At 70.8% G+C, this 111,981-nt stretch carries 107 protein-coding genes and 1 pseudogene (1 of these 108 running past the window's edge); 74 read left to right on the forward strand and 34 right to left on the reverse strand.

The annotated features are described in order from the left end of the window. Positions 1–165: 165 nt before the first annotated feature. The 11 genes from ACT3UL_RS05585 to ACT3UL_RS05635 all read left to right on the forward strand — a co-directional run bounded on the left by ACT3UL_RS05585 (position 166) and on the right by ACT3UL_RS05635 (position 11,752). The gene (locus ACT3UL_RS05585) at positions 166–1,200 is read left to right on the forward strand and encodes a carbohydrate ABC transporter permease (RefSeq protein ID WP_444577154.1); all 1,035 of its coding nucleotides are present in this window, start codon (positions 166–168) and stop codon (positions 1,198–1,200) included. Further along, a complete protein-coding gene (locus tag ACT3UL_RS05590; RefSeq protein ID WP_444577155.1) occupies positions 1,197–2,147 on the forward strand; it encodes a carbohydrate ABC transporter permease in 951 nt (316 codons plus the stop codon). The genes ACT3UL_RS05585 and ACT3UL_RS05590 overlap by 4 nt, the downstream gene beginning before the upstream one ends. Before the next feature lie 169 nt (positions 2,148–2,316). After that, a complete protein-coding gene (locus ACT3UL_RS05595; RefSeq protein ID WP_444577156.1) occupies positions 2,317–3,711 on the forward strand; it encodes an ABC transporter substrate-binding protein in 1,395 nt (464 codons plus the stop codon). After that, positions 3,711–4,583: a glycerophosphodiester phosphodiesterase gene (locus ACT3UL_RS05600; protein ID WP_444577157.1), complete on the forward strand. Its 873-nt coding sequence runs from the start codon at positions 3,711–3,713 to the stop codon at positions 4,581–4,583. Before ACT3UL_RS05595 ends, ACT3UL_RS05600 begins: the two co-directional genes overlap by 1 nt. After that, complete coding sequence (locus ACT3UL_RS05605) at positions 4,580–5,350, forward strand: glycerophosphodiester phosphodiesterase (RefSeq protein ID WP_444577158.1); 771 nt, start codon at positions 4,580–4,582, stop codon at positions 5,348–5,350. The genes ACT3UL_RS05600 and ACT3UL_RS05605 overlap by 4 nt, the downstream gene beginning before the upstream one ends. A gap of 157 nt (positions 5,351–5,507) precedes the next feature. Next, positions 5,508–6,245, forward strand: a complete 738-nt coding sequence (locus ACT3UL_RS05610; protein ID WP_443412463.1) for a glycerophosphodiester phosphodiesterase — start codon at positions 5,508–5,510, stop codon at positions 6,243–6,245. 210 nt (positions 6,246–6,455) lie between these two features. Then, the gene (locus ACT3UL_RS05615; RefSeq protein WP_444577159.1) at positions 6,456–7,229 is read left to right on the forward strand and encodes a CPBP family intramembrane glutamic endopeptidase; all 774 of its coding nucleotides are present in this window, start codon (positions 6,456–6,458) and stop codon (positions 7,227–7,229) included. 48 nt (positions 7,230–7,277) lie between these two features. After that, positions 7,278–7,664, forward strand: coding sequence for a hypothetical protein (locus ACT3UL_RS05620; RefSeq protein WP_444577160.1), 387 nt, complete (start codon positions 7,278–7,280; stop codon positions 7,662–7,664). Positions 7,665–7,675: 11 nt separating this feature from the next. Then, the gene (locus ACT3UL_RS05625; protein ID WP_444577161.1) at positions 7,676–7,912 is read left to right on the forward strand and encodes a helix-turn-helix transcriptional regulator; all 237 of its coding nucleotides are present in this window, start codon (positions 7,676–7,678) and stop codon (positions 7,910–7,912) included. Between the two features lie 120 nt (positions 7,913–8,032). After that, entirely contained in the window at positions 8,033–10,498 is a 2,466-nt protein-coding gene (locus ACT3UL_RS05630) for a beta-N-acetylglucosaminidase domain-containing protein (RefSeq protein WP_444577162.1), read from the forward strand. A gap of 84 nt (positions 10,499–10,582) precedes the next feature. Next, positions 10,583–11,752 (forward strand): phosphotransferase family protein, encoded by a 1,170-nt coding sequence (locus ACT3UL_RS05635; RefSeq protein ID WP_444577163.1) that lies wholly within the window; start codon positions 10,583–10,585, stop codon positions 11,750–11,752. A gap of 3 nt (positions 11,753–11,755) precedes the next feature. Here the strand turns inward: ACT3UL_RS05635 and ACT3UL_RS05640 are convergent, their stop codons facing one another. Further along, positions 11,756–12,196 carry an NUDIX hydrolase gene (locus ACT3UL_RS05640; protein WP_444577164.1) on the reverse strand — a complete coding sequence of 147 codons (441 nt, stop codon included), beginning with the start codon at positions 12,194–12,196 and terminating at the stop codon, positions 11,756–11,758. A 254-nt stretch (positions 12,197–12,450) separates the two neighbouring features. On the opposite strand from ACT3UL_RS05640, the gene ACT3UL_RS05645 reads away from it, so the two are divergent. Both ACT3UL_RS05645 and ACT3UL_RS05650 read left to right on the forward strand, forming a co-directional pair. Beyond that, entirely contained in the window at positions 12,451–12,843 is a 393-nt protein-coding gene (locus ACT3UL_RS05645) for a hypothetical protein (RefSeq protein WP_444577165.1), read from the forward strand. A gap of 88 nt (positions 12,844–12,931) precedes the next feature. Beyond that, entirely contained in the window at positions 12,932–13,489 is a 558-nt protein-coding gene (locus ACT3UL_RS05650) for a TetR/AcrR family transcriptional regulator (protein ID WP_444577166.1), read from the forward strand. Positions 13,490–13,574: 85 nt separating this feature from the next. Here the strand turns inward: ACT3UL_RS05650 and ACT3UL_RS05655 are convergent, their stop codons facing one another. Next, positions 13,575–14,855 (reverse strand): MFS transporter, encoded by a 1,281-nt coding sequence (locus ACT3UL_RS05655; RefSeq protein WP_444577167.1) that lies wholly within the window; start codon positions 14,853–14,855, stop codon positions 13,575–13,577. Between the two features lie 277 nt (positions 14,856–15,132). Here ACT3UL_RS05655 and gdhA point away from each other — a divergent pair, with 277 nt between their 5' ends. After that, complete coding sequence (gene gdhA, locus ACT3UL_RS05660; RefSeq protein ID WP_444577168.1) at positions 15,133–16,476, forward strand: NADP-specific glutamate dehydrogenase; 1,344 nt, start codon at positions 15,133–15,135, stop codon at positions 16,474–16,476. 187 nt (positions 16,477–16,663) lie between these two features. Here the strand turns inward: gdhA and ACT3UL_RS05665 are convergent, their stop codons facing one another. After that, on the reverse strand, positions 16,664–17,197 hold the full coding sequence (locus ACT3UL_RS05665; RefSeq protein ID WP_444577169.1) for a hypothetical protein: 534 nt from the start codon (positions 17,195–17,197) through the stop codon (positions 16,664–16,666). A gap of 147 nt (positions 17,198–17,344) precedes the next feature. Between ACT3UL_RS05665 and ACT3UL_RS05670 the strand changes: the two genes are divergently transcribed. After that, entirely contained in the window at positions 17,345–18,787 is a 1,443-nt protein-coding gene (locus ACT3UL_RS05670) for a hypothetical protein (RefSeq protein WP_444577170.1), read from the forward strand. 282 nt (positions 18,788–19,069) lie between these two features. Here the strand turns inward: ACT3UL_RS05670 and ACT3UL_RS05675 are convergent, their stop codons facing one another. Beyond that, entirely contained in the window at positions 19,070–19,858 is a 789-nt protein-coding gene (locus ACT3UL_RS05675; protein ID WP_444577171.1) for a fructosamine kinase family protein, read from the reverse strand. Positions 19,859–20,000: 142 nt separating this feature from the next. After that, complete coding sequence (locus ACT3UL_RS05680; protein ID WP_444577172.1) at positions 20,001–21,245, reverse strand: aminoglycoside phosphotransferase family protein; 1,245 nt, start codon at positions 21,243–21,245, stop codon at positions 20,001–20,003. Between the two features lie 166 nt (positions 21,246–21,411). Between ACT3UL_RS05680 and ACT3UL_RS05685 the strand changes: the two genes are divergently transcribed. From ACT3UL_RS05685 to ACT3UL_RS05700, 4 genes are all read left to right on the forward strand, one after another. Further along, the gene (locus ACT3UL_RS05685) at positions 21,412–22,335 is read left to right on the forward strand and encodes a sulfite exporter TauE/SafE family protein (protein WP_444577173.1); all 924 of its coding nucleotides are present in this window, start codon (positions 21,412–21,414) and stop codon (positions 22,333–22,335) included. A gap of 296 nt (positions 22,336–22,631) precedes the next feature. Beyond that, on the forward strand, positions 22,632–23,195 hold the full coding sequence (locus ACT3UL_RS05690) for a DinB family protein (protein ID WP_444577174.1): 564 nt from the start codon (positions 22,632–22,634) through the stop codon (positions 23,193–23,195). Between the two features lie 73 nt (positions 23,196–23,268). After that, positions 23,269–24,285, forward strand: coding sequence for a GNAT family N-acetyltransferase (locus ACT3UL_RS05695; RefSeq protein ID WP_444577175.1), 1,017 nt, complete (start codon positions 23,269–23,271; stop codon positions 24,283–24,285). Positions 24,286–24,290: 5 nt separating this feature from the next. Continuing rightward, positions 24,291–25,055, forward strand: a complete 765-nt coding sequence (locus tag ACT3UL_RS05700) for an SDR family oxidoreductase (RefSeq protein ID WP_444577176.1) — start codon at positions 24,291–24,293, stop codon at positions 25,053–25,055. Positions 25,056–25,103: 48 nt separating this feature from the next. Here ACT3UL_RS05700 and hutG read toward each other — a convergent pair whose 3' ends face one another. Then, complete coding sequence (hutG, locus tag ACT3UL_RS05705) at positions 25,104–26,099, reverse strand: formimidoylglutamase (protein ID WP_444577177.1); 996 nt, start codon at positions 26,097–26,099, stop codon at positions 25,104–25,106. A 127-nt stretch (positions 26,100–26,226) separates the two neighbouring features. Here hutG and ACT3UL_RS05710 point away from each other — a divergent pair, with 127 nt between their 5' ends. The 8 genes from ACT3UL_RS05710 to hutH all read left to right on the forward strand — a co-directional run bounded on the left by ACT3UL_RS05710 (position 26,227) and on the right by hutH (position 37,247). Further along, a complete protein-coding gene (locus ACT3UL_RS05710) occupies positions 26,227–27,033 on the forward strand; it encodes an IclR family transcriptional regulator (protein ID WP_444577178.1) in 807 nt (268 codons plus the stop codon). Positions 27,034–27,055: 22 nt separating this feature from the next. Further along, complete coding sequence (locus tag ACT3UL_RS05715) at positions 27,056–28,480, forward strand: flavin-containing monooxygenase (protein WP_444577179.1); 1,425 nt, start codon at positions 27,056–27,058, stop codon at positions 28,478–28,480. Then, positions 28,477–29,436, forward strand: a complete 960-nt coding sequence (locus ACT3UL_RS05720; RefSeq protein WP_444577180.1) for an SDR family NAD(P)-dependent oxidoreductase — start codon at positions 28,477–28,479, stop codon at positions 29,434–29,436. The genes ACT3UL_RS05715 and ACT3UL_RS05720 overlap by 4 nt, the downstream gene beginning before the upstream one ends. A gap of 53 nt (positions 29,437–29,489) precedes the next feature. After that, positions 29,490–30,482 carry a formate/nitrite transporter family protein gene (locus ACT3UL_RS05725; protein ID WP_444577181.1) on the forward strand — a complete coding sequence of 331 codons (993 nt, stop codon included), beginning with the start codon at positions 29,490–29,492 and terminating at the stop codon, positions 30,480–30,482. 459 nt (positions 30,483–30,941) lie between these two features. Beyond that, the gene (gene hutU, locus ACT3UL_RS05730; protein ID WP_443398497.1) at positions 30,942–32,624 is read left to right on the forward strand and encodes a urocanate hydratase; all 1,683 of its coding nucleotides are present in this window, start codon (positions 30,942–30,944) and stop codon (positions 32,622–32,624) included. 103 nt (positions 32,625–32,727) lie between these two features. After that, the gene (locus tag ACT3UL_RS05735) at positions 32,728–34,044 is read left to right on the forward strand and encodes an amidohydrolase family protein (protein ID WP_443398493.1); all 1,317 of its coding nucleotides are present in this window, start codon (positions 32,728–32,730) and stop codon (positions 34,042–34,044) included. A 25-nt stretch (positions 34,045–34,069) separates the two neighbouring features. Then, complete coding sequence (locus ACT3UL_RS05740) at positions 34,070–35,497, forward strand: YjiH family protein (protein ID WP_444577182.1); 1,428 nt, start codon at positions 34,070–34,072, stop codon at positions 35,495–35,497. Between the two features lie 178 nt (positions 35,498–35,675). Then, positions 35,676–37,247, forward strand: coding sequence for a histidine ammonia-lyase (hutH, locus tag ACT3UL_RS05745; protein ID WP_444577183.1), 1,572 nt, complete (start codon positions 35,676–35,678; stop codon positions 37,245–37,247). 87 nt (positions 37,248–37,334) lie between these two features. On the opposite strand, the gene ACT3UL_RS05750 is transcribed toward hutH, so the two are convergent. Together ACT3UL_RS05750 and ACT3UL_RS05755 are read right to left on the reverse strand one after the other, a co-directional pair. Beyond that, a complete protein-coding gene (locus ACT3UL_RS05750) occupies positions 37,335–38,786 on the reverse strand; it encodes an FAD-binding oxidoreductase (protein WP_444577184.1) in 1,452 nt (483 codons plus the stop codon). A 329-nt stretch (positions 38,787–39,115) separates the two neighbouring features. Further along, positions 39,116–40,714, reverse strand: coding sequence for a phospholipase D family protein (locus ACT3UL_RS05755; protein ID WP_444577185.1), 1,599 nt, complete (start codon positions 40,712–40,714; stop codon positions 39,116–39,118). 169 nt (positions 40,715–40,883) lie between these two features. Between ACT3UL_RS05755 and ACT3UL_RS05760 the strand changes: the two genes are divergently transcribed. From ACT3UL_RS05760 to ACT3UL_RS05770, 3 genes are all read left to right on the forward strand, one after another. Beyond that, on the forward strand, positions 40,884–41,963 hold the full coding sequence (locus ACT3UL_RS05760) for a lysostaphin resistance A-like protein (RefSeq protein ID WP_443345403.1): 1,080 nt from the start codon (positions 40,884–40,886) through the stop codon (positions 41,961–41,963). A 147-nt stretch (positions 41,964–42,110) separates the two neighbouring features. Further along, entirely contained in the window at positions 42,111–43,115 is a 1,005-nt protein-coding gene (locus tag ACT3UL_RS05765; RefSeq protein WP_444577186.1) for a TerC family protein, read from the forward strand. Positions 43,116–43,137: 22 nt separating this feature from the next. Then, positions 43,138–43,368: a hypothetical protein gene (locus ACT3UL_RS05770; protein WP_444577187.1), complete on the forward strand. Its 231-nt coding sequence runs from the start codon at positions 43,138–43,140 to the stop codon at positions 43,366–43,368. Positions 43,369–43,569: 201 nt separating this feature from the next. Here the strand turns inward: ACT3UL_RS05770 and ACT3UL_RS05775 are convergent, their stop codons facing one another. The 6 genes from ACT3UL_RS05775 to ACT3UL_RS05800 form a co-directional block, all read right to left on the reverse strand. Further along, positions 43,570–44,364: an SDR family oxidoreductase gene (locus tag ACT3UL_RS05775; RefSeq protein WP_443335603.1), complete on the reverse strand. Its 795-nt coding sequence runs from the start codon at positions 44,362–44,364 to the stop codon at positions 43,570–43,572. A gap of 54 nt (positions 44,365–44,418) precedes the next feature. Next, positions 44,419–44,973 (reverse strand): DUF488 domain-containing protein, encoded by a 555-nt coding sequence (locus ACT3UL_RS05780; RefSeq protein WP_444577188.1) that lies wholly within the window; start codon positions 44,971–44,973, stop codon positions 44,419–44,421. 42 nt (positions 44,974–45,015) lie between these two features. Next, a complete protein-coding gene (locus tag ACT3UL_RS05785) occupies positions 45,016–45,291 on the reverse strand; it encodes a hypothetical protein (protein WP_444577189.1) in 276 nt (91 codons plus the stop codon). Then, positions 45,291–45,977, reverse strand: coding sequence for a cysteine hydrolase family protein (locus tag ACT3UL_RS05790; protein WP_444577190.1), 687 nt, complete (start codon positions 45,975–45,977; stop codon positions 45,291–45,293). Before ACT3UL_RS05790 ends, ACT3UL_RS05785 begins: the two co-directional genes overlap by 1 nt. 305 nt (positions 45,978–46,282) lie before the next feature. Further along, a complete protein-coding gene (locus ACT3UL_RS05795; protein WP_443351177.1) occupies positions 46,283–47,182 on the reverse strand; it encodes a DMT family transporter in 900 nt (299 codons plus the stop codon). Positions 47,183–47,260: 78 nt separating this feature from the next. After that, complete coding sequence (locus ACT3UL_RS05800) at positions 47,261–48,790, reverse strand: purine-cytosine permease family protein (protein WP_444577191.1); 1,530 nt, start codon at positions 48,788–48,790, stop codon at positions 47,261–47,263. Between the two features lie 331 nt (positions 48,791–49,121). Between ACT3UL_RS05800 and ACT3UL_RS05805 the strand changes: the two genes are divergently transcribed. The 3 genes from ACT3UL_RS05805 (at position 49,122) to ACT3UL_RS05815 (ending at position 51,577) form a co-directional block, all read left to right on the forward strand. Then, positions 49,122–50,180 (forward strand): FUSC family protein, encoded by a 1,059-nt coding sequence (locus ACT3UL_RS05805; protein WP_444577192.1) that lies wholly within the window; start codon positions 49,122–49,124, stop codon positions 50,178–50,180. Between the two features lie 43 nt (positions 50,181–50,223). Beyond that, positions 50,224–51,066 (forward strand): methyltransferase domain-containing protein, encoded by an 843-nt coding sequence (locus ACT3UL_RS05810; protein ID WP_444577193.1) that lies wholly within the window; start codon positions 50,224–50,226, stop codon positions 51,064–51,066. Between the two features lie 181 nt (positions 51,067–51,247). Continuing rightward, complete coding sequence (locus tag ACT3UL_RS05815; RefSeq protein WP_444577194.1) at positions 51,248–51,577, forward strand: 2TM domain-containing protein; 330 nt, start codon at positions 51,248–51,250, stop codon at positions 51,575–51,577. Positions 51,578–51,696: 119 nt separating this feature from the next. Here ACT3UL_RS05815 and ACT3UL_RS05820 read toward each other — a convergent pair whose 3' ends face one another. After that, entirely contained in the window at positions 51,697–52,560 is an 864-nt protein-coding gene (locus tag ACT3UL_RS05820; RefSeq protein ID WP_444577195.1) for an EamA family transporter, read from the reverse strand. A gap of 129 nt (positions 52,561–52,689) precedes the next feature. On the opposite strand from ACT3UL_RS05820, the gene ACT3UL_RS05825 reads away from it, so the two are divergent. From ACT3UL_RS05825 to ACT3UL_RS05865, 9 genes are all read left to right on the forward strand, one after another. Next, a complete protein-coding gene (locus ACT3UL_RS05825; RefSeq protein ID WP_444577196.1) occupies positions 52,690–53,106 on the forward strand; it encodes a hypothetical protein in 417 nt (138 codons plus the stop codon). Positions 53,107–53,169: 63 nt separating this feature from the next. Beyond that, positions 53,170–53,973, forward strand: a complete 804-nt coding sequence (locus tag ACT3UL_RS05830; protein ID WP_444577197.1) for a phosphatase PAP2 family protein — start codon at positions 53,170–53,172, stop codon at positions 53,971–53,973. 143 nt (positions 53,974–54,116) lie between these two features. Then, complete coding sequence (locus tag ACT3UL_RS05835) at positions 54,117–54,797, forward strand: DedA family protein (protein WP_444577198.1); 681 nt, start codon at positions 54,117–54,119, stop codon at positions 54,795–54,797. A gap of 83 nt (positions 54,798–54,880) precedes the next feature. Next, positions 54,881–55,891, forward strand: a complete 1,011-nt coding sequence (locus tag ACT3UL_RS05840; protein WP_444577199.1) for a siderophore ABC transporter substrate-binding protein — start codon at positions 54,881–54,883, stop codon at positions 55,889–55,891. 50 nt (positions 55,892–55,941) lie between these two features. Next, a complete protein-coding gene (locus ACT3UL_RS05845) occupies positions 55,942–56,955 on the forward strand; it encodes an ABC transporter permease (protein WP_444577200.1) in 1,014 nt (337 codons plus the stop codon). Then, entirely contained in the window at positions 56,948–58,087 is a 1,140-nt protein-coding gene (locus ACT3UL_RS05850) for an iron chelate uptake ABC transporter family permease subunit (protein WP_444577201.1), read from the forward strand. The genes ACT3UL_RS05845 and ACT3UL_RS05850 overlap by 8 nt, the downstream gene beginning before the upstream one ends. Next, entirely contained in the window at positions 58,084–58,848 is a 765-nt protein-coding gene (locus ACT3UL_RS05855) for an iron ABC transporter ATP-binding protein (protein WP_444577202.1), read from the forward strand. Before ACT3UL_RS05850 ends, ACT3UL_RS05855 begins: the two co-directional genes overlap by 4 nt. Before the next feature lie 219 nt (positions 58,849–59,067). After that, entirely contained in the window at positions 59,068–59,355 is a 288-nt protein-coding gene (locus ACT3UL_RS05860) for a type II toxin-antitoxin system TacA family antitoxin (RefSeq protein ID WP_343924950.1), read from the forward strand. Continuing rightward, complete coding sequence (locus ACT3UL_RS05865) at positions 59,355–59,864, forward strand: GNAT family N-acetyltransferase (protein ID WP_443335598.1); 510 nt, start codon at positions 59,355–59,357, stop codon at positions 59,862–59,864. Before ACT3UL_RS05860 ends, ACT3UL_RS05865 begins: the two co-directional genes overlap by 1 nt. On the opposite strand, the gene ACT3UL_RS05870 is transcribed toward ACT3UL_RS05865, so the two are convergent. Together ACT3UL_RS05870 and ACT3UL_RS05875 are read right to left on the reverse strand one after the other, a co-directional pair. After that, positions 59,821–61,164: a hypothetical protein gene (locus tag ACT3UL_RS05870; protein WP_444577203.1), complete on the reverse strand. Its 1,344-nt coding sequence runs from the start codon at positions 61,162–61,164 to the stop codon at positions 59,821–59,823. The genes ACT3UL_RS05865 and ACT3UL_RS05870 overlap by 44 nt on opposite strands. Positions 61,165–61,185: 21 nt before the next feature. Continuing rightward, positions 61,186–62,034 carry an aldo/keto reductase gene (locus ACT3UL_RS05875; RefSeq protein ID WP_444577204.1) on the reverse strand — a complete coding sequence of 283 codons (849 nt, stop codon included), beginning with the start codon at positions 62,032–62,034 and terminating at the stop codon, positions 61,186–61,188. Between the two features lie 224 nt (positions 62,035–62,258). Between ACT3UL_RS05875 and ACT3UL_RS05880 the strand changes: the two genes are divergently transcribed. Continuing rightward, complete coding sequence (locus tag ACT3UL_RS05880; protein ID WP_444577205.1) at positions 62,259–63,962, forward strand: DHA2 family efflux MFS transporter permease subunit; 1,704 nt, start codon at positions 62,259–62,261, stop codon at positions 63,960–63,962. A 155-nt stretch (positions 63,963–64,117) separates the two neighbouring features. Here the strand turns inward: ACT3UL_RS05880 and ACT3UL_RS05885 are convergent, their stop codons facing one another. Continuing rightward, a complete protein-coding gene (locus tag ACT3UL_RS05885) occupies positions 64,118–64,957 on the reverse strand; it encodes an aldo/keto reductase (protein ID WP_444577206.1) in 840 nt (279 codons plus the stop codon). Positions 64,958–65,150: 193 nt separating this feature from the next. Here ACT3UL_RS05885 and ACT3UL_RS05890 point away from each other — a divergent pair, with 193 nt between their 5' ends. The 12 genes from ACT3UL_RS05890 to ACT3UL_RS05945 all read left to right on the forward strand — a co-directional run bounded on the left by ACT3UL_RS05890 (position 65,151) and on the right by ACT3UL_RS05945 (position 80,236). Next, positions 65,151–66,806 carry an LssY C-terminal domain-containing protein gene (locus ACT3UL_RS05890; RefSeq protein ID WP_444577207.1) on the forward strand — a complete coding sequence of 552 codons (1,656 nt, stop codon included), beginning with the start codon at positions 65,151–65,153 and terminating at the stop codon, positions 66,804–66,806. Between the two features lie 111 nt (positions 66,807–66,917). Continuing rightward, the gene (locus ACT3UL_RS05895) at positions 66,918–68,372 is read left to right on the forward strand and encodes an APC family permease (RefSeq protein WP_444577208.1); all 1,455 of its coding nucleotides are present in this window, start codon (positions 66,918–66,920) and stop codon (positions 68,370–68,372) included. A 76-nt stretch (positions 68,373–68,448) separates the two neighbouring features. Next, positions 68,449–68,862, forward strand: a complete 414-nt coding sequence (locus ACT3UL_RS05900; RefSeq protein WP_444577209.1) for a universal stress protein — start codon at positions 68,449–68,451, stop codon at positions 68,860–68,862. 278 nt (positions 68,863–69,140) lie between these two features. Then, on the forward strand, positions 69,141–71,222 hold the full coding sequence (locus ACT3UL_RS05905) for a PhoX family protein (protein ID WP_441448645.1): 2,082 nt from the start codon (positions 69,141–69,143) through the stop codon (positions 71,220–71,222). A gap of 277 nt (positions 71,223–71,499) precedes the next feature. Then, complete coding sequence (locus ACT3UL_RS05910; protein WP_444577210.1) at positions 71,500–74,580, forward strand: DUF4040 family protein; 3,081 nt, start codon at positions 71,500–71,502, stop codon at positions 74,578–74,580. Continuing rightward, complete coding sequence (locus ACT3UL_RS05915) at positions 74,577–74,909, forward strand: sodium:proton antiporter (RefSeq protein ID WP_193116898.1); 333 nt, start codon at positions 74,577–74,579, stop codon at positions 74,907–74,909. Before ACT3UL_RS05910 ends, ACT3UL_RS05915 begins: the two co-directional genes overlap by 4 nt. Continuing rightward, complete coding sequence (locus ACT3UL_RS05920; protein WP_443352235.1) at positions 74,906–76,447, forward strand: proton-conducting transporter transmembrane domain-containing protein; 1,542 nt, start codon at positions 74,906–74,908, stop codon at positions 76,445–76,447. Before ACT3UL_RS05915 ends, ACT3UL_RS05920 begins: the two co-directional genes overlap by 4 nt. Continuing rightward, entirely contained in the window at positions 76,444–76,926 is a 483-nt protein-coding gene (locus tag ACT3UL_RS05925) for a Na+/H+ antiporter subunit E (RefSeq protein WP_443352233.1), read from the forward strand. The genes ACT3UL_RS05920 and ACT3UL_RS05925 overlap by 4 nt, the downstream gene beginning before the upstream one ends. Next, a complete protein-coding gene (locus tag ACT3UL_RS05930) occupies positions 76,923–77,183 on the forward strand; it encodes a monovalent cation/H+ antiporter complex subunit F (protein ID WP_193116901.1) in 261 nt (86 codons plus the stop codon). The genes ACT3UL_RS05925 and ACT3UL_RS05930 overlap by 4 nt, the downstream gene beginning before the upstream one ends. After that, positions 77,180–77,575 (forward strand): cation:proton antiporter, encoded by a 396-nt coding sequence (locus ACT3UL_RS05935; protein WP_193116902.1) that lies wholly within the window; start codon positions 77,180–77,182, stop codon positions 77,573–77,575. The genes ACT3UL_RS05930 and ACT3UL_RS05935 overlap by 4 nt, the downstream gene beginning before the upstream one ends. A gap of 323 nt (positions 77,576–77,898) precedes the next feature. After that, positions 77,899–79,329 (forward strand): MFS transporter, encoded by a 1,431-nt coding sequence (locus ACT3UL_RS05940; RefSeq protein ID WP_444577211.1) that lies wholly within the window; start codon positions 77,899–77,901, stop codon positions 79,327–79,329. A gap of 43 nt (positions 79,330–79,372) precedes the next feature. Beyond that, positions 79,373–80,236, forward strand: coding sequence for a PhzF family phenazine biosynthesis protein (locus ACT3UL_RS05945; RefSeq protein WP_444577212.1), 864 nt, complete (start codon positions 79,373–79,375; stop codon positions 80,234–80,236). A 13-nt stretch (positions 80,237–80,249) separates the two neighbouring features. Here the strand turns inward: ACT3UL_RS05945 and ACT3UL_RS05950 are convergent, their stop codons facing one another. Then, positions 80,250–80,789, reverse strand: a complete 540-nt coding sequence (locus ACT3UL_RS05950) for a VOC family protein (RefSeq protein WP_444577213.1) — start codon at positions 80,787–80,789, stop codon at positions 80,250–80,252. Positions 80,790–80,906: 117 nt separating this feature from the next. On the opposite strand from ACT3UL_RS05950, the gene ACT3UL_RS05955 reads away from it, so the two are divergent. From ACT3UL_RS05955 to ACT3UL_RS05965, 3 genes are all read left to right on the forward strand, one after another. Further along, entirely contained in the window at positions 80,907–83,153 is a 2,247-nt protein-coding gene (locus tag ACT3UL_RS05955) for a dipeptidyl-peptidase 5 (protein ID WP_444577214.1), read from the forward strand. A 1-nt stretch (position 83,154) separates the two neighbouring features. After that, entirely contained in the window at positions 83,155–83,691 is a 537-nt protein-coding gene (locus ACT3UL_RS05960; protein WP_444577215.1) for a hypothetical protein, read from the forward strand. 75 nt (positions 83,692–83,766) lie between these two features. Continuing rightward, a complete protein-coding gene (locus ACT3UL_RS05965) occupies positions 83,767–85,713 on the forward strand; it encodes a serine hydrolase domain-containing protein (RefSeq protein ID WP_444577216.1) in 1,947 nt (648 codons plus the stop codon). Between the two features lie 170 nt (positions 85,714–85,883). Here the strand turns inward: ACT3UL_RS05965 and ACT3UL_RS05970 are convergent, their stop codons facing one another. Next, positions 85,884–86,372, reverse strand: a complete 489-nt coding sequence (locus ACT3UL_RS05970; protein WP_444577217.1) for a glutathione peroxidase — start codon at positions 86,370–86,372, stop codon at positions 85,884–85,886. 392 nt (positions 86,373–86,764) lie between these two features. On the opposite strand from ACT3UL_RS05970, the gene ACT3UL_RS05975 reads away from it, so the two are divergent. Next, positions 86,765–88,423, forward strand: coding sequence for an HNH endonuclease (locus ACT3UL_RS05975; protein ID WP_444577218.1), 1,659 nt, complete (start codon positions 86,765–86,767; stop codon positions 88,421–88,423). Between the two features lie 23 nt (positions 88,424–88,446). Here ACT3UL_RS05975 and ACT3UL_RS05980 read toward each other — a convergent pair whose 3' ends face one another. Beyond that, the gene (locus tag ACT3UL_RS05980; protein ID WP_444577219.1) at positions 88,447–89,412 is read right to left on the reverse strand and encodes an aminoglycoside phosphotransferase family protein; all 966 of its coding nucleotides are present in this window, start codon (positions 89,410–89,412) and stop codon (positions 88,447–88,449) included. A 110-nt stretch (positions 89,413–89,522) separates the two neighbouring features. Between ACT3UL_RS05980 and ACT3UL_RS05985 the strand changes: the two genes are divergently transcribed. Both ACT3UL_RS05985 and ACT3UL_RS05990 read left to right on the forward strand, forming a co-directional pair. Next, entirely contained in the window at positions 89,523–90,260 is a 738-nt protein-coding gene (locus ACT3UL_RS05985; RefSeq protein WP_444577220.1) for a glutamine amidotransferase, read from the forward strand. 240 nt (positions 90,261–90,500) lie between these two features. After that, positions 90,501–91,382, forward strand: a complete 882-nt coding sequence (locus ACT3UL_RS05990; protein WP_444577221.1) for a GH25 family lysozyme — start codon at positions 90,501–90,503, stop codon at positions 91,380–91,382. 40 nt (positions 91,383–91,422) lie between these two features. Here the strand turns inward: ACT3UL_RS05990 and ACT3UL_RS05995 are convergent, their stop codons facing one another. Continuing rightward, a complete protein-coding gene (locus ACT3UL_RS05995; RefSeq protein WP_444577222.1) occupies positions 91,423–92,163 on the reverse strand; it encodes a DsbA family protein in 741 nt (246 codons plus the stop codon). A 201-nt stretch (positions 92,164–92,364) separates the two neighbouring features. Between ACT3UL_RS05995 and ACT3UL_RS06000 the strand changes: the two genes are divergently transcribed. Both ACT3UL_RS06000 and ACT3UL_RS06005 read left to right on the forward strand, forming a co-directional pair. Further along, a complete protein-coding gene (locus ACT3UL_RS06000; protein WP_444577223.1) occupies positions 92,365–92,964 on the forward strand; it encodes an ATP-binding cassette domain-containing protein in 600 nt (199 codons plus the stop codon). Continuing rightward, the gene (locus ACT3UL_RS06005; protein WP_444577224.1) at positions 92,939–93,085 is read left to right on the forward strand and encodes a hypothetical protein; all 147 of its coding nucleotides are present in this window, start codon (positions 92,939–92,941) and stop codon (positions 93,083–93,085) included. Before ACT3UL_RS06000 ends, ACT3UL_RS06005 begins: the two co-directional genes overlap by 26 nt. A 55-nt stretch (positions 93,086–93,140) precedes the next feature. Here ACT3UL_RS06005 and pdxH read toward each other — a convergent pair whose 3' ends face one another. The 4 genes from pdxH to ACT3UL_RS06025 all read right to left on the reverse strand — a co-directional run bounded on the left by pdxH (position 93,141) and on the right by ACT3UL_RS06025 (position 95,242). Then, complete coding sequence (gene pdxH, locus ACT3UL_RS06010; RefSeq protein ID WP_444577225.1) at positions 93,141–93,854, reverse strand: pyridoxamine 5'-phosphate oxidase; 714 nt, start codon at positions 93,852–93,854, stop codon at positions 93,141–93,143. A 99-nt stretch (positions 93,855–93,953) separates the two neighbouring features. After that, complete coding sequence (locus tag ACT3UL_RS06015; protein WP_444577226.1) at positions 93,954–94,250, reverse strand: hypothetical protein; 297 nt, start codon at positions 94,248–94,250, stop codon at positions 93,954–93,956. A 139-nt stretch (positions 94,251–94,389) separates the two neighbouring features. Then, complete coding sequence (locus ACT3UL_RS06020) at positions 94,390–94,719, reverse strand: GNAT family N-acetyltransferase (protein WP_444577227.1); 330 nt, start codon at positions 94,717–94,719, stop codon at positions 94,390–94,392. A gap of 7 nt (positions 94,720–94,726) precedes the next feature. Then, positions 94,727–95,242 (reverse strand): GNAT family N-acetyltransferase, encoded by a 516-nt coding sequence (locus ACT3UL_RS06025; protein WP_444577228.1) that lies wholly within the window; start codon positions 95,240–95,242, stop codon positions 94,727–94,729. Between the two features lie 213 nt (positions 95,243–95,455). Between ACT3UL_RS06025 and ACT3UL_RS06030 the strand changes: the two genes are divergently transcribed. From ACT3UL_RS06030 to ACT3UL_RS06060, 7 genes and pseudogenes are all read left to right on the forward strand, one after another. Further along, the gene (locus ACT3UL_RS06030; RefSeq protein WP_444577229.1) at positions 95,456–96,013 is read left to right on the forward strand and encodes a DUF4242 domain-containing protein; all 558 of its coding nucleotides are present in this window, start codon (positions 95,456–95,458) and stop codon (positions 96,011–96,013) included. Further along, positions 96,010–97,134, forward strand: coding sequence for an acyl-CoA dehydrogenase family protein (locus ACT3UL_RS06035; protein WP_444577230.1), 1,125 nt, complete (start codon positions 96,010–96,012; stop codon positions 97,132–97,134). The genes ACT3UL_RS06030 and ACT3UL_RS06035 overlap by 4 nt, the downstream gene beginning before the upstream one ends. Continuing rightward, positions 97,131–97,535: pseudogene (locus ACT3UL_RS06040) on the forward strand (ATP-binding cassette domain-containing protein); the annotation flags it as partial. The gene ACT3UL_RS06035 and the pseudogene ACT3UL_RS06040, both read left to right, overlap by 4 nt. A gap of 301 nt (positions 97,536–97,836) precedes the next feature. Then, positions 97,837–98,994, forward strand: a complete 1,158-nt coding sequence (locus ACT3UL_RS06045; protein ID WP_444577231.1) for an ABC transporter substrate-binding protein — start codon at positions 97,837–97,839, stop codon at positions 98,992–98,994. Beyond that, a complete protein-coding gene (locus ACT3UL_RS06050; protein ID WP_444577232.1) occupies positions 98,991–99,911 on the forward strand; it encodes an ABC transporter permease in 921 nt (306 codons plus the stop codon). Before ACT3UL_RS06045 ends, ACT3UL_RS06050 begins: the two co-directional genes overlap by 4 nt. Positions 99,912–99,990: 79 nt before the next feature. Beyond that, positions 99,991–101,208 carry an acetyl-CoA C-acetyltransferase gene (locus ACT3UL_RS06055; RefSeq protein ID WP_444577233.1) on the forward strand — a complete coding sequence of 406 codons (1,218 nt, stop codon included), beginning with the start codon at positions 99,991–99,993 and terminating at the stop codon, positions 101,206–101,208. Continuing rightward, positions 101,208–102,551 (forward strand): acyl-CoA dehydrogenase family protein, encoded by a 1,344-nt coding sequence (locus tag ACT3UL_RS06060; protein ID WP_444577234.1) that lies wholly within the window; start codon positions 101,208–101,210, stop codon positions 102,549–102,551. The genes ACT3UL_RS06055 and ACT3UL_RS06060 overlap by 1 nt, the downstream gene beginning before the upstream one ends. A 65-nt stretch (positions 102,552–102,616) precedes the next feature. On the opposite strand, the gene ACT3UL_RS06065 is transcribed toward ACT3UL_RS06060, so the two are convergent. The 4 genes from ACT3UL_RS06065 to ACT3UL_RS06080 all read right to left on the reverse strand — a co-directional run bounded on the left by ACT3UL_RS06065 (position 102,617) and on the right by ACT3UL_RS06080 (position 105,675). Continuing rightward, positions 102,617–103,435: a CDP-alcohol phosphatidyltransferase family protein gene (locus ACT3UL_RS06065; RefSeq protein WP_444577235.1), complete on the reverse strand. Its 819-nt coding sequence runs from the start codon at positions 103,433–103,435 to the stop codon at positions 102,617–102,619. Between the two features lie 145 nt (positions 103,436–103,580). Next, the gene (locus tag ACT3UL_RS06070; protein ID WP_444577236.1) at positions 103,581–103,751 is read right to left on the reverse strand and encodes a hypothetical protein; all 171 of its coding nucleotides are present in this window, start codon (positions 103,749–103,751) and stop codon (positions 103,581–103,583) included. Next, a complete protein-coding gene (locus ACT3UL_RS06075) occupies positions 103,721–104,464 on the reverse strand; it encodes a hypothetical protein (RefSeq protein ID WP_444577237.1) in 744 nt (247 codons plus the stop codon). The genes ACT3UL_RS06070 and ACT3UL_RS06075 overlap by 31 nt, the downstream gene beginning before the upstream one ends. Positions 104,465–104,559: 95 nt before the next feature. After that, positions 104,560–105,675, reverse strand: a complete 1,116-nt coding sequence (locus ACT3UL_RS06080; protein WP_444577238.1) for a PLP-dependent cysteine synthase family protein — start codon at positions 105,673–105,675, stop codon at positions 104,560–104,562. A 267-nt stretch (positions 105,676–105,942) separates the two neighbouring features. Between ACT3UL_RS06080 and ACT3UL_RS06085 the strand changes: the two genes are divergently transcribed. After that, positions 105,943–106,470, forward strand: a complete 528-nt coding sequence (locus ACT3UL_RS06085; protein ID WP_444577239.1) for a hypothetical protein — start codon at positions 105,943–105,945, stop codon at positions 106,468–106,470. Between the two features lie 97 nt (positions 106,471–106,567). Here the strand turns inward: ACT3UL_RS06085 and ACT3UL_RS06090 are convergent, their stop codons facing one another. From ACT3UL_RS06090 to ACT3UL_RS06105, 4 genes are all read right to left on the reverse strand, one after another. Then, complete coding sequence (locus ACT3UL_RS06090) at positions 106,568–107,029, reverse strand: hypothetical protein (protein ID WP_444577240.1); 462 nt, start codon at positions 107,027–107,029, stop codon at positions 106,568–106,570. Positions 107,030–107,095: 66 nt separating this feature from the next. Next, the gene (locus ACT3UL_RS06095) at positions 107,096–107,890 is read right to left on the reverse strand and encodes a GNAT family N-acetyltransferase (RefSeq protein WP_444577241.1); all 795 of its coding nucleotides are present in this window, start codon (positions 107,888–107,890) and stop codon (positions 107,096–107,098) included. 238 nt (positions 107,891–108,128) lie between these two features. Further along, the gene (locus ACT3UL_RS06100; RefSeq protein WP_193116928.1) at positions 108,129–108,611 is read right to left on the reverse strand and encodes an SRPBCC family protein; all 483 of its coding nucleotides are present in this window, start codon (positions 108,609–108,611) and stop codon (positions 108,129–108,131) included. 2 nt (positions 108,612–108,613) lie between these two features. After that, positions 108,614–108,988, reverse strand: a complete 375-nt coding sequence (locus ACT3UL_RS06105; protein ID WP_444577242.1) for an ArsR/SmtB family transcription factor — start codon at positions 108,986–108,988, stop codon at positions 108,614–108,616. A 183-nt stretch (positions 108,989–109,171) separates the two neighbouring features. Between ACT3UL_RS06105 and ACT3UL_RS06110 the strand changes: the two genes are divergently transcribed. From ACT3UL_RS06110 to ACT3UL_RS06120, 3 genes are all read left to right on the forward strand, one after another. Then, on the forward strand, positions 109,172–110,329 hold the full coding sequence (locus ACT3UL_RS06110; RefSeq protein WP_444577243.1) for a hypothetical protein: 1,158 nt from the start codon (positions 109,172–109,174) through the stop codon (positions 110,327–110,329). A gap of 164 nt (positions 110,330–110,493) precedes the next feature. Next, positions 110,494–111,309 (forward strand): hypothetical protein, encoded by an 816-nt coding sequence (locus ACT3UL_RS06115; RefSeq protein ID WP_444577244.1) that lies wholly within the window; start codon positions 110,494–110,496, stop codon positions 111,307–111,309. Between the two features lie 121 nt (positions 111,310–111,430). Next, positions 111,431–111,981, forward strand: partial view of a hypothetical protein gene (locus tag ACT3UL_RS06120; protein ID WP_193116932.1) — the 5' portion only. The gene runs 154 nt beyond the window's last position; the window shows 551 of its 705 coding nt (coding positions 1–551); it begins with the start codon at positions 111,431–111,433; the stop codon falls past the right edge of the window.

Genomic DNA, 111,981 nt, shown 5'->3' on the forward strand with positions numbered 1-111,981 from the left:
ACAGCGGACCTGCACGTGCAGAGCCGCGGCCCGCTCCCGTCAGGCCTGATCCGCCCGCTGGCCCCCGGCCCTCGACCCGGCCCTCGACGTGGCCTCGACCCGGCCATCTACTTGGCAGTCCGCCCCGCGGACCGTCCCTCCGACCAGGAAGCTGGGAGCGCTCCCATGACACTCGCAGTCCGACCGCACCGCGATGCGGACCCCCGGGCCCGATCCCGGGGCGACCAGAACGGCGGACCGACGGATCCCGCGGATCCCTCCGGTCCGACGGACGCCGCCCGGCCGACGTTCGAGCGACGCCCGCCCTCGCCCCAGCGCCGTCGCCGGCGCCGCCGCGATGCCCTCCTGTTCGGTGCGCTGATCGCCCCGAACCTGATCGCGATCATCGTCTTCTCCTACTACCCGGCGATCTACAACATCGGCCTGAGCTTCATGGAGTGGGACTTCGTGGCGCCGAGCCCGGAGTTCGTGGGCCTGGAGAACTACACGGACCTGTTCACCGATCCGGACTTCGGCCAGGTCATGATGAACACGCTGATCTTCACCGGCGTCAGCGTGGTCGGATCGATCATCGGCGGCCTGCTGCTGGGAAGCCTGCTGGCCACCAAGGTCCCGCTGACCGGCTTCGCGCAGACCATGGCCTTCGCGCCGCACATGCTGCCCGGCGCGGCCGTGGGCATCCTGTGGCTGTTCATGTTCGACCCCAACTACGGGCTCTCGCGCTGGGTGTTCTCCCTGTTCGGTGCTGATTCGCCGGACTGGACCACCACCTCGGACTGGTCGCTGTGGGCGATCACCATCGCGTACACCTGGCAGCGCCTCGGCTTCGTCACCGTCATCTGCTACACCGCGATCCTCGACCTGCCGAAGGACCTCTACGAGGCCGCGGCGCTGGACGGCGCGCACGGCTGGAAGCTGTTCCGCAGCCTCACGCTGCCGCTGCTGAGCCCGATCACGTTCTTCCTCTCGATCACGGGGATCATCTCCGCCGCCCAGGCCTTCGACATCATCTCGATCATGACCAGCGGCGGCCCCGGGGTCTCCTCCAGCACGCTCAGCTGGCTGGTCTACGAGGAGGCCTTCCAGAAGTTCGACATCGGCTCCGCGTCCGCGGCGGCCACCGTGCTGCTCGCGATCCTGCTGGTCATCACCTACCTGCAGGTCCGCGTCGGCGAGAAGAAGGTGAACTACTCCTCATGAGCGCTCTGACCCTCGAGAACCAGAAGCTCTCCGACGCCGGCCGCGGCGCAGAACCGTCCCGCGCGAACGACGGCCCCGGTGCGAACGGCGGCACAAGTGCGAACCGCGGCCGACGGCGCGGACCGCGCCGCCCCCTGTGGCTCCGCGTCCTGCTGATCCTCGCCGTGCTCGGCACCATCGGGATGTTCCTGGTCCCGCTGTACTGGCTGTTCTCCTCGTCGCTGAAGCCGCACGGCGAGATCTATTCCTGGCCGCTGCAGTGGATCCCCACCTCGCTGACGCTGGAGAACTTCACCGAGGCGTGGAACTCGGCGCCCTTCGACCGGTTCTTCCTCAACTCGATCATCACCACCGCGGTGGGCACCTTCCTCGAGCTCTCGCTCGCGATCCTGTGCGCCTACGCCTTCGTGTTCGTGGACTTCCGCTTCAAGAAGATCGCGTTCGCGCTGATCATCGCCTCGATGATGCTGCCGGGCCACGTCACGCTGATCGTCAACTACATCACCGTGGCGAACCTCGGCTGGCTGAACTCCTACGCCGGCATCATCCTGCCCGGCATCGCCAGCGCCTTCGCGATGTTCCTGCTGTACCAGTTCATGCGCACGATCGACAAGGACATCCTGCAGGCCGCGGAGATCGACGGCGCCGGGCATCTGCGCCGGATGGTGCTGATCGTGGTGCCGCTGTCCAGCCCGATGATCCTCACCGCCACGCTGATCGTGATGGTGGGCAAGTGGAACGAGTACGTGTGGCCGCTGATCGTCACCTCCACCGCGGACATGCGCACGCTCCCCATCGGCCTGCTGTTCCTGCGCAGCCAGGAGGGCTACAGCAACTGGGGCGTGATCATGGCCGGCGCCGTGTTCGTCTCCCTCCCGATGCTGATCCTCTTCTTCCTGGCCCAGAAGCGCATCATCGGCGGCCTCGCCGCAGGAGCCCTGAAGTGAGCGCCGGCCATGGCCGGCCCCGATCTCCTCGTCGGCCCGCACTCCTCCCTCCGCCCCCTGACCCCTCTCAGCCCGCTGAAGGCCCTCGGCCTTCGGGCCTCCCGACCCTGACCCGATGACGACCCGTCGATCCACCCCGAGCCGGACCACTCTCCAAGGAGCACCGCACATGTCCCGTCACCTCTCCAGCCCGTCCCGTCGCAGCCTGCTCGCCGCCCTGGGACTCGGTGCCGGCGCCGCCGGCCTCGCCGCCTGCGGTTCCCCGAACGGCGGCGGCGACAACGCCGAGAGCAACATCCGCGACGGCTTCTCGCAGGCGGACCTCACCGTGCCCGCCGGCTACGAGGGCCGCACCGCGATCCTGTTCTGGGCCCCCTGGACCGGAGAGCTCTTCGAGACTCTCATGACGCTGTTCACCGAGTTCAACGAGTCGCAGGACGAGATCGTCGCGATCGCGGAGTCCGTGGGCGGCTACGCCGATCTGACGCAGAAGTTCACCGCGGCCCTGCAGGCCCGCGCCGTGCCCGACATCGTCTGCTTCCCCGAGATGCAGTGGCTGCAGTTCCATGCCTCCGACGCCCTCGCCCCGCTGGACGGGTACTTCGACGACGAGTGGAACACGGACATCTACATCCCCAACTACGTGAACGAGGGGATCGCCGCCGGAGAGACCTTCGTGGTGCCCTTCGCCCGTTCCACGCCGCTGTTCTACTTCAACCGCTCGATCTACCGCGACGCGGGCCTTCCCGAGGAGGGCCCTGAGACCTGGGAGGACCTCGCGGAGTTCGCCCCCGAGCTGGCGAAGATCGAGGTCGAGGGCCGCCCGCTGTCCGCGATGGCGTTCTCGGCCGACGCCTGGACGGGTCAGGCCGACATCTGGGGCTTCGGCGGCGCGAATGCGAACGAGGACTTCGAGGTCACGATCAACGACGAGGCCGGCGCCGAGTGGCTCGAGTGGCAGCGGAAGTTCATCCACGACGACGGCTTCGGCTACCTCGCCAAGGATGCCGGGACCGATTTCCAGGCCGGCGTGACCGCCGGGTGGCGCGGCTCGACGGCCTCGCTGACCGGCCAGACGGAGGCCGCGGGCGACAAGTTCGACGTGGGCGTCGCCTTCATGCTCTCCAAGGAGGGCGAGGAGAAGCAGGTCCCCACCGGCGGCTCCGGCCTCTCGATAGTGCGTTCCGAGTCCCAGGAGCGTCAGGACGCCTGCGCCGAGCTGTTCCGCTTCCTCGCCGGGGCCGAGCAGTCCGCCGCCTGGCACGTCGGCACGGGCTATGTGCCGATCGTGCAGGCGGCCGCCGAGACCCAGTCGGTCAAGGATCTCGTCGCGAAGAACCCGAACTACCTGGTGGCGCTAAACCAGCTGGCGAACGCCCGCACCGCGGACTACACCAACTGGGACTCCGGCATGGTCACCGAGATCGGTGCCTCGCAGGGCCAGGTCTACGGCGACGGCGCCGCTCCCCAGAAGGTCCTGGACGCCCTCGCCGCCGAGCTGCAGGACACGCTCGACGACAAGCGCGAGGGCTACGAGGCCGTCGACTTCCAGGGGTGGAAGTGATGACCGCCGCAGCCCGCGCGGTCGCCCCCGCGGTCGCCCCCGCGGTCGCCCCCGCGGCCGCTCCCGCGACTGTTCCCGCGTCCGTTCCTCCGGCGGACCCTGCCGGGCAGCCCCTCCCCGGCACCCGGCTGCCCGCCCTGGTGGGCCACCGCGGAGCCGCTGCGGTGGAGCCTGAGAACACCGTGCTCTCGTTCCGTCGCGGCATCGCCGAGGGAGCCCAGCTGCTGGAGTGCGATGTGCACCTGAGCAGCGACGGGGCCGACGCGATCATCCACGACGCCACGATCGACCGCACCGCGCAGGACGACTCGCCCCTGCACACCGGGGCGGTCGCCGATCTCACCCGGGCCCAGCTGGACCGGGTGCTGGTGGGCGGCGGCGAGCACATCCCGACCCTCGAGCAGGTGCTCGACGCCGCTGTCCGGGAGGACGGTGCTCGGGTGCCGGTGCTGGTGGAGATCAAGGCCCCCGCCGCGGCCCGACGGGTGGTCGAGATCCTCACCGCCTACTTCCCGGGAGAGGCCTGGGACGGGCCGACGCCACCGGCGCTGGTGATCTCCTTCCACGCCGAGGCACTGCGCGCCGTGAAGGAGGCCGATGCCCGGCTGCCGCTGCTGCTGACCACCACGGCGACCTCGCCGGAGTTCTTCGAGACCGCCCAGGAGCTCGGGGTCGCCCAAGTGGGGGTGCGGATCGCCGACGCCCGCCAGGCCGACGTGCTCCGGGCCCGCGAGCTCGGGGTGGAGCTGAACCTGTGGACCGCCCGCTCCGAGGAGGAGCTGGCCCGCGCTCTCGAGCTGGGCTGCGACACGATCACCGTGGACGACCCCGCCTGGGCGACCACCCTGATGGAGGAGCTGGTGACCGCATGAGCCGACGCACGTCCGTCCCCCGGATCACCGGTCACCGCGGAGCGGCGGCTGTGGCCCCGGAGAACACCGTGGCCGCCTTCCGCCGCGGGGTGGCCGACGGCGCCGATCAGCTCGAGTGCGATGTGCACCTGAGCCGGGACCGGCGCGACGTGATCATCCACGACGCCACCATCGACCGCACGGCCCAGGGCGATTCGCCCCGGCGCACCGGCACGGTCGCGGACCTCACCCGAGCCGAGCTCGACGAGGTCCTGGTGGGGGAGGGCGAGCGCATCCCCACCCTCATCGAGGTGCTCGACGCCGCGGTGCGGGAGGACGGCACGCGACTTCCCGTGCTCGTGGAGATCAAGGCCCCGGCGGCGGCCGCCCTGGCCGGTCAGATCCTTCAGGACACCTTCCCCGGCTCCGTCTGGTCGGGGGAGGGCCCTGCCCCGGCGCGGATCATCTCCTTCCACACGGAGGCGCTGCGGATCGCGCTCGAGGTGGCACCGGACGTGCCCCGCGGGCTGCTGGTCCGGGCTCTCAGCGAGCAGGCGCTCGACGACGCGATGGCGACGAAGGCCGAGATCCTGGGCGTGCGCCTGTCCGACGTGCGCGACGGCGACTTCGACCGGATCCGTGGCGTGGGCCTGATCCCGTCGGCCTGGGCCGCCCGCACGGACGACGAGATCCGTCGCGCCGTGGATCTCGGGGTCCCCGAGATCGGGGCCGACGACCCGGCCCACGCACGACGTGTGGTCGAGCAGCACCTCGCTTCCCGGGACTGAGCCCCGGGGATACGGGCCGCCGGTAGGGTCCAAGGATCCTTCCTGCGCGAACGGAGTCCCGCTCGCGCGCAGCAGTCCTCGCGCTCGATCGGGTGCGTTCAGCTGTCCGTCACCAGCGCCGGCCGTCGGGCCGGCTCCGAAGCAGTCCAGGAGAACAATGTCCGACCAGTCCGCCCCGTCCCTGCAGCGTCCCGCGATCGTGGGCCACCGAGGCGCCTCCGCGCACGCCCCCGAGAACACCCTCGCCGCCTTCCGGCGCGGCATCGAGGACGGCGCACAGGTGCTCGAATGCGACGTCCACCTCAGCGCGGACGGCCACGTCGTCGTCATGCACGACGAGACCATCGACCGCACCGCCGCGCCTGACTCCCCTCTGCGCACCGGCGCGATCGGCGATCTCACCCGCGCCGAGCTGGACACCGTGCTGCTCGCGGACGGGGAGAAGGTCCCCTCCCTCGAGGAACTGCTGGCGATGACCACCGTGCCGATCTTCATCGAGGTCAAGGTCGCCGCGGCCGCCCGCGCCGTGGCCGAGCAGCTGCAGGGCCTCGCGGCCGGGTCGCCCGCCGCGGCGTCGACCGTCATCTCGTTCCACGCCGACGCCCTCACCGAGATCCGACGCAGCACGGACACCGCCGTGTCCTATCTGGTCTCCGTGATCGACGAGGAGGCGCTGGCGACGGCGCAGGAGATCGGCGCCGCCGGGATCGGGCCCGCGATCGACGGCCTGTCGCTGCGGGCCGCACGCGCCGCCCGGGATGCGGGCCTGCAGGTGAACCCGTGGACGGTGAACAGTGCCGAGCAGCTCGCGATCGGCCTCGCCTGTGGCGTCGACTCCCTGACCACCGATGATCCGGCCTGGGTGCAGCACGAACTGGACGTGCGCGGGATCTGAGCTGCGCGGTCGCGCCGCGGGAGTGCCGGTCGCGCCGCGGGAGTGCCGGCCGCGCCGCGGGTGTGCCGGTCGCGCCGCGGGAGTGCCGGCCGCGCCGCGGGAGTGCCGGCCGCGCCGTGGGTGTGCGCCTGACCTGCACTGTCAAGCGACTTTGACATTTGTGGTCAAGGACCCTTGACTCGCATGTCAAGGAGGCCTTACATTCTTGGTATGAGCACATCGGTACCCACCCCGGCCATCCACTCCGCAGCCTCTCCCGTCACCGCTGGTCATGACACTGTCGGCGCAGATCCCGTCGCCCCGACGACACCGCTCCCGCGCCTCCTCGGCGTCCTCGCCGCCCGCCCGCTGCTGATCCTCCTGCTCGGCATTGGCCTGCTGGCCGCGAACACGTCCCTCGTCTATGCCAACGCGCTCGTCGTGGTCGTCGACGTCGTCGCTCTCGGGCTCGTGGGCCTCGCGATGCGCGCCGAGGGCCGCCGGCTGTGGGACCTCTTCCGCCCTCTGCGCTGGCTGGATCTGGCCTGGGGTGCCCTGCTCCTGCTGATCCTCGTCGTCGGCTTCCTCGCCTCGAACGTCGCGGCGAACCTGATCGTCTACGGCGGTGCCCCGCCCGTGCCGACCGGCGCCGCGCCTGCAGTGCCGCTGTGGGTTGGTCTCGTGGCCGTCCTCATCGCGCCGCTGACCATCGCGCTGTCCGAGGAGGCGGTCTACCGCGGATACGCCCAGCCCAGGCTGCAGCAGCGGATCGGTCGCATCGGCGCCCTCATCGCGGTCGCCGCCGTCTTCGGCCTCCAGCACGTGGGCTTCGCCCTCACCTCCGGTCCGGAGGTCGCCTCGAAGGTCCTCACCACGTTCTTCGCCGGGCTGATCCTGGGCGGGCTCTGGCTCTGGTTCCGTCGCCTCCTCCCGCTTGTGCTCGCGCACTGGGGCCTGGACCTGCTGTTCCTGGGCCTGCCCACCCTCGCGCTCGCCCTGCTCTGACCTGCCGCTGTCCCGCGGCCCTCGCCCGTATCTCTCGAAGGAGTCATCATGACCACCACGCCCCGCGCCCGCGCCAACCGCGCCTTCGTCGCCCGCTTCGTGATCGGCATCGCGCTCTACGTCCTGGGCCTCCTGCTCGCCGATGTCGTCAGCACGTCCGGTGTCCTCGCCTGGCTCCCCGTGCTCCTGATCCTTCCCGGCATCGGCTTCATCGCCTGGGCGAACATCGAGATGTACCGCAGTGGCGATGAGTTCGAACGTCGCAAGATCGCCGAGGCGATCCTGCTGGCCTTCCTCATCGCGACGCCGCTGATCCTCGCGGTCGGCGTGCTGCAGTTCTCGGTGCTGCCGGAGGTCAACTGGATCTTCGCCTTCACGATCCTCATGGTCTCGTGGATCGTGGGCACCATCGTCTCCGCCGTCCGCTACCGCTGAGAGGGGCAGTCATGCGCAACGAGATCAGAGCCCGTCGCACGGAGCTGCGCTGGTCGCAGGCCGAGCTCGGCAAGGCGCTCGGAGTTTCCCGGCAGACGGTCATCGCTCTGGAGAACGACAAGTACGACCCGTCCCTCCCGCTGGCCTTCCGGATCTCCGCCCTCTTCGGGGCGCCGATCGAGGAGATCTTCCAGCCCGAGGGTCCGGAGGGGGCCGACGGGGTCGAGGTTGCCGAAGGGGCCGTCTGACGTCGACCGTCCTGGTACGTTGGAGGCGATCCTGTGGGGCGCATCACAGAGCGTGATGCGCCCCCTCCCATGTCCCCACCCCTCCCGCGCCTCTTGGCGCGGACCTGGAAGGCGACCATTGTGAATCGATCCACCCCCACCTCGGCATCCGCGACTCCCTCGACCCCGGCACGCTCGACCTCGACCTCGAACGCCACGCCCAGCTCCGACCGGCGCGGGCTGGCTGCGCTCTCCCGGCGGACGGCGCTCGGACTCGGCCTGGCCGCCGGCGGCGCCCTGGCGCTCCCGGCGACCGGCGCGCTCGCCGACGGCGGAGGCTCCGGACGCACCCCGACCGTGCGGCCCGCGCCCCAGGGGCTCGAGACCTCCGCTCGCGAGGTGGTGCTGGGCCGCTCGGCGACCGTCCTCGTCGGCGAGGACACGGACCCCGTGGCCCAGAACGCGCTGACCGAGCTGCTCGAGAGCGTCGGCTGCACCCCCGAGGTGCAGGTCGGCGGCGAGGCCCCCACGAGCGGAACCCGCATCCACCTGGGCACCCCCGAGGACAGCCCGACGCTCGCCGCCGCGCTGGAGGCCGTCGGCGTCGAGGGTCCCGAGGACCTCGCGGCCGACGGGTACGTGCTCGCCGCCGCCCGCGACCACGGCGCCGTGATGGGGGTCGCCGGGCACGACGCCCGCGGCACGTTCTACGCCGTGCAGACCCTGCGCCAGCTGCTCGCCGGGAGCACGCGGTTCCCCGCCGTGCAGGTGCGCGACGAACCGCTCATGGAGATCCGCGGCGCGATCGAGGGCTTCTACGGGATCCCGTGGTCCCACCAGGCACGCCTGGACCACTTCGCCTTCTACGGCGACCACAAGCTGAACACCTACATCTACACGCCCAAGGACGACCTGCTGCTGCGCTCGAAGTGGCGCGAGCTCTACGCGGGTGACGAGCTCGAGAACCTCGCCGAGCTGGTCGAGACCGCGAACGCGCACCACGTGAGCTTCACCTTCGCCCTGTCACCCGGCAACGACATCGTCTACGGCAGCGACGAGGACTTCGAGGCGACGGTCACGAAGTTCGAGCAGCTGCGGGAGCTGGGCGTGACCAGCTTCTACATCGCACTGGACGACATCCCCACCGAGCTCGGCGAGGAGGACGCCGAACAGTTCAGCTCCCTCGCCGAGGCGCAGGTCCACTACCTCAACCGCGTGCAGACGGACTACGTCGAGGCCCACGACCTCGCCCCGCTGCAGACGGTCCCCACCCACTACTCGGGCTCCGGGTCCAGCGAGTACAAGACGGACTTCGGGGAGGGCGCCCACCCGGAGATCCGCATCCAGTGGACCGGCGAAGGGGTCTTCTCCCCATCGATCACCGAGAAGTCCGTGGTCACGGCGGTGGCGTCGTACCACACCGAGCACCTGTACATCTGGGACAACTTCCCCGTCAACGACGGCCGACGCGACCGGCTCTTCCTCAACCCGCTCGAAGGGCGTGCGCCGACCCTGCACAAGCATCTCGCCGGATTCACGGCGAACCCGATGATCGAGCCCTACGCCTCGCTGATCTCGCTCGCGAACTACGCCGACTACTGCTGGAACCCGCCCGCCTATGACGCCGAGGACTCCTGGGAGGCGGCGGTCGACGAGCTCGCCGGCCCGGCCGCGTCCGTCCGTGAGGACCTGCGAGTGTTCGCCGACCTCAACCAGAACTGGCCCTACCGGAGCGGATCCCCGACGGCGCCGGCGCTCTCCGCGGACATCGAGGAGTTCTGGGCCGCCTATGAGTCCGGGGACGCCGAGGGCAAGACTCTCGAGGGCCGGCTGACCGCCATCACCGAGCTCGCCACGAGCCTCGAGTCCATGGCGTCGGCCGGGTTCTACGAGGACACGCGGCCGTGGATGGTCGCCGCCGGCCACTGGGCCGAGGCGCTGCTCGCCCAGCACGAGATGCTCCTCGCGATCACCGAGGACCGGCTCGAGGACGCCTCCGCCGCAGCGGCCGGGGTGGCGGAGCACGTCGCCGCCGCCGGCGCGGCCACGGTCCCCGACCAGCGCGGGGACGGGGTCTACAAGGAGAACCAGATCGTCCCGAGCGTGGGCGACGGCGTGTTCGAGGGCTTCATCGCCCGCGCCTGGGAAGAGCTGCGCGACGTGCTGCCGGAGGACCCGTCCCTGCCCTTCCGCGGCCTGCCGGGCACCGCGACGACCACGCTGGGCACCTACAAGGACTACGCGATCGAGCGGATCGTCGACGGGGACCTCGCGACCATGTTCTGGTCCAGCAAGGCCCCGAAGGTCGACGACGTGGTGCAGGTCGAGCTCGAGGAGAGCCACCCGATCCGCTACGTGCAGGTCCAGATGGCCAAGAGCGACTCGACCCCCGGTGACCAGGTCTACCAGGGCGTCCTCGAGCTCTCGGCCGACGGGGAGGCGTGGACCGAGATCGGCACGACCGACGGCTCCGCCGTGGCCACGGCGTCGCTGGACGAGCCGTTCGACGCCCGCTTCTGCCGCCTCCGCGTGACCGCGAAGAACCCCACCGGTCAGTGGGTGCAGATCCGCGAGTTCGGCGTGGGGGAGACCCCGCCGGCCGCCTGAGGCGCGGAGCCGGGGCGCGGTGCCGGGGCGCGTCGCCGGGGTGCGGTGATGCCGCGCCCCGGCAGCCCGCTTACTCTGAGGCTCATGCCCGCCTACCCGCTGACCGCCGCACGGCGCGACCAGATCTGCTCTGCGCTGTCCCAGCTCGCCGATCGCCCCGTGAGACTGACCTCCGAGCAGCATGTCGGCCACGACTGGGCGCCCGTCACCCGCTTGGGCCTGGATCGGGACGTTCCCGGGATCGGTGCGACGGTCGTGGCCAAGACCCGCCGGGTCGAAGGGGAGGGGCATGGTGGCCCGGCGTTCCTGCGCCGCGAGGCCGCGGCACTGCGAACTGCCGCGCCCAGCGGGGTCACCGCCCGGACGATCCATGTCGACGACGACGCGGGCGTGATGCTCCAGACCGACCTGGGCGACTGGCCCACCCTGCAGGACATCCTGCTCGGTGCGGATCCGGAAGCTGCCGCCCGGGGCATGGTCGAGATGGCCGCTGCCGTCGGGCGATTGCACGCCAGCACGATCGACCGGCGCGCTGAGCACCAGAAACACCTCGCCGCCTTCTCCGCAGATGTGGAGACCGGCCAGATGTACGCATTCGGCAGGGAGCACTGGGACGAGATCGAGCAGGCGTGCACCGAGCTCGGTCTTCCGCCCGCGAGGAGGGCGCGCGACGACGTGACGCGCCTCCTGGCACGATCCACCCGCCCCGGCCCCTCCTCCGCGCTCACCCATCGGGACCTGAATCCGACGAACGTGCTGCTCACCGACGACGGAGCCCGCCTGGTCGACTTCGAGGGAAGCGGCTTCGGGCACCTCGGGATCGACGCCTGCTTCCTGTACTACCCGTTCCCGCACCACAGCACTCCGTGGGGGCTGCTGCCAGGCGGCGTCATCGAGTCCGTCGATGCGGCCTACCGCACAGCCCTCGCCGACGGCGGCGCGCACCAGGTGCTCGACCTCTTCGACCAGGTGCTCGCGGACGGGGCGGCCATCGTCCTGATCGGACGGATCAGCCGGTTGCGCCTGGTCTCCCGGCCGGACCAGGCGCCGCAGGACAGCTGGCGCCGCCGCGGGCAGACGGTGCAGCAGATCCGGACCTTCCTGCAGCTCGCGGAGCGGGCCGACGGGCTGGCTGCCTTCCGTGACTGGCTCAGCGCCCTGCAGGACGCGATGATCGCCCGGTGGCCGGATGCCACCGACCCTCCCGCACCGCTGTTCCCGGCCTTCGCCGCCGAGAGGACGCTGTCCCGATAGGTCTCATCCGTCGGTCGCGTTCTGGAGGCTCTCGTAGGCCTGGTCGACGATGCCCGCTCGGGGCTCGTGGTCCGGGAGCCCTGCCAGCGGCATCCAGCGTGCTTCGTCCGTCGTCCCGCCGATCTCGGTGGTTCCGAGCTCTCCGCCGATGATGGTGGCCTCGAAGATGACGCGCACGGCTTTGAACGGCCGCGGTGAGCTGGTGCCCGCGTCGGCCGTCGAGGTGCTGCTGAACAGGGGGCGTCCGACGGCCACATGGAACCCGGTCTCCTCGAAGACCTCGCGCACCACAGCCGCGTCGAGGGACTCCTCGAACTCGACCCCGCCACCCGGGAGCGTCCACCACGGAGTGGAGCCGTTGAACCAGGTCAGCAGGATGTGTCCGTGGCCATCGGTGATCACGGCATAGGCGCTCACGCGTGTGTCCCACTCGGTGAAATCCATCGCGTCAACGTATCAAGGGACGGGGGCCCTCACGCCCGACATACTGGGTGCCATGAACACCTGTCGTGCACGCGTCGTGGTTCTCGGTGCCATGGTGGCTCTGACCGCGTCGTCGTGCTCGGGCGCTCCTGTGCCCGACGATGGTTCGTTGCCGTTCGACACCACCACGACGTCCGACGAGTGACGGCTCCGACGATGAAGGCCATCTGCCGCGTCACCCCCGCACTGGGCATCGCCCACGAGGACGGTCGGATATGAGCAGGCTGCTGCACACCAGGTCGCGGCTGACCGCACTGGGAGCCGCCCTGCTCCTCCTCGCCGGCTGCTCGGCGACCACCAGCTACAGCGACGCGGGGGACCAGCTGCCGCAATCCGACCTGGTGGACGCTCTGCCCACCGCCTGGGAGAGCACCGAGATCGTCGACGACACCCACATCCGTGTGACCTTCCTGGGCGGCGTCGACGACTGCTACGGCCATGACGTCGACGTCGAGGAGACGGCCAGCTCGATCACGATCTCGGTCTCCACCGGTGGCCTCCCACGTCACATCGGGGGATGTGACGCCCCTCTGCTCGAGTACACGACTCTCGTCGAGACCGAGCAGCCCGTCGGTGACCGGACGATCATCGACGGTCATGCCGAGTGACCTCGATCCGTCGGCTGTGAGAGCGGGCCCGAGCCGGGTCCCGCGAGCGACTGCCACCGATCCGCCCGGCCCCGCTAGGGTCGGGTCTGTGCCCGACTCCGCCCGTACCCGCCGCCACGACCCGCAGCGCCGCGACCGCATCATCGATGCCTGCCTCGACGTGATCGCGGAGCACGGCGTCGCCGGCACGTCGCACCGCCGGGTCGCGGCGGCCGCGGACGTCCCGCTGGGGTCGATGACCTATCACTTCGACGGGATGGACGATCTGCTGCGTGAGGCCTTCCTCCGCTATGCGGACCGGGGCGCGGCCCTGGTGGAGCGCCGGATGGCGTCGGCCACGACTCTCGACGAGGCGCTCGACGCCTTCGCCGCGAACATCGACGAGGACGTCTTCGTGACCCAGCGCGACCTGGTGATCAGCCAGGAGCTCTACACCCTGGCGGCCCGCCGGCCGGAGTTCCGGGACATCACCAGCGGCTGGATGGCGCGCACCCGGGCCACGCTGGCCCCCTTCGTCGACGCCGACACCGCGGTCATGCTGGACGCCCTGAACGAGGGCCTCGCCCTGCATCGTGCGCTGCACACCGATCCGTCGGCCGCCGCGCTGATCCGCGGCGCGCTGGGGCGCCTGGCCCGACCGGACTGATCGTGGAGATGGCGCGGACGGCTCTGTCGGGCTGAGAGGCGCACCGCGGGTCCGGTCAGGGAGATGTCAGGCTGTTTTGCGCCGGTCAGAGCGTTGCGGAGGCGTTCCCGGGCTCGGTGACCCGTGGCGCGCGTCGGCCGCTGAGCACACCGGCCAGCGCGATCACCAGCGCTCCGGCGATCGGGACCACGAGCAGGCCGTAGCGGAGCCCGGCGGTGTCGGCCACCAGGCCCACCAGCGGAGGTGAGGCGAGGAACCCCAGCCGCATCAGCCAGGACACGACCGTGAGACCGGTGCCGTGGCGCAGCCCGGGCAGGTCGTCGGCCTCCTGCATCGCGGCGGGTACGAGGGTCGCGCTGCCCAGGCCCGCCAGGGCGAAGCCGACGATCGTGCCGGGCACGGTCGGGAATGCCAGCGCGGTGGCCATGCCCACGGCGATGACCAGGCCGCCGGCGCGGGCCACGGCGCGCTGCCCGAAGCGGTCCACCAGGGAGTCGCCGGCCAGGCGCCCCACGAACTGCGCACCCACCAGGGCGATGTACCCGGTGGCGGCGATCGCCGCCGGGGCGCCGAGGTCGCGGGCGAGGTAGAGGGTCGCCCAGGAGTTCCCGGCGTCCTCGACGAGCGTGCCGCCGATGGCGATCACGACGAGGGCTCCCAGCAGCAGCGCGGTGCGTCCTCGGGTCGGGCGCAGGGCGGCCGGCGGGGGAGCGCCCGTCGTGCCGGCCGCGGCTGCCGCCTCCGTGGTGTCCACCGCCGCGGTGCCCTCGTCGGCCCCACCGGTGGGGCTTTCCGGGTCCTTTCCCGGGAGGGCGAATCGGAGCGCCACCAGGGAGATCACGGCGAACAGGGCGCCGGAGACGCTCAGATGCACGCGCAGCGGCACGTCCAGCGCGATCGCGAGGGCGGCCATCGAGCCGCCGAGCACCGCCCCGATGGACCACACAGCGTGGAAGGAGTTGATGATCGAGCGTCCGTAGCGGCGCTGCACGCGCAGGCCGTGCGCGTTCTGGGCGACATCGGTGATCGCGTCGCACGCACCGGCGACGAGGAGCGCGAGCGCCAGGACGCCGGCGACGGGCGCCCAGGACGCGGCGAACAGGCCCAGTGCCGTGAGGATCGTGCCGGCCACCGCCAGCGGCGCGGAGCCGAAGCGGCGGATCAGCGCACCGGCTCCCAGCCCGGCGAGGATGGCGCCGGCGGGGAACGCGGCGAGCACCAGGCCGTAGGTGGAGTTCGCCAGCCCCAGCTCTCCCTTGATCTCGGGATAGCGGGGCAGGAGGTTCGCGAGCAGGGCGCCGTTGGTCAGGAACATCGCGGCGACGGCGCCACGGGCTCGGCGCACCTCGGGGAGGGGAGAAGGCATGCGTACGATCGTACGTAGTGGGGTCATGTGCTGTCGACAGTGATCCTCGCCTCGCTGCACCGCGGAGGCGCCCGACCGGCAGAAATCCGGGCCGAGCAGGGACTTCTGCTGATTCTGACCAGAACTGCGCCGGGTGGAGGCCCACTGCTCGGACGCGGTGTTCCAACATCTGGGATGACTACGTACTCTGGAACGGCTCTGACCGTAGGTCGCCGTGGGCCCCCGTGCCCGCTGTCACCGCCGACTCTCCCCTCCAGGAGACCCTGAAAGGACCGCGATGATCGATTCGATGCTCCAGAACACGTATGACCAGGTGCTGCACCGCAACCCCGGTGAACCCGAGTTCCACCAGGCAGTGCGCGAGGTCTTCGAGTCGCTCGAGTACATCCAGGGCCGTCACCCGGAGTACAACGATCAGGGCATCCTCATGCGCCTGTGCGAGCCGGAGCGTCAGATCATCTTCCGCGTCCCGTGGGTCGACGACCAGAACGTCGTGCAGATCAACCGCGGCTTCCGCGTCGAGTACAACTCCGCGCTCGGCCCGTACAAGGGCGGCCTGCGGTTCCACCCCAGCGTGAACCTCGGCATCGTGAAGTTCCTCGGCTTCGAGCAGATCTTCAAGAACTCCCTGACCGGTCTGCCCATCGGCGGCGGCAAGGGCGGTTCCGACTTCGATCCGCACGGCCGCAGCGATGGCGAGGTCATGCGCTTCTGCCAGTCCTTCATGACCGAGCTGCACCGCCACATGGGCGAGTACACCGACGTCCCCGCCGGTGACATCGGCGTGGGCGCCCGCGAGATCGGCTACCTCTTCGGCCAGTACAAGCGCCTGACCAACCGCTATGAGGCCGGCGTGCTCACCGGCAAGGGCCTGGACTGGGGCGGCTCCCTCGTGCGCAAGGAGGCCACCGGCTACGGCGCGGCCATCTTCGCTGACGAGATGCTCAAGTCCCGCGGCGACTCGTTCGAGGGTCGCCGGGTCGCCGTCTCCGGCTCCGGCAACGTCGCGATCTACGCGATCGAGAAGGCCAAGCAGCTCGGCGGCATCCCGATCACCGCCTCTGACTCCTCCGGCTACGTGGTCGACGAGAACGGCATCGACTTCAAGCTGCTCCAGCAGATCAAGGAGGTCGAGCGGGGCCGCATCACCGAGTACGCGGAGCGTCGCGGCAACGGCGCGCGGTTCGTCGCCGGCGGCAGCGTCTGGGACGTCCCGGTGGACATCGCCCTGCCCAGCGCCACCCAGAACGAGCTCGACGTCGACGCGGCCCGCACCCTGGTCAAGAACGGCGTCCTCGCCGTGTCCGAGGGCGCGAACATGCCCTGCACCCCCGAGGCCGTGGGCGTGCTCCGTGCCGCCGACGTCGCCTTCGGCCCGGGCAAGGCCGCGAACGCCGGCGGCGTCGCGACGAGCGCCCTGGAGATGCAGCAGAACGCCAGCCGCGACGCGTGGAGCTTCGAGCACACCGAGGGGCGACTCACGCAGATCATGAAGAACATCCACACCACCTGCCTGGAGACGGCCGACGAGTTCGGCCGCCCCGGCGACTACGTGGTGGGCGCGAACGTGGCCGGCTTCCGCAAGGTCGCCGACGCCATGATCGCCTTCGGCGTGATCTGAGCCGGCCCTGAGCTGAGCCGGCCCTGAGCCGATCCGGCCGGGTCCGACCCGGCGCGAGACGCCATCGTGCGCCGTGCTTCCCCTGTCGGAAGCGCGGCGCACGATCGCGTTCACCACGAGGGTGCGGGCGCGGGCTGCTCGGCGGTGCGGAACCGGCGTGAGGGGTCGGGCAGTGCGGACGACCGCGTCAGGCGACCGTCACGGTGAGCTCGATCGGATCGATGTCGCGAGGCCCCTGGTCGCAGCCCTCCGCGATCTCAGTGCGGTAGCAGTGCACGATCCGCACCGTCGAGGTGCCGGGCGCGACGCCGGAGAGCTCGATGGCGTGAGGGGTGGTGCCGCCCGCTTCGGGGCCGTCCCGGCGTGCACGCACCCCGAACACCTCGGCGCCCTGGATCACGTGGGCGGTGACGACGCCGTCGTCCACGGCGGCGTACTCGGCGGCGTCGCCCTCCTGCAGGGGGACCGCACCCCAGCGGTCCCCGATGCTCGGCGACCACTCGCCGAGATCCACCTGGGCCGTCTCGCCGACCTCGATCGACACCTCGTCCGTGCCCTCGGGCAGCAGGTCCGGATCCAGCAGATAGCAGCTGGTCAGCGTCAGGACCGCGACGGCAGCGGACCCCAGGCGCAGATGCCGCGTGCGGTCAGGTCGTCGGCGTCGTCGATCGCTGCGGTCCCCGGATCGTTCCGGCCGTGTCGTCGCATGACGTCGTCTCATGTCGGCTCCCCCTGAGCATGTTGAGCTGTTCCCCCAGCAGGCGACCCCCGTCGCCTCGCTCAGGGTACCCGCCAGGTGTGACCCGGGGCACCCTTTCGTTGCTGAGAACAGTTCTCAGGAACTGCTACTGTTCTGATCATGATTCAGATGAGAACCATTGTCATGAAGCGGCGTGCTGTCGCGCTCCTCGGTGTCGGCGTGCTCGCGCTGTCCGCCTGCGGCGGGCCGGCCGGAGGCGGTTCAGGCGGGTCCGACGGAGCCTCCGACGGCGGTACGGCCGGCGAAGGGGCGGCCCCCGAGACGGACCGCACCGAGGTGGCCGCCCTCTCGCCGCGCATCGTGCTCGCCCACGAGGGCGGCGTGACCACGCTGGACTCCTCCGACGGCAGCACCGTCGGCAGCTCCGATGTCGCCGGTTATGTGCGGCTGAACCCGGCCGGGGACGGCCGCCACGTCGCCGTGGGCGCCTCCGACGAGATCACGATGTACGACACCGGCCTGCTCGCCCAGGGCCACGGCGACCACTTCCACTACTACGTGCAGGACCCCGCCCTCACCGATCTGTCCGTCCCGGCGCCGATGCCCGGCCACGTCGTCCCCCACGGGGACCGCACCGCCCTGTTCGCCGACGGCACCGGCGACATCACCCTGATCGACCCCACCGCGCTGGTCGACGGCGACCTCGGGATCCTCGAGGAGACCAGCACCGAGGCCCCCCACCACGGCGTCGCGATACCGCTCTCCGACGGGGGCCTGCTCGTCACCCAGGGCACCGAGGACGAGCGCCACACCGTGCAGGCGCTCGACGCCGACGGGAACGTCACCGCCGAGACCGACGACTGCCCCGGCGTGCACGGCGAAGCCGCTGCGAAGCCCACGGAATCCGGCGACGTGATCAGCCTGGGCTGCGAGAACGGCTCCGTGATCTACCGCGACGGCGAGTTCCACAAGGTCGCGATCGACGGCGACTTCCAGCGCTCCGGCAACCAGAAGGGTCACGAGGACTCGTCGATCGTGCTGGCCGACCACAAGGTCGAGGCCGATCCCGAGGGCGGTGCCGAGCACCCCACCGAGATCGCCCTGATCGACACCAGCGACAACACCCAGCAGATCGTGGACCTGGGCTCGGAGTACTGGTTCCGCTCCCTGGACCGCGGTCCGAACGGTGAGGCCCTGGTGCTCACCGCCGACGGCGAGCTGAACATCCTGGACCCCGAGAGCGGCGAGATTCTCCACGAGGTCCCCGTGACGGGGGAGTGGACCGAGCCGGACAACTGGCAGGAGGCCGGCCCCATGATGTCCGTGGCCGACGGCACCGCCTTCGTCGTCGACCCCGCGGCGCAGAAGCTCACGATGGTCGACGTCGCCAGCGGCGAGATCTACCGCGAGCTGGACCTGCCCGTGGTGCCGCACGAGGTCCAGGTGACCACCGGGACCGCGTCGGGCGAGTACGAGATCGCGCCGGGCGCCGACGAGCACGACGATGCCGAGGCGAGTGAGCACGACGACCACGACGAGTCGGAGGCGAGTGACGCCGGCGGCCACGAGGAGCACGAGGGCGACGCGGAGCACGAAGACCACGACCACTGACCGGGACCCGGGCACGACCCCTTCCGCGGACCCTCGCTCTGGTCACGGCCTGACGCCGGACGCCCGACCCCGGTCGGCACCGTGACCTTCCAGTCCCCACCATCCCTCCAGAACGCGATTGTGCGCTGCACTTCCCTCCGTGGAAGCACAGCGCACAATCGCGTCGTGCAGGGCCTCCGGAGGCGTCCTGAACTCCTCCGGCGCTCGTCCTGCGCCCGTCGCGCGAGCTTCGGCGCGGGTGGCCGGTCGGTGCCCGGGGGCGTGGTGGGGAGTCTGCGGGGGTCAGACCCCCAGCGCGTCCGCCCGGGCGATGATCGACTCGGCGGTGGCGATGGCCTGGTCGACATAGGCCTCGCCGAACAGGTGCACGTGCGCGAGCAGGCCGAAGAACAGGTGGGCGGGCAGGTCCTGCTGCCAGTCACCCGGCATCGGGTGCTCGCTCTCGTAGCCCTCGAAGATCTCGTCGAGGAAGGGCGCGTCGAACAGGGACAGCATCGCGAGGTCCTCGAGGCGGTGGCCGCCATGGGCCGACGGGTCGATGAGGGTGACGCCCTCCGCGGTCCACATCAGGTTCCCCGACCACAGGTCGCCGTGGACCCGCGAGGGCTTCTCGGTGCCCTGGCCGCTGATGCCGTCGAAGGCGCCGTCGGCGATCACGTCGATCGCCTCGTCGACGGTGTCGTGCCCGTCGGCGCCGAGGGTGCGGGTGATGCGATCGGCCAGGGGGCGCAGACGGTCGTCGGCCCAGAAGTCGGGGAAGTCCTCGTGCTCGACGGCCGGGACGTCGAAGGGGCTCTCGAGAGGGCCGAACCAGGCGCCCTCACCCGGGGTCCAGCCGAAGCCGGGCGCCCCGGCGTCGTGCAGGCGGGCCAGCTGCGCGCCGAAGGCGCGGGCGGCGTCGGCCGACGGGGCGATCTCCTCGAGCCGCTCCAGACGCAGCTCGCCCTTGCCCACCTCGAGCACCGGGACCACCGGCACCGCCGTCGGCTCTGCCAGCCACTCGAGGCCGGCGGCCTCCGCGGCAAAGTACCCCTTGGGGGCGTTCGGACCGTTCTTCACGAAGTCGCTCATGGCCCCACCGTACGCAGATCGCCCCGGAGGGCAACCGTGCCCGGCCTGAGCGTGGCACAGCACGCAGGATGCGCCCGTCTGCCCGTCTGCCCGTCTGCCCGTCTGCCCGTCTGCCCGTCTGCCCGTCTGCCCGGCCCGGAGGTCAGTCGGGGAGCCCGAGCTCTCGGGCGAGGGTGCCGCGCAGGATCGGGAGCACCCGACGATGCGAGGACCGGGTGGAGGCGCGCGAGGCGACGTGCACGAGCATCGCGGTGCGCTCGTACGCGGTCCACGCCCGCATCCGGTCGCGGAGCGAGGCGGTGTCGGCGATCGAGGCGGGCAGTTCGCCATCCTCGCTGCGTGCCTGCACATAAGCGTCGACGAAGGCCGTGACCTGCTCCTCGTCCAGAGGCACGTACCAGGGCCCGCCGTGCACAGCGCCGCCGATGATCGCGAGGTCGCGGGCAGGGTCGTCGCCCTGCGCCCATTCGAAGTCGATGTATCGCACCACCGGGGCGTCGTCGGACCCGTCTGACCCGTCTGCCCCGGCGGCTCCGTCTGACCAGGCGAATCCGTCTGACCCGACGGCCCTGTCGGTACGGTGAGGGTCCGCTGGGGCGTGCTCCCACAGGATGTTCGTGGCGCACAGGTCGCCGTGGGACAGCACGAAGCCGTCCAGCCCGGCGATCTCCCCCTCGACCGCCGCGACCCGCGCGAGCGCCGCCTCGAGGAAGGGCTCCAGGGCGTGCTCTTCGATCACGGGACCATGCGCGCCACGCCAGGCCGCGACCTCCTCCTCCACCTCGTTGAGCAGGGACGGGACGCCGCGAGGCACCGCCGCCCACGGGTCCGCGCCGAGCACCACCGGGCCACGGCCCGGGGCAGGGACGCCGTGGAGGCGGGCGAGCACCCGCGCGTGCGCGGCCAGGCCCTGGTCGGTCCAGGCTTCGGGGGCCGCCGCGGTGCCGGGCACGTCGGACGCGACGACATAGGCGTGCCCGATCGGGCTGGTCACGGGATCGTCGTGGACGGCGATCGGTGCGGGCCCCACCCCGGTGGGGATCAAGGTCAGCGCCGCGATCTCCTGGGAGAGGTCCTGGTGCAGCTCATCCGGCGGGACATGGGGGATCCGCACGATGAGCGGGGCGTTCTCCTGAGGCGTCACACGCCAGGCGGCGAAGCGCTCGCCCACCCCCGCGAGCGAGACGCGGGCGGTACCGGACAGCGAGGCGGGCAGCACGGAGCGGTGCAGGCCGGGCAGATGCACGGGGGAGGAGTCCGTGTCCAGCGGCATGATCAGCGCGCCGGTGCGCCACGCCTCGACCAGCCGCTGCCCCATCGCGGGCGATGCAGGATCCAGCAGGGCCGTGGGGTGATCGGGCGCAGCGGGGACCACAGAGGGGACCATGTCGACTCCTGGGAAGCGGGGCCTTCGATCCTACGTGGGCAGGATTCGGGGAGTTTCCTTCGCCACGAGGAGGGCTGACGGCCGGCGACCGGCACGTACGGTAGAGGCGATCTGATCGTCGCCGGGGCCTACGACTCCTCGGCCCCTCACCCTGAGGAGTCCCTCCATGGAGCTCGCCCTGCTCGCGATCGGCGTCGGCCTCGGAGTCGGGATCGTGGTCGGAGCCCTCGGAGCGGGCGGCGGCATCCTCGCGGTCCCCGTGCTCGTGTTCCTGCTCGGCATGCCCACGCATTCCGCGACGGCATCGAGTCTGATCATCGTGCTGATCACCGCCCTGGTCAGCCTCCCGCACCACGCCCGGCACGGGAACGTGGAGTGGAAGAACGGCCTGGTCTTCGCGGGCGTCTCGGTGGTCGGCGCCGTCGTCGGCTCGCGCCTGAGCGCCCTGGTGCCGGCGCCCGTGCTGCTCACCCTGTTCGGCGTGATGCTCGTGGGCGTGGCGATCGCGATGCTGCGCCGGGCCCTGCGCTCACGCCGGGACGAGCGGGCCGAAGCGATCGCGCACGGAACCCCCGCGGAGCTCGAGGCAGAGGAGCCGGTCGCCGTGCACGACGATCCGGTGCTGGACCTGCCCGGCCCCGACACCGTCGAAGCGGCCGACGGGATCCAGCGCCACCACGGCGAACCCGAGCTGCCCACGACCCCGGCCGCGTCGGCGTCCCCGCGCCTGCCGCTCGTCATCGCCGCGGCGACCCTCACCGGCTTCCTCACCGGGTTCTTCGGCGTGGGCGGAGGCTTCATCGTCGTGCCGATGCTGGTGATCGCCCTGGGCCTGGCGATGCGTCGCGCCTCGGGGACGAGCCTGCTGGTCATGGTGATCGCGACCGCCACCAGCCTGCTGGCGCGCCTGGGCACCGACGTGCACGTGGACTGGACGATCACGCTGATCTTCGCCGCCGGCTCCGCGGTGGGCGGCATCCTCGGCGGACCGCTGTCCACGAAGGCGCGCCCCTCGACGCTCACGCTGCTGTTCTCGGTGCTGCTGGGCGGAGTGGCCGCCGTGACGCTGGCCCAGACCCTGCTGGGCTGACACCGCAGGCGCTGCACCCGCACGTAGCTCACCGCATGCTGCCCTTGCACGCACCTCACCGCATGCTGCCCTTGCACGCACCTCACCGCATGCTGCCCCGCACGCTGACCACCGCATGCTGCCCCCGCACGCAGCTCCTCCCGCCCCCATGTGGCCTGGTGCGTCGGAATGGGTGGGCGATACCGACGCACGGCACCGTATGGGGTCCTGCGTATCCCACGTCCCGGGGGCGGGCGGGGTTCTCCCGGGCCGCAAAATCGCTCGTGGTCAGCCCGGTGCCGTGGAAGTGTGCAGCCATGAGCACACCTGATCCGTCCTCTGCCCCGTCCACCACGCCCCCAGCCACCCCCGAGGTCGACACCCGCGTCGACCCGCCACCGATGGCCGGGGAGCGCGAATCCCTCGACCGTTGGGTCGAGTTCTACCGCGAGACCCTGCTGCGGAAGATCGACGGACTCGACGCGGAGCAGCTGTGCCGTCGCTCCGTGCCGCCGTCGGTCCTGAGCCCGATCGGGATCGTCCGCCACCTCACCGACGTCGAGGCCTACTGGCTGCGCGAGGTGCTGCTCGACGACGAGCAGCCCGACCCGCACTGCACCGACGACAACCCCGACGGGGACTTCGACGACGTCGACCCCGTGACCGCACTCGCCGATGTCGAGGCCTACCGCGTGGAGCTCGAGGCCACCCGCGCCGCACAGGCGAGCTGGAGCGACCTCGACGGCCCCGTGCTCGGGCTGCGCCACGGCGAGCAGGTGAACCTGCGGTGGATCCTCACCCACCTGATCGAGGAGTACGCCCGCCACCTGGGCCATCTCGACCTGCTGCGCGAGGCGATCGACGGCGGCACCGGGTACTGAGGAACGGATAGTGAGGTGCGAGGCGGAGGGGACGTCATCGCAGGTGCGGGGCTCGTGCCGGATACTGGACGGCATGCCCGACATCTCCGCGCCGCGAGCTCCCGTCCTGACCCATCAGGTCACGCTGACCCTCCTCACGGTCGATGATGCCCCGGCGCTCACGGAGCTCGAGACCCGCAATCGCGAGCAGCTGATGGTCGGCGCACCCGCCCGGTCGGAGAGCTGGTTCACCGAGGCCGGGCAGCGCACCGCGATCGCCCATGCTCTCGCCGACCGGGAAGCAGGCCGCAGCCTGCCGCTCGCCATCCGGCTCGAGGAGAAGGGCGCGACACGGATCGTCGGCCGGCTCAACCTCTCGGGCATCATCCGCGGCGCGTTCGACTCCGCCTCGCTGGGCTACTGGGTCGACCACGACGTCACCGGGCGGGGCATCGCGACCGCGGCGGTGCGCAGCGCGATCGCGGTGGCTTTCGGCGGCCTCGGCCTGCACCGGATCCAGGCCGAGGTGCAGGTCGGCAACGACGCCTCGGCGCGCGTGCTCGAGCACTGCGGCTTCGCCGAGTACGGCCTGGCACCCTCCTACCTGCGGCTCGGCGGGGAGTGGGCGGACTGCCGCCTGTTCCAGCTGGTCGACTCGCGATGGCGGCCGACGGATCCGTCGTCGGCCCCGCCGACCGGGGAGCTCGTCGTGGGCCCGGAGGTGCCGGCGCTGCAGGAGGTCCTGGACCTCTACGACGCGGTGGGCTGGGGCGCGTACACCGAGTCGCCGTCGACGCTGCTGCGAGCGCTCGCCGGAAGCGCCCACGTCGTCACCGCACGCCGCGACGGCGAACTGCTGGGCCTGGCCCGAGCGGTCGGCGACGGCGCCACCATCGCCTACCTGCAGGACGTGCTCGTGCGGCCCGACGCGCATCGGGCCGGCATCGGCCGACGCCTGGTCGACGCGGCCTTCGCCCCCTTCGCCACGGTGCGCCAGCAGGTGCTGCTCACCGACGCCGAGCCCGGCCAGCGCGCCTTCTACGAGTCGCTCGGATTCATCGAGGCCCACGACCACGATCCGGAGCTGCGCTCTTTCGTGCGTCTACAGTGACCGTCATGGACATCGCCGTGCTCGGAGCAGCCGGAACCCTCGGCCACCATCTCGTCACCCATCTCGGGGCCGCGGGGCACACCGTGCGCGCCCTCGGCCGACGCACCGGGGTGGACGCCGTGACCGGCGACGGCCTCGCGGAGGCACTGCAGGGCACCGACCTCGTGATCGACGCGATCAGCACCCCCTCCCTCAGCTCACGCCGCGCCGTCGCGACCCACACGCGAGCCGCCGGGAACATCGCCCGCGCCGCCGAGCAGGGCGGAGCGCGCCGCGTCCTGTGCGTCTCCATCGCCGGCGCAGCGGACCCTGATGCGCACAGGTACTTTGCCTATTACCGGGGCAAGGCCGCCCAGGAGGCCACCTATCTGGACGCGGCCCTCCCGGTCACGCTCGTGCGCTCGGCGCAGTGGTTCGAGATCGCGGGCCTGCTGCTGTCCCAGGCGAGCTTCGGTCCCGTCGCTGTGCTGCCCACCATGCGGATGGCCCCCGTCGCCGCGGACAGGCTCGCGGCACGGATCGCCCGCGAGGTCGAGGCCGACGAGGACTCCACCGACCGCTCCTTCGCGCTGCGCGGCCCCAAGGAGCTCACCTCCGCGCAGCTCGTGCGACGCATCCTGGCGCGTCGCGGAGACATCGACGGCAGGTCCCCGCGCCTGGTCGCCGAGCTCCCGTATCTGGGCTCGGCCATCGCGGGCGGTGGCCTGATCCCCGCCGACGCGGAGGTCGACGACATGGATCTCGAGGAGTGGCTCCGCGCCACGGCGTGACCGCTCCGGCGACTCGGGGTGGCCTCTCAAGCGCTCCGGCGTGGCCGCTCAGGCGCCGCTGACGACCCCGCGCACCGCGTCGTCGATCAGGCGGGCCGCGGCACGCGCCGTCCGGCCGTCGATGTCGAGCGAGGGGTTCAGCTCCACGACGTCGAGCAGGGCGAGCTTCCCGCTGCCGGCCGCAGCCTGCACGGCCGCTGCGATCAGCGGCAGCGGCACCCCGTAGGCCGCCGGCGCCGAGACACCGGGGGCGGTGGCCGCCGGGAGCACGTCCAGGTCGATGGTCAGGTACAGGATGTCCAGGTCAGCGGCGAAGTCTGCGACGAACTCGCGGATCCCGTCGGCCCCCGCGGCGAGGCACTGCTCATCGGTCCACCACTGCACGCCCAGCTCTCGGGCCGTCGCGAAGAGGGCGCCGGTGTTGGACGGCTCGGCGATCCCGAGCACGGCATAGCGCAGGTCCCGCCCGGCGGCACGCTCGGCGGCGGCCATCTGGGCGAAGGGCGTGCCGGAGGTGGGGAGGGGCTCCTCGCGCAGGTCGAAGTGGGCGTCGAGGTTCAGCACTCCCCAGCGCTGCCCCGCGCGCGGCCCGAGGCCGGAGGCCATCAGCCCGCTGTACGAGGACCAGGCGGTCTCGTGCCCGCCGCCCAGCACCACGGCGAGGCGTGAGCCCGCGCGGTCCAGGGCGTGCGCGGTGAGCGCGGCGGCGTCGGCCTGACCGCCCTCGAGGTCCTCGCCCACGGTCTCCGCATCGCCCAGATCGTGCAGGCCGACCTCGCCGCGGGCGAGCGGCCCGTGCAGGGCGAGCGGGGCGAGGGCCTTGCGCAGGGCGGCAGGACCGTCGGCGGCTCCGACCCGGCCTCGATTGCGGCGCACCCCCTCGTCGGAGCGGAAGCCGAGCAGCGCGACGTGCGGCGCCGCCGGATCCGCGTCGGCCGTCCCCGGCGCCACGACCTGCACCATCTGGTGCCAGCGGGCATGCTCGGGGCCGTCGCCGTCGTGCCGTCCGGTCCAGAGGTTCTCGTGGTGCGGAGAGGTCGTCATCGGGCTCCTCGTCGGCGGATCAGGGCGTGCGATCGTTCCATCATGGCACCCGCCGCGCCGCGCGGAACGGCGCGTCGAGAGCCACCGTCCGGCCCACCGGACACCGCAGGTGGCATCCTTGCCGATCATGACACCCCCGAAAGTCCCGGCGGCCGACGCGACGCTGCGCCTGCTGACCTTCCTCGCCTCGCGCCGCTCCCCGGTCGCCGCCGTGCGCCTCGCCGAGGAGCTGGACCTGCCGCGCTCGCGCACCTACGACCTGCTGGCCACGCTCGTCGAGCACGGTTATGTCATGCACCTGGGGGAGGAGCGGCTGTACGGGCTGGGCCCCGCCGCCCACGAGCTCTCCGGCGCCTACCTGCGCCAGGAGCCGCTCGCGCGCATCGGCCGACGGGTCATCGAGGCGATGGTCGACGAGATCGGGGAGTCCGGTCACCTCGCGGTCCTGCACGGACGCGATGTGCTCTATGTCGTCGAGGAGCGCGCCCGGAACCGGCCCAGCCTGGTGACCGACGTCGGCGTGCGGCTGTCCGCGCACCTCACGGCGAGCGGCCGCGCGATCCTCGCCGAGCTGCCGCCGGCGCAGCTGCGCGCCCTGTTCGGGCATCAGGGCGACTTCACCTCCCGCACCGCCGCCCCCGGCCCCGAGACGCCGCGCGCTCTGCGCGAGCTGCTGGCCGGCGTGCGGGCGGACGGCATCGCGCACGAATCCGGGGAGGTCACCGACGAGCTGGGCTCCGTGGCCGCCGTGGTGCGCGACCACACCGGCTGGCCGGCGGCGGCCGTCGCGCTGACCTTCGTCGAGGCGCGGGTGGACGACGAGCTGCGCGAACGGCTCGACGTCGCAGTGCGGGTCGCGGCCGACGAGATCACCCGCCGCCTGCTGGGCCGGCGCTCGGGGCGCACCTCCACCGAACCGGCTACCCAGCAGTAATTCCGATGGCAGGACGAGCCGCATGCCGTACCTCGTCACCCAGCGACACCGTGCCCCCGCCGTCACCGGACGGATCGAGCCGGACCCCACGTTGCCGCGCGTGTGCATCATCGGCGCCGGGTCCAGCGGCCTGGCAGCAGCCAAGACCCTCTACCTCGCCGGTGTGCCCTTCGACTGCTTCGAGAAGGGCACGCGCGTGGGCGGGAACTGGGTGCTCGACAATCCCAACGGGCAGTCCGCCTGCTACGAGACCCTCGAGATCAACACGTCCACGCGGCGCATGGCCTTCTCCGACTTCCCGATGCCTCCGGACTACCCGGCGTATGCGCGGCATGACCAGGTCGCCGCGTACTTCGAGGCGTACGTGGAGCACTTCGGGTTCCGGCACACGATCTCCTTCGACACGGAGGTCACCACCGTCGAACGAGCCGCCGTCGCCCCTGCCGACCTCGCGGACCCGACACCCGCGGGGACCCCGGGCTGGCAGGTCTCCATCCAGGGGCCGGGCGGCGCCGAGACCCGTGAGTACTCCGCGGTGCTCGTGGCCAACGGTCACCACTGGGACCCGCGCTGGCCGGAGCCGGCCTACCCCGGCAGCTTCGACGGCGAGCAGATCCATGCGCACGACTACCGCGGCGCCGAGCAGCTGAGCGGCCGCGACGTGGTGGTCGTGGGCTCCGGCAACTCTGCCCTGGACATCGCCTCGGTGGCGGCCGAGGTCGCCGCCACCGCGAACCTCTCGCAGCGACGCGGGCAGTGGGTGCTGCCGAAGTTCACCCTCGGGATCCCCTCCGACGAGATCGCCGTGCCCGGGTGGGCACCCTGGGCGTTCACGCGGGCCCGACTGCGGATCGCCGCCTCCACCGCGCCGAGCGTGGCGCGCTACGGGCTGCCGGCGCCGCACCACGCCCCGGGACAGTCGCATCCGGTGCAGTCCGAGCAGATCCGTGACGCGCTGCGCTCGGGCCGGGTGGCCCCGCGGCCGGGCATCCGGCGCCTGGCGGGGGACACGGTTCTGTTCACCGACGGCACGCGTGCTCGGGCCGACCTGATCGTGTGGGCCACGGGCTACAAGGTCACCTTCCCGTTCCTGGATCCCGAGCTGCTCGCGGCGCCGGACAACGACCTGCCGCTGTTCCACCGCGCCGTCCACCCCGACCTGCCCGGCCTGTTCTTCCTCGGCCTGCTCCAGCCGATCGGCGCCGTGATGCCGCTCGCGGAGGCGCAGGCACAGTGGATCACCGAGATCCTCACCGGGCGCTCCGCCTTCCCGTCCCAGGAGGAGGTGCGCTCCCGCATGGCGGCGATGCACGAGCGCAGCCGACGCCGTTTCTACGCCTCCCCGCGCCACACCATGGAGGTCGACTTCGATCAGTACCTGGTCGACCTCACCCGTGAACGCCGGCGCGGCCGACGGCGCGCGGCGCAGGCAGGGGAGAGGCCATGAGCGCCACGGGCCGGACGACCAGGACCAGTGCGCGGCGCGGCCACGCCGTCGTCACCGGCGCCGGGGGAGGCCTGGGACGGGAGATCGCCGTGCGCCTGGCCCGCGCCGGGTTCGCCGTGCACGTCACCGACCTCGACGGCGCCCTCGCCGAGGCGACCGCCGCACAGATCACCGCCACCGGCCCTGCGATCGCTGCCCGAGGCCATGTCCTGGACGTGCGCGACCAGGAGGCCTGCCGTGCGCTGGCGCAGAGCCTCGCCGGCGAGGCCGCAGTGCTTGCAGAGCCAGCAGAGCCAGCAGAGCCCTCAGTGCTTGCAGAGCCCGCAGCGGCCGACGCACAACCCAGCAGCGGCCTCACCGTGTGGGTCAACAATGCCGGGGTGCTGGCCTCCGGGCCGTTCTGGGAGCAGACCGACGCTCAGCGCCGCCTCATCCTCGAGGTCAACGCACTGGGCACGATGCACGGCACGGTGGCGGCGCTCGAGGTCATGCGGCCGGCCGGCCACGGTCACGTCCTCAACATCGCGTCGCTCGCGGGGCTGGTCTCGGTGCCGGGTGAGGCCGCTTATGCCGCGTCCAAGCATGCGGTGCTCGGGTTCAGCACGTCGGCCCTGACGGATCTGCGCCTGGCCGGGGTGAAGGACGTGCGCATCAGCTGCATCTGCCCGGACGGCATGTGGACCCCGATGCTCTTCGACAAGCTGGACGATCCCGGAGCGTCGATGTCCTTCTCGGGGCAGCTGCTGCGCCCCGAGGCGATCGCCGAGGTCGTGCTGAAGGTCGTGGAGCGCCCGAGGCCGGTCACCGTGGTGCCCGCCTGGCGAGGGGTGCAGGTGAGAGCGTTCGACCTGCTCCCCGGGCTCACCGTGCGCCTCGCTCCGCTGGTGGTCCGGCTCAGCCGCGTCCAGCAGGGGATGATCGCCCGGCGACTGAGGAAGAGTCCCCGCTCCCGCTGATACCGTGCGGCGCACTGCAACTCCACCGCAACTCCGGAGAGAAGGTGCCGAGCGTGGCCGCTGACAGCGAGCAGGGCAAGCGGGACAGGCAGACAGGGCGCGGTGAACAGCGCGGTCTGGATGGGCAGACCGGGCGGGCCGGGTGGGATGCTCAGCGTGGGCAGGCCCATGGGCACGACAAGCAGCGCGCCCGGGCGAAGCAGCCCGCGCCGAACACGCGGAGCCAGCACGACGAGCGCGAGCATCTCGGCGAGTCCGACGAGCCGGTCGAGGACAAGCTCGTCGAGGAGTTCCGCAGCACCGTCGAGGAGGGCGCGAACCGCCTGAACCGCACCTGGCGCGCGCTGGTCATCACCGGGCTGTTCGGCGGGATCGACGTGGGCATCGGTCTTCTGGCGATGCTCGCGGTGCTGGACGCGACCGGGTCGAAGCTGCTCGGCGGGCTCGCCTTCGGCATCGGGCTGTACGCCCTGCGTCTGGCCCATTCCGAGCTGTTCACCGAGGACTTCCTGGTGCCGATCAACGCGATCGTCGCCGGTCATGGCACCTGGGGGCAGCTGGTGCGGCTGTGGGCCGTGACGCTGGTGACGAACCTCGTGGGCGGCTGGGCGTTCGCCTGGGTCGTCGTGGCGGCCTTCCCTGCCTTCGACGACGTGCTCATCGAGGCGGCCACCGGATACATGGACAAGGGACTGACCCTCGAGACGGCCGCGCTCGCGCTGCTGGCGGGCTTCACCATCACCCTCGTGACCCGGATGGCGCAGGGCTCCAAAGAGGGCATCGCCACGATCGCGAACTCCTTGATCAGCGGCCTCCTCGTGGTAGGTCTCGGCATGCTCCACGGTGCCCTGAGCTCCGCGGTGATCTTCGGGGCCATGCACGCCGGGGCCGACATCTCCTACCTGTCCTGGCTCGTCTGGTTCGCCTGGGTGATCCCGCTGAACATGGCCGGCGGACTGCTGATGCTCACGCTGCCGCGTCTTGTGCGCACCTGGGAGCTGGTGCGCGAGGAGCGGGAAGCGCTGCGTGCGACGCAGGGGCAGTAGCGACGCGGCAACCCACATCGTCGCGGCACCCCAAGGAGGTCGAGCGCCGACGTGCCCCAGCGAGCGCCCCGGGCGGTCCTCGGGAACCTACCAACGGGTTATGAGCGTGTCCCTTCCATATATGGAAGTCACGCGCTCATAACCCTGCGGTAATCGTCTAACCCTGCGGTAATCGTCGGGTTGCCTTGGGGATGGCGGGAAAATAGAGCTTGGCCGCACCTCCGTCCGGTATCCCGGACATAACCGCTCGCGCGCCCCTCGACCCGCCCCGTCGACGGTGGTGTCCTGGTGGGAACACCCCGACCCCTCGGACCACCCGAGCGATCCCCGACCCCTCGGACCACCCGAGCGATCCCCGACCCCTCGGACCACCCGAGCGATCCCCGACCCCTCGGACCACCCGAGCGATCCCCGACCCCTCGGAACCTCCCGAGCAGTCCCCGACACCAGGAGCCGATGATGACCCTCCCCGGAGCCCGCCCCGTCCGCGCAGCCCGCGGCACCACCCTCAGCGCGAAGTCCTGGCAGACGGAGGCCCCGCTGCGGATGCTCATGAACAACCTCGACCCCGAGGTCGCCGAGCGCCCGGATGACCTCGTCGTCTACGGCGGCACCGGCCGCGCGGCCCGCTCCTGGGAGGCGTTCGACGCGATCGTCCGCACCCTCGAGGACCTCGAGGACGACGAGACGCTGCTGGTGCAGTCCGGCAAGCCCGTCGGCGTGCTGCGCACCAACGAATGGGCCCCGCGCGTGCTGCTCGCCAACTCCAACCTCGTGGGCGACTGGGCGACCTGGCCCGAGTTCCGCCGGCTCGAGGCCGAGGGCCTGACCATGTACGGCCAGATGACCGCCGGCTCCTGGATCTACATCGCCACCCAGGGCATCCTCCAGGGCACCTACGAGACCTTCGCCGCGATCGGGCAGAAGCGCTTCGGCGGCACGCTCGCCGGCACGATCACGCTGACCGGCGGCTGCGGCGGCATGGGTGGCGCGCAGCCGCTGGCCGTCACCCTGAACGATGGCGTGTGCCTGATCGCCGACGTGGACCGCACCCGCCTCGAGCGCCGCGTCGCCAAGCGCTACTGCCACGAGATCGCCGACGACCTCGACGACGCGATCGCCCGCGCCAACGCCGCGAAGGCCGAGAAGCGCGGCCTCTCGATCGGCATCGTCGGCAACGCCGCGGAGATCTTCCCGGCCCTGCTCGAGCGCCATCAGGCGGGCGACATCGAGATCGACATCGTCACCGACCAGACCAGCGCCCACGACCCGCTGAGCTACCTGCCCCTCGAGGTCTCCGTCGAGGACTGGCAGCGCGAGTCCGAGGCCGACGAGGAGGGCTTCACCAAGAAGTCCCGCGAGTCGATGGCCCGCCAGGTGCACGCGATGGTCGAGTTCCAGGACGCCGGCGCCGAGGTGTTCGACTACGGCAACTCGATCCGCGACGAGGCCCGCCACGCGGGCTACGACCGCGCCTTCGAGTTCCCCGGCTTCGTCCCCGCCTACATCCGTCCCCTGTTCTGCGAGGGCCTCGGCCCGTTCCGCTGGGTCGCCCTCTCCGGTGACCCCGAGGACATCGCGGTCACCGACGCCGCGCTCAAGGAGCTCTTCCCCGAGAACGAGCACCTGCACCGCTGGCTCGACGCGGCGAACGAGTTCGTCGAGTTCGAGGGCCTGCCCGCCCGCATCTGCTGGCTCGGCTACGGCGACCGCCACCGCGCCGGGATGCTCTTCAACGACCTCGTGCGCGACGGCAAGGTCAAGGCCCCCCTCGTCATCGGCCGCGATCACCTCGACGCCGGTTCCGTCGCCTCCCCGTACCGGGAAACCGAGTCGATGCTCGACGGGTCCGACGCGATCGCCGACTGGCCGCTGCTGAACGCCCTGACCGCTGCGTCCTCCGGAGCGACCTGGGTGTCCATCCACCACGGCGGCGGCGTGGGCATCGGCCGCTCGATCCACGCCGGGCAGGTGGGCGTCGCCGACGGCACCGAGCTCGCCGGCCGCAAGCTCGAGCGCCTGCTCACCAACGACCCCGCGATGGGTGTGCTCCGCCACGTCGACGCCGGCTACTCCCGGGCCGACGACGTCGCCCACGAGCGCGGCGTGCGCGTCCCGATGACCCCCACCCGCCGCGACTGACCCCGCCCGCACCCGTCCCCGGGGCCGGTCCGCTCCTCCGGACCAGCCCCGGGGCATGCTCTCCCCACCCCCACCCCCACCCCCACCCGCAGGAGGCACCGTCATGGCCAGCACCGTGATCACCGGCATCAGCGAGTTGTGGACCATCGATCCCGCGCTCGACGATCCCTCGGCCCTGCACGGCGTCGCGGACTCCCAGGTCCTGCACGACGCCGCCCTCGTGATCGAGGACGGCGTGGTCGCCTGGACCGGCCCGGCTGCGCACGCCCCGTCGGCCGATGACCGGGTCGATGTGGGTGGCCGCGCGGTGCTCCCCGGCTGGGTTGATTCGCACTCCCACCTCATCTTCGACGGCGACCGCGCCGCCGAGTTCGAGGCGCGCATGGCGGGGGAGTCCTACGCCGCCGGCGGCATCGGCGTGACCACGGGTGCCACCCGCTCCGCCTCTGACGAGCGCCTGCGCGGCCTCGTGCAGGGTCGGATCGCCGAGGCGGTCGCCGGCGGCACCACGACGCTCGAGACCAAGACCGGCTACGGCCTCACCCTCGAGCACGAGCTGCGCTCCGCGCGCCTGGCCTCCTCCCTCGTGGAGTCCGGCGAGCTCGACGAGGCCACTTTCCTCGGGGCGCACCTCGTGCCCGCGGAGTTCGACGGCCGGGAGGGCCGGCCCGGCGCCGAGGGGTACGTGGACCTGGTCAGCGGCGAGATGCTCGCCGCCGTCGCCCCGCACGTGCGCTGGATCGACGTCTTCTGCGAGGAGGGCGCCTTCGATCCCGAGCAGTCCGAGCGCGTCCTGCGTGCCGGCGCCGCGGCGGGGCTGGGCCTGCGCGTCCACGGCAACCAGCTGGGCCGCTCCGGCGGCGTGGCGCTGGCCGCCGAGCTGGGCGCGGCGAGCGTGGACCACGTCAACCACCTCGCGGCCGACGACATCGAGGCGCTCGCCGCGACCGCCTCGCGCCCCACCCGCACCGCCTCGTACCCTGCCGCCGGCAGCAGCACCGACCCCGCCGACCCCGCACCGGGCCGCCTCGCGGTCGATGCCGGGCCGACGGTCGCGACCGTGCTCCCGGCCTGCGACCTCTCCACCCGTGCCCCGCTCGCCCCGGCCCGGGAGCTGCTCGACGCCGGTGCCGCGATCGCGATCGCGAGCAACTGCAACCCCGGCACCAGCTACACCAGCTCGATGAGCTTCTGCGTGGCCATCGCCGTCCTGCAGATGCACCTCTCGCTCGCCGAGGCTGTCCGCGCCGCCACCCGCGGCGGAGCTCTCGCCCTGCGCCGCAGCGACGTCGGCCATCTCGCCGTCGGCGCCCGCGCCGACCTGCACGTGCTCGACGCCCCCGCCGCCATCCACCTCGCCTACCGTCCCGGCATGCCGCTCACCCACCGGGTGTGGCGGGCCGGGGTCGCGCAGGCCTGATCCCACCCACCCGAGGAGACCGTCGATGACGACGTCAGATGCTCTCAGCACTCCCCAGCCCGGCCCCGAGAGGGCCCGACGGGGCGCCGGGGAGGAGTACTTCACCGGCTCCGCCACCGCCCGCGCCGGCTCCGTGATCGCGGTCGACGGCACCGAGCGCGAGATCCCGCCGCACCGCTGGCGCTTCCTGCTCTACAGCGCGATCGGTCTGGCGATGTTCTTCGTGTCGATCGAGATCGGCGGGAAGTCCACGATCCTCGTCGACCACGTGCTGACCTTCGTGCAGTGGGTGCTCGGCGCCGCGGTGCCCTGGGTGGTGGTCGCGCTCGTGGCCTTCGGGACCGTCCGCCCCTTCGTCACCGGCTCCTGGCGCAAGGGGATGCTGCGCACCGTCTTCGCGTTCGCGAACGTCGTGGGCCTGGTCGTCGCGGTCTGTGCGGCGGCCGGCTACTACCCGGGCCCGCTCGCGAACCCCGACATCGGCCCGTTCCTGTGGGAGAAGCTCGCGATCCCCGTGGGCCTGATCGTGCCCGTCGGCGCCGTGTTCCTCGCCCTGCTGATCAACTACGGGCTGATGGAGTTCGTGGGCGTGCTGGTCCAGCCGATCATGCGCCCGATCTGGAAGGTCCCCGGCCGCGCCGCGGTCGACGCGGTCGCCTCCTTCGTCGGCTCCTACTCCCTCGCCCTGCTGATCACCGACAAGGTGTACCGCGAGGGCCGCTACACCGGCCGGGAGGCGGCGATCATCGCGACCGGATTCTCGACGGTCTCGGCGACGTTCATGGTGATCGTGGCCAGCACGCTGGACCTCATGCACCACTGGACGCTCTACTTCTTCCTCACGCTCGTGGTGACCTTCGCGGTCACGGCGATCACGGTGCGGATCCCGCCGCTGCGCGGGGTGCCCGACGAGCCCTTCGAGGGCGTCGAGCACGCCCCGGAGCCGCAGCCGACGGGCAACCGCGTCGCCCACGCCTGGGACGAGGCGATGCGGGCCCTCGCCGGCGCCCCGGGACTCGTGCGCGGCACCTGGTCGACCTTCAAGGACGGCGTGCTGATGAGCTCCGCGATCGTCCCCTCGATCCTGTCGATCGGTCTCGCGGGCCTGCTGCTGGCCACCTACACCCCGGTGTTCGACCTGCTGGGCTGGATCTTCGTGCCCGTCGCGGCGCTCGTGGGCCTGCCGGAGCCGGCGCTCGCCGGGAAGGCCGTCGCCGTGGGCATCGCCGAGATGTTCCTGCCGGCCACCGTCGTCGCCGGGCACGAGTCCGACGTGCTCCGCTTCACCGTGGGCGTCACCGCCGTCTCCCAGATCGTGTTCTTCTCGGCGCTGGTCCCCTCGATCCTGGCCACCTCGATCCCCGTGAACGTGGGGCGCCTCGTGATCCTGTGGCTCGAGCGCGTCATCCTCACGATCCTCATCACCGCACCCCTCGCCCACCTGCTGCTCTGACCGGCGCGCGACCGCGCCGGCACTCCCGCCGGAACCCGCGCCAGAGCCTCAGCCAGCGCCCTCGGCCAGATCTCTTGGCCAGCCCCCGCAGCCAGCCCCCGCAGCCAGTCCCTCAGCCAGCCCTCTCCGCAGCCAGCCCTCTCCGCAGCCAGCCCGTCCGTCGACCGAAAGGCACCCCATGACCAGCACCACCGCCCGCTCCACCGACGACCGCACCGTCACGCTCTCCAGCTCCGGCCTCACCGCGGCCGACGTCCTCGCCGTCGCCCGCCGCCTCGCCCCCGTCGAGCTGGACCCCGCAGCCCGTGAGCACGTCGCCTCCGTCCGCGAGCACATCGACGCCCTCGCCGCCCCCGGCCACGCCCCGGTCTACGGGGTCTCCACCGGATTCGGCGCCCTCGCGGACACGGCGATCGAGCCGTCCATGCGCCACGCCCTGCAGCGCTCCCTGATCCGCTCCCACGCCGCCGGCGCCGGCCCCGAGGTGGAGACCGAGGTGGTGCGCGCCCTGATGCTGCTGCGCGCCCGCACCCTCGCCTCCGGCCGCACCGGCGTGCGCCCTGCCGTGGTCGAGACGATCCTCGCGCTGCTCAACGCGCAGATCACCCCGATCGTGCACGAGTACGGCTCGCTGGGCTGCTCGGGCGACCTCGCCCCGCTGTCCCACTGCGCGATCGTGCTGATGGGGGAGGGGCGCGCCCGCGATCGCGACGGCGTGGAGCGCCCCGTGCCCGAGCTGCTCGCGGAAGCCGGCATCGAGCCCGTGCTGCTCGAGGAGAAGGAGGGCCTCGCGCTGATCAACGGCACCGACGGCATGCTCGGCATGCTGCTCCTGGCGATCGCCGACCTCGACGAGCTGGTGCGCACCGCGGATCTCACCACGGCGCTGACCGTGCAGGGCCTGCGGGGCCGGGACTCCGTGTTCCGTCCCGAGCTGCACGCGCCGCTGCGCCCGCACCCGGGCCAGGCGGCGTCGGCCGCGAACATCTTCGCCCTGCTCGAGGGGTCGCCGATCATCGCCGACGTCGCCGCGGAGGGCTCCCGCGTGCAGGACGCCTACTCGCTGCGCTGCGCCCCGCAGGTCGCCGGCGGCGTGCGCGACACCATCGACCACGCCCGCACGGTCGCCGAGCGCGAGCTCGCCGCCGCGATCGACAACCCTGTCGTGCTCGAGGACGGCACCGTCACCTCCAACGGCAACTTCCACGGCGCCCCGGTCGCCTACGTGCTCGACTTCCTCGCGATCGTCTCCGCGGATCTCGCGTCGATCGCCGAGCGCCGTACCGACCGCATGCTGGATAAGTCCCGCTCCCACGGGTTGCCGCCGTTCCTGGCCGATGACCCGGGTGTGGACTCCGGCTTCATGATCGCCCAGTACACCCAGGCCGCCCTGGTCTCGGAGATGAAGCGGCTCGCGGTCCCGGCGAGCGTGGACTCCATCCCGTCCTCCGCGATGCAGGAGGACCACGTCTCGATGGGCTGGCACGCCGCCCGCAAGCTGCGCACGAGCGTGGAGAACCTGCGGCGCGTGCTCGCCATCGAGCTGCTCACCGCGTCCCGGGCGATCGACCTGCGCGCGCCGCTGACCCCGTCGGCCGCGAGCGCTGCGGCGGTCGCCGTGCTGCGCCGCACCGTCGAGGGCCCCGGCCCGGACCGCTTCCTCGCCCCGGACATCGCCGCAGCCGAGCAGGGGCTGGACGACGGCTCGGTGCTCGCGGCGGTGGAGGGGGTCCTGGGGCGGCTGCGGTGACTCCGGCCGGGGAGCCGGCTGCGGAGGCATGACCCCGACGAGACCCCTCCGGAGAGGAGGAGTGTGCCGGCGCGCCGACGGACGCGCCTACACGCTCAGCCCGCTCTGGATCAGCTTCTCCGGATCGTAGTGACGCCGGATCTTCGCGAGCCGGGAGGCGTTGTCGGCGAAGTACCTCGAGGCGGGATCGCCACTCTCGAGATAGTTCACGAAGCCGCCGCGGCTCGCCGTCTTCACCGCCGCGTGCCCGTGCTGGACCCACTCGCGTCCGGCTGTGCGGCCGTCCGCACCGCTGACGTTGGTGTACCACTGGACGGACACCAGCTCGGAGCGCCACGGGAAGACGCTGTCAGTGCTCTTCCTGCTGCGGATCGCGCCGTCCAGCGGGTCCAGGACGGCCGCGCTCTTCTGCGTCGAGTGCGCACGCTCCTTCACCGTGGCGAGGATCGCGGTCGCGGTGCTGGTGTCGAGCGCGGCCAGCACGTCCGTGCCGGCGCTGAACGACTCGCGGGCCGATGTGGCTCCGCCCCCGAGGTAGTCCACGAGCTCCATGGGGGAGCGCCGCCGGTACGAGGACGTCGAGGAGTGCACACCGATGTGGGAGGACAGCGATGCGGCGGCGTCGTGCTCGTCCCCGGCATCGGTGACGCCCACGACCCTCACGGTGATGCTGCCGCGACCGTCGGTGCCGATGTGGACGTTCGCCCAGCGATGGCGATCCGCGGATTTCAGCCACCTCGCCCACCCGGTCATGACCTTCACGGCCGCCGAGGCCGGGTACGCGAGGGAGAAGGTGGCGCGCGAGCCGACGGGATGGGTGGTGTAGGTGAGGTCCGTGACCACGCCGTTCAGCCCGCCGCCACCGCCCTGCAGGGCCCAGAAGAGATCCGGGTGGGAGGTCCGGGAGGCAGTCACCACGTCGCCGCCGGGCAGCACCACCGTGGCCGCGACCAGCACGTCGCACGTGAGGCCGTAGCGCCTCGAATCGATCCCGATCCCGCCGCCCACCGTGAGTCCCGCAGTCCCCACCGTGGGGCACGAGCCGGTGGGGATGCTCCTGCCGTGGGGGCTCAGCGCCACGTGGACCGAGCGCAGGCCGGCGCCGGCCTGGACGGTCACGCGCTTCGTCGAGGAGGTGTAGGAGACCTTCGCGTAGTCGCGCAGGTCCAGCTGCATCGTCCCGCGCAGCGCCGAGGCGCCCACGTACGAATGACCGCCGCCGCGGACGGAGATCTTCAGGTCGTGCTCCGCCGCGAACACGACCGCCCGTTCCACGTCACGGCGCCTGCGCACGCGCACCACGGCGGCGGGCTCCCTGGTGTCGAACGTGGGATTGAACAGCTTCTTGGCGCTGGTGTACTGGCGGGTCCCCGGGAGCCAGACCGGGCCGTCGAGGGTTCGGGCGAAGCTCGTCCAGGTGGACCGTGGAACGCTCGTCGCCCCACCTTTCGCGAGGGCCGGGGCCGAACCTGCAGCGGTGACGCCGGCGGCGGTTCCGATGCCGTAGGCGATGAGTCCTCGTCGAGAGAATCTGACCACGATGATGCACTCCTTCTCGAGTTCTGCCGTCGATGCGCGGAGTCACGTCGAACGGACGTCGACGCACGCTCGCTCTCCCGGTACCGGTCCTGTCGAGCACAGGTCGTCCGTGCACGCGGGACCGGATATGGCTCCGAAGGATGTCGAGCGTAGGCGGCTGCGACGTGATCGGCGTCAGACCGGGGTATCGGGTCCGGGTGGCCATTGGGACGAGGGCGCGTCGGGTTCGGTCATCCGTGAGGCCTACGAGGTCGGCCGCGGGTCAGCAACGGAGGTCAGCAGTGATCTTCAGAGGCGATCCTCAGAAGCGACCGCTCAGATGCGACCGCTCAGAAGCGGGCGGTGCCCCGCATGGCCCGCGGTCGGGCATCGGGATCCTCGGCCACACGGTGGGTCAGACGGCCGACGGCGCGCTGGTGGAAGGGGATCCGCTGCGGGGTGTAGCTGCGCAGCCGTCCCGCGGGGCGGGGGCCCCGCGTCCCGCCGTCGTGCCAGGCGTCCAGGCGCGCGGCGGATTCCGCGAACGCGGTGACCATCCCGAGGGGATCGACGAGGTCGTCGTCCTGGGCGTCGGTCCGGTCGAGATGCTCGCGGGCCAGGTCGAGCCGCACCTGCCGGGGCAGCACGCGGGCACCGTCCCCGTCCGCGCGCAGCACCGTCGGCTCCCGGGGGTCGGTCCGCTGGTCGACGAGCGCGCACGAGAGCTCCGAGTCGAAGGTCCACGAGCGCAGGTTCATGTTGTCGGAGCCGACGAGCATCCACACGTCGTCGACCAGGCACAGCTTGGAGTGCACGTACACGGGGACGCCCTGAGGGTTCTCGAGCCCGTACACGTGCACGCGGTCTCCGCCGGCCCGGTGCAGCACGTCCAGCGCCGCGTTGCGGGAGCCCATCGCCCCGGCGTTCGCGATCGTCGTGTCCGCCGGCGTGTACGTCGAGAGCACCACGATGATGTGCAGCTCGGGATGCGCCCGCAGGGCCTCGGCGAAGCCGGCCATCACCTCGGGCGACCAGACGAACTGGTCCTCGAGGTAGATCAGATGCTCGGCGCGCGGGATCGCCTTGCCGTAGGCGCGGGCGATGCTGCGCTCGCCGTCGGGTGCGAAGGGGAAGCGGGGGCACTTGCGCGGGTAGGTGCGCAGCACCTGCACGTCGACCTCTCCGCACGGCTCGGGGTCCTCGGCCTGCGGAGGCAGGGGATCGGGATGGTCGTCGTCGTGATGCAGGAAGGAGCTCAGGCGCGAGAGCGGATCCAGCGTCGGCGGCGTGGGATCCTCCCAGCGCTCGCGGAAGCTCGCCTCGATATCGCCGACGGCGGGCCCGGTGACCTCGACCATCATGTCGTGCCAGGCGGGGGTCGGCCCCCACACGGCGCCCATGGACACCGGCTGCGGGTCCCCGAGGTGGCGGGAATCGTCCCGGCGGGTGTGGCACAGGTCGATGCCGCCGCAGAACGCGGCGTCGCGCTCGGGACGGCTCGGGTGGCGCAGCACTACGAGCTTCTGGTGATGCGAACCCAGCGGCAGCACTCGTTGATCGAGGATCACCTCGCCGCCGGCGGCGCGGACGGTGTCGGCCAGGCTCCGGTTCTCCGCCTCCGAGTACTGGAGGGAGTCGAGGTGCGAGCGCCAGAACAGCGCCTTGACGATGACGCCGCGGTGGGCGGCCGCGCTCATCAGCTCGACGATGCTCAGCCCGTCCTCGCCGATCCTCTCGTCGGGATCGCCGCGCCAGTCGGTGAACAGCAGCAGGTCACCGGGGCCCTGCGCCTCGACCAGCTCCCGCAGACGGGGGAAGTAGGCGGCCCCGTGCACGTGCAGCTCGGCCCGGTTGCCCTCCGAGTAGGAGCGCCCGCCGCGCCGGTGGGCGAGACGGGTGAACGGGTTGCCGCGCTCCTCGGTGCTGAGGAACCAGTCGTCGGTGCTCATGGGGTCCATGAAACACCCCGCTCCCGCACCCGAGGTCAACGCCCCGGGGAGCTCGGCACCTGCGAAGAGCCCGACGAGGTCGGGCTGGCACTACCGCCGCCGTCGGGCAGGCGGGCCGATCCGGCCGGCCCCCGTGACAGCGTGCCCGGCGAGGGTGATGATCGTGCCCATGAACACCCCTGAGGTGCATCGCACCAGCTCCACAGCCCCCACAGCCCCCACAGCCCCCGCCACCCGTGCCGAAGGCGCCCTCCCCCTCGAGCGCATCGACCGCGCAGCCACCGTCGACCGCAGCGACCGCCGCCGCGGACTCCAGGTGCCCCTCGGCATCGTCCTGTTCATCGTCGCTGAGGTGGTGATGGGCCTGCTCGGCGCGCTCGGCACCATCGCGGCAGGTGGGGACTACTCGAACGGGACGGCCCCGTGGGCGATGCTGCTCGGCGCGTGCGTGGGAGCCGCGATCGCGGTCGGCGGCTACCTGCTGATCGTCGGTCCTCTCGGCGGCAGCCCCGGCCTCGGGCTGCGCGGGCGGGGAAAGCTCGTCGAACTGGCCGTCGGTCTGGTGCTCGGCACCGGCCTGATGACCCTCGCCGTCGGACTGATCGCGCTGCTGGGCGGCTACCGCGTCACCGGGATCTCGCCCTCGCCGCAGCTGCTGGTGCCGCTGGCGATCGGCATCGGCGCCGGATTCATCGAGGAGATCCTGTTCCGCGGAGTGCTGCTGCGCGTGTTCGATTCCTGGCTGGGAAGCTGGGCGGCTCTCGCGATCACCTCGCTCCTGTTCGGGTTGATCCACCTGATGAACCCCGGGGCGTCGGTCTGGACCGCGCTCGGCCTAGTGATCGAGGCGGGAGTGCTGCTGGGCGCCGCCTACCTCCTGACCCGGCGGCTGTGGCTGGTGATCGGTGTCCACATCGCGTGGAACACCGTGCAGGGAGGCGTGTTCTCCTCCGCCGTGTCCGGCACGGGTGACCAGAGCGGACTGCTCCTCGCCGAGGCGCACGGACCGGACTGGCTGACCGGTGGATCGATGGGAATCGAAGGGTCCCTCGTCACGGTGCTCCTGGGATTCGCCGCGGGGATCGTGATGCTCGTGCTCGCCGCCCGGCGCGGCCATCTCCTGCCGTCGGTGCGCGCCCAGAAGCGTCGGACCGAACGGAACCTCGGCGGCCATGTCGAGGAACCCGCCGTGAGGAACGAGGACCGTCACATGGATCGCCCGCAGCGGGGATCGGACGCCCGCGGCTGAGAACGAGGATGAGCTGAGAGCGTGGAGAGAGGGTCCTCACTCCTGAGGATCTCGGGCGAGCGCCCTAGTACTCTGGCCCGGTGGTTGCTCGAGCAGCCCGCTCCCGTCCCCTCGGGAAGAACGCCCGCACCACCCGAAGGAATGCACATGGGAGAGCTCCACCTCGGCTTCGAGATCGCGGCACTGGTCGTCCTCGTGGCCATCCTGCTCGTCGACCTCCTGCTGGTCGTCAAGCGCCCCCATCTGCCCTCCATGAAGGAGTGCGCGGCGTGGATCGGGTTCTACGTCAGCCTCGCGCTCATCTTCGCCGTGGTGCTGTTCTTCGTGGGCGGCATCGCCCCGGCCTCCGAGTTCGTCACCGGCTGGCTGCTGGAGTACTCGCTGAGCGTCGACAACCTTTTCGTGTTCATCGTGATCATGGGGAAGTTCGCGGTCCCGAAGAAGTACCAGCAGGAAGTGCTGATGGTGGGCATCATCATCGCGCTGATCGCCCGGGCGCTGTTCATCGTGGCCGGCTCGGTGCTCATCAACAACTTCGCGTGGATCTTCTACATCTTCGGCCTCTTCCTGCTGTGGACCGCCTGGAAGCAGACCCAGGAGGAGGACGACGACAGCGGCGACTCGTTCATCATGCGCGGGGTCCGGAAGCTGTTCCCCGTCTCGGACAGCTACGACGGCAACAACCTGCGCACCATCGTGAACGGCAAGAAGCTGTTCACTCCGATGCTGCTGGTGTTCATCACCATCGGCCTCACCGACGTCATGTTCGCGCTGGACTCGATCCCGGCGATCTTCGCCGTCACCCAGAGCCCGTTCCTGGTGTTCACGGCCAACCTGTTCGCCCTGATGGGTCTGCGCCAGCTGTACTTCCTGCTCGGTGGTCTCCTGGAGCGCCTGGCCTACCTGCACTACGGCATCGCCGCGATCCTCGGCTTCATCGGCGTCAAGCTGATGATCCACGCGATCCACGAGGCCCCGCTGGACTTCATCCCCGGCTTCTCCGCGCTGGAGAAGATCCCCGAGGTGCCGATCTGGCTCTCGCTGACCGTCATCGTGGTCGCCATGGGCGCCGCGGTCGCCGCCTCCCTGCTGTTCCCGCCCAGGACCGCCGAGAAGTCCGACGGCGGAGACAGCACCCCCGCGGAGCACTGAGGCCCGACGGGAGGAGCCCGCGATGGACGAGTCGTCCGATCAGGAGGATGCCGCCGGGGAGGCGGTGTGCTGGATCGGTCTGCTGTGTCCGGAGTGCGGCGCCATGCCCGAGGGCGACGGTGCGCGCGATCCGAGCGTGCCCTGCTGGCGCTGCGGGGCCGTGCGGCCGACGGATCCCGGTGCGGGGCCGACGAGTCCCGGTGCGGGGCCGACGGATCCCGTCGCACCGCCGACCGACCTGGACGGCTACTGACGCTCGACGACGGATGCTCGACGACGGATGCTCGGCGACTGACGCTCGACGACGGATGCTCGACGACGGATGCTCGGCGACTGACGCTCGACGACGGATGCTCGACGACGGATGCTCGACGACGGGTGCCCGGCGATTGAGGCTCGGCGTTTGGCGCTCGACGACTGACGCCCGGCGATTGAGGTTCGACGCCCGGCGCCCTCACAGGGCAGGCGTGGCGAAGCCCCCGTTGGAGTAGAGCAGCTGGCCGCGCATCCACGCCCCCTGCTCGGAGACGAGGAAGCGCACCAGGTCGGACACGGTCCCCGGCTCGCCGAGATGTCCTGCAGGGGTCGCGGCGGCGCCGGAGGTACGGATCGCGTCGTCCATCCAGCCGGTGTCGATCGGGCCGGGGTTGATGACGTTGGTGCGCACGTCGCGGTCGGCGAGCTCATGGGTGCCGGCCAGCACCAGCCGGTCCAGCGCCCCCTTCGTGGCCCCGTAGGGCAGGTTGTGCACCGTGTGGTCGCTGGTCAGCGCGATCATCGCCCCGCCGGGTGTGTCCCGGCCGGGCTCGACCTGCTCCGCGAAGGCCTTCAGCAGCAGCCAGGTGGCGCGCACGTTGACCGCGTAGTGGCGGTCGAAGCTCTCCACGGTGGTATCCAGGATCGAGGAGTCCACCGACTCGCAGTGGCAGGTCACGAGCACGCCGAGCGGGCCGAGGGCCTCGCGGGCCGTGGCCACGAGCTGCGGCGGGACCTCGGGGTCCTCGAGGTCGCCGGGGATCAGCTCGACGCGGTGACCGTCGGCCCGCAGCTCCTGCGCGAGCAGGTCCACGTCGGCCTCCTCCCCGAGCACCCGGCGATCGTAGGGATCGTGGTAGTTCAGGGCCAGGTCGTAGCCGTCGGCCGCGAGCCCGCGGGCGATCGCGGCGCCGATCCCGCGCCGACGACCCACGCCCGTGATCAGGGCGGTGCGGGGCAGTGCTGAGGCGGTGTGCGAGGGGGAAGAGTGCATGGGGCCGACGCTAAGGGCTGAGCGCCGTGACGGCCACCGGATTTCCGGGTGCGCTCAGGACTTCTCGCTGTCGGGCAGGTCCCAGACCACGTGGCCGTCCTCGTCGAGCCGTGCCCCCTCGCTCGGTTCGTGGGGGCGCTCCTTCCCTGTGTGCATGAGGTCTGCGACGTCGATCTCGTGCTCCAGGAGCATCACGTCGGCGATGAGGCGGCGGTGGCAGCGCCACCAGACGGCCTCGGAGCACATCACCGCGGTCCGGGTGCGGGCCACGTCTGCCAGCAGGTCGGTGATCCCGGCGCGGAAGTCCTCGCTGCGGGTCCATCCGGCGTAGGCGCGGAACTGCTTCACCCGCCACCAGGTGTCCGGGGACTGCGCGTCCTCGTCCTTGGTGAGCCGGCGCCGTCCTCCCAGGCGCTCGTCCCAGCGGTAGGAGATGCCGGCCTCACCACAGATCTCCTCGACGGCTCCGCGGGCGGCGGCGTCGTTCGCCCGGGAGCCGGGGAAGCGGCGCACGTCCACGAGCTGCTCGATCCCGGCGTCGCGGAGCAGGTCGGCGAGCTCCTGGCGCGAGAGCGTGCCGTGACCGACGGTGAGCAGTGAAGGGGCCATACCTCCAGGATGGCACCTGGCCTGTCGACGTGCAGAAGGCTGTCAGCCCTGTTGTTGCTGTTGTTGCTGTTGCTGTTGCTGTTGCTGTTGCTGCTGCTGGGTGCGGAGCTCCAGGGTCCCGTTCTCGAAGAGCTGGATCTTCCCGCAGGCCGAGCAGGACAGCACGATCGCCTCGGGGCTGAACACCTCGACGTCGAAGAACGAGGCCGTCGCGGAGCTGAGCACGACTTTCCGCCACCAGTACCACCCGCCGCCGCAGTGCCCGCAGAGCACGTACTTCCCCGCCGCGCTCGCGGTGACCTGTTCCCTGGCTGCCATCAGCGGTCCTCTCGTGGGTCGTCGTCAGACTCCGTCCGAGCCTGAGCGTTCGAGCGTCCGGGATCGCGCTGGATCGTTCCGTTCGCCAGGATCTCGTCGGTGCTGCGCAGGTCGACCTGCGGCGGGAACAGGCTCATCGTGTGCAGGGCGGCGGCGCCGTTCTCCGCCGCCGAGTGCGCGACGGCGTCGGTGACCACGCTGAGCCGCACCCCGGCGTCGGCCGCGGGGAGCACCGTCGAGATCACGCAGCAGTCCGTGGTCACGCCCGTGACCAGCAGGTGCGTGGCCGGGTTCGCGGCCCATCCCACGCGCTCAGCCAGCTGCCGACCCCACTTCCCGAATGTCGGCTCGTCGATCGTGGGATGAGCGCTCAGCCCCTGGGCGGCGTCGACCAGCTCGTACCGGGAATCCTCCGCCGGGACGTCTGCGAAGGGCCAGTCGCGGAAGTACTCGCCCCAGGCGGTGGCACGGTCCGCGGTGGGCAGCCAGCGGGTGATCAGGGTGCGTTCGGGGCCGACGGACTCCGCCAGGCGTGCGATGTTCTCCATCGCGGCGGGGAAGAACGGCGAGCACCACTCCGAGGCGGGATCGGCGAAGATCCGCTGCGGGTCGATGATCAGGAGCCACGGCTCGGGCTCGGGAGCGGAAGGGAGGGTGGGGTCGGAGCGGAGGGGAGCGCTGTCCATAGGGGGACTCTACGAGAGCAGGGGACGTGGCGTCCGCCGTCCACATCACCCTCCGTTCACGATGCTTCCCGGTTCCCGGTTCCCGGTTCCCGGTTCCCGGCTCCCGGCCCCCGCCTCCCAGCCCCCGCCTCCCAGCTCCTGCCTCCCGGACAGTTCTGTCAGCGCGGCCGGTGCGGTCGAACCCGCGCTGTGTGTCGTTGAGCGCCGCCTCACCGACACACGATGCAGGGTCGAGCCGACAGATCACCGCCGACGGGGCTCGGTGCACGGTGCGCGGTGCGCGGTGCGAAAGGGCAGTCGCCGAACTACTGCCGACGCAGGGCGGCGAGCACCGCCGGCGCCACCGCGAAGGAGGCCCCGGCGAGGCACAGCACCCCGCCCACTGCCGCGAGCGGAGGCGGCACCTCTCCCAGCAGCAGTCCGGCGAGCACCAGGGTGAGAGCGGGGACCAGCAGCGAGGAGGAGCTGAGGAGCCCGGCCCCGGTATGGGTGAGGGCGTAGCCCCACAGCAGGAAGGCGAGCGCGGTGGGGAACATGCCGAGGTAGACGACGCCGAGCACCGCACCGGCCGGCGCCGCCTCGACCTCCGTCATGAGGGTCGGGGTGAAGGGCAGGCAGGCGAGGGCGCCGCTCAGCACCCCGATCACCGTCATCGAGGTGGAGTCGACGTGGGCGAGCAGCAGCTTCTGCGCGAGCACGCTGCCCGCGTAGAGCAGCGCGGCGGCCAGCCCCAGCACCACCCCGAGACCGGAGAGGCCCCCGGTGGAGGCGCCCACCGTGATCAGCACGATCCCGCTGAAGGCGACGAGCACCCCGGCGAGCAGCCGCACGGAGATTCCCTCCCCGAGCAGCAGTCCGGAGGCGACCGCGACGAGGAGCGGGGCGAGGTTGACCAGCATCGCCGCGGTGGCCGGGTCCAGGAACAGCTCAGCGGCGTTGAGCACCACGATGTACGCCGCGAACCAGGCCACGCCCCAGCCGATCACCGCCGCCCACAGCCGCCCGCTGCGGGGCCGATGCACCCGGCCCAGGAGCAGCAGGGGCAGCAGAGCGACTGCCGCGGCGCCCATCCGCAGCAGCGCCATCGCGCCGGGGGAGAAGTGGTTCCCTGCGACCCGGATGACCAAGAAGGACGAGGCCCACATCAGCATCACCCCGAGCGCGGCGAGCCAGGGCAGGGCCGGGTGGGCAGGGGCAGGACGCATCGGTCCATCCTGGACCCTCGACGGCTGGCGCGACAGAGGTGCCCACGCGGAGAGGACGAAGCCCTCCTGACAGTCAGGTCAGCGCTGCTCCTGGCGGCGGATCTTCCCGCGCCGCGCGAACCACGTCACCCCGAAGCCGAGCACCAGCGCCAGGAGCACACCGATGTTGGAGTACGCCCAGTTGCCGTCCCAGAAGGAGCCGTCGGGCGTCTCCACGAAGGTGCCCAGGCCCAGCGGCTCGAGCAGGTAGCCCTGCCAGTTGTTCCACGGCGCGGCCTCGGCGAAGGAGTTCACGACCAGGCCCCAGCCGAGCACGGACGCGACCACCATCGTGATCACGGAGGTCCAGTCCACGGCGCCGTAGCGGCCGGCCGGGTCGAACAGGGCCTTCTCGTCGTAGTCCGCGCGGCGGCTGAGGATGTCGGCGATGAGGATGCCCGCCCAGGCGGCGATGGGCACGCCGAGGGTGATCAGGAAGCTCTGGAACGGGCCGATGAAGCTGGTCGCGAAGAACGCGACCCAGATGGTGCCGGCGGTGAGGATCACGCCATCCACCGCGGCGGCGGCAGGGCGGGGGATGCGGATCCCCAGGCTGATCAGAGTCAGGCCCGAGGAGTAGATGCCCAGCACGGCGCCGGAGACCAAGGTCAGCACGGCGACGATCCAGAAGGGGATCAGCGCCCACAGCGGCAGGATCGTCACGAGCGCGCCGATCGGGTCGTTCTCGATCGCGCCGCTGAGGCCCTTGTCGGACCCTGCGAGCAGCAGCCCGAAGATCACGAGCACCACGGGGGCGGCCGCGCCGCCCACGGTGTTCCACAGCACGATCGACCCGTCGGACGCCGTGCGCTTCTGGTACCGCGACCAGTCCGCGGCGATGTTGATCCAGCCCAGCCCGAAGCCGGTCATCACCATCACGAGCGCGCCGATCATCGCCTGCGGGGAGCCCGACGGGGTGGAGAGCACGGCGGCGAGGTCGATGTGGGGGATCGTGAGGATCATGAACAGGATGGTCATGGCGCCGGTCGCCCAGGTCAGGATCGACTGCAGCTTCATGATCGTGTGATAGCCCAGCACGCTCGCGGTGACGATCAGCGCGGCGATGAGGATCGCGGCGATCACGGTGACGGCCTGTCCGGAGGCCAGCCCCAGCACGTCGAACACGGTCGCGGTGGCGAGCACGGCGGAGATCGCGAGCGAGGTCTCCCAGCCGATCGAGGTCAGCCACGAGACGATGCCGGGCACCTTCTGGCCGTGCACGCCGAACGCTGCGCGGGAGAGCACCATCGTGGGCGCGCTGCCGCGCTTGCCGGCGATCGCGATCAGCCCGCACAGCGCGAAGCTGACGATGATGCCGATCACCGCGACGATCGTGGCCTGCACGAAGCTGATGGAGAAGCCCAGCAGGTAGGAGCCGTAGCTCATGCCGAACACGGAGACGTTCGCGGCGAACCAGGGCCACACGAGGTCCCGGGGCTTCGCCGTCCGCTCGGACTCGGCGATGATCTCGATGCCGGTGGTCTCGATGACGCCGGCGCCGCCGACGGGGGCGGGGGATGCGGGGGAGGCCGTGCCGCCTGTGGAGGCAGCGCTGTCGGGGGATGTCATGTCGACTCCGAAGAAGGAGGGCCGACGCATGCCGGCCGACGGAGGTGGAGCAGGATGACCTGCAGTCTCCCACGGGTGTGAGCAGATCAGGGGGTGACCGGCCGCGCCGACAGGAATAGAGTGGCACGAAGAGAGTGGGGTTGCGTCTCGTGCACATCCCCCTCCGGATGCCCTGGTGGCCCGCATCGCTGACGCCCCGCGATCCCGCCGCCCGCCCGTCCGTCTCCCACCGTCACCACAGCAGGGTCGGCCCGCGGCCCGGCCGCGCTGTCGTCCCGGAAGGAGCCTCGTGCCGTCGGCACCCTCTCGAATCCGGTCCACGGTCACCCGCATGGTGAGCCTCGGGCCCAGCCGCGTGGACCACATCCCGGCGTTCCGCATCTCCCTCGGCCTGGCGATCCCGGTGGTCGTGCTGCTGCTGACGGATCACGTGGCGTGGGCGATGTTCGTGGGCTTCGGGGCGTTCACCGGCATCTACTCGAGGTACGAGCCCACCCGGCTGCGGTTCCGGCGCCAAGCGTTCGCCGGCGCGATGCTCACCCTCTGCGTGACGCTCGGCGCGACGCTGTCCCATCTCGGGGAGTCCCTGAGCCCGGCGGTGGAGTCCTGGACGCTGCTCCTGGTGGGTGCCCTCGTCGCCGGCGCCGCCGCGACCGTGGTCCTCGCCCGCGGGCTGAAGCCGGGTGGGGCGATCTTCCCGCTGTTCGCGGTGGCCGCGGTGGGGGCCGCCCCGCCGGCCGCACCGATCTGGGTCGCCTTCCTGGTGGCCGGGGCGAGCGCGAGCCTGTGCGTGGTGCTGGGCCTGCTCGGCCACTGGGCCGGGGAGCGCCATCCGGGGGCCGACGTCCGGCCCAGTGCGGAGTCGTGGACCTGTGCCCAGCTGGGCGCCGAGTTCAGCCGTTTCGCGATCGCCGCCGCCATCGCGGGCGTGCTGGGCCTCGCCTCCGGGCTGCCCTTCCCGTATTGGGCGCAGATCGCCGCGATCGCACCCCTGACCGCCCCGGGCCGCACCCTGCAGGTCGAGCGCGGGCTGCACCGCATCCTCGGCACCTCCCTGGGCGTCGTCACCACGGCGTTCCTGCTCTCCTTCCCCGCCGAGCCCTGGCAGCTGGTGGTGTGGATCGTGGTGCTGCAGTTCCTCGCCGAGATGTACGTGATGCGCAATTACGCCTTCGCGCTGCTGTTCATCACCCCGCTCGCCCTGCTCATGGTGCAGCTCGCCCATCCCCAGCCGGTCGGGCCGACGCTCCAGGCCCGCGTGCTGGAGACCGCGATCGGCGCGGTGGTGGGCATCGCGGTGGTGATCGTCGCCGCGCTGTGGGACCGCCGGGCGGCGCGGCGCGCGACGGCCGCATCCCCGGAGGCGCCCATGGGGCCGTCCGCCAGCTGACCCGCGATGGTCGGGCCGCGGGGGCGTCGCCTAGCGTGCGGTCATGGCAGACCTCCCCGCACCTCCGACTGCTCCCGCTTCCCCGGCATCGCCCGCCTACACCCACGGCTACGGCGCCGCGGTGCTGGGCAACCACCGCACCCGCACCGTGGAGAACTCGGCCGCGCACCTCCTGCCGCACCTGGAGCCCGGGCAGCGGCTGCTCGATGTGGGCAGCGGCGCCGGCACGATCACCGTGGACCTCGCGCGGATCGTCGGCCCGCAGAACCTGGTCGCCCTCGAGGTGAACGAGGAGGCCGCCGCACTCACTCGCGCCGAGCTGGCGCGTCAGGGCGTCGAGGGCGCGCAGGTGCTGGTCGGTGACGCCCAGGCGCTGGATCTGGCCGACGACTCCTTCGACGTCGTCCACGCCCACCAGGTGCTGCAGCATCTGCCCCGGCCCGTGGCCGCGCTCGCCGAGTTCCGGCGCGTCACCTGCCCGGGCGGGATCGTCGCCGTGCGTGACAGCGACTACGAGGGCTTCCGCTGGTTCCCCGAGGTGCCGGGCATCGAGCACTGGCTCGAGCTGTACCTGCGGGCCGCCCGCGCGAACGGCGGCACGCCCGACGCCGGCCGACGCCTGCTGGCCTGGGCGCACGAGGCAGGATTCGAGGACGTCACCGCGGGAGCATCCACCTGGCTGTACGCGACCCCCGAGGCCCGAGCCGGCTGGGCCGCGACCTGCGCCGGCCGCCTCACGACGGGCCCGCTCGCGCAGCAGCTCGAGCGCGAGGGCTGGGCGGATGCCGAAGCCAGGGAGACGTATGCGCAGGACTTCCACCGCTGGGCCGAGGACGCCGACGGCTGGTTCTCCCTGCTTTACGGCGAGATCATCGCCCGTGCCTGAGGCGTAGGCGTCGGCCCCATACTGCAACGATCCCGTCCTGCAGCGGGCTCGCTGCTGCGGGGGTGACGAGCGTCCGCCGGATCGATGACAGGCGTCACGGGTGCGCTGGTCACGGCGCACCTAGTGTCGACAGCGAGCAGGAACCGCCGCCGGCGGGACCGCACTGACCGGAGGATCCGAGATGCAGTCGTCATTCGAGAACACAGAGGTCCCGCAGGAGAACGCAGCCCCGATGGCGAACTCCTTCGAGGACGAGGACGAGCTGCGCCGCCAGGCGGTGGGGAATCTCCACGCCCGCCGCAACTTCGCGGTCCAGCTGGTCGTGTATGTGCTGATCAACGGCTTCCTGCTCTGGTCATGGGCGAGCAACGGATTCGGCTTCCCGTGGCCGCTGTTCGTGCTGGTGTTCTGGGGGCTGGGCCTGTTCTGGCAGGGCTGGTCGCTGTTCGCTCCGGGCGAGAGCGAGGACAAGGTGGCCAGGGAGATGGACCGCCTGCGCGGCCGTCGCTGAGGGCGGCGCTGGGCGACAGTGCTCGGGACGGCGTTCGCGGGAGCGCTCGGGGGCAACGCTCAGGGGTGCCGCGTTCAGAGACCCTGCGTTCAGGGGCGCTGCATTCCGAGGCGCCGCCCTCACACCGCGATGAGCACGATGCCGGTCAGCACGATCCCCGCGCCGAGCATGCGTCGCAGCAGGTCTGGCTCCTTGAAGAGCCACCAGGCGAGCAGGGAGCCCACCACGATGCTCGATTCCCGGGCGGGGGCGACGAGGGAGACCGGGGCGGTCTGCATGGCGCTCAGCACCAGCACATAGGCCAGAGGCGAGAGCACCGCGACCACAGCGATGTCCCGCCAATGCCGCTCCAGGACAGGCCGTACGCCCGCCCGGTGCCTGCGCAGCAGCTGGGGCGTCATGAGCACCGCCTGCCAGAGGCAGCTGGTCACGAAGTAGGCCATCGGGGGCAGGCCCAGCGTCGTCACCGAGTAGCTGTCCCACAGCGTGTACGCCGCGATGGCGAGGCCGGTGGCGGCGCCCCAGGCGACCCCGGCGCGCATCCCGTGCCGACCGGCGGCCGAGCGCCCGGTGGCGACCACCACGATGCCGCCCACCACCACGAGCGCTCCCAGGGCGGCGACCCAGCCGGGCCGCTCGCCGAGCACGAGGATCGCGACCCCCATGCTCAGCACCGGCCCCACCCCGCGCGCGACCGGGTAGACGACGCCCAGATCGGCCCGGGCGTAGCCCGTCTGGAGCGTGAGCTGGTAGGCGATGTGGAGCACCCCGGAGGCGAGGGTCGCGAGCAGCAGGGCGGGGGAGAGCCCCGCCCCGGAGAGCGGCAGGGTGATGATCGCGAGCGGGGCCCACAGCACGACGGACGCCAGGTCGTAGAGCCAGACGAAGGCGTAGCCGTCGGCCTGGACCCGCTTCGCCGCGAGGTTCCACACCGCGTGGCAGAGCGCCGCCACGAGCACCATGGCCAGGGCGAGGGTGCTCATCGGGCCCCGGAGCGGGCGCGGTGGGGTGCAATGCTGGAGGCCATCACCTCAGTATCCCGTGGGGGTCGACAGCGGGCCGCCGGTGATTTATAGTTGAAAACGTAACCACATCTACGTAGGAGTTTTCCCATGGCACTCAGCACCGCGATCCTCCGCGCCGTCCCCGGCGCCTTCATCCTCAACTCCGGCATCGGCAAGCTCGGCATGCCCGCCGAGATGGCCGCGGGCCTGCAGGGCATGGCCGCTCAGGGTGTGCCGCCGCTGGGCAAGCTCAGCCCCGAGCAGTTCGCGAAGTTCCTCAGCTACGGCGAGATCGCCGTGGGCGCCTCGCTGCTGCTGCCCTTCGTGCCCCGGAAGGTCGCGGGCCTCGCCCTGGCCGGCTTCTCCGGCTCCATGGTGGCGATGTACCTGCGGACCCCCGGGATGACGCAGGCCGACGGCGTGCGTCCCAGCCAGGAGGGCACCGCAGTGGCGAAGGACAGCTGGCTGCTCGCGATCGCGGCCGCCCTGATCCTCTCCGAGGGCAGGAAGTCCGCCAAGGACTGATCTGGCTCGTCCACGTCGCCCTGTGCCCCGCGCCGCTGCTGCGGGCGGGGCACACTGGGTCGGGTGAACACTCCTGCGGCGACGTCGTCCGACTGCTCTGTGGGGCGTCGCCGACAAGTGGTCGGACCCGGCCTCGCGCTCGTCGGCGTTCTTGTCGTGGCGATCCTGCTGGGTCTGATGATCCGCGCGCTGCCCGCCGTCGGCGCTCTGGATCGTGCCGGGGTCCGCATCGTCAACGATGCCCTCGGCGGGCCCGCTGGCCCCGCCTCGTCACTGGCGCTCGGTATCGATCTCCTCTTCGGGCCGCTCGCGGCCGCCGCGCTGACGGTCCTCGCGGCGGTGGGTGGCGCGCTGCTCCGACGCAGCCGATGGGTCGGTCTGCGGATCGCGGTCCTGGTCGCGGTGCCCTGGGGCGCTGTCGAGGTGGTCAAGATCGTGGTCCGTCGGCCGCGCCCGGACGCCGGGATGCTGGTCCATCGGCTCGCCCCGCCACCGGATTCCTTCAGCTACCCCAGCGGACATACGGGGTTCGCCGCAGCGCTCTGCGTGGCGATCCTGCTCTCGCTGTCCGTCGGCCGGTTGTCCTCCGTCCGGCTCCGTCGCGTCGCCCTCGGGCTCGGTGTCCTCATCGTCCTGGCCACGGTCTGGTCGCGCGTCGCGCTCGGCCTGCACCATCCCACCGACGTGCTCGCCTCTGCGGTGCTGGTGCCCGTGGTCGCTCTCCTCCTTGCACGGCTGCTGGATGTCTTCCATCCGGATCTCCGGGTTCGCTCGGCGGCAGGGGCAGGGGCAGGGGCAGGGGCAGGGGCATGGGCAGAGGCTGAGGCTGGGCAGGGAGCCGGAATGCCTGAGCCGCCGGCGGGCTGATCCGCTGATCTGCTCGTCACGTGCGCGGCCCTGCTCCGGCGTCGCTGTGCGATCCTGCTTCGGCAGGGGCCGGAGGCCTCCGGTCCGTGCCGACCTGCCGGCCCCGTGTCGTCGGGGGATCCGAGGATGACGAGGGCGCGCGCATGAACCTGATCCACCTGCTGATGGACCCCGCGAGCCTTCTCGCGCAGTTCGGCGACGCGTTCTGGTGGTTCGCCCACCTGATCGTTCTCGTCGAATGCGGGCTGTTCTTCCCGTTCCTGCCGGGGGACTCGCTCCTCTTCGCGATCGGCATGTTCACGCATGAGGGGTCGATCGCCGCCCCGCTGCAGCTGTCCCTGGTGACGCTCATCATCGCCGCGTTCGCCGGCAACGTGCTGGGCTATGAGATCGGTCGGGCTCTCGGTGAGAAGCTCTACGAGCGTGACGGCCGCTTCCTCAAGCGCGCCTACTTCGACCGCACGATCGAGTTCTTCGACCACTACGGCCGACGGGCCCTGGTGATCGGGCGCTTCGTGCCGATCGTCCGGACCTTCGTGACGGTCGTGGCAGGGGTGGGCAGGATGCCGCGTCGCATCTTCCTGCTGTGGTCCGGGGTGGGTGCCGTGGGCTGGGTCGTGCTGATCACCCTCCTGGGCTACGCGCTCGGCGGGGTGGCGCTGATCCGAGATCACCTCGAGGTCGCGGTGCTGCTCCTGGTCGCCATCTCGGTGGTCCCGATGCTGGCGGCCGCACTCCGCCGGAAGGTCCTCGCCTCCCGCTCCCAGAAGGCAGCTGTCGGCACGATCACAGTGCACGAAGAAAATAACGCAAGTCTGAAGTAGCGAAAAACTAGCAGGTGAGGCTAGCCTTGGCAGCGATCCGTGGCGCTCCCGGCGCCCGACCACCGACAGAAGGCCTTCCCCTCATGACTACGCTCTCCCGTCGCCACCTCGGCGCCGTGTCCGCAGCCGGCGCTCTCGGTCTCGTCCTCACCGCCTGTGGCGGGTCCGCCGGAGCCGGTGACGGCGGTGCGGCCGAGGCCGCCGGCGAGAACCCGGCGGGAACCGTCGAGATCGAGGACAACAACGGCGCGCAGACCGTGCAGACCCCGCCGGCGTCCGTCGTCGCGACCGACAACCGCACCTTCGAGACGCTCGAGAGCTGGGGCGTCACGCTGACCGCCGCGGCCCGCGCGCTCATGCCGACCACGAACTCCTACAAGGACGACGAGTCGATCATCGACCTCGGCAACCACAGCGAACCCGACCTCGAGGCGGTCGTCGCCGCCGAGCCCACGCTGATCATCAACGGCCAGCGCTTCGCGCAGTACCACGACGATTTCGTGAAGTACGCGCCGGACGCGACCATCCTCGAGCTCGACCCCCGCGACGACAAGCCCTTCGCCGACGAGCTGAAGCGCCAGATCACGACCCTCGGCCAGATCTTCGACAAGGACGCCGAGGCGACGGACCTCGGTGCCGCGCTGGATGCCGCCATGGAGCGGGTCACCGCTGCCTACGACGGCTCGTCGACCGTGATGGCCGTGAACGTCTCCGGCGGCGCGATCGGCTACATCGCCCCCGGTGCGGGCCGCACGCTGGGCTGGACCTTCGACGCCTTCGGGCTCGTCCCCGCGCTCGAGGTCGAGGGTGCGAGCGACGACCACCAGGGTGATGACATCTCCGTCGAGGCCATCGCGAGCTCGAACCCCGACTGGATCCTCGTCATGGACCGGGATGCGGCGATCAGCGCCGACGACCCCGCCTATCAGCCCGCCGCCCAGGTGCTCGAGGACTCCGAGGCGCTCGCCGGGGTCACCGCGATCGCCGAGGGCAACCTCGTGTACATGCCGGCCGACACGTACACCAACGAGTCGATCCAGACCTACACGGAGTACTTCGAGTCCCTCGCCGACGCCCTCGAAGGCTCGGCCTGAGCCGCGTGCGCCGCTGGTGACCGCCGCCCCGTCCAGGACCAGGTGACCTGATGCCCGCTCCCTCCGCTCCCGCGGCTCGCTCCCTCGGGGCGCCCCCGGCGCCCCGCCGCGGCCGCGAGCGACTCCTCGACGGCAAGCTCGTGATCGGCATCGTGATCGTGGCATTGCTGCTGGCCGTCTCGCTCGGCACGGGCGTCTACGACGTCCTCGGGGCCGACGACGGCGCCGAGATGTTCGCGATCACCCGCGTGCCGCGCACGATCGCGCTGGTCCTGGCCGGCGCGGCGATGGCGATGTCGGGGCTGATCATGCAGCTCATGACCCAGAACCGCTTCGTGGAGCCCTCGACCACCGGCACCACCGAATGGGCGGGCCTGGGCCTGGTCCTGGTGATGGTGGTCAGCCCCCAGGCGGATCTCATGACCCGCATGACCGTCGCGATCGTGTTCTCGTTCGTGGGCACGATGGTGTTCTTCGCGTTCCTGCGCCGGGTGACCCTGCGCAGCTCGCTGATCGTGCCGATCATCGGCATCATGCTCGGCTCCGTCGTCGGCGCGGTCTCCACCTTCGTGGCCCTCCAGTTCGACGCCCTGCAGAACCTCGGCGTGTGGTTCGCCGGGTCCTTCACCTCGGTGCTGCGCGGACAGTACGAGGTGCTGTGGATCGTGCTCCTGGTGGGCATCGCCGTCTTCTTCGTGGCGGACCGGCTCACCGTGGCCGGGCTCGGCGAGGACATCGCCACCAACGTCGGCGTGAACTACCAGCGGGTGCTGCTGCTGGGCACGGGCCTGGTCGCGATCGCCACCGGCGTGGTCACCGTGGTGGTCGGCAACCTGCCCTTCCTCGGGCTCATCGTCCCCAACGTGGTGTCGATGATGCGCGGGGACGACCTGCGCAGCAACCTGCCCTGGGTGTGCCTGCTCGGCATCGCCATCGTCACCGTGTGCGACCTGGTCAGCCGCACGATCATCATGCCCTTCGAGGTGCCGGTCTCCCTGATCCTCGGCATCCTCGGCGCGATCGTGTTCATCGCCCTCCTGCTGAAGCAGCGCCGTCATGGATGAGCGCCGCACGATCGTGACCAGCGCGTCCCGTCGCCTGGTGACCTCGACCGGGAGCGACCATCTCGACATCTCCACCGCTCCCACCGACACCGCCGAGGAGATCGCGCCGCTGAGCGTGCCGCGGCCGCTGCGCAGCAGCTCCGGAGCGTTCGCCGACGGCCGGTCCCGACGGCGCTACTGGATCGTGCTGGTCACGCTCGTGGTGCTCGCCGCGGCGTTCGCCCTGGGCCTGCTCGCGATCGGCAACCCCATGCCGATCGGCTCGCGCGGCTTCTGGCTGATCGCCGAGCTGCGTGCGACCTCGCTCGTGGTGATGGGGGTGGCCGCGTTCTGCCAGGCCACGGCCACGATCGCCTTCCAGACGGTCACCGGCAACCGCATCATCACCCCGTCGATCATGGGCTTCGAATCGCTGTACACCGCGATCCAGACCACCGCCGTCTACACCCTCGGCGTGGCCGGGGTGGTGGCCCTGCAGGGCACCGGGCAGTTCCTGGTGCAGGTCGCCCTGATGGTCGTGATGTCCGTGCTGCTCTATGGCTGGCTGCTGCGCGGCAAGTACGCGAACCTGCAGGTGATGCTGCTGATCGGCATCGTGCTCGGCGGCGGGCTGGGATCCGTCTCGAGCTTCATGCAGCGCCTGCTCACCCCGAGCGAGTTCGACGTGCTCACGGCGCGCCTGTTCGGCTCGGTCACGAACGCGAGCGTCGAGTATCTGCCGTACGCGATCCCGCTGTGCCTCGTGGCCGGCGTGCTGATCTGGCTCAACGCCCGCACGCTCAACGTGATCTCGCTGGGCCGGGACGTGTGCATCAACGTCGGCATCGACCACGGCCGCCAGACGATCTACACGCTCGTGCTGGTCTCGGTGCTGATGGCAGTCTCCACGGCCCTCATCGGCCCGATGACCTTCTTCGGCTTCCTCGTCGCGACGCTGACCCACCAGCTCGCCGGCACCCACGATCACCGGCGACTGCTCCCGGTGGGGGTGCTGGTGGGCTTCGTCGTGCTCGCCGGCGCCTACTTCCTCATGAACCACGTGTTCTACGCGCAGGGCGTCGTCTCCATCATCATCGAACTCGTCGGCGGGACCGTGTTCCTCGTCGTCATCATGCGAAAGGGACGCCTGTGATCAGCATCGATGCGGTGCGCAAGACGTATACCTCCTCGTCAGGGACCGTCGAGATCGGCCCGGTCACCCTGGAGATCCCCGCAGGCGGCGTGACCGCACTGGTGGGGCCGAACGGGGCCGGCAAGTCGACGATGCTGACCATGGCGGGGCGCCTGCTGGGGATCGACGAGGGCGCGATCGAGGTGGCCGGGTACGACATCTCCTCGACCGCCTCGAAGGACCTCGCGAAGATCCTCTCGGTGCTGCGCCAGGAGAACCATTTCGTCACCCGCCTCACGGTGCGCCAGCTCGTGGGCTTCGGCCGCTTCCCCTACTCCAAGGGCAGGCTCACCGCGCTGGACGAGCAGAAGATCTCCGAGGCGATCGACTTCCTGCACCTCGACGAGCTCGAGTCCCGCTACCTCGATGAGCTCTCCGGCGGGCAGCGCCAGCGCGCGTATGTGGCCATGGTGCTTGCCCAGGACACCGAGTACGTGCTGCTGGACGAGCCGTTGAACAACCTCGACATGCGCCACAGCGTGCAGATGATGGGACGCCTGCGCGACGCCGCCCGCGAGCTGGGCCGCACCATCGTGGTGGTGCTGCACGACATCAACTTCGCGGCCCACTACTCCGACCACATCGTCGCCATGAAGAACGGCGGCGTGGTCGAGGCCGGCCCCGTCGCCGAGATCATGGACGGCGACGTTCTCACCCGCGTGTTCGACACCCCGGTGCAGGTCATCGACGGGCCGACGGGACCGCTCGCGGTCTACTTCTGAGCCGCGCGGTGACAAGCGGAGGCGCGCGTGAGGGTTCGGACATCGAGGCGTGGGTCCCGAGGGTCAGAGCGTGAGGATCGTCGCCGGGAGCGGTGTTGCTTGCGGTAGCGGTGTGTGTGTACATTGTCTGTACGCCTCGATCAGTGCCGAGGTGCTTGATGCTACGAGCCGAGACGCCTCGTCCAGAGAGGCGTGATGCCTCGAGTAGGGAGCAGTGCCATGAGTGCTACGAAGAGTGAACGTATCAATCTACGTGCGACCGAGAAGCAGGAGCACGTGCTCCGACGTGCAGCGGAAGCTGAGGATGTAACTGTCTCGACGTTCATCCTTGGCAGCGCCGTAGAGCAAGCCGAGAAGGTTCTCGCAGATCGCCGATGGTTCGAGGTCACGCCGGAGCAGTTTGAGGAATTTGTCCAGCTCCTCGATCAGCCGGTCAAGACGGAGAAGCTGGCCGCACTGTTCGCCAGGCCGTCGGTGTTCGACGCGCCGTTCACTCTGGAGGACTGATGGCTTCGGGGATTCTTGAAGCTCCACGGAAGCTAGAGAAGCGGGACGGCAAGAAGGCGTTTGCGAGCGGAGCTGGCGAGCTGGATACGTGGCTCAAGGAATATGCATGGCAGAACCAGCGTGCCAACAATGCTGTGACCTACGTGTCTGTGCTTGACGGGGAAGTGGTTGGCTTCTATGCGATCGCTGCGGCCGGGGTGAGCCATGTGAGTGTCGGTGCGGACTTTTCTAAGCGTCGTCCGGACCCCATTCCTTGTGTCCTCCTGGCAAGACTCGCCGTAGATGAGCGCGCCCAAGGACGTGGCGTCGGGGCGAACCTATTTAGGGATGCGATCCAGCGTTCACTGGCGGTCAGCGAAGGTATGGGAGCTGCAGCCTTGCTCATCCATTGTCGCGATGAGAGCGCCCGCAGCTTCTACCTTGGGCTTGTGGATGCGTTTCCATCCCCGGTCGATGATCTGCACCTCATAGTTCCGATGCGAGCGATTGCTGACCAGCTGCAGAGCTAACCGGGGAAGATTCAATCCATGTCGTGGGGCTCATGAAGGCCACCTGGGGATGCGAAGTGAGTGATTTGGGATCCCAGAGCCAAGCTGGCACATCGGAGCCGTCCGCAATTGTCGATATTCCCGCGATCGTTGAGCGAGCGCCATCGAGATTTCCCTCGATGAGGAAGCTCGTTGCGAGGTTGATATCTCGCACGGCTGATGACATGTTTTTCGTGTTTCCGGTTTCAGAAATTATCTCGCGACTTCGTCGCGGTTCGAGGGGGAGCCAGGAGAAGGCGTATATTGCGCGCATATCATTGTCCTTTGGATTCTCACTGTAAGCCGCCAGAGAAAGAGTTCTTGCCTCGCTGTGTTGACCGCGGTCGAGGTGGTGCGCAACGAGTTCCACCAGTTCACTCCGCGATATTCCCGGAAGTACTTCACCGAGGTCTTCGAGCACAAACGCACTCGCCGCTCGAGTCAATTGTGAATTCGTTGTCACGCGTTCCTGGAGAGTCGCTAACTGAATGCCGGCACGATTTGAGGTCGCGGAAGGGTGCTCGATGAGGGAGGCCTCCCATGCCCAGGATTCTGGACTCCAATCTGAGTGGTAGGTGCGAGAAAATCGTTCATATATCCAATGGGATGCGGCTCGGCCGCCAGCTAGAGCCATGTCGTCAATCTCGGGCGGGGAGCATGTGTAACCATGGACTCGCCAAGCAGCAATGTCGGAGAGGCTTGCCTCTTTAATCCAAGTTGAACCCCGCTCGAAGGTATTTCCTGCGAGACTCTTCACGATGAGCCGAGTGTGATCATGCTCCGCCCTGTAGTCGTCCGGCGCGTCAGCGTCGATGCTCGACAGCCAGCCATGTAACTCTGGAACTTGTTCGCGTTCAAGTTCGCCCGTGAATATCCGATGCCACACGGAAGTTGCGGTCAAGATAATCCGTCGAATTAGGCTTGGTCCAATTTGTTCGCGAACCAGCCAGTCGGGCGGGAGTCCGCGTTCCGCCAGGCGCGCGAGGCCCGTAGTGATGGCTATTGATCGAAAAGGCCCGTCGATATTTGGCTGTGATCGTAAAAGGTCTTCGATTCCAACGATGAGCTCCGAAGTTAGCCAATTTGGATCAGGAAGTTGTCCACGAGATTCGAGTGCGATGCGACGGGCATCGTAGGCAGAGGCCAACAGTTCGGTGCGTTCTGTTTCCATGAGTTCTATTGCCATTTGTGTGCAGGCTGAAGGGTCCTGGCACACCAAGTGGTCTGTTTCGGCGCACGCGGTGGTGTATGCGCGAAGAATGGCGAGTTCCTGCTGTGGCACGGCGTTCCCCTTTCAGGTAGGTCAGGCAGTCTTCGTCGCCGGGTCCGCGCCGCCGCGGCCGTCGGGACGGTCCAGCTCGTCGATCGCCGAGATCTCGTCGGCCGTGAGCTCGAGCTCGGCGGCGGCGAGGTTCTCCACGATGCGCGAGGGCGTGACCGACTTCGGGATCGTCACGATGCCGTGCGCGAGGTGCCAGGCCAGCACCACCTGCGCGGGCGTCGCCTCATGCGCTGCGGCGATGCCGGTGATCACGGTGTTCTCCAGCAGGTCGGACTTGCCCTGGCCCAGCGGACCCCACGACTCGGTGAGGATCCCGTGCTGCGTGTGGATCTCGCGCAGCTCACGCTGCTGGAAGTAGGGGTGCAGCTCGATCTGGTGGATCGCGGGCACGACACCGGTGGCCTCGATGATCTCCGTGAGCTGGGGTGCGGGGTAGTTCGAGACGCCGATCGTGCGCACCAGCCCGCGCTTCTGCAGCTCGATCAGAGCCTTCCACGCCTCGACGTACTGCCCCTGCGAGGGCACGGCCCAGTGCACGAGGTAGAGGTCCACGTAGTCCAGGCCGAGGCGCTCGAGCGAGGCCTCGCAGGCGGCGATCGCGTCGTCGAAGCCCTGGGCGTCGTTCCAGAGTTTCGTGGTCACGAACAGCTCCTCGCGCGGCACGCCGGCCTCGCGGATCGCGCGGCCCACGCCCTCTTCGTTTCCGTAGACCTTCGCGGTGTCGAGGTGGCGATATCCGGCCTCGAGCGCCTGGAGGGTGACGTCGGCCGCGACGTCGTCCTCGACCTTGAAGACGCCGTAGCCGAGCTGGGGGATCGAGCGGCCGCCGGCCAGCTCGAGGGACGGGACGACGGGATGTGCTGCAGGCATGGGATTCCTCTTCTCGGGGGTTCCGCTCCAGGCTACGGGGCACGGCCGACCGAGGACCCCTGGGCCGGCCGGCGAGCCGGATGCGAGCGGCCCGTCGGGCGCGACCGCTGCGGCAGGGTTCAGCGGGCGGGGCCGATGGAGGTATAGGGCGCCGTCGGCGGATGGCGCGAGGATCAACTGTTCGATGTATCGACGGATCTGACACAGAGTCATAATCTAGGGACATGACGAACTCACGCCCTCACCGTTCCGGGGCGACCGCATCGGCCGCCACCGCGCCCCACGCATCGACCGCTGACGCCACGCCAGCTGACCCCGAGCCCGCTGGCCGCCGGCCCGCCGGCGCCCCCGCCGATCCCTCGACCGACCCGCGCCGCTGGAAGGCGCTGGGCGTCCTGGCGGCCGGCCTCGCCCTGATCGTCATCGACGGGTCGATCGTCGCCGTCTCGCTGCCCACGATCATCGGTGACCTCGGCCTGGACCTCACCGACGCGCAGTGGGTCTCCACCAGCTACGCCGTGGTCCTCTCCGCGCTGCTGCTGATCACCGGGCGCATGGGCGATCGCCTGGGCCGGCGCCGGCTGTTCCTCGCCGGCGTGGCCCTGTTCGTGATCGCCTCCGTGCTCGCGGCGATGGCCGGGGGAGCGGCCGCGCTGATCGCCGCCCGGCTGCTGCAGGGCGTCGGCGGGGCACTGATCCTGCCCTCGACGCTCTCGACCGTGAATGCCACCTTCCGCGGATCCGAGCGCGCAGCGGCCTTCGGGGTGTGGGGCGCCGTGATGGCCGGCGCCGCAGCGCTGGGCCCGCTGCTCGGCGGCTGGCTGACCAGCGCGTTCTCCTGGCCGTGGATCTTCCTGGTCAATGTGCCGATCGGTCTGCTGGTCATCGCCGGCACCATCGCCTGGGTGGGGGAGACCCGGGAGGCACCGCGCCCCCAGGGCGGGCGGCGGGACCTCGATGCGATGGGTGCGCTGCTCAGCGCCCTCGCGCTCGGATCCCTCGTGTTCGCGATCGTCGAGTCCACGACTCTGGGCTGGTGGACGCAGAAGGCGCCGCTGGAGATCGGCGGCCTCACGATCCACGGGCCCGTCGGCCTGTCCCTGACGCCGGTGCTGCTGCTCGTCGGCCTCCTGGCGCTGATCGCCTTCCTGTTCCGGGAACGCAGCCGCGGCGCCGCCGGGCGCGAGGTCCTGCTGGACCTGTCGCTGTTCCGTCTGCGGGCGTTCGCCTGGGGCAACCTCACCGCCGGGACCGTGGCGATCGGCGAGTTCGGCCTGCTGTTCGTGCTGCCCCTGTACCTGGTGAACGTGCTGGCCCTGGGCACGCTCCAGGCCGGCCTGGTGCTCGCCGCGATGGCCGGCGGCGCATTCCTCTCGGGAACCCTGGCCCGGCATCTCGCCGCGGCGATCGGGGCGCCCGGCACCGTGCTGGTCGGCCTCGGGCTCGAGGTGCTCGGCGTCGGCGTGCTCGCGCTGCTGCTCGGCCCGTCCACCCCGATCGCGCTCCTCGTCGTGACCCTCGTCGTCTACGGGCTGGGCCTGGGGCTCGCCTCCGCGCAGCTGACCTCGACCGTGCTCGCCCCCGTGCCGCCGGAGCAGTCCGGGCAGGGCTCGGCCACGCAGTCCACCGTCCGTCAGCTCGGCACCGCGCTGGGAACGGCCGTCTCCGGCGCGTTCCTCGCGGCCGGGTTGTCCGCCGGCACCGGGTCGCTGACGGGGGAGGCCGCCCGCTACGGGCAGGCCATGACCGACTCGGCCGGGTCGATCCTCTCCCAGCTGCGCGCCCAGGGCGCCGGGAGCGGGACGCTCGACCAGCTGGGCACCGTCTTCACCGACGGATCGCGGATCGCGATGGCAGGGTCGGCAGGATTCCTGCTGCTGGGCCTGATCGGCGCACTGGCCGTGGCCCGGGCCGCACGCCGGGACTGATCCCGCCGTCGGTCCTCACCCTCGAGCCCTCACCCTCGAGCCCTCACCGTCGAGCTCTCGTCACGATGCCGGCCCCGAACGATGCTCGGCCCGACCCCTCAGGGGCCGGGCCGAGCTGCGTATCAGGCGTCCATCACCTGTGGATCAGGCGCAGATCAGAAGTTGCAGGTCTGCGGGTCGCCGCCGATGCGGCCGTCGACCTGGTCCAGGGCGTCGATCCGGGCGATCTCTCCCTCGGTGAGCGTGACGTCGGCGGAGGCGAAGTTCGAGATGATCCGCTCGGGCGTGACCGACTTGGGGATCACGACGAAGCCCTTGGCGAGGTGCCACGCGAGGACGACCTGCGCGGGGGTCACGCCGTGCGCCTCGGCGATGTCGGTGATGACGGGGTCGCCGAGGTCGTTGCTCTCACTGCCCTGGCCGAGCGGGGACCAGGACTGGTGGAGGATCTCGTGGGCGCCCTCGACCTCGCGCAGCTCGGTCTGCTGGAAGGTCGGGTGGGTCTCGACCTGGTGGATCACCGGGGTCACGCCGGTGGCCTCGATGATCTCCTCGAGCTCCGCCTTCGGGAAGTTCGAGACGCCGATCGAGGCGGCCTTGCCGCTCTTCTGGATCTCGATGAGCGCCTTCCAGGCCTCGACGTACTGGCCCTGGATGGGCTTGGCCCAGTGGATCAGGTACAGGTCCACGTGGTCCAGGCCGAGCTTCTCCAGGGAGGTGTCGATCGCGGCGAGGGCGTCGTCACGGCCGTGGGAGTCGTTCCACAGCTTGGTGGTCACGAAGATCTCCTCGCGCGGCACGCCGGAGGCGCGGATGCCACGACCCACGCCCTCCTCGTTGCCGTAGACCGCGGCGGTGTCGAGGTGTCGGTAGCCGGCGCGCAGGGCCTGCTCGACGACGTCGGCCGCGACGTCGTTCTCGACCTGCCACACGCCGTAGCCGAGCTGGGGGATCTCGTGGCCGTCATGGAAACGGACAGCGGGGATGCTGGTCATCAGGTGGTGCTCCTTCGATGGGGACTGCGCAAGACTAGGCCCGCCGGCGTGGATCCACCGCAGCCGTTCGCGCACGGCGGAGACATCGAAAGGCGTCGGAGGGCATCGGCCGCCGGAGCGGGAGCTCCCCGGGAGCAGGCAGGGCGGCCCCCTACGATGGCCCCATGAGATCGCGGACCGCAGGGCCTGGCCGGTGACGCCGGCGCGCGACGCGTCGGTCGTCCCGCTGGAGAGGCCGCTTCCCACGGAGCCGCCCGAATACGACCACTCCCGCGGCCATTCGCCGCGCAGGCAGCGGTTCGAGGTGTACGCACTGCTGGACACCCTGTTCATCGTCATTGGTGTCGTGGTCTCGATCTGGCTGGCGCTGCTGTACCTGTTCGAGGGCTTCTCCCTCACGCCGGTGCGACTGCTGTACCTGGTCGGCTTCTGGCTGCTGCTCACCTACATCACGCTCCCGCGCCTGCATCAGCTGATGACCTGGATCTATCTGCCGGACTACTTCTTCGGCCGCACCCGCACCACCGAGGGGGTGCTGTCGGATCCGATCAATCTGGCCTTCGACGGGCCCGAGCGGGATCTGCACGTGGCGATGCGCCGCGCCGGCTGGGCCCTCGCCGAGGAGCGCACGCTGGCCTCGGCCTGGTCGATGGTGCGCTCCACCCTCCTGAGGCGCTCGTACCCGGGTGCCCCGGTCTCGAACCTGTACCTGATGGGTCGTCGCCACGACTTCACGTACCAGCAGGAGGTGGGCGGCACCACCACCAAACGGCACCACGTGCGCTTCTGGCGGATGCCCACGGACTTCGTGCTGCCCGGCGGCTACCGCGCCGACTGGCTCGCGGCCGGCACCTACGACCGCGCCGTCGGCTTCTCCTTCTTCACCCTGCAGATCACGCACCGCATCGACGAGAACATCGATGTCGAGCGCGACTACCTCATCGACACGGTGCGCTTCGCGGACCCCGAGATCCCGGTCGAGGTGATCGCCGAGTTCTCCACGGCGTACCACCACCGCAACGGCCAGGGAGACCGCTTCCGCACCGACGGCCATCTCCCGGTGATCGATGTCGCCGACGCCGCCTCCCGCTCCGACGGGGCCAGCGCGATGATGCTGCCGCGCCATCGGCCCACGGGCACCACGGTGATGAAGGCGCGGGCCCGCGCGGCCACCCAGTCGGCCCTGGTCGCGGCCCGTCTGCGCAGCAGCGGCTCCGGCCGTGCAGACCTCGGGGGCGAGCTCTCGGCGCAGTGGCAGGGGACGGTCGACGACCTCCACGAGATCGTGACCCGCGCGACGGACCACCACCTCCCTCCGCCCACCGTCGTCTTCACCGGGGCGCTGGTGGTGCTGCAGTCCTGCGTGGTCATCGCGCAGTGGGTGGGCCGCCTGCTGGGCGTGGACTTCCAGAGCCTGTTCGCCGAGGCGTCCTCGATCTTCCCGGAGGCCGACGGGGTCTATCTCGCCTCCGCCTTCGCGGTGGCGCTCGTGCTGCTGCTGGTCGGGGTGCTGCGTCGCAGCAGGTGGTCGCGGATCGTCCTGATGGCACTGTTCGCGGCCGACGCGATCGCGCGCCTCACGCTGGCCACGTCGATGGCCGGCGACGTCGCGCACTCGCTCCTGGTGGGGGCGGGAGCCTCGGCGCTCGGGGTGCTGGCGATCAGCTCGGACGCCTCGCGCCAATGGGTCCAGACGCTGCGCCTGTCGGTGCAGGACGCCGACGCCGAGGAGTCGGCGGCGGACGGCGACCCGGCGGCGCACGATGACGCGACAGCGGACGGCGACCCGGCAGCACCTGCCGAGTCCACGGCCGGACCTGCGGAGCGTCCGACGGGACCCAGGGCCTGACAGAGTAGAGTTCCCGCACAGCCGCCCTCGGTTCCCTGGGCAATGGTGCTCTGTCCGAGCCCGTTGCCGCCCTGAGCGGTCAGATCGTGTCCCCGTCCCGGGAGGATTCCCATGAGCGAGCCACGCGAGGCCGCCCCCATCGCATCCGGGGGCAGCGCCTCTTCGGATCAGCCGGAGCTGAAGAAGGCGATCACGCCCAAGCTCCTGCTGCTGTTCATCGTCGGCGACATCCTCGGAACCGGCGTCTATTCGCTGACCGGCAAGGTCGCCGGTGAGGTCGGCGGCGCCGGCTGGGTGCCGATCATCATCGCCTTCGCCGTCGCCATGGTCTCGGCGCTCTCCTATGTGGAGATGGTGACCAAGTACCCGCAGGCCGCTGGCGCGGCGCTGTACGTGCACAAGGCCTTCGGCATCCACTTCCTCACCTTCATGGTGACCTTCGCGGTGCTGTCCTCCGGGATCACCTCGGCCTCGACCAGCGCGATCTTCCTCGCGGAGAACGTGCTGAAGGCGTTCGGTCTCGAGGAGTCCCTCGGCGCCTCCGCCGGCGGGGTCACGACCGGGATCGCGCTGATCTTCCTGGTGCTCGTCGCCCTGATCAACCTGCGTGGCGTCTCCGAGTCCGTCAAGGCGAACGTGGTGCTCACCTGCATCGAGCTCACCGGCCTGATGCTGGTGATCGTGGTCGGCTTCTTCACCGTCGCCCGCGGCGAGGCCGACTTCTCGCGCGTGATCCTCTTCGAGACGCAGGACGAGAAGGGCATGTTCATGGCGATCATCGGGGCGACAGCCCTGGCGTTCTTCTCGATGGTCGGCTTCGAGGACTCCGTGAACATGGCCGAGGAGACCGTGAACCCGGTCAAGAACTTCCCCAAGGCGCTCATCGCGGGACTGTCGATCACCGGCGTGATCTACGTGCTGATCTCTCTCCTCGCGGTCGCCGTGGTGCCGATCGGCCGGCTCACCGAGTCGACCACCCCGCTGCTCGAGGTCGTGAAGGTCGGTGCCCCCGGCATCCCGATCGACACGATCTTCGCGTTCATCTCGATCTTCGCCGTCGCCAACACGGTGCTGATCAACATGATGATGGCCTCGCGCCTGCTCTACGGCATGTCCAAGCAGGGCGTGCTGCCGGGCTTCCTCAAGGGCGTCATGGCCTCGACCCGCACCCCGTGGGCCGGGATCGTGTTCTCCACCGTGCTGGCCTTCGCCCTCGTGCTCACGGTCAAGTTCGTGCTCGCCGAGGAGACCATCCAGGCGCTCGGCGGCACCACCGCGCTCCTGCTGCTGGCCGTGTTCGGGATGGTCAACATCTCGGTGCTGGTGCTGCGCAAGGACACGGTCGACTCGGACCACTTCCGCACCCCGACGGTGCTGCCCGTGATCGGTGCGATCACCTCGTTCGCGCTGATCTCCCCGCTCGCCCAGCCGGCGCAGAACTACGTCATCGCCGGCGGCCTGCTCGCCGTGGGTCTCGTGCTCTACGTGATCACCTGGTTCTACAACAGCGCGGTCAAGGCCCGACGCACGCGGTTCCGTCATCCCGACGACCTCGGCAAGCCGTGACCCCGCGGACTCGGATGCGACGCCGGATACTCCAGACACCGACCTGTCCCACGACTCCAGACTCCCGGGAGATGCCATGACCACCATCCTGCTGGCCTACGTCCCCAGCGCCACCAGCGAGGCCGCCCTGAAGTACGCGATCGAGGAGGCGACGCGCCGCGATGCGAAGCTCCTCGTGCTCGCCTCCGAGCGCCCGCCCGATCCGCGCAAGGCCCGCGGCGTGACGGACAAGCGGCCGCTGACCGAGCGTCTGGCGGAGACCGGCCTCGAGCACGAGCTGCGCACCGTGCCCAAGCGCGACGATCCGGCCGACGACATCCTCGATGCCGTCGAGTCCGACCCCATCGACCTGGTGGTGCTCGGCATCCGTCGCCGCACCCCGATCGGCAAGATCCTGCTGGGCTCCACCTCGCAGCGGGTCGCGATCGAATCGCCTGTCCCGGTGGTGCTGGTCAAGCCGGACACCTTCGTGCCGCCGACGAGATTCTGACCCACGGGACCCACGGGACCCACCTCGGGCGCTGAGGCCCCACGACGGCCCCTGGGCCTGTTCTGCGGAACAGGTCCAGGGGCCGTCGTCGTCGTCGGGGAGGACGTCGGCGCGGTGACGGGCCCACGCACGCCGACCCGGTCCGTCACGTGTTCGCACCCCAGAGTTCACCGGGGTGTCGCCCTCGGGTGGGCCCGTGATCACCTCGCAGGGGCACTGTCGTCGTGCCCCTGCTCGTGCCCCGGCCGAGCGACGGATCGACTGCGAAGGATCACCCCATGGCCCTGATCGACATCCCCCTGCTCATGAAGGATGCGGCACGCGGCAAGCGCTCGGCCGTGACCTGCGCCCTCAAGTGCGCGAACCAGTGCGCAGCAGGGCCGTGCAACCACTCGGACAACCCGACGTTCCGCGACATCGCCTCCTCGGCGCTGACCCGTCGTGCGGTCCTCGGGGGCACCGGTGGCGCGCTCGCGATCGCGCTGGGCGGCACCCAGGGCGCCCTCGCCGATCCCGGCAACGGGAACGGCAAGGGCCAGGGCAACGGCAGTGGCAACGGCAAGGGCGGCTCGCGGGTCCCGGCGCCGAACGGCACCAAGCTGCTCTTCGAGGCGATCGCGCCGGTCGACTTCGAGGTCGACGAGTTCACCGTCCCCGAGGGCTACGCCTGGCACCCGATCATCCGCTGGGGCGACCCGCTGTTCGATGACGCCCCCGACTTCGACTGGAACGCCCAGAGCGCCGAGGCGCAGAAGCGCCAGTTCGGCTACAACAACGACTACACGGAGATCCAGGAGATCCCGGGCAGCAACGGCAAGCGCGCCGTCATGTTCGTGAACCACGAGTACACGAACGAGAACATCATGCTCCCGCCGGAGACCGACGAGGACGAGCTCATCGAGATCGGCATGGCCGCCCACGGCCTCACCGTGGTCGAGCTGGAGCGGAAGAACAAGAACTTCCCCTACTCCTACGTGCAGGGCGCCGAGCTGAACCGCCGCATCCTGCTGGACACCGCGTTCGAGCTCACCGGCCCCGCGGCCGGCAGCGACCTGGTCACAACCGTCGAGGACCCCGAGGGCACGACGGTGCTGGGCACCTTCGGCAACTGCGCCGGCGGGCTCACCCCGTGGGGCACGCTGCTCTCGGGCGAGGAGAACTTCCACGGCTACTTCCGCGCACCGGGCACCTCCGACGCGGAGAAGCGCTACGGCCTCGCCGACAAGGCCACCGCCCGGAACTGGGAGTCGAAGTACGACCGCTTCGACTCCCGCAACGAGGGCTACGAGAACGAGCCGAACCGCTTCGGCTACATCGTCGAGGTGGACCCCTTCGACCCGACCTCCACCCCGCGCAAGCACACGGCCCTGGGCCGCTTCAAGCACGAGGGCGCCAACGTGATCCTCGCCGAGGACGGTCACGTCGTGGCCTACACCGGTGACGACGAGGTCTTCGACTACCTCTACAAGTTCGTCTCCCACGGCACCTATGTCGAGGGCGACAAGGCGCACAACATGACGCTGCTGACCAGCGGCGATCTGTACGTCGCGAAGTTCTCCGGCAATTCGCCGGCCGCGGAGATCGACGGCTCGGGCGCGGTCCCGGCCGACGGCTCCTTCGACGGCACCGGCGAGTGGCTGCCGCTGCTGGTGGACGGCGAGTCGGCGGTCCCCGGCTTCAGCGCCGAGGAGGTCCTGGTGCACACCCGCCTCGCGGCCGACGCCGTGGGCCCCACCAAGATGGACCGCTGCGAGGACGTCGAGCCGTCGCTGGCCACCCGTCGCGTGTACGTCGCCTGCACCAACAACTCCGGCCGCGGCACGGCGGGGAAGGCTTCGGCCGACGAGGCGAACCCGCGCGCCGAGAACCGTGACGGCCACATCGTGGAGATCGACGAGCAGGGCGACCAGACCTCGACCACCTTCGCGTGGAACCTGCTGATGGTGTGCGGCGACCCGGCGCAGGGCGACACCACCTACTTCTCCGGCTTCCCGGTGGACCAGGTCTCGCCGATCTCCTGCCCCGACAACCTGGCGTTCGACGCGGTGGGCAACCTCTGGATCTCCACCGACGGCGCTCCCTCGGGCATCGGCTACAACGACGGCCTGTTCCGGGTCACGCTGGACGGCGACTCCCGCGGCCGGGTCGAGCAATTCCTCTCCGTGCCTCGTGACGGCGAGACCTGCGGCCCGATCATCCGCGACGAGGACCGCAGCGCCTTCGTCTCCGTGCAGCACCCGGGCGAGGACGGCGCATGGGGAGCCCAGCTCTCCTACTTCCCCGACTACGACGAGGTGGGACCCAAGCCCTCCGTGGTCCAGGTGCTGCTCGAGCGCGGCCGGGGCAACAGCAAGGGCTGACACCGGCCGCGTACGCCTGATGCCTCAGGCGATGACGCGGGAGCCCGGTGCCTGCAGGCATCACCTCGAGCACCGGCCGACTCCCTCCGTCCCCGTGACCTTCCGCACAACGCGGAGGGCGCGGGGTCGGAGGGAGTCTTATTTCTTACCGCGCGTGCGCGCGAGGCCGCCGAGACACCTGCGCAGCAGACGGGGTTTGGCCGCTCGCGGATCGTCGCTAGAATCCGTATATGCCCCGCCATGACGCCACCGCCCCTTCCACGTCGGGGCGCTGACGATGTCGGTGCTGTGGACGGTGCTGATACTGGTCGCGACGGTGGCGATCACCCCGGCCCTCGACCGTGCTCTCGGCCGGTCCGCCTGCTGGATCCTCGCCGGCCTGTATCTGCTCGCGGCCGCAGCTCTCGTCCCGGCGTCCCAGGCCGTCCTCGCCGGAGAGACCCGGCCGGCAACCACGACGTTCTCGATCCCGTGGGCCGCGCAGTGGGATATTGATCTTGCTCTGCGCGCAGATGGAATCGGGATCGTGTTCGCGATGATCGCCCTGGTCATCGGTGCCGTGGTGCTCGCGTACTCGGCCCGCTACCTGGAGCCGGGCAGGCAGCTGAGCTTCTCCCTGGTGATGGCGCTGTTCACCCTGTCGATGGTCGCGCTGGTGCTCGCCGATGACCTCGTGCTGCTCTTCGTGACCTGGGAGCTGACCTCGATCGCCTCCTTCCTCCTCATCGCCCGCTCCGGGCGCGGAGGACAGGCCGCCTCGATGCGCACCTTGCTGATCACGTTCCTGGGCGGCCTCTCCCTGCTGATCGCGGTCTCGCTGATGATCCTGCGCCTGGGCACCTCCTCGGTGACCGAGGTGCTCGCCGCGGACGTCTGGTCCGAGGACCCCGCGTTCGCCACGCTCGTCGGACTGCTGATCGCCGTCGCCGCCTGCACGAAGTCCGCCCAGTTCCCCTTCCACGTGTGGCTGCCCGATGCGATGGCCGCGGCGACGCCGGTCTCGGCGTACCTCCATGCGGCCGCTGTCGTGAAGGCAGGCATCTTCCTGCTGCTCCGATTCAGCCCGGCCTTCCACGACGTCATCGCCTGGAACGTCCTGCTCATCACGGCCGGCCTGGTCACCGCCTTCGTGGGCGGGTTCCTCGCGCTCCAGCAGCGCGACCTCAAGAAGCTCATGGCCTACTCGACGGTCAGCCAGCTGGGACTGATCGTCACCCTCATCGGCGTGGGCACGGAGGCGGCGATCCTGGCTGCCGTGCTGCACACCATCGCCCACGCGCTGTTCAAGTCCGGCCTGTTCATGATGGTCGGAGTGATCGACCATGCTGTCCATACGCGCGAGCTGCGGCGCATGCCGGCTCTCGCACGAGCGTTGCCCGGCAGCTTCGTGGTGACGCTGCTGGGCTGCATGTCCATGGCAGGGCTGCCCCCGATGCTCGGCTTCGTCTCCAAGGAGGCGCTCCTGACCGGGGCATTGGACCTCGGTGGGGCTCCGGCGATGGGCTGGGTGGTCGCACTCGGTATCGCGGGCGCCAGCGTGCTCACCTTCGCGTACTGCGCGAAGATCGTGCTCGGCGTCTTCATCGACGGCCGAGATGAGGACGCACTGGCGCGACTCGACGCCGAGGCGACATCAGGAGACCGGGCCGCAGCAGAGGCCATGACCAGCTCGACGGACCCGACCGGGGCCGTCCGCGAGGCGCGCAACGCCCACCGGCCCGCTCCGCTGCTGCTCTGGCCGGCCGCCCTGCCGATCCTCGCGGGGCTCCCTCTCGCTCTCGTCGTGGGCGTGCTGGACACCCCGGTCGCCCGGGCGATGGACGCGGCGCTCGGCGGGGAGCACCATCCGCATCTCGCGCTCTGGCACGGCGTCACGCCGGAACTGGCGATCACGGTCGGCGTGATCGTCCTCGGCACCCTGTTCGCGCTCGGACGCCGCAGGCTGCTCCCCCCCCTGGAGACGAACCCGTTCCCCGTCGACGGGGCGCAGATCCTGGGAGCGGTGGACCGCCTGGCCAGGCGCTTCGCCCTGCTGCTCGTCAGGCCGATCGCGAGTGACGACCCGATGCGGCATCTCGCCGCGATCCTGGCAGCATTCTGCGTCGTGATGCTGGCGGCCTTCGTCGCCCTTGTCGGGGATCTCCCCGCGCTGACCCCAGGGCTCAACGTCCCCTTCGACGTCGTGCTCTTCGTGCTCATCCTCGTGGCGGTCGTGGTGGTCTGCACGCGGCGGGACCGCCTCGGAGCGGCGGTCGCCCTCTCCGCGGTGGGCATTCTCGCGACGGTGCAGATCCTCGTCCTGGGAGCGCCCGACGTCGCCCTGACCCAGCTGCTCGTGGAGTCGCTGACGATCATCATCATCATGCTCGTGCTGCAGAGGCTCCCGCGGCGTTTCGATCCCCCCGGGCGTGCCCCGCGCCGCGGGGCGCTGTTCCTGGCCGTGGGCGTCGGGCTCGCCGCCGGTGCCGGCATGTACCTGTTCATGGGCCGACGCGAGCGCAGCGACGTCGCCGAGTACTACATCGCGCACGCCGAGGAGATCACCGGCGGCCACAACATCGTCAACGTCATCCTGGTGGAGTTCCGTGCCCTGGACACGCTCGGCGAGCTGTCCGTGCTCGGCATGGCAGGCGTCGCGATCGTCGCCGTGCTCTCCAGCGTGCGTCACATGTTCATCGATCCTGACGGCGAGACCGGCAGCGAGGACGGCACCGACGCCGACAGGGCGCCGGCACTGCGCGGCGAGGGGACCTCGGCCGATCGGGCGATCAACAGCGCCTGGGGCAATTCCGCCGCGCTGCAGCTGATGGTGCGGGTGACCGCCCCGATCCTCGCGCTCCTCTCGATCATGCTCTTCCTGCGCGGGCACAACGAGCCGGGCGGCGGATTCATCGCCGCACTCGTCGGGTCCGCGATCGTCGCGCTGATGTATCTGTCCACGTCGACGGATCGACAGATCGGCCCGCTCAGGCTCCCCCTGTTCCTCATCGGAGGGGGCATCGCGGTGGCTCTCGGCGCCGGCGCCCTCGGGTTCCTGAAGGGAGGCTTCCTCGAGCCGTTGCACGGACACCTGCTGGGTGCCCACGTGTCCACCTCGATGATCTTCGACCTGGGCGTGTACCTCGCGGTGCTGGGCCTGGTCATGGTCGCGGTGAACCTGCTGGGGGCCGGTGCCTCCACAGGGTCCGCCACGCCGGGGGAGAGCACTCGTGAGCGGACCGATGAGGCGGTCGAGGGCGAGCTGCCCGGGCCGTTGGACACCACTCGTGGGGAAGACGTCGTCCGTCGGCGCCGAGTCGGTGTCGGCACCTCGCACCTGACGACCGGAACGAAGCCGAAGGAGGGCGGTCGCCGATGATCCTCAGCCTGACTGTTGCCGTCCTCGTCGCCGGCGGCGTGTACCTGCTGCTCCAGCGGAGCATGGTGCGCGCGGTGTTCGGGATGACGCTGATCAGCCACGCCGCGAACTTCGTGCTCCTGGCGACCGGAGTGCCGGGATGGCGTGCCGAGCCGCTCACCGACGTCTCCTCGCGCGCCGACATGGCGGACCCGCTCCCGCAGGCCTTCGTGCTGACCGCGATCGTCATCACCATGGCGGTCACCATCTTCATGCTGACTCTCGCCGTGATCGGCCGGGACGACGATATGTCCCAGCACCCGGCGACCGGGGAGAACCCTGACTCATGATTCCCACCGTTCCCCCCTCCCTCCTGCCGATCTTCGTCGTGGCCCCGCTGCTCGGGGCGGCTGTCCTGCTGCTCGTGCGCCGCCGGGCGGTCGACACCGCGGTGCTGATCGGCGTGCCGATCGCCGTCGGCCTCGGCGCGCTCTGGCTGCTGGCCTGGCATCGCACCGAACCGGTGATCTCCCACGCCGTCGGCGGATTCTCCGACGTGCTCGCCATCCCCTTCGTGTCCGACACGCTCAGTGCGGTGATGCTGCTGGTCACCGCGGTCGCGACGCTCGCCGCGAGCATCTTCCTGGTGCTGACCGGGGAGTCGCGGTATCGCTTCCTGCCGCCCTTGGTGCTGCTGCTGAGCGCCGGGGTCAACGGCGCGCTCCTCACCGGCGACCTCTTCAACCTGTTCGTCTGGGTCGAGGTCATGCTGATGCCCTCCTATGCGCTGATCGCCGTGACCGGCAGCTGGCGACGCCTCGGCATCGGCCGACTCTTCGTGCTGGTCAACCTGCTCACCTCGACGGTGCTGCTGATCGGCGTCGGGTTCGTCTACGGCACCGCGGGCACGGTGAACCTGGCCTCGCTCGCCGGCGCCGGGAGCGAGGACCCGGCGACCGCTGCGGCCCTGGCCGTCGTGCTCCTCTCCCTCGCCGTGAAGGCGGGCATGGTGCCCGTGCATTCGTGGCTGCCGCGGGCGTACCCCGGCACCTCTGCCGGGATCATGGCGCTGTTCTCCGCTCTGCACACCAAGGTCGCGCTGTATGCGATGTACCGGATCGTCGCGGTGACCTTCTCGGACGGGCTGCCGTTCCTGGCGGTCCTCGCGGTGCTGGTGCTCGTGACGATCCTGGTGGGCGCCTTCTCGACGGCGAGCGCTCGACGGGTGCGGACGGCGATGGGTCACCAGATGGTCTCCGGCGTGGGGCACATCCTTCTCGGCCTGGTGCTGTTCACCCAGCTCTCCGTCACGGCCGGAATCCTCTATCTCGTCCACCACGTGATCACGATGTCGGCCCTGCTGCTGACCACCGGCGCGATCGAGCACACCTACGGGTCCGGTCGCCTGGACCGGATCTCAGGGCTCGCGCGCCGGGATCCCTGGGTGGTCGGGGTCCTCGCGCTCGGGCTGTTCAGCCTCGTCGGCCTGCCGCCCACCTCCGGCCTATGGGGCAAGGTGGGGCTGCTGCGGGCCTCTGCGGAGCAGGTGACGCTCGGGGGGTCGATGCTCGGGTGGGCGGCGATCCTCGCGGTGATCGTCGCGTCGGTGGGGTCGCTGCTCGGCCTGCAGCGCATGTGGCGAGGTGTCGCATGGGGCGAGGACATGACCACCTATCGCCCTGACGACCCGCGCGTCGGGCGCGGCGATCCCCTCCCGCTCCCGGACGAGGTCCGGGTGCCGTGGCGTCTGGCGATGCCGGGTGCGGCGATGATGGCGCTGTCGCTCGCGATGTTCGTGGGCATCGGCCTGGTGCTGCCGACGATCGACACCGCCGCGACCGACCTGCTGGACGTCGAGGCCTATGTGGAGGCGGTGATCGGACGATGAGGCGCCTCGGGTACATGGCCTCCTACGCCCTGTGGATCTTCGTGGAGATCCTCAAGGGATCCGTCCAGATGGCCAAGGGCGTCTACAGCCGGCGGACCCTCAGCTCCCCGGCGATCGTCGAGTATCCCCTGCGGGCCACCACGGACATCGAGATCATCACGATGTCCTCCTCGATCACGATCACACCGGGCACCTTGGTCGTCGGGATCGCCCACGGCACCCGCGAGGAGCGTTCGAGCCTGTTCGTCCACGCCCTGTTCGCCGAGTCGCGGGAGCAGGTCCTCGCCGATCTGGGCGAGATGGAGGAGCGGCTGCTGAGGGCGACGCGGGGAGCCGACGGGGCGGACGCCGCCCTGAATACTCGCAGGGGAGGGCTCGGCGACGAGCGGTTCGTGGACGGCCGCGTCGCTCGGTCCCTGCATGAGCACGGCCGGGATTTTCATCGGCCCGGCCCTACCACCGCTGAGGAGGAGTCATGAGCGTGATCCTGTGGGTGACCGTCGCTCTGCTCGGCGCGGCGATCCTGGTGGGCCTCTTCCGGGTGGCCACTGCACCGGACGCCGCCAGCCGGGCCGTCGTCGGCGACCTCGTGTTCTTCTCCGGTGTCGGACTGATCGTCCTGGTGGGCCTTCTGAAGGCCTCCGCCGCCGCGGTCGACGCCGCACTGATCGCCTCCGTGCTGGGCATCCTGGCCACTGTGGCCCTGGCACGGATCCTCACCAGGGGGCGCCGATGATCGCCGTGCTCGATATCGCGGTGAGCATCCTCATCGCCGTGCTCCTGCTGGGCGGCGCGTTCTGGATGCTCACCGCAGCGCTGTCGATGTTCCATGCGCGCGACTCCTTGAGCCGCATCAACGTGCTCTCGCCGGCCACCGGTCTGGGACTGCCGATGATCGTCATGGGGGCCTTCCTGGAGCATGCCCGGGTCGACGGGTTCGATCCAGCGCTGCTGCTCAAGTCCGTCGTCACGGTGCTCGCGCTGATCATCGTGTCGTCGGTCGCCTCGAACGTGCTCGCGCGGGCTGCATACCTCTCCGGGTCCCCGGTGGATCCGCGGACAGCGCCTCAGGACCTCGCGCGGGCTCCGGGGGAGGGCGAGCAGGTGCCGCACAGCGACGATCGCTGAGCATCGGCACACTGTGCGGGAGGTCCGTCGCGCGGTGCTTACCAGTCGGTTACAGCAGATTCCGCTCTGGCCATGACCTGCTGACCTGCGTCGATGAGGCGCTCGAGGGGGCGTCCGGTGGCGACTCGTCGAGAAACTGCATAGCGTGACCTCGTTTGCGACGGCGTGCGCCGCTGGTTCGAAGGGCGGATCCGTCGTGCACGCTCGCAGTCCGATGGTCTCCTGCCGTCGGCCGCTCCTGACCTCGTGGGTGCTCTCGCTGCGCCGTCAGGAGCGCCGCCACGACGTGCCCCGGCACGTGCGCGAAGAACGGGAAGTCCCCTGTGACGACATCGACCACCCCTGATCCCACGCCCTCCGAGGGCACTCCCTCCAAGGGCACTGCCTTCGAGGACCTCCCTCCCCGGCGCACCATCCGCCAGGCCGTCGCCGCCTCGGCGATGGGCAACGCCACCGAGTGGTACGACTACGGCGCCTATGCCGTCGTCGCCACCTACATCGCGGCGCACTTCTTCCCCTCGGGCTCCGAGGGCCTCTTCTGGACCTACGCCTTCCTGGCGATCTCCTTCATCGCCCGCCCCTTCGGCGGTTTCATCTGGGGGCCGCTCGGCGACCGTCTGGGCCGCAAGCACGTGCTCGCGCTGACGATCATCCTGATGTCCGCGGCGACCTTCCTCATCGGTGTGCTGCCGACCTACGAGCAGGTGGGCATCCTCGCCCCGATCCTCCTGGCCGTGCTCCGCATGATCCAGGGCTTCTCCACCGGCGGCGAGTACGGCGGCGCGGCGACCTTCATGGCCGAGTACGCCCCGGACAAGCGTCGCGGCCTGTACGGCAGCTTCCTCGAGTTCGGCACTCTGGGCGGCTTCGCCCTGGGCACCGTCGTGGTGCTGGTCCTGCAGCTGATCATCGGCGAGGATGCCATGGCGGCCTGGGGCTGGCGCGTGCCCTTCTTCGTCGCCGCCCCCTTGGGCCTGATCGGTCTCTACCTGCGGTCCAGGCTCGACGAGACCCCGGTGTTCCAGGACCTGGAGGAGGCCGGCGAGTCCGAGGAGAGCGCGACCGGCGGTCTGCGCGACCTGATCCTGAAGTACTGGAGGCCGATCCTCGTGATGGCCGGCCTCGTGATCCCGCTGAACATCGCGAACTACACCCTGCTGACCTACATGCCCGGCTACCTCGAGACGAAGATCCACCTCACTCCGAACGAGTCGCTCATGGTGATCCTCATCGGCGAGGTCGCGATGATGGCGGTGATCCCATTCTGCGGATCGCTGTCGGATCGGATCGGCCGCAAGAAGATGTGGTGGTTCTCGATGATCGGCCTGTTCGTCATGGCCCTGCCGATGTACATGCTGATGGGGCAGAGCTTCGGTCTCGCGATCCTGGGCTTCGCGGTGCTCGGACTGCTGTACATCCCGCAGCTGTCCACGATCTCCGCGACCTTCCCGGCGATGTTCCCGGCGCATGTGCGCTTCGCCGGCTTCGCCGTCACCTACAACGTGTTCACCTCGATCTTCGGCGGCACGGCCGCGCCGCTGAACGAGGCGGTCGTGGAGTCCACCGGGTTCCTCGAGTTCCCTGCGGTGTACGTGATGATCGGCTGCGTGGTCGGCATGATCGCCCTGCTGTTCCTCAAGGAGACCGCCGGCGCCAACCTCAGCGGCACCGACATCCCGGAGTCCGATCCCGAGGACTACGGCATCGAGGTCATGCTCGCGGAGGACAAGGCCCTCGACGACGCCGGTCGTTGAGCCGCCTGATCCGGCTGACGGGCGCGGTGCGAGACTGATCGTCATGTCTCCCACCGCGCCCGTTCCGCGTCGCTTCCTCCAGCTCGACGTCTTTGCCGATCGTCCCCAGCGCGGCAATCTGCTGGCCGTCGTGCTCGACGCCGATGATCTGAGCGAGGAGGACATGCAGCGCGTGGCGCGCTGGACCAACCTCTCGGAGACCACGTTCCTCCTGGCGCCGACCACGGACGCGGCCGACTACCGGGTGCGGATCTTCACCCCGTCGGGCGAGCTGCCCTTCGCCGGGCATCCCACCCTCGGCACCGCGCGCGCCTGGCTGTGGGCGGGCGGCGAGCCGTCCGGGGAGCAGATCGTGCAGGAGTGCGAGGCGGGGCACATCGCGGTGCGCCGTGACGCGGGGCGGCTCGCGTTCGCCGCCCCGCCGCTGCGGCGCAGCGGCCCACTCGACGAGGTCGACGTCGTCCAGCTCGCGCAGGCGCTCGGGGTGCCCCGTTCCTCGGTGCTGGCGCATGCCTGGGCGGACAACGGGCCGGGCTGGCGGGTGCTCGAGCTGGAATCCGCCGAGCAGGTCCTGTCGCTGGTCCCGGACCTCGCGGGCATGGCGGACGCGAAGCTCGGAGTCCTGGGCCGCCACAGTCCCGCCCTCACCGATCCCGTCGGCACCGACCCGCTCTACGAGGTCCGCGCCTTCACGCTCGGTGGCATCGAGGACCCCGTCACCGGCAGCCTCAACGCGGGCATCGCCCAGTGGCTGGTGGGCCGAGGGCCGATGCCCGCACGATGGACCGCCGCGCAGGGCACGGTGCTGGAGCGCGTGGGACGCATCGACGTGCAGGTCGGGGCCGACGGGACGATCTGGATCGGCGGCGTCACCGTGCTCACCGTGGAGGGCTCGATCCTGGTCTGAGCCTCCGCGGAGCTCAGGGGCCCCTCGGCGGGGCCAGCTGCTCCATCGCCCGACAGATCGTCGCATGCACGTCGCTCTCGCCCTCCCGTGCCGCGACCGCTGGGTCCCAGTCCAGCGGTGGGGCGTCGGCCTCCTCCGGACCGAACAGCCACCACACGTTGTGCCACGGGTCCTGGAACCGCGCGATCGTCGAGGCGTAGAACGGCGAGACCTCCGTGATGATCCGGCATCCGGCGGCACGGGCACGCCGCAGCACCTCGTGAGGGTCCTCGACATTGACCTGGAGGAGCGCTGGGGTGAAGGGCCAACCGGGCTTGGAATCGACGACCATGAGGCACGAATCGCCGATCCGCGCCTCGGAGTGGATCAGGAGACCATCGGTATCCACGGCGTGGGCCTCGGGCGTCTCGACGGCGTCGAGCACCGCGCCGAGGAACTCGTGGAAGCCGCGGGCCCCACCGGGACCGGTCACGGCGGCGAAGGCGTTGAGACTTCCGTAGCCGCCGCTCAGCCGGGAGATCGGGGTGATCACGGAAGGGGTCGATGTCGTCATGGGGCGAGCATCCCTCGCGGGGCGGACAGGGCCTGTCCGCGAACTGGTGCGGCCCGGAGGCCGTCGGCCGTCCACATACGGCAGATGCCGACGCGCTCCCATGCATACCCTGTCCTCATGGTGACGACGCTTCCGTACGGGTCCTGGCCCTCGCCCATCTCCGCCGAGCTGCTCGCCACCGGCGGCACCCGGCTCGGCACGCCGCAGCTGGTGGGTGATGCCCTCTGGTGGACCGAGGGCATCGCGACGGAGGGCGGTCGGCTCGCGATCGTGCGGTCGCCCGGCCCCGTCGCCCTGCCACTTGCCCCGCCACTCGCCGAGCATGGCGCCGCCCCGGCAGATATCTCGTCGGCCGATCCCGTGACGGTGCTGCCTGCGCCGTACAACGCACGGTCCCGGGTGCACGAGTACGGCGGGACGAGCTGGGCGGCGCTGCCCGGCACGGAGACTCCTGCCGCTCCCGACGGCGCCGAGGAAGCACCCCTGGTCGTCTTCGTGAACTTCGAGGACCAGCGTGTCCACGCCTTCCGGGAGGGCGAGCAGCCGCGACCGCTCTCACCCGTCGGCCCCGAGGTCACCAGCGCGCACGGCCCCTCCCTGCGGTGGGCCGACCCGACCCCGGTCCGGCTCGCCGACGGCACCGACGAGGTCTGGTGGGTCTGCGAGGACCACACCGGCGGGGAGCAGGGTCCGCGGACCGGCGCCGACGGCGCACCGCACATCGAGCGCTATATCGCCGCCGTGCCCCTGGACGGCTCGGCCGCCGAGGACCCGTCGGCGATCCGTCGGGTCACCCCGGCGTCCCGGTTCGTCGCCCATCCGCGGATCAGTCCGGACGGCTCCCAGATCGCGTGGATCAGCTGGGAGCACCCGCGGATGCCGTGGGACGGCACCGAGCTCCACGTCGCCCCGCTGCTGGCAGGGAGCGCCGGGGAGGGCCGGACCGTGCTCGGCGACGCCGAGACGTCCGTGCTGCAGCCCGAATGGCTCGACGACGAGCGCCTGCTCGCCATCTCCGATGCGTCGGGCTGGTGGAACCCCTGGGTCTGGACGGCCGACGACGGCGCCCGGCAGGTCCTCGAGCTTGACCAGGAGTTCGCCGGGTCGATGTGGTCGCTCGGCATGACCTGGTACCAGGTGCTCGATGCCGACACGGTGCTGGTGCGGTACGGACGCGCCGCGGACGGCCTCGGGATCCTGCGGATCGGCAGCGGGGACCTGCAGCCCCTGGAGTGCCCGCTCACCTCGATCGCCGGGATGCAGCTGCGCGAGGACGGGCTGCTGGTGCTCGCGGGCTCCTCGCTGACGCAGTTCGCCGCGATCAGCATCGCCCGGCTGGACCTGTCGGGGGCATCGACCGCTGCCGCGCCAGCCGGACCCGGGCCTGCTGCCGCGCCAGCCGGACCCGGGCCTGCTGCCGCGTCAGCCGGCCCCGCGCCTGCTGCCGCGTCGAACTCCACCGCGCCTGCGCTCTCCCCGCTCACGGTCCTGCGCTCCTCCCGCTCCGACGCACCCGATCCGGCCGTGCTGCCCACGAGCGAGAGCATCGAGGTGCCGCTGCGGAACGATCCTGACGGCGGCGTGGTCCACGCGATCGTCCACCGCCCCCACCAGGAGGGCCTGGCCGGGCGGGAGGGGGACCTGCCGCCCTTCATCGCGCGGGTGCACGGTGGCCCCACCGGGCATGTCCCCCCGGTGCTGCACCTGCCCACCGCGTACTACACCTCCCGCGGGCTCGGGGTGGTCGACGTGAACTACGGCGGCTCGACCGGCTACGGCCGCGCCTACCGCAATCGCCTGCGCAGCCAGTGGGGTGTGGTCGACGTGGAGGACACCGTCGCGGTCATGGAGCACCTGGTCACGGCTGGTATCGCCGATCCGGGGCGGCTGGCGATCGAGGGCGGCAGCGCCGGTGGGTGGACCACTCTGGCCTGCCTCACACGCACCGGCACCTTCGCTGCGGGCGCCTCGAGCTTCGGTGTCGCCGAGCTCGAGAAGTTCCGCCTGGACACCCACGACTTCGAATCGCGGTACATCGACGGTCTCGTCGGCCCGTACCCGGAGCGGAAGGACCTCTACGTGGAGCGGGCCCCGCTCCACCACGTCGACGAGCTCGAGGTGCCGGTGCTGCTGCTCCAGGGCGACGAGGACCGCATCGTGCCGCCCAGCCAGTCCGAGCTGTTCCGTGATGCGCTCGCGGCCAAGGGGATCCCGCACGCCTATCTCCTGTTCGAGGGCGAGCAGCACGGATTCCGCAAGGCGTCCTCGATCATCCGCGCCGCCGAGGCGACCTTGTCGTTCTACGGGCAGGTGCTGGGTTTCAGCCCGCCCTGCGTGCCGGTGCTCGAGCTGGAGCGTGGCTGAGATGACCACGTATCCGCCGCAGAGCGTCCAGGTCCGGCCGCCCGTGACCCCGGCGATCGCGCTCGCCGTGATCGCCGGGGTGCTGGGGGTCGGTGGCCTGCTGGTCCAGCTCGCCACGGTCGTGCTGCCCCTGACCGCGTTCGAGGACCCTGAGCCTGCGGCTTCGATGGTCCTCGGAGGGCTCCTGCTCGTCGGCGGCCTGATCTCAATGGGGCTCGGGCTCGCGCTGCTGATCCTGTCGATCCTGGTGGTGGTCCGCGGGCGCGGGCTCCTGCGTCGCGGCGGGATCGTGCTGATCGTGGCCTGGGCGCTCGGCGTCACCGTCAACGTCACCACGAGCAGCGACCCCGCCTCGATGTCGGACGGCGTCGCCGGCCTGATGCAGGTGGCCGCCATCCTGGGGATCGTCGTCGGGGTGCTGCGATCCCTGCTGATGCTGGTGGGGGCGGGCATCCTCGCCTACGGCATCTCCGGCCTGCGCCGGGGACCAGCGGGGCTCCCGACGCGCCGACCGGACGTGATGCTTGCCACATCGTGACGCGGCTCGATAGCGTGGCTGGCGGCCCGCGCCGCACCTCGTCGGCTGCGGGCGACCCTGATGCGAAGGAGCTTCATGGACCACCGGATCACCCGTCGGACCGGACTGACGGCCACCGCCCTGGCCGCGACGACCGCCGCAGTCGGCCTCCCCGCCGCGGCCTACGCGGCAGGTGACCCCGCCCCGCACAAGAGCAGTCCCTCCGCGGAGTCCGCCCGCTCCGCCCCGACCTGGCGTCACGGGGAGCCGCATCGCCACCCCTGGGACCGCCGTGGATCGAGCACGACCCTGCGCGAGGTCCAGCCGGGCGACGTGGGCCTGGACGCCGAGACGCTCGAGGAGCTGCCCGGCATCGTCCGCGCCGGGCTCGAGTTCGACCCGCCGCGCTTCGCCGGGGCCTCCGTGCTGGTCGCCTCTCAGGCCGGGATCGCCATGGAGCACGCCGACGGCTATGCCCTGCGCTGGAAGGACGCGAGCAAGGAGCTTCCCGAGGACGAGTGGATCCCCGCGCGCACCGACACGATCTACGACCTCGCCTCGATCTCGAAGATCTTCACGGCGACCGCCGTCATGCAGCTGGTCGAGAAGGGCGTACTGGCCCTCGACGACACCGTCTCCACCTATCTCCCGCGGTTCGCGGAGAACGGCAAGGCGCAGGTCACCGTGCAGCAGCTGCTCACGCACGTCGGCGGCCTGCCGGCCTTCATCAACCTCTACTCCGCCTATCCCGATGTGCCCTCGCGCCTCGATGCGGTGCTGACCGTCGTCCCGGATACTCCGGCGGGCACCAAGTACGTCTACAGCGATCTGGGCCTGATCACGCTCGGGCTGATCGTGGAGAAGCTCTCCGGGCAGACGCTCGACGTGTACGTCCGCGAGCACGTCACCGAGCCCCTCGGGATGCACGAGACGATGTACAACCCGCCTGCTGACCTGCGCGACCGCATCGCCGCGACGGAGTATGTCGAGTACTACGGGTATCTCGTGCACGGGCATGTCCACGACGAGAACGCCTACTCCCTCGGCGGTGTCGCCGGCCATGCGGGCGTCTTCTCCACGGCGCGCGACCTCGCCGTGCTGGGGCAGATGTTCCTGGGCGGCGGGCGCTACGGGGATGCCCGGATCCTCAAGGCGGCGACCGTGCAGGACATGTACACGGACCGCATCGCGGAGATCACCGGGGTGGGCGGCGCGCGGCGCGGGCTCGGCCCGGAGCTGGAGGCCTGGTTCTATCACGCGGGCCTCACCAGCCCGTACAGCGGGACGCACACCGGATTCACCGGCACCTCGCTGGTCATCGACCCGCTCACCGACACGATCGTCATCATGCTCGCGAACTCGGTGCACCCCACGCGCGAATGGTCGAGCACGTCGGCCACCCGACGGGAGGTCTCGACCTGCGTGGCCCATGCGCTGGGGCTCGTGCCCGAGGGGCTGCGCTCCGGTGGATGGCGCGCCGGCGAGGAGGACGCGACGACGGCGACGCTGACCGCCGCGGTCGACCTGCCCGCGTCCGGAGCGGTGCCGGAGCTGGTGGTGGACCTCTTCGCCCACCTCGAGACCGCGTACGACGTGCTCGCCGTCGGGGCCTCGCAGGACCAGGGCTCGACGTGGATCCCGCTCGCCGGCACCCTCGAGGCGAAGCATCAGGAGAGCGTCGCGGTGCCGGACGGCCAGATCACCGGTTGGGGTCGGCGGCAGCGGTGGAACGGCGTGTTCCCCCTGGTCGACGGGTCGGGACCAGGGGGCTCGGAGTCCGGCGGCTCGGAGTCCGGCGGCTCAGAGTCCGGCGGCTCAGACTCCAGCGGCTCAGCGGGTGACGGACCGGATTCCGGTGCGCTGCCGGCGCTCGGCGGCGAGGTCCAGATCCGCCTGAGGATGACGACCGACACCGCGACTCGTGGGCTCGGCGCCTGGATCGGGCGCATCCAGGTGGCCGACGGGCGCGACACGCTCCTGGATACGGATCGGGTCGCCGACCGCGAGCAGGTCGTGGCCGACGGGTGGGTCGACGCCGGCTGACCGCTCCACGGCGGGCAGCGCTGCCCGATCGACGGCCCTGCGTCCAGGCGACGCGGGGCCGTCGGCAGCGTCATGCCGTGCCGTGCCGTGCCGTGCCGTGCCGTGTCGTGTCGTGTCGTGTCGTGCCGTGCCGTGCCGTGCCGTGCCGTGCCGTGTGGAGTCGTCCCTGGTCAGGCTGAAGCGGCCAGGGCCTTCTCGATGTCGTCGGCGATGTCCGTCGGCTCCACGTCCGAGGCGTAGCGGCCCAGCACCGCCCCGTCGCGCCCGATCAGGAACTTGGTGAAGTTCCAGCCGATGTCCCCGGCGGGGATGTCGCCATGCGGTCCAGTGAGCCACTGGTACAGCGGGTGCGCCCCGTCGCCGTTGACCTCGACCTTCGCGAACATCGGGAACTCGACCCCGAAGTTCACCGAGCAGAACTCGGCGATCTCCGACTCGGTGCCGGGCTCCTGGTGCATGAACTGGTCGCAGGGGAAGCCGAGAACCATCAGGCCCTTCTCATGGAAGCGCGCGTAGAGGTCCTGCAGTCCTGCGTACTGCGGGGTGAACCCGCACTTGCTGGCGGTGTTGACCACCAGGACGGAGGAGCCCGCGTAGTCGGCGAGGTCCTTCTCGTTCCCGGTGATCGTGGTCGCGGTGAAATCGGCGAGTGTCGTCATGGGTCCCATTGTCTCCCTCGAATCTGGAGAGGGGAGGCGTCTGGCCGCCGTTCCTCCCCACCCTGGTGTTGTCCACAATGCGCCCCGGAATGCGTGGACGTCGAGCCCTGACGTGCATAATGCGGCCAATCTGCTCGTGGTCCCAGTATTGACCTTTCCTCCCCAGGGGGTGGTTTTCCACAATGTTCGTCGTGGCATTGTGGAGAACTTCCTGACGGAGTTTTTCGGAGTGCGAGGCCGGGAGTGTTTGTGCAGGTCGGGGACCTGTTCGAGGGCCTTCTGTGCGGGCCTGCCCTGTCGGCCTGAAGGTGGCCTGGAGGGCCCTCGAAGAACTTATCCACATTTCCTCTGGGCTCCTTTCGTCTGTCGGAGAGGCACGGAATACTAGGGGCATGTCGACGACGAACAGCACTATCGGTGACGCGGAGAGTTCCTCGAACTCTCCGTGGTCGATCGATGCTGTGCGGGCCGGCGGCATGGATGCTCTGGCGCAGCTGCTCGGCGACGTGGGCTTCCTGCTCGAAGCACTCGCGAAGGATCCGGGCGATCTGTTCGAGACGCAGGGGATGGCGCGCGGCGGCATCACCCATCTCATGGTGTCCGAGCAGGTGATCAGGGGCGCGCAGGATGCGCTCGAGGCTCGCACGGTGGTGGCGCTCGCTGAGGTGACCCGTCGGGATCGCCTGGCGGAGGCGCGCGACGAGGCGGCCCAGGAGGATGCCGCCGTCCGTTCGTCGACGCTCCTGGACAAGCAGGCCGACGGGCGCACCCGCCGGGACCTGTCCCTGATCACGCGGTGCTCCCCGTCGGCCGCGGGCAGTTCGCTGGCGTCGGCGCGACGACTGGTCGCCTCGATGCCGAACATGCTGACCGCGATGGCGGAGCGGAACGTGTCCTCACGGGCCGCCTACGCGGTCGCCGGCTCGGTGTCGGTGCTCGACGGTGCGCAGTGCCAGGAGGTCGACGCGATCCTCGGCGAGAGGCTGCCGTCCCTCGACGGTGCCGGAGTGAGGAGATGGCGGGATGAGGCCGCCGCCGCGATGATGGATCTGGATGCCGAAGGGGCGCTCCTGCGGCATCGCCGGGCGCGGAAGGGTCGAGCGGTGACGATCATCCCGGGCGAACACGGCATGGCGGATCTGCACGCTCATCTCCCGGCTATCGATGCTCGGTTGCTGCACAAGCGCCTGTCGCTGGAGGCAGAGCGCCGCCGAGCCGAGGGCGGCGACGTCGGCCACGGCGCACTGATGGCGGATGCTCTGGTCGACACCGTTCTGGGCCGTGACGGAGCGATGGAGCAGGTGGAGCTGGACCTCGGCGTGATCATCACCGATCGTGCCCTGTTCCGGCCCGACGCCGGCGATCCCGCGCACATCGAGGGATACGGCCCCGTCCCGCCGGAGGCGGTGCGCGAGCAGCTGCGGGCGGCGGTCGCGCCGCGGCGGGCCGAACCTGGTGCGGAGCACGATGGCCCCGATCCGTACGGTGAGGACGGGCCCGCCACGCGCGCCACCATCCGCCGCTTGTTCACGCACCCCACCACGGGAGAGCTGGTGGCCGTGGAATCCCGTGGCCGCGCCTTCCCTCCTGCCCTGGAAAAGTTTCTGACCTGGCGTGATACATCCTGTCGTGGGCCGTTCTGCAATGCGCAGTCGCGGCAGAACGACCACATCAGACCCTATGCGCAAGGCGGCCCCACGAGCCTCGACAACGGGCAGGACGCCTGTTTGCATTGCAACCAGAAGGAGAACGACGCGCTGGCTGTCGAGTGCGTCGACGATCTTGAGAATGCGGGGCACCGGGTGGCGTGGACCGGTCATTCCGGTGTCACCCGCGTGACCGCACCGACACCGCTGAGTCGTCCACCTCGACCGTCACCGGCCGGCGATCAGCCACCGGGTCCGGCAGGCACAGCGGGCCCGGACGAGTCCGCACCGGGCAATGCTGACCCGAACGCGCTCGCCCAGGAACCACCTGCTGGGATCGAACGAGGGAGCGCAGCAGCTGACCCCGAAGGCGCCCGCCGACGAGATCGAGGGACCGATCCCTGATCGATACGGTCGGGCAACGCCCCTCACGCCACGCCGTCGGCCGCCAGCCCCAAGGCCGCCTGTGCCGCGCCGTCCATGACTCCGGCCTCCTGCACGCAGCGAGCGAACAGCCACTGCCGGGCCCTCACCGGATCCAGGCCGGTCAAGCCCGCCATCCGCTCCGCGAAAGCGCCTGGCTGCGAGGTCACCCGCTCCGGATCGTTGAGCATGTGCTGCAGCAGGTCGTAATGCGGATCGCCCACATACGGCTTCGGATCGATCAGCACCCACTCCCGTGCCGCCCCCTCACCGCGCGCGAGCACGTTGGACGGATGGAAGTCGGTCGCCAGCAGCACCTGGTCCCCGTCCCACTCCAGCGGCAGCAACCGGAACAGAGCCAGTCCGCGGTCGATGACATCGCGGGGGAGCGGGGAGCGTCCGTCGTCCGCGCGGGCCTGCGCCTCATCCGCCCACCAGGCGCACATGTGCGACAGCGGGCGGAACTGCGCAGCCTCCGCGGCGGGCAGCACGGCCTCGGGACGGAACCACATCTCACGCAGCAGCCCCGCAGCCACCTCGTCCCGTTCCGGCCAGGTCAGCAGGTCGGCGAGGGGCGTCCCGGGAAGCACCTGCTCCATCAGCAGCAGCGACGTCGGCCCCTGCAGCTCGCTGCGCAGCACCCGGGCCGCGCCGCGTCCCTGCCACACCGTCATGCCGGCTGCCTCGTCCCGCGATTCCTCATGTGCCCATGCGACCTTCAGGACCAGCTCCGTGCCGTCACGGTCCTGCACCGGCGCGACCCATGCGGCTGACCCTCCGGGGGAGAACGGCGCCGACGCCACCAAGGACCATTGCGTCAGCACTGTCGCCACGACCTGCGGCAGCTCGGCCCTCCACGCGGCCACCCCGGGATCGTCGTTCGACGCGAGGAGTCGCGGCAGCGCGTAGCCGGCGACCGTCGATCCCGACGGCGCGGCGTCATCACCTGTTCCGGCAGCGGACTCGGACATGGGGATCTCCTTCGGCGGTGCACCGCGCGGGCAGGGCGGAGCGGGGCGGACTCGGCTGGCAGGGGGTCAGTCTGGCAGGGCGGCCCAGCCCGGGCCGTTAGCATTCTTGCGTGAAACCGTTCGTACAGATCGCCACCCGCCCCGAAGACGACGTCGCCCTCACCGAGAGAGCCGCGGTGCTCGACTTCACCGGTCTGCGCGAGGACGAACTGATCTGGGCGCGCCTGGATCGTGAGCCGTTCCCGGCGCTCTCCGCCGACGATATCTCCGGCATCATCCTCTGCGGCAGCCCGTTCACGGTTTCCGAACCCGACGATGCCAAGTCCGACGCCGAGAAGCGCGCCGAGCGCGAGATCTTCCGGGTTCTCGACCAGGTGATCGCCGAGGACATCCCGTTCCTCGGTGCCTGCTACGGCATCGGCACGCTCGGCACCCACCAGGGTGCCGTCATCGATCGCACCTACGGCGAACCGCTCGGAGCCGTCGAGGTCACCCTCACCGACGCCGGCCGTGAGGATCCCCTGATCCGTGAAGCCGGCCTGCCGGGGGCGTTCACCGGACTCGTCGGCCACAAGGAAGCGGTGCACACCCTTCCCGACCACGCCACGGCGCTCGCGTCCGGGCGCACGGCACCGTTCCAGATGTTCCGCGTCGGCACCCGCCAGTACGCCACCCAGTTCCACCCCGAGCTGGACATCCCCTCGATCATCGAGCGGGCTCGTGCCTATCGCGACCACGGGTACTTCTCGCCCGACCAGATGGAGGACATCTTCACCGAACTCCAGAGCGAGCGGGCCGACGAACCGCCGAAGCTGCTGCGCGCCTTCGCCACGCTCTTCGCCCGCTGACCGGACTGTTCGGACGGGACGTCTCCGACAAGTCCCCTCGGACAAGTCCCGTCGGACAAGTCCCCTCGGACAAGTCCCCTCGGACAAGTCCGCTCCGACAAGTCCTCTCCGTCGGAGCACCACGCGATGAGCGTCGCTGCGAGGATGCTCTGAGAAGGCGTCCCTGGACAGTCAGGGAAATCGCTTCCTCGCGGCACGTCCTCCCCGAGTGGGAGCACTCGCTCCGGTAGCGTCGCGCCCGTGCCCCGATTCACTCCTGAGCAGGTCCGACGCAGACAGCTCGTCGCTGGCGTCCTCGCGCTGACCCTGCTGCTGGTCCTCGGGGGCTGCACCGCCGCGCTCATCGGAGCGATCCGGGGCGACGGCGCGGCGAGCGGCACCACCCAGCGCGAGCCCTTCCAGGCCGACGACGACGCCATGACCGTCGCCATCACTCCCGGCGATGCGGCCGCGCTGGAGAACCTCCCCGGCGAGATCACGCTCGGGGCCGACGAGACCATGGGTCTGGACGTCTCCGCCCATCAGGGGGAAATCGACTGGGCGAAGGTCTCCGCCGACGGGTTCACGGTCGCGTACATCAAGGCCACCGAGGGCACGGGGTTCACCGACGCCACGTTCCAGCAGAACTGGGACGGCGCCCGGGCCGCCGGTCTCACCACCGGCGCCTATCACTACTTCACCTTGTGCTCCTCCGGCGCCGAGCAGGCCGCGGACTTCCTCGCGGCAGCACCACCGGACGATTCCGCTCTTCCCCCGGCCCTCGACCTCGAGTTCGACGGGGCGTGCGAGGACCGCCCCGGCGTCGTCGACGCGCAGACCGAGCTCGATGAGTTCACCGCTGCCGTGGAGAAGGCCTGGGGGCGCCGCCTGCTCATCTACTCCTCCTCGGACTGGCGTCAGCACTACGGGCTGCCGGTCACCGACCCCCGCCCCGACTGGCTGTACTCGGAGCATGCCCGGCCCGCGCAGGCCGATTGGGCCGTGTGGCAGATCCGCTTCGACGGCAAGGTCTCCGGCATCTCCGGCGGAGTGGATATCGACGTCGTGCGCGCCGAGCAGGTGCGCCGCGATGCAGAGATCGCCGAGGGCGACGGCGCGATCTCTCATGCCGAGAAGGAGTAGCGCGCAGCGGTAGGGCGTCGCCGGCAGACGGCCGGGTGGTTCAGGCCGCCTCGATGGCTTCCTTCAGCGACCCGGCCTCGGCGGCGTCGCCGGTGAAGTCTTCTCCGTTGATCAGCACGGCGGGCGTGCCCGCGGTGCTCTCGCGGGCCTCGGGCTCGACGACCTGCTGGACCCAGGGGATGTAGGTGCCCTCGTCGACGCAGGAGCTGACGTCGGCGCCGGCGGCCTCGCCCACCAGGTCGGTCAGCTCCTCATCGGTGAGGCCCGACTCCCCGGGCTGGGAGTCGAACAGCGCCGTCTCCGCTGCGAACCACGCCGTCGGGTCCGCATCCTCGGAGTATGCGCAGATCGCGGCGTTAGCAGCGCGGCTCGAATAGCCGGCCGGGGAGGAGTTCGGGTCGAGCATGGGGCGGGGGTGCAGGCGCAGCGTGATCTCACCGTCCTCGGCCAGCAGCTGGAGATCCGCGCCCTGGGCATCATGGAAGGTGGCGCAATGGGGGCACAGGAAGTCGACATAGACGTCGACGACGGGGCCGTCGGCCGCGGTGCTCAGCTCGAGGTATGGCGCGTCGGCGTCGACCCCTGGGGGCAGGACCAGGTCTCCTGTGCTCGAACCCGAGCCCGCGGGGACCTCCTGATCCGTGCGGCCGCTGGTGTACAGCACGCCGCCGACGACCAGTCCGACCACGACGAGCAGCGCGAGGCCCAGGCAGGCGATCGCGGCGATGATCCCGACCACGAGCGGAGTGCGGGAGCGGGGAGGGGTCGGGGATCCGTGCATGCCCGGAAGCTTACTCAGGGGTGTCGGGGCCATGAGACATCCTGGAGCGATGATGACCTGGAACACCGGATCGGAGCGAGCCGACGACGCCGTCCCGGGGCGTGCTCTCGACTCGAGTCGTGCTCTCGGCCCCGGACGTGTTCTCGATCCGGGCAGGCCGGTGCCGCGCGAAGCGATCGCCTCCCAGCACGGATGCCCGGGATGAGCGGTCAGCTGCTCCCGCCCCTGCTTCCGCTGCGGGCGGTGCGCGATCACCCCCTGGCTCCGGCGGACAGGTCGATCTGGCCCGCGACGCTGCCGCCCGTGCGCCAGCTGCTCGACGACGGTCTCGAGCTCGGACAGATCACCGTGCTGACCGGCGACAACGGCGCCGGGAAGTCCACCCTTGTCGAGGCGATCGCGGGCGCCTACGGCCTCAACCCCGAGGGCGGGGGGACCGGCGCCATGCACTCCACCCGCACCACCGAGTCACGGCTCGCCGACCACCTCCAGCTGGTGCGCGGCGCAGGCGCTGCGAAGTCCGGCTTCTTCCTGCGCGCCGAGACCATGCACTCGCTGTTCACGTACTACGAGGAGATCGGCGTGGGCGGCATGATGCACGAGCGCAGCCATGGCGAATCGTTCCTTGGTCGCCGAGCGCTCAAGGATCCGGGGCCTGTGGCTCCTGGACGAGCCCGAGTCCGCGCTGTCGATCAGCGGATGCCTCGCCCTGCTCGGCCTGCTGCGCGAGCTGGTGGCGAACGGCTCGCAGATCATCCTGTCCACGCATTCCCCGGTGCTCGCCGCGCTGCCCGGCGCTGATCTCCTCGAGGTGGGCCCATGGGGTCTGCGGAGCGTCGCCTACGACGACCTCGATCTTGTGCGCACCTGGCGCAGCTTCCTCGACGCCCCGCAGCGGTTCCTCCGCCGTCTGGGTGAGTGATCCGGTCCGAGCGAGCCGCACTGAGCAGTCCGGGTAGATGGTCGGAGAGAGGTGATCACGGCTGCAGCCGATGGCGCTCCCAGGTGCCGTCGGCCCCGAGCGAATAGGCGATGCGGTCGTGGAAGCGGTTCTGCCGGCCCTGCCAGAACTCGACCCGCTCAGGGTGGATCCGCAGGCCGCCCCAGAAGTCCGGACGCGGGATCTCCTGTTCCTCGAATCGGGCCTCCGCCTGCGCGTACTGCGCATCGAGCTCGGTGCGCGAGCTGATCTCGCGGGACTGGCGCGAGGCCCAGGCGCCCAGCTGTGAGCCGCGCGGACGCTGCACCCAATAGGCGTCGGACTCGCCCGCAGGCACGGGCTCGACCCGGCCCTCGATCCGCACCTGCCGCTGGAGCGGGTACCAGGGCAGCAGGAGCGCTGCGCGAGGGGTGATGTCGAGTTCTTCGGCCTTGGACGAGGCGAGGTTCGTGTAGACGACGAATCCGCCCTCGTCGTGCCCTTTCAGCAGCACGGTGCGCGAGCGAGGTCGCGGGGAGCCGTCGGGATCCAGCGCCACGGTGGAGAGCACCACGGCCGACGGGTCTGAGAGGTCGCCGTGCTCCTCGCGCCGGGCGAAGGCCTCGTCCATCCACACGTCGAACAGGGCCAGCGGGTCCTCCGGGGCGTCATCCGCGAGCGATCCGGAGAGGTAGTCGAGGCGCTCCGCGGCGAGACGGTGGTCGGCAGGGTGGAGGTCGCCAGAGGGGATGTCGGCGCGGCTGTCGGTCATACCCGTGATCCTAGGACTCCGTGGGGGATCGGGCCGGGCGGGCGCCCGACGACGATTCGGGAAGGGGCTGCACGGGTGATCGGTGCTGGATCGGGGTGTTCAGGCGGTGGCGAGACTCCCGGCGGCGTGGCCCTGGAGGCTCCGTTGGGTGCGGGCGTGGGTGCCGCGCTCGCGGCGGAGCAGCGCGAGCGGCCGACGGCTGCGGCGCGGGCCGCCGTCGCTCGCCGCGATCTCCAGGGTGCTGGGGTCGAGGCCGCGCTCGGCGGCCAGGGCCTTGGCGGCCCGCAGCTCGTGGAGGGCTTCGACGTCCCCCCAGGCGGCGGGGAGGGGGCGGTAGTCGATCAGGTGATCGGCGGTGGCTCGGGTGCGGCTGGTGGCGATGGTTGCGTTTCTCATGCTTCGACTATCCCCGCGAGCACGGGGCCGGCGCGTCCGACAGGGAGCGCGAGGCCGTCATCCTGCGGGTGGATCCTGGGGCCGACGCCGTGCCACTCACGAGGGACGGGGATCGGTGGAGTGCGTGGTCCTTGCTGTCTCAGAGAGGTCCTGCCAGCCGCTTCTCCATCCACTCGTCGGTCTCGGTGGCTGATCGGAGGTGTCCGTCCGCGTCGCGGAACTCGTAGGTGGTCGTCTGCAGCTCACCGGTGCCCGCGTAGCCCAGGCGCTCGTAGAGACGCCGAGCGCCCGGATTGTCGAGGCCGACCCGGAGGCGAACCGCGGTGGCCGGAGCGCATCGTTTCTCAGCAGCGTGCATCAGGTCCGTGCCGATGCCGCGACCCCGGGCGACCGCGCCGCTGTCGTCGTCGGAGAGCACGCGGATCTCGGCCGCGGCCATGGGGTCGATGGGCTCATCGTGGCGGAGCATGCCGACGTCACCGCACCATGCGGAGGTCGCGGATGTTGGCGAGCTGCTCCTCGACCTGGGTCGCGCCGTCGGGCGTGAAGCCGAGCTTCTCGTAGAAGCGTCGTGCGCGGGGGTTGTCCTCGGCGACCCAGACGCTCGCGGGGCCGCCCTCGAGGATGTCCTCGGTCAGGGCGCGTGCCACGCCGGTGCCCAGCCAGTTCTCGTCGAGGTAGAGCACGGACAGCTCGCGCGGCCGGACCGGTTGCGCGTCGCGCGGCGGCCAGGAGGCGGCCAGACCGATCACGACGCCCTCCGCGTCGCGGCCCACCCGGTATACGCCCTCGTCGGCCGCTCGGGTCCCGGGCGTGAGCCAGTGGGTCCAGTGCTCGATCCGGCGGTCGATCGCCTCCTGCCCGAACCACTCGTCGCCGGAGATCAGATGCGCATAGGCGATCTCCCAGCCGCGCACGTGGATCCGGGCCAGCGCCGGCACATCCTCGAGCGAGGGGGTGTCGATCGTGAAGGTGGGGCCGGAGGTGGTCATGCCGGACAGGGTAGGCCCTCGCACCGACGGGGCCGGAGCTCGCCGTCGGGCGTGGCTCGAGAATGTCGCCCCACGGGTGCCTCTCCGGACATCTCCGTTCATCGACGGACACCCGGGTATTTCGCCGTGGCACGCTAGGTGTGCCACGCTAATGTCGTACATAAGCCCCGCTTCGGCATGACGTCGTGCGGGACCACGAACGAAAGGACCGACATGTCGCTGTTCCTCCTCGAGATCGAACCTGCCGCAGCAACCCGCGAGGGGAGCCAGGCCGTGATCGACGCGCTGCTGGTCCCGACCGGTGAGGGGTCCGCCGCCGAGCTCATCGAGTCGCAGGTGACGGCCGACCACTCGCGCCTGTTCACGATCGTCGAAGCCGGCTCCGCCGAGGAGGCCGAGCAGCTCGCCTCCTCCCTCGGCGACGCCGTCGGCACGGTGCAGGGACCCGACGAGGTCCGCCTGGTCGGCGCCGAGCTCGACGACATCAAGACGCTGCGCCGCGGGGCCGGGTATCTCGTCGAATGGGATATCCCCGCCGAGATCACCATGGAGAAGTACCTGGCGCGCAAGAAGGCCAACGCCCCCAAGTACGCGCAGGTCCCCGAGACCTCCTTCCTGCGCACCTACGTGCGCGAGGACACCGCCAAGTGCCTGTGCTTCTACGACGCCCCCGATGAGGAGGCCGTCGTGCGGGCCCGTGAGGCCGTCGAGACCCCGATCGATCGGATCTGGGCGCTCGGCGCGATCGACCTGGGCGCGAAGAGCTCGTGACCGCCGCCGTCGTCACCGAGGAGCGCAGCGCTCTCGGGCTGGCCGCGCTCCCGCCCTCGGTCGGGGCCGTGGTCGACGACGTGGGGGCGCAGGCCGGCGCCGTCGACCGGGGCGACGCCGACCTCTGGGACGGGTTGCGGGACCTCGGCGAGCAGGATCTGCTCACCGCGCCGCTGCCCCTCGTGGTCGAGCTGGCACATTCCCTCGCACGTCGCTGCACCGCCACCTCCTTCTCGCTGTGGGGCCACCGATCGGCCGTCGAGTATCACGAGGCCACGGGCGCTCCGCTCCCCGCCGGGGCCGACGTCGGAACCGTCGCCCTCGCCTCCGGCATGGCACCCGCCTTCAAGGAGGAGGCCGGGCTCGGCGAGATCCCGCTCGAGCTCACCGATCGGGCGGACGGGACGCTGTCCGTGACGGGCGCGCTGCCGTGGTGCTCGAACCTCCGCCCCGGGGCCTGGATCGTGGCCCCGGTCCGCGGCGCGGGCAACCGGCGCGCCATCGTCCGGTTCGCCCGGGACGCCGACGGGGTGACCGTGAAGCCGCTGAGGGGCCTCACGGCGCTCGACGGCACCTCCTCGGGCGTGGTCCTCCTGGACGACGTGAGCATCCCGGCCGGTGATGTCCTGACGGAGGACCTCCCGGCGTTCCGCGACCGGGTCCGGGCCCCGTTCCTGCTGATCCAGACGGGGATGTGCCTGGGCCTGGCGGGTGCGGCGCTCGACGCCGCGGAATCCGCCGTCGACGCTGCCTCCCGGAACATCCTCGCCGGGGAGTTCCACCAGGGGGCCGCGGACTGGGAGGCTCTTCGTGCGGAGCTGGTGCGCACCGTGGAGCAGGTGACGGCCGCCGCCGCCGGCGACGCTGAGCGGGTTCCCGCCCGTGACCTGGCCTCGGTGCGGCTGGAATCCGCTCTGCTCGCCGGCCGCGCCACTCGTCTCGAGCAGAAGGTCGTCGGCGGTCGGGGCTATGCCCTCGGCTCGGACACCTCGCGTCGAGCCCGGGAGGCGGCCTTCCTCCCCGTGCAGTCGCCGACGGAGACGCACCTGCGTCATCTCCTGGCGGCGCCGAATATCCTGGCGGTGGCGCCGAGTGCGGGCGGCCCCGGGGGTGCGGCATGACGACCCTCGCCCTCCGGGGCGTGACCCGCTGGTTCCCCGGCACCGCCCACCCGGTGCTGCAGGGGCTCGACCTGGAGGTCGAGGAACTCGAGACCCTGTGCGTGCTCGGCAGCTCCGGCGCCGGCAAGTCCACCCTGGTGCGGCTGCTCGCCGGTCTCGACGAGCCGCAGGGCGGCACCATCGACCGCGGTGAGGACCCCCGACGGCCCGCGCTGGTGCCGCAGTCCCCGGACCTGTTCCCCTGGCTCACGGTCGCCGAGAATGTCGGCATCGGGGGTCGCTTCGCCGCGAACGACGGACACTTCCGCACCGAACGGGTCCCGGAGCTCCTCGCCGAGCTCGGCATCGCGGAGCTGGCCGAGGCGCTGCCCGCCGAGCTCTCCGGCGGTCAGGCCCAGCGCGTCGCCCTCGGTCGGGCGCTCGCCGTGGACCCGTCGGTGGTGCTCCTGGACGAGCCGTTCTCGGCGCTCGATCCGGCGATCCGCGCCGACCTGCAGGTGTGGCTGCGGGAGGTCCTCACCCGGGTTCGGATCTCCGCGGTGCTGGTCACCCATGACGTCGACGAGGCGCTCACGGTCGCCGACCGCATCGTCTATCTCGACGGGCCGCGCGGTCTCACCGCCCACTGGCGGCCCGTGAGGATGGCACCGGCCGCGACGAGGTGCTCGCCCACTACCGGGCGGGATCGCTCGGAGCCATCGCATGACCGTGCGCCCGACCCGTCGGGCACTGTTGGGAGGTGGCTCGGCGACCCTGCTGGCCGGGGCGGCGGGCGCCGGTCTCGGTCTCGGCGTGCGCCGCGGTCGCGCCGCCACACCGGACCCGTCGGGCCCGCTGCGGATCGCCTACCTCCCGATCACCGACGCCGCCCCGCTGCTCATCGCGCACGCCCGCGGGTACTTCCAGGAGGCCGGGATCGAGGTCGCCGAGCCGGTGCGCCTGCGCTCCTGGGCCTCGATGGGCGAGGCGCTGCTCGCAGGAAGCGTCGACCTGGTCCACCTGCTGTTCCCGATGGCGCTGCAGATGCGCCTGGACCTCGGGGCGGACATCCGCGTGCTGGGGGCGAACCACGTAGACGGCTCGGCTCTCACCCTCGGCCGGGACGTCCCGGAGACCGCCGCACTCGCCGGACGTACCCTCGCGATCCCGGCTTGGTACTCGATCCACAACGTCATCGTCCAGCAGATGCTCCGTGCCGAGGGGCTCACCCCCGTCGTGCGCCGCACCCCCTCGGCGACGCGCGGAGAGGTCGCGCTGGTTCCCATGGCCCCAGCGGACATGATCCCCGCTCTCGACGCCGGCTCGATCGGCGGATACACCGTCGCCGACCCCTTCAACGCGATGGGGGAGGCGAAGGGCGTGGGCACCATCGGCCGCTTCCTCGGGGACGTCTGGCGCTCCCACCCCTGCTGCGTGACGGTCGCCTCCGGGGGTCTGCTGCGACGACCGGCGGCTCAGATCGACGCCGTCGCCGAGGCCCTGGTGCGCGCACAGCGCACCTGCCGTGAGGATCGCGAGGGGGTCGCCGCGGACCTCGCCGGCACCTACCTGCCGCAGCCCCTGCCGGCGATCCGCGCCTCCCTGCACCGGCCCGATGCCGGCCATGCCCGCGTCGAGCATCCCGACTGGCACGGCGAGACCATCGACTTCACCCCCGTCCTGCGCCCCGGGTTCACCGCCCGGCTCGTCGAGGAGATGCGTGACACGCTCCTGGACGCGCCCCTCGGTGAGCTCAACCGGATCGACCCCGCCGCGGTGCACGGACTCGTCGTCGACGACGACGCCCTGCGGGACGCCGCCCACCGTCTCGACCCGGCGGCGCTGGCGGGCCTGGACGACACCGAGGAGATCCTTCCGTGAGCATCGCCCCCACCGAGCTGGACCCCGACGATCTGGAACCCCCGGACGGCCCCGCGCCGGTGCCTGCTGTCGGAGGGTCCCGCAGCGCTCGGTCGCGACTCGCGCGACCCCCTCGCGCGGCCCTGGCGTGGGGAGCATGCGGCGCGGTCGCGACCGTGCTCGCCTGGTGGGCGTTCACCGCCGTCGGAGGGCCCGGCAGCCCGATGCTCGCCGCCCTCTCCCCGTGGCGGGTCCCCGGCGCCCTGGCCTCGCTGCTGTCCACGGGCGTGCTGCTCCAGGATCTTGTGACCAGCACGGTGCGGCTGCTGGCGGGGCTCGTGATCGCCGCGCTGCTGGGGATCCCCGCCGGGGCGCTGATCGGCCTGCATCGCCCCACGCGCTGGGCCACCGCCGGGCCGGTCCAGTTCGTCCGGATGATCTCGCCGCTGTCCTGGGCCCCGGTGGCCGTCGCCCTGCTGGGCGTGGGCTCCGCCCCCGTCATCTTCCTGGTGGCGGCCGCCGCGATCTGGCCGATCCTGCTGGGAGCCGCCTCCGCGGTGGGGTCGATCGACCAGCGTTATGTCGCCGTCGCGCACACCCTTGGAGCCCGACGACGGGAGATCCTGCGAACCGTGGTCGTCCCCTCGGTGCGGCCTGCGGTGCTCCAGTCGGTGCGCCTGGCGCTCGGCATCGCCTGGGTGGTGCTGGTCCCTGCGGAGATGCTCGGAGTCACCAGCGGGCTCGGCTACGAGATCCTCAACGCCCGTGATCGTCTCGCCTACGACGAGATGCTCGTCGTGATCCTCGTGATCGGTGCTCTCGGCGCCGCGATCGACGCTCTGGCACGCCTGCTCCTCGCTCCTCGGCGCGGCTGGCCCGTGCGGTCGAGTCCTCGCCGGACTTCACATCAGGTACCTGCAACCCGTAGTATCACCTAAAGACCGGGTGTCGGGGAGTTCTCCGCGGCGCCCGAAGACACCGCCGTCCAAGAAGACATCGCCGTCTAAGGAGAACCACGTGCCCGAGGCCGTCATCGTCGCCACCGCCCGCTCACCCATCGGTCGCGCCCGCAAGGGCTCGCTCAAGGACGTCCGCCCGGACGACCTCGCCGCCCAGATGATCCAGGCGGCCCTCGACCAGGTACCGCAGCTGGACCCGAGCACCATCGACGACCTGCAGCTGGGCTGCGCGATCCCCGAGGGGCAGCAGGGCGGCAACCTCGCCCGTACCGTCGCGATCCGCCTCGGCCTGGACGCCGTGCCCGGCGCGACCGTGACCCGCTTCTGCGCCTCCTCGATCCAGACCACCCGCGCCGCGTTCCACGCCATCGTCTCCGGCGAGGCGAAGGCCGTGATCTCCGCCGGCGTCGAGTCGATCTCCTCGAGCACCGGCAAGCTCATGGACGAGGACGCCCGCGACCCGCAGTTCCGCGAGGCTTGGGAGCGCACCGACCGGCGCGCCAGCCGGGAGATCCCCGCCCCCTGGCACGATCCGCGCGAGGACGGCGAGCTGCCCGACGCCTACATCCAGATGGGTCAGACCGCGGAGAACGTCGCCGAGCTGCGCGGGATCTCCCGCGCCGCCCAGGACGAGTTCGCCGTGCGCTCGCAGAACCGCGCCGAGGCCGCGATCGCCTCGGGGTTCTTCGAGCGCGACATCACGCCGGTGACCCTGCCCGACGGCACGGTCGTGGCGACCGACGACGGCCCGCGCGCCGGCGTCACCCTCGAGTCCGTCGGCGCCCTGGATCCCGTCTTCCGCCCCGACGGGACCGTCACCGCCGCCAACTGCTGCCCGCTCAACGACGGCGCCGCCGCCCTCGTGATCATGGAGGCCGAGTACGCGAAGGAGCTCGGCATCACGCCGCTCGCCCGCGTGGTCGCCACCGGCGTCTCCGGCCTCAGCCCCGAGATCATGGGTCTCGGACCGGTCGAGGCGACCCGCAGGGCACTCGCGCTCGCCGAGATGAGCATCGACGACATCGACCTGGTCGAGATCAACGAGGCCTTCGCCGCCCAGGTGCTCCCGTCGGCCGAGGATCTCGGCATCGACCACGACAAGCTCAACGTCCACGGCGGCGCGATCGCGCTCGGCCACCCCTGGGGCTCCACCGGCGCCCGCCTGACCACCACCCTGCTGAACGGTCTGCGCGAGCGCGACGGCCGCTTCGGCCTGGCCACCCTGTGCGTCGGCGGCGGGCAGGGAATGGCCCTCATCATCGAGAGGATGTCCTGATGACCAGCACGAACAGCACTCCCTGGAACGCCCCCACCCCCGGGCACATCTCCCTCGGCGGCAACCCCGGCAGTCCCGAGGATGACCGGCAGGACTCCGTCGTGACCGACCGCGCCGTGGTCTCCGCGCCCGACGCGACCGCCGCGACGCCGGCCGAGCTGCTCCCCGTCACCGCGGACCACTTCTCCCTGTTCCAGGACGTGGCCGGTGAGGATCTCGCGGCCTGGCGTGACGCGCGCTCGCTGGCCGCCGAGGTGCTCCCGCGGATCAACGACTGGTGGGACCGCGGCGAGTACCCGATCGAGCTGGTCGGCCGCCTCGGCGAGCTCGATCTGCTCACCGACGGGCTCGACGTCCCCGGACATCGCTCGCTCACCCCGCTCGCGACGGGCCTGGTGAACATGGAGCTCTCGCGGATCGACGGATCCGTCGGCACCATGGTCGGCGTGCAGGGCGGCCTCGCGCTGCGCTCGATCATGCTGCTGGGCTCGGAGGAGCAGAAGCAGCGCTGGGCCGAGCCGCTCGCGACCGGCACCGAGTACGCCGCCTTCGCCCTCACCGAGCCCGATCACGGCTCCGACTCCGTCTCCCTGGAGACCGTCGCCCGCCGGGACGGGGACAGCTGGGTGCTCAGCGGCGAGAAGCGCTGGATCGGCAACGGCGCCGGCTGCCACGTCTCCGTGGTGTGGGCCCGGGTCGAGGATCCGAGCGATGAGGCTCTGAACGGCCAGGTCAGCGGCTTCCTCGTCGACCAGTCGCTGCCCGGCTACGAGGCCGAGGTGATCCGCGGCAAGGTCGCCCTGCGCGCCATCCACCAGGCGCACATCACGCTGACCGAGGTCACGGTCCCGCTGGACGCCCGCCTGCCCGGCGCCCGCTCCTTCAAGGACACCTCGACAGTCCTGTTCGCGACGCGTGCGGGCGTGGCCTGGGGCGCCCTCGGCCATGCGACCGCCTGCTACGAGGCCGCGCTCGAGCACGCCACCACACGCATCCAGTTCGGGCGCCCGCTCGCGAAGGCGCAGAGCGTCCAGGTGCGTCTGGCCTCCATGCTGCAGACCCTCACCTCGATGCAGCTCTACTGCGTGCGCCTCGCCGAGCTCGAGGCCGACGGCACGATCCGCCCTGAGCAGGCCTCGCTGGCCAAGGTGCACAACACCCGCGCGGCCCGCGAGATCGCCTCCGACGCCCGGGATCTGCTCGGCGGCTCCGGCATCCTGCTGGAGAACCGGGTGGTGCGCCACCGCAGCGACATCGAGGCGCTGCACACCTACGAGGGCACCGACACCATGCAGTCGCTCATCGTGGGTCGCTCGATCACGGGGACCAGCGCCTTCGTGTGAGGGATACCCGGCACGGGAGCAGGCTCACAGCACCTGCTCCTGTGCCCTAGGCCTGCTCCTGTGGCTCAGGCCTGCTCCTGGGCCCGTGCCTGCTCCTGCACGCGTGCCTGCTCCTGCACGCGTGCCTGCTCCTGCATCCCTGCCTGCGCTCGCCACTCTGCCCGCTCCTGCGCGATGACGTCCCGCCCGAAGGACAGCACGAGCAGGGCGAGCGCGACGGCGAGGATCCCGGTGGCCAGCTGCGCCGGGATCACGGGCACCGTCGCCGCCAGCAGGGACACGCCCTGGAGGGCACCGATCAGCCGCCGGGACAGGCTGTAGCCGAGCGGTCGGCGCAGCGCCGGGCGGATCCCTGAGGCCGCGACGTACGCGTAGCGCATCAGCCCGATCGCGAGCACCCAGGGGCCCACGGTGATCGCGGCGAGCGCGGAGAGCGCCATGACCAGCGCTGCGTCGGCCTCCATGTCGATGCGGGCCCCGATCGGGCCAGCGGTTCCGGTGCGCCGGGCCACGTGGCCGTCGATCCCGTCGGAGGCGAGGGCGACGCCGATCAGCGCCGCGAGGACCCACCCGCGCGAGGGCACTTGCCCGGCGAGGGCGAGAACGGTCACCGCAGCGAGCGCCCCGGCTCCCAGCAGGCGCAGCATGGTCAGGAGGTCCGCCGTGGTGACGGGGCCCGGAGCCCGGGGACGCAGGGTCACGGCCGCGACGGCCAGCGGTGTCAGGCTCAGCAGCAGAGCGAGAGCGCCGATCAGCGCCGGCGGTGAGGCCAGGAGGACGAGGCCGGTTCCTACCGTGAGCAGACCGGCGGTGAGCAGGGCGAGGACCGTCGTGACGCGGCGCAGGCCCTGCGGCCGGGGCGTGGCGGATTGCGCTGGCTCCATCGCCCGAGCGTAGCCCCCGGCCTCTGAGCCGGCGGGCAGCGTCCGGCATCCCACCCGACGCCCCACCGAGGCCGGTGCGCCGGCTGCCTCGTGCAGGTGCCCTCGATCTCCCGCCGCTCCATGTCCGCCGACGCCGCGGTACGCGTCACAGCCCACGCAGGGTCTGGGCGAGGACCTCGCTGTGCTGGCCGGGGCACAGGCGGTACGTCCAGGTCTGAGAGGGCTTCCCCTGCTTGATCACTCGGTTCTCCCCGGTCTGATCACCGCAGCCGAGCGTGTCCTGATTCAGCAGGAAGGCGTTGAGGTCGGTGAGCACGGTGCCGGTGGTGTCCCAGCCCAGGGGTGCGCCGTCCCCCTCGTCGGGCGCGAGTTCGTCGCCCCAGCCTGCCGGGGGGGGGGCTCCCCGGTGATCCCCATCCCGATCTCGTGCCGCGCCGCGGAGAGCTCGTATCGCTCGACCGGGGCCGATTCGTCCGGGCCGCCCCCGGTGGGGCCGTCCTCGGTCCAGGGACGAATCTCGATCGTCCAGTCGTCGACGGGGTGGGCGAGCTGCCCGAGCGGCTCGGGGTCGGCATCGCGCACGGAATCCTCCAGGTCGCGCAGGGGCGTGCCGTCGCCGCAGTCCTGCACGTCGGAGTCGTGGGTGATCGATCCGGAGATCGAGACGCTCGTGGCCGCGATGTCGGTGCAGGGATTGTGCTCCTTCTCCGAGAGCTTCCCCTCCCAGACCACATAGGCGCCGGCCCTCTTCTCGATGAGGTCGCGCGCCTCGGGGTCGAGCTCATCGGTGGTCTCGTAGATCACCGCCCCGTTCGGGAGCTCGTAGCGCTGGCTGATGGTGTCGGCCGCGATCGTCGTGGAGCCCTCTCCGAAGTACCCGAACATCCCCGCGGCGGAGCTGCCGATGGTGATGACGTCGTCGTCGGCGAGCTCAGGTCCGTCCCCGGCGGGCAGCAACGAGCAGGAGCTCAGGGCGAGCGTGAGCGCGCCAAGCAGGGCAAGTGCCCCGGGTCGTCGTGCGGTCATCATGGATCCCCTCCTCCAGGCTCCCCCGAGCCGTGTGCCGCCAGCGTACTGGGGACGCGGCACGCCGAGGAGGGGGAGGAGTCCCCACCGGACCCGGCTCAGGCGCCCCCGAGCGGCAGAGTCCGCTCGAGCTCTGCCCGCCAGGGGGCCAGGTCCCAGCCCTGCGCCGCGACCCAGTCGTCGTCGAAGTAGGTGTCCCCGTAGCGGTCGCCGCTGTCGCACAGCAGCGTGAGCACCGAGCCGCTCTCACCGCGCTCGCGCATCTGGGCGATCAGCTGCGCCGCCGCCATCAGGTTGGTGCCGGTCGACGCCCCGACGCGCCTCCCCAGATGCTCCGACAGGTGGCGGGCGGCGGCGATCGAGGCCGCGTCCGGCACCCGGATCATCCGGTCCACCACCCCGGGCACGAAGCTCGGCTCGACCTGGGGGCGACCGATGCCTTCGATGCGGGAGCTGTGGTCCGTGGTCACCGTGGGGTCCTGCTGCACCCAGCCCTCGAAGAACGCGGAGTTCTCGACATCGGCGACGCACAGCCCGGTGGGCAGGCTGCGATACCTCAGCAGACGGCCGAAGGTCGCGCTGGTGCCGCCCGTGCCGGCGCCGACGACGATCCAGCGCGGCACCGGATGCGGTTCGAGCTCCAGCTGCGCGAGCGCGCTGACGGCGATCGAGTTGTTCCCGCGCCAGTCGGTGGCCCGTTCGGCATGGGTGAACTGGTCCATGAACAGCCCGCCCTGCTCGTCGGCCAGGCGCTGCGCCTCGGTGGCCATCTGCTCGGCGTGATCCACGTAGTGGCAGCGGCCGCCGGCCGATTCGATGAGTGCGATCTTGCTGGTGCTGGTGGACCGCGGCACCACCGCCACGAACGGGATCCCCAGCATCTTGGCGACATGAGCCTCGCTGACGGCAGTGGACCCCGAGGACGCCTCGATCACCGGCATGCCCGGCCGCAGCTGGCCGTTGACCAGGGCGAACAGGAACAACGAGCGGGCCAGCCGATGCTTCAGACTGCCCGAGGCATGCGTCGACTCGTCCTTGAGGTAGAGCTGGATGTCCCAGCTCGGAGGCAGGTCCACGCTCACCAGGTGGGTATCGGCGCTGCGACGCCCGTCGGCCTCGAGCCGATGGATCCGCTCCGCCACCCATCCCCTCAGGGACTCATCGCTGCGATCCAGGTCCTCGAGCTGCTGCGGCCACATCGCGGTGTCATCCATGCGACGACCGTACCTGGGGGAGGAGGCTCGGTCTGCCCGGAGACGGCGGACCCTCGCGCACCAGCCCTCGCGGCTCCGATCGTGCACACTGTCGGGAGGCACGAGATGCTCGGCCGCGCTCTGGAGACGGACGACGATCGGTACGAACGACGAGACGATCGCGACGAACGACGAGACGATCGCGACGGATGACGAGTGGTCGACGGAGCGGGTGGTTGACGGAGTGAGTGGTCGACAGAGTGAGTCGACAACGGGGTGGGGGGACGGATGACTGCGCGCACGACGGTGGACGATGCTGCGTGCCGCACAGAGCGCCGACGCACCGGCCGTGTCCCACTGCTGCTCTCCGCCGCGGCGCTGCTCACCGCCTGTGGTGGCGTGGTGCCTCTGCCCGCGGGAGAGGCCGTCGCGCACTACGACGAGGTCGCCGCGGAGCTCACCTCCGCACTCGGCGAGTCGACCGGTCAGGAGTGGAGCCTTCTCGAGCACCGGCGGGAGGTGCAGGAGCGAGAGGGAGTGTGCCGGTATTCGCCGGGCGACTGGGAGACCGGGACGACCCTGCTCGGCGTCTCCGGGGACGACGGATGGGACGAGATCATCGCGGCAGTCGACCCGGTGCTCGTCGAGCACGGGTTCTCCGAGCTCGAACGCCCGACGCGACAGGGAGCGCTGTACCTGGTCCGCGCCGCGGACGAGCACGGGGCCGAGGTGACGCTCTCGGCGCAGGGAACGCTCCGCATCGCCGATGCAGAGATCACGACGGAGTCCTGCTCCGCAGAGTCGCTCGCCCTCTGAGCGGGTGGCGGCGCTGAGTGCTGATCACTGATCACTGAGCGCTGAGCGTCGGCCTCGACGAGGGGTGCCGGGACGATCGCCGCTGTGGCCGATCTGCTCAGACGGGGGAGCGCGTGCCGGCCGCGGGATGTGCTCCACGAGCGCGGTGGGCCTCTTCACGGCTGCGCAGCAACTCGACTGTGCGGGCATCGTCCCAGCGCATGAGCAGGTAGTAGGCGAGAGGCAGCGCGACGGTGACCGCTGCGCGCCATGCGAACGGCGCGTCATGGGGCAGCCAGGTGGCCAGCAGGTAGCTCACCGCGATGAACACCGAGCTCGCGACCCGTGCCGGCGTGAACGCGGGAGCGATGAAGGCTCCCCAGCACCGGATCTGTGCCGTGATCCCGAGCGTGCCGAACAGTGCCAGGAGCACGAGGAGGAGCAGGAGCCGGGCGATGATCGGCAGAGGAAGCACCTCGAAGAGCAGCGCCGCCATGGCACCGTAGAGGATCGCCTCCGCCACATGCACAGCGCGAGGGACGCGGCGGGGTGTGGGGAGGGCGGCGGTCGACGTCGTCATCTCGGACCTCCTAGGGCGTTCCACCGTACGTCACGAGCCGCCGTCCGGGCAGGGCATCGGGCGGGTTCAGGGCGTGCGGACGGCGCCGAACGTGACTCGTCGCCGCAGCGCGAAGCCGAGCTTCTCGTAGCCGCTGATCGCCCCGGTGTTGGCGGCCGACGCGTGCAGCAGGGCCCGGTCGCCGCGCTGCTGGATGTGGAAGGCGACGTCGAGCACGAGGCGGGAGGCGAGACCCTGTCGGCGATGGTCGGCGTCGACCGCGACCCCGCTGATCTCGGTCCAGCCGTCGGGGTGCAGGCGCTCCCCGGCCATCGCGATCAGGCGCCCCTCGCGGCGGACCCCGACGTACCGCCCCAGCTCATGGGTGCGGGGCAGGAACGGTCCCGGTTTGGTCCGTTCGACGAGGGCGAGCATGTCGGGCGAGTCCGCGGCGCCGAGCTCGAGGGCCTCGGAGTCGGGGCGGGCGCGCAGCAGAGCCGTCTGCGTCAGCTGGACGCCGGGGATTGAGAACACCTGCTCCCAGCCCTCGGGCAGCACCGGGTCGGCATGCGAGACGCCGACGGTGGCGCCGTGGCCGAACAGGTCCAGGACCGCGTCCCACACGTCGGGATGCTCCCAGTCCTTCACCCCGACGAAGGGGGAGACGTCCTCGGGGAAGTGCTTGACGAGGTCGTTCCCGACCGCCTGGTGCGCGTGGTGGCCGGTCAGCGAGGACCAGACGGGGTTGTCCAGCACGGGGTCGTCCAGCACGGCATCGCTCAGCTCGGAAGTGTCCGGCAAGGAAGGGTCCGGCACGGCATCGTCCGCGATGTCGGGTCCTTCGGGCGAGGGCTCGCGGGCGGACTGGTCCTGCAGGGTCATCAGGCTCCTCGGGAGGCATCGGAGATCGGAGAGGAGCGTCGCTCCGTCGGCCCTTGGAGCCGACGCAGCGACGCTACTCCCGATGGCCTGTGGTGCCCAGAAATGTGTCGCAGAGCAGACGCTCGCGCCCAGAGTCGCCCTGTGACGCGCGGCGGCCGCCCCGTGCGAAGCAGCCGCCCCGTGCGAGACGGCCGCGTTGAGGGTGATCAGGTGATCAGGTGATCAGGTGATCAGGTGATCAGGCGACGAGGCTGTCGATCTGGTCGATCGCGGAGCGCGAGCCCTCTTCGACGCCCATGTCGAGCACCGTCTGGAGACCCTCACGGGTTCCGAAGGTCGTCACGTACCTCGCCAGGGTGGTCCCGTCCTGTTCGGTGAAGGTGCTCACGCAGGTCGAGGTCGGCATCTCGGGGTTCGGGGCGAAGCTCTCATCCGCGAAGCCGTCCTCGTAGCTGAAGGAGGAGGGCTCCTCGACCGTGAGCACGTTCCAGTACCCGTAGACGTGATCGCCTTCCGGGCCGGTCATGTAATAGGTGACCCGACCGCCCGGGGAGAGATCGTGGTCGACCACCGTGGCCGGGTACTCCGGCGGGCCCCACACCTTCTCCAGCTGACGCGGGTCCGCGTAGATGTCCCAGATGCGCTGAACGGGTGCGGCGAACTGCGCGGTGATGGTCAGAGTGAGGGCGTCGAGGTCGTGGCTGATATCGGTGACAGGCATGATCAGTCCTTCGGGTGGGACGGGGGCGTCGGAGCCGGGTCGGCCTCGGCGTCGAGGAGATCGTCGATGCGGGCGATGCGGGCGATGCGCTCGCGCCAGACGGCTTCCAGCTCGGTGAGCAGCTGCGCGGCGGAGCGCACGGTGCCGGCGTCGCCCCGGGTCAGGGTCTCCCGGCCGGTGCGGCGGCGGGTGATCAGGCCTGCTCGTTCGAGCACGCCGACGTGCTTCTGCACGGCGGTCAGACTCATCGAGTAGTTCCTGGCCAGGGACGATACCGACTGCTCGGTGACCAGGACGCGTCGCAGGATGTCGCGGCGCGTCCTGTCCGAGAGGGCGTGGAACCAGGCGTCGACCCGGTCGTCGGAGATCTGATGCACACGACGAACCTACAACCTGGCGGTTGTGGTTAGCAAGGCTTCCTTCACAAGTTCTCCATTAAAGAACAGTTGGTAGTTAGGTCAAGAGATCGTAAAGTCGCTTCCGGGGACGACGCAGTCCCTGCCGGAACCAACGAGGCGATCCGTCTCGGACCGGGCCGATTTCACGGGGGAGTGAACACAATGTCTGCAGGAACGCGTGGTGGGCGCCGAGTGCGCAGAGGGTCGATGCTGATGGCGGTGATGGCGACAGGGGCACTCCTGAGCGCCTGTGGTGGAGCCCCGGCTCCGGACAGCGCCGAGGGGGCGCGTGCCGGAGGAGCCGAGGGGCAGGGCGCGGTCGTGGCGGACGCGGACGCGGGCTCCGGAGCCGGCACCGGCGCCGACGACGCCGCGGCTGTGGTCGACAAGAGCGCCGACAAGCATGTCGGCAAGAGTGTCGACAAGGCTGCTGGCACGGCTGCTGACGGCGGCGCCGACAAGTCGGCTGCCGATGAGACGGGTGGGGCGGGTGACCACAGCTCCCAGGGGAGGAGCGCAGAGCATCGCCACGACGAGGGCCGGGGGGACGGCGGCCACGGTCGGGGTGGTGACGAACAGGGTGGTGACGACCAAGGTGACAACCAGGGTGGCGACGACCAGGGTGGCGACCAGGGTGGCGACCAGGGTGGCGACCAGGGTGGTGGCGACCAGGGAGACGGCTCGGACAGCGGAACCCCCGTCGATCTTCCTGCCGACTGGGCCGGGACCATCTCGACCGAGACTGTGCCCGCCTCCAACGGGACCCAGTACTTCGTCATGAACTATCTGTACGGGGAGGATCGGGCCGTGACGTCGATGACCGGCGAGGAGGTCGCGGGCCAGGAGTTCTTCGGCGGGACGGACGTCGAGTGCGAGGGCATCGCCTCGCTGGCAGGATCCTCGGCGAGCTGCCTGCTCACCGAGGGATCGCAGGAGCTCCCGATCGAGGCACGGCTGGTGCCTGTGGCGTTCGGCCACTCGGCGCTGCTGCTCAGCGCCGACGCCGACGGGCTCACGGCTCTGTCGATCCAGGAGGGCACGCCGCTGGGACTCTGGGGGACTGGGGTGGCGGAGCTCGAGAACGTCACTGCGGCGGATGTCGAGGATGCCGCGTTCAACGCGGTGCTGATGGCCGAGCACCCCGATGGTGATGTCCCGCCGGAGATCACCATCGACTGCGCCGTGCTCGACGCCGGGGCGCACGCCACCTGCGAGGTCGCCGGAACGACCGACGGCGGCGGCGACGGCACCTGGTACGCCACCGCTCAGCCGGGGTTCGGATCTGACGTCACGTACCTGTTCTCCCAGCTCCCGGTCTGACCCGGGTGGGACGGGGTGGGGGCCCCGTCCCGTATCCGCGGTGCGCCGTGCTTCCCGGGGAGGGGGAGGTGCGGCGCATCGTGCTGTCCGGGCTCATGCGGATCCCTCCGGCCCGTCCTGGTCACGACGGCGCGCCGGGTGCGGCTCACGCCTATGCTCGTCCCATGGAGCAGCAGCGGGGGACCCCGTCCGGCTACGACTGGGAGCGTGGGTCCCTCCCGTCGGAGACGGAGATGTTCGCGCCAGCGCTCTCGTCCACGCCCGCCTCAGAGCGTCGGTCACCCGGCGCCGCCGGCCCGGATCCGCAGGGCGAACGGCCCTCGCGCGGCTTCCCGCCGTGGGCGATCGTCGCCATCGTCGCGCTGCAGGTGGTGGCGCTGGTCGGCTCCGTCGGCCTGATCGTCGGCGGCGCACTGCGGCTGCTCGATCAGGATCCGGACCCCGACCCGGCCGCGGCGCCCGCCACGCGCTCCGGGCAGACGCAGGAGGCCGCGCCGGACAAGACCCCCGGAGTCGTCACCGATGACCAGGGTGAGGAGCTCTCGGACGGCACCGGCGGCTTCGACGACCCGGCCGTCGTCGGTGAGCACACCCTCAGCTGGACGACGTGGACCGGCGGCACGATCAGCGTGAGCGCCCTCGCCGTGGATCTCGATGCGAGCCTTCCGGGCGCCCGGGGCACGACGGTGGTCGAGGACGGCTACCGGCTGGTCGAGGTGGCCTATCAGGTCGTCTACGACGGGCCGGGGCAGCTCGCCCCCGTCGAGGAGCTGTGGATCTCCGGGGAGTCCCACCGCGCCTACTACCAGGACATCGCGCAGGGGCTCCTCCCCGATCCGATGCAGGAGGTGCGGCCGCTCGGCAGCGGGCAGAGCGCCGAGTTCCACAGCCTGCTCCTGCTCCCCGACGACGAGCTCGACGGGCTCCGGCTCGGGGTGGAGACCTACAGCGGCGAGATCCTCTACTTCGACCCGCGGTGACCACTCGCTGCGTCGTCCCGCAGCAGCCCGGGTGCGTTAGCGTTGCCCGAGACGCACGGATCTTCGCCGCGCGCCGCACGCCACGCTGAGGAGGGGGACCCCGGCGCACGCCCGGCACACCATGGACCAGTCATCTCTGCGCACCCCTGCCCCGACGCCGCGCACCGAGCCGATGGGCGCCGGCGGGCCCGACGGACAGCGCCCTCGCTCCTCCCGGACGACCTTCTTCGCCGGTATCGGATGCGTCGCCCTGATCCTGGGACTGCTCCTCGGTGTGGGCGGCTTCTTCGGGGTGCGTGCCGTCACCGGCGGTGACCCGTCGGAGACCGCTGGCACCGAGACCGGCGGGACCGGGGAATCCCTCGAGGCCGCGCCCGTGGGCAAGGAGGCGGCTGTGCCGATGGGCACCACCTTCCCCGTCGTCTCGCCCGACGAGTACATCGGCGAAGTGCAGGTCGCCGTCACCGAGATCGACTGGGACGCGACCACGGAGGTCGCGGAGGCCAACACGTTCAACGACGCCCCCGGGTCCGGCGAGAAGTACATGCTGACCACGCTGGAGGCGGCCTTCCGCGGCGAGGGCACTCTCTCGACCGCGTTCTGGGTGAGCGTGACCTACGTGGCCGAGGACGGCACGGAGTACGGCGACAGCTATGCCATCACGCCCCTCCA

This window comes from Brachybacterium sp. 107 (genome assembly GCF_052379725.1).
Lineage (GTDB): Bacteria > Actinomycetota > Actinomycetes > Actinomycetales > Dermabacteraceae > Brachybacterium.

Coding starts and splice junctions, on each gene's coding strand:
- ACT3UL_RS05770 (WP_444577187.1), top strand. CDS start 43,138: ATGGACGAGTCGTCCGATCAGGAGGATGCCGCCGGGGAGGCGGTGTGC.
- ACT3UL_RS05785 (WP_444577189.1), bottom strand. CDS start 45,291: ATGGCAGCCAGGGAACAGGTCACCGCGAGCGCGGCGGGGAAGTACGTG.
- ACT3UL_RS06020 (WP_444577227.1), bottom strand. CDS start 94,719: ATGCTCCGCCACGATGAGCCCATCGACCCCATGGCCGCGGCCGAGATC.
- pdxH (WP_444577225.1), bottom strand. CDS start 93,854: ATGACCGACAGCCGCGCCGACATCCCCTCTGGCGACCTCCACCCTGCC.
- ACT3UL_RS05755 (WP_444577185.1), bottom strand. CDS start 40,714: ATGAGCACCGACGACTGGTTCCTCAGCACCGAGGAGCGCGGCAACCCG.
- ACT3UL_RS06100 (WP_193116928.1), bottom strand. CDS start 108,611: ATGCCTGTCACCGATATCAGCCACGACCTCGACGCCCTCACTCTGACC.
- ACT3UL_RS05840 (WP_444577199.1), top strand. CDS start 54,881: ATGACTACGCTCTCCCGTCGCCACCTCGGCGCCGTGTCCGCAGCCGGC.
- ACT3UL_RS05925 (WP_443352233.1), top strand. CDS start 76,444: ATGAGGCGCCTCGGGTACATGGCCTCCTACGCCCTGTGGATCTTCGTG.
- ACT3UL_RS05715 (WP_444577179.1), top strand. CDS start 27,056: ATGCCGTACCTCGTCACCCAGCGACACCGTGCCCCCGCCGTCACCGGA.
- ACT3UL_RS05690 (WP_444577174.1), top strand. CDS start 22,632: ATGAGCACACCTGATCCGTCCTCTGCCCCGTCCACCACGCCCCCAGCC.
- ACT3UL_RS06065 (WP_444577235.1), bottom strand. CDS start 103,435: ATGGAGCCAGCGCAATCCGCCACGCCCCGGCCGCAGGGCCTGCGCCGC.
- ACT3UL_RS05735 (WP_443398493.1), top strand. CDS start 32,728: ATGGCCAGCACCGTGATCACCGGCATCAGCGAGTTGTGGACCATCGAT.
- ACT3UL_RS05820 (WP_444577195.1), bottom strand. CDS start 52,560: ATGAGCACCCTCGCCCTGGCCATGGTGCTCGTGGCGGCGCTCTGCCAC.
- hutG (WP_444577177.1), bottom strand. CDS start 26,099: ATGACGACCTCTCCGCACCACGAGAACCTCTGGACCGGACGGCACGAC.
- ACT3UL_RS05805 (WP_444577192.1), top strand. CDS start 49,122: ATGGTGAGCCTCGGGCCCAGCCGCGTGGACCACATCCCGGCGTTCCGC.
- ACT3UL_RS05610 (WP_443412463.1), top strand. CDS start 5,508: ATGTCCGACCAGTCCGCCCCGTCCCTGCAGCGTCCCGCGATCGTGGGC.
- ACT3UL_RS05895 (WP_444577208.1), top strand. CDS start 66,918: ATGAGCGAGCCACGCGAGGCCGCCCCCATCGCATCCGGGGGCAGCGCC.
- ACT3UL_RS05920 (WP_443352235.1), top strand. CDS start 74,906: ATGATTCCCACCGTTCCCCCCTCCCTCCTGCCGATCTTCGTCGTGGCC.
- ACT3UL_RS05970 (WP_444577217.1), bottom strand. CDS start 86,372: ATGACGACACTCGCCGATTTCACCGCGACCACGATCACCGGGAACGAG.
- ACT3UL_RS06045 (WP_444577231.1), top strand. CDS start 97,837: ATGACCGTGCGCCCGACCCGTCGGGCACTGTTGGGAGGTGGCTCGGCG.
- ACT3UL_RS06015 (WP_444577226.1), bottom strand. CDS start 94,250: ATGAGAAACGCAACCATCGCCACCAGCCGCACCCGAGCCACCGCCGAT.
- ACT3UL_RS05930 (WP_193116901.1), top strand. CDS start 76,923: ATGAGCGTGATCCTGTGGGTGACCGTCGCTCTGCTCGGCGCGGCGATC.
- ACT3UL_RS05605 (WP_444577158.1), top strand. CDS start 4,580: ATGAGCCGACGCACGTCCGTCCCCCGGATCACCGGTCACCGCGGAGCG.
- ACT3UL_RS05685 (WP_444577173.1), top strand. CDS start 21,412: ATGGAGCTCGCCCTGCTCGCGATCGGCGTCGGCCTCGGAGTCGGGATC.
- ACT3UL_RS05865 (WP_443335598.1), top strand. CDS start 59,355: ATGGCTTCGGGGATTCTTGAAGCTCCACGGAAGCTAGAGAAGCGGGAC.
- ACT3UL_RS05950 (WP_444577213.1), bottom strand. CDS start 80,789: ATGACGACATCGACCCCTTCCGTGATCACCCCGATCTCCCGGCTGAGC.
- ACT3UL_RS05775 (WP_443335603.1), bottom strand. CDS start 44,364: ATGCACTCTTCCCCCTCGCACACCGCCTCAGCACTGCCCCGCACCGCC.
- ACT3UL_RS06060 (WP_444577234.1), top strand. CDS start 101,208: ATGACCAGCACGAACAGCACTCCCTGGAACGCCCCCACCCCCGGGCAC.
- ACT3UL_RS05935 (WP_193116902.1), top strand. CDS start 77,180: ATGATCGCCGTGCTCGATATCGCGGTGAGCATCCTCATCGCCGTGCTC.
- ACT3UL_RS05875 (WP_444577204.1), bottom strand. CDS start 62,034: ATGCCTGCAGCACATCCCGTCGTCCCGTCCCTCGAGCTGGCCGGCGGC.
- ACT3UL_RS05815 (WP_444577194.1), top strand. CDS start 51,248: ATGCAGTCGTCATTCGAGAACACAGAGGTCCCGCAGGAGAACGCAGCC.
- ACT3UL_RS05615 (WP_444577159.1), top strand. CDS start 6,456: ATGAGCACATCGGTACCCACCCCGGCCATCCACTCCGCAGCCTCTCCC.
- ACT3UL_RS05765 (WP_444577186.1), top strand. CDS start 42,111: ATGGGAGAGCTCCACCTCGGCTTCGAGATCGCGGCACTGGTCGTCCTC.
- ACT3UL_RS06115 (WP_444577244.1), top strand. CDS start 110,494: ATGGAGCAGCAGCGGGGGACCCCGTCCGGCTACGACTGGGAGCGTGGG.
- ACT3UL_RS05780 (WP_444577188.1), bottom strand. CDS start 44,973: ATGGCCCCTTCACTGCTCACCGTCGGTCACGGCACGCTCTCGCGCCAG.
- hutH (WP_444577183.1), top strand. CDS start 35,676: ATGACCAGCACCACCGCCCGCTCCACCGACGACCGCACCGTCACGCTC.
- ACT3UL_RS06025 (WP_444577228.1), bottom strand. CDS start 95,242: ATGACCACCTCCGGCCCCACCTTCACGATCGACACCCCCTCGCTCGAG.
- ACT3UL_RS05850 (WP_444577201.1), top strand. CDS start 56,948: ATGGATGAGCGCCGCACGATCGTGACCAGCGCGTCCCGTCGCCTGGTG.
- ACT3UL_RS05620 (WP_444577160.1), top strand. CDS start 7,278: ATGACCACCACGCCCCGCGCCCGCGCCAACCGCGCCTTCGTCGCCCGC.
- ACT3UL_RS05915 (WP_193116898.1), top strand. CDS start 74,577: ATGATCCTCAGCCTGACTGTTGCCGTCCTCGTCGCCGGCGGCGTGTAC.
- ACT3UL_RS05995 (WP_444577222.1), bottom strand. CDS start 92,163: ATGCACGGATCCCCGACCCCTCCCCGCTCCCGCACTCCGCTCGTGGTC.
- gdhA (WP_444577168.1), top strand. CDS start 15,133: ATGATCGATTCGATGCTCCAGAACACGTATGACCAGGTGCTGCACCGC.
- ACT3UL_RS05680 (WP_444577172.1), bottom strand. CDS start 21,245: ATGGTCCCCTCTGTGGTCCCCGCTGCGCCCGATCACCCCACGGCCCTG.
- ACT3UL_RS05845 (WP_444577200.1), top strand. CDS start 55,942: ATGCCCGCTCCCTCCGCTCCCGCGGCTCGCTCCCTCGGGGCGCCCCCG.
- ACT3UL_RS06090 (WP_444577240.1), bottom strand. CDS start 107,029: ATGACGACGTCGACCGCCGCCCTCCCCACACCCCGCCGCGTCCCTCGC.
- ACT3UL_RS06030 (WP_444577229.1), top strand. CDS start 95,456: ATGTCGCTGTTCCTCCTCGAGATCGAACCTGCCGCAGCAACCCGCGAG.
- ACT3UL_RS05655 (WP_444577167.1), bottom strand. CDS start 14,855: ATGCCTTCTCCCCTCCCCGAGGTGCGCCGAGCCCGTGGCGCCGTCGCC.
- ACT3UL_RS05810 (WP_444577193.1), top strand. CDS start 50,224: ATGGCAGACCTCCCCGCACCTCCGACTGCTCCCGCTTCCCCGGCATCG.
- ACT3UL_RS05795 (WP_443351177.1), bottom strand. CDS start 47,182: ATGCGTCCTGCCCCTGCCCACCCGGCCCTGCCCTGGCTCGCCGCGCTC.
- ACT3UL_RS05720 (WP_444577180.1), top strand. CDS start 28,477: ATGAGCGCCACGGGCCGGACGACCAGGACCAGTGCGCGGCGCGGCCAC.
- ACT3UL_RS05670 (WP_444577170.1), top strand. CDS start 17,345: ATGAGAACCATTGTCATGAAGCGGCGTGCTGTCGCGCTCCTCGGTGTC.
- ACT3UL_RS06110 (WP_444577243.1), top strand. CDS start 109,172: ATGTCTGCAGGAACGCGTGGTGGGCGCCGAGTGCGCAGAGGGTCGATG.
- ACT3UL_RS05980 (WP_444577219.1), bottom strand. CDS start 89,412: ATGTCCGAGTCCGCTGCCGGAACAGGTGATGACGCCGCGCCGTCGGGA.
- ACT3UL_RS06000 (WP_444577223.1), top strand. CDS start 92,365: ATGAGCGGTCAGCTGCTCCCGCCCCTGCTTCCGCTGCGGGCGGTGCGC.
- ACT3UL_RS05635 (WP_444577163.1), top strand. CDS start 10,583: ATGCCCGCCTACCCGCTGACCGCCGCACGGCGCGACCAGATCTGCTCT.
- ACT3UL_RS05960 (WP_444577215.1), top strand. CDS start 83,155: ATGACCACGTATCCGCCGCAGAGCGTCCAGGTCCGGCCGCCCGTGACC.
- ACT3UL_RS05585 (WP_444577154.1), top strand. CDS start 166: ATGACACTCGCAGTCCGACCGCACCGCGATGCGGACCCCCGGGCCCGA.
- ACT3UL_RS05595 (WP_444577156.1), top strand. CDS start 2,317: ATGTCCCGTCACCTCTCCAGCCCGTCCCGTCGCAGCCTGCTCGCCGCC.
- ACT3UL_RS05760 (WP_443345403.1), top strand. CDS start 40,884: ATGAACACCCCTGAGGTGCATCGCACCAGCTCCACAGCCCCCACAGCC.
- ACT3UL_RS05665 (WP_444577169.1), bottom strand. CDS start 17,197: ATGAGACGACGTCATGCGACGACACGGCCGGAACGATCCGGGGACCGC.
- ACT3UL_RS05675 (WP_444577171.1), bottom strand. CDS start 19,858: ATGAGCGACTTCGTGAAGAACGGTCCGAACGCCCCCAAGGGGTACTTT.
- ACT3UL_RS05645 (WP_444577165.1), top strand. CDS start 12,451: ATGAGCAGGCTGCTGCACACCAGGTCGCGGCTGACCGCACTGGGAGCC.
- ACT3UL_RS05640 (WP_444577164.1), bottom strand. CDS start 12,196: ATGGATTTCACCGAGTGGGACACACGCGTGAGCGCCTATGCCGTGATC.
- ACT3UL_RS05910 (WP_444577210.1), top strand. CDS start 71,500: ATGTCGGTGCTGTGGACGGTGCTGATACTGGTCGCGACGGTGGCGATC.
- ACT3UL_RS06085 (WP_444577239.1), top strand. CDS start 105,943: ATGACTGCGCGCACGACGGTGGACGATGCTGCGTGCCGCACAGAGCGC.
- ACT3UL_RS06095 (WP_444577241.1), bottom strand. CDS start 107,890: ATGACCCTGCAGGACCAGTCCGCCCGCGAGCCCTCGCCCGAAGGACCC.
- ACT3UL_RS05740 (WP_444577182.1), top strand. CDS start 34,070: ATGACGACGTCAGATGCTCTCAGCACTCCCCAGCCCGGCCCCGAGAGG.
- ACT3UL_RS05900 (WP_444577209.1), top strand. CDS start 68,449: ATGACCACCATCCTGCTGGCCTACGTCCCCAGCGCCACCAGCGAGGCC.
- ACT3UL_RS05905 (WP_441448645.1), top strand. CDS start 69,141: ATGGCCCTGATCGACATCCCCCTGCTCATGAAGGATGCGGCACGCGGC.
- ACT3UL_RS05825 (WP_444577196.1), top strand. CDS start 52,690: ATGGCACTCAGCACCGCGATCCTCCGCGCCGTCCCCGGCGCCTTCATC.
- ACT3UL_RS05860 (WP_343924950.1), top strand. CDS start 59,068: ATGAGTGCTACGAAGAGTGAACGTATCAATCTACGTGCGACCGAGAAG.
- ACT3UL_RS05700 (WP_444577176.1), top strand. CDS start 24,291: ATGGACATCGCCGTGCTCGGAGCAGCCGGAACCCTCGGCCACCATCTC.
- ACT3UL_RS05965 (WP_444577216.1), top strand. CDS start 83,767: ATGGACCACCGGATCACCCGTCGGACCGGACTGACGGCCACCGCCCTG.
- ACT3UL_RS05885 (WP_444577206.1), bottom strand. CDS start 64,957: ATGACCAGCATCCCCGCTGTCCGTTTCCATGACGGCCACGAGATCCCC.
- ACT3UL_RS05695 (WP_444577175.1), top strand. CDS start 23,269: ATGCCCGACATCTCCGCGCCGCGAGCTCCCGTCCTGACCCATCAGGTC.
- ACT3UL_RS05880 (WP_444577205.1), top strand. CDS start 62,259: ATGACGAACTCACGCCCTCACCGTTCCGGGGCGACCGCATCGGCCGCC.
- ACT3UL_RS06080 (WP_444577238.1), bottom strand. CDS start 105,675: ATGGATGACACCGCGATGTGGCCGCAGCAGCTCGAGGACCTGGATCGC.
- ACT3UL_RS05710 (WP_444577178.1), top strand. CDS start 26,227: ATGACACCCCCGAAAGTCCCGGCGGCCGACGCGACGCTGCGCCTGCTG.
- ACT3UL_RS05800 (WP_444577191.1), bottom strand. CDS start 48,790: ATGACATCCCCCGACAGCGCTGCCTCCACAGGCGGCACGGCCTCCCCC.
- ACT3UL_RS06075 (WP_444577237.1), bottom strand. CDS start 104,464: ATGATGACCGCACGACGACCCGGGGCACTTGCCCTGCTTGGCGCGCTC.
- ACT3UL_RS05975 (WP_444577218.1), top strand. CDS start 86,765: ATGTCGACGACGAACAGCACTATCGGTGACGCGGAGAGTTCCTCGAAC.
- ACT3UL_RS05625 (WP_444577161.1), top strand. CDS start 7,676: ATGCGCAACGAGATCAGAGCCCGTCGCACGGAGCTGCGCTGGTCGCAG.
- ACT3UL_RS05590 (WP_444577155.1), top strand. CDS start 1,197: ATGAGCGCTCTGACCCTCGAGAACCAGAAGCTCTCCGACGCCGGCCGC.
- ACT3UL_RS05955 (WP_444577214.1), top strand. CDS start 80,907: ATGGTGACGACGCTTCCGTACGGGTCCTGGCCCTCGCCCATCTCCGCC.
- ACT3UL_RS05835 (WP_444577198.1), top strand. CDS start 54,117: ATGAACCTGATCCACCTGCTGATGGACCCCGCGAGCCTTCTCGCGCAG.
- hutU (WP_443398497.1), top strand. CDS start 30,942: ATGACCCTCCCCGGAGCCCGCCCCGTCCGCGCAGCCCGCGGCACCACC.
- ACT3UL_RS05945 (WP_444577212.1), top strand. CDS start 79,373: ATGTCTCCCACCGCGCCCGTTCCGCGTCGCTTCCTCCAGCTCGACGTC.
- ACT3UL_RS05600 (WP_444577157.1), top strand. CDS start 3,711: ATGACCGCCGCAGCCCGCGCGGTCGCCCCCGCGGTCGCCCCCGCGGTC.
- ACT3UL_RS05790 (WP_444577190.1), bottom strand. CDS start 45,977: ATGGACAGCGCTCCCCTCCGCTCCGACCCCACCCTCCCTTCCGCTCCC.